The sequence below is a fragment of the Acetobacter estunensis genome, assembly GCF_019083805.1.
In the GTDB taxonomy this organism is placed as follows: Bacteria; Pseudomonadota; Alphaproteobacteria; order Acetobacterales; family Acetobacteraceae; genus Acetobacter; species Acetobacter estunensis_A.
Map to the genome: position 1 here is coordinate 169590 of NZ_JAHRDV010000005.1, position 115343 is coordinate 284932.

At 61.4% G+C, this 115343-nt stretch carries 100 protein-coding genes and 3 tRNA genes (2 of these 103 cut by a window edge); 69 read left to right on the forward strand and 34 right to left on the reverse strand.

All coding sequences use genetic code 11. The features are described from left to right. Positions 1–929: the end of a hypothetical protein gene (locus KUA11_RS08515; RefSeq protein ID WP_217409879.1), read on the forward strand. It extends 1366 nt beyond the left edge of the window; the window shows 929 of its 2295 coding nt (coding positions 1367–2295); its start codon lies beyond the left edge, outside the window; it ends in the stop codon at positions 927–929. 394 nt (positions 930–1323) lie between these two features. Here the strand turns inward: KUA11_RS08515 and KUA11_RS08520 are convergent, their stop codons facing one another. Further along, on the reverse strand, positions 1324–1569 hold the full coding sequence (locus tag KUA11_RS08520) for a (2Fe-2S)-binding protein (RefSeq protein WP_217409880.1): 246 nt from the start codon (positions 1567–1569) through the stop codon (positions 1324–1326). 345 nt (positions 1570–1914) lie between these two features. Here KUA11_RS08520 and KUA11_RS08525 point away from each other — a divergent pair, with 345 nt between their 5' ends. From KUA11_RS08525 to KUA11_RS08535, 3 genes are read left to right on the forward strand one after another with little or no spacing between them, the layout of a single operon-like run. Then, the gene (locus KUA11_RS08525; RefSeq protein ID WP_217409881.1) at positions 1915–5088 is read left to right on the forward strand and encodes an efflux RND transporter permease subunit; all 3174 of its coding nucleotides are present in this window, start codon (positions 1915–1917) and stop codon (positions 5086–5088) included. Beyond that, positions 5088–6272, forward strand: coding sequence for an efflux RND transporter periplasmic adaptor subunit (locus KUA11_RS08530; RefSeq protein ID WP_217409882.1), 1185 nt, complete (start codon positions 5088–5090; stop codon positions 6270–6272). Before KUA11_RS08525 ends, KUA11_RS08530 begins: the two co-directional genes overlap by 1 nt. After that, positions 6269–7828, forward strand: coding sequence for an efflux transporter outer membrane subunit (locus tag KUA11_RS08535; protein WP_217409883.1), 1560 nt, complete (start codon positions 6269–6271; stop codon positions 7826–7828). The genes KUA11_RS08530 and KUA11_RS08535 overlap by 4 nt, the downstream gene beginning before the upstream one ends. A gap of 44 nt (positions 7829–7872) precedes the next feature. Here the strand turns inward: KUA11_RS08535 and KUA11_RS08540 are convergent, their stop codons facing one another. From KUA11_RS08540 to guaD, 3 genes are all read right to left on the reverse strand, one after another. After that, the gene (locus tag KUA11_RS08540; RefSeq protein ID WP_217409884.1) at positions 7873–8952 is read right to left on the reverse strand and encodes an aromatic ring-hydroxylating oxygenase subunit alpha; all 1080 of its coding nucleotides are present in this window, start codon (positions 8950–8952) and stop codon (positions 7873–7875) included. Positions 8953–9175: 223 nt separating this feature from the next. Next, complete coding sequence (locus KUA11_RS08545) at positions 9176–10834, reverse strand: OprO/OprP family phosphate-selective porin (protein WP_217409885.1); 1659 nt, start codon at positions 10832–10834, stop codon at positions 9176–9178. Between the two features lie 140 nt (positions 10835–10974). Next, the gene (gene guaD, locus KUA11_RS08550; protein ID WP_217409886.1) at positions 10975–12366 is read right to left on the reverse strand and encodes a guanine deaminase; all 1392 of its coding nucleotides are present in this window, start codon (positions 12364–12366) and stop codon (positions 10975–10977) included. Positions 12367–12500: 134 nt separating this feature from the next. Here guaD and KUA11_RS08555 point away from each other — a divergent pair, with 134 nt between their 5' ends. Further along, positions 12501–13568, forward strand: coding sequence for an ion channel (locus KUA11_RS08555; protein WP_408744174.1), 1068 nt, complete (start codon positions 12501–12503; stop codon positions 13566–13568). A gap of 148 nt (positions 13569–13716) precedes the next feature. On the opposite strand, the gene KUA11_RS08560 is transcribed toward KUA11_RS08555, so the two are convergent. Continuing rightward, positions 13717–14151: an EVE domain-containing protein gene (locus KUA11_RS08560; RefSeq protein ID WP_217409888.1), complete on the reverse strand. Its 435-nt coding sequence runs from the start codon at positions 14149–14151 to the stop codon at positions 13717–13719. Further along, positions 14148–14441 carry a YciI family protein gene (locus KUA11_RS08565; protein ID WP_217409889.1) on the reverse strand — a complete coding sequence of 98 codons (294 nt, stop codon included), beginning with the start codon at positions 14439–14441 and terminating at the stop codon, positions 14148–14150. The genes KUA11_RS08560 and KUA11_RS08565 overlap by 4 nt, the downstream gene beginning before the upstream one ends. 207 nt (positions 14442–14648) lie before the next feature. Between KUA11_RS08565 and KUA11_RS08570 the strand changes: the two genes are divergently transcribed. The 21 genes from KUA11_RS08570 to KUA11_RS08670 all read left to right on the forward strand — a co-directional run bounded on the left by KUA11_RS08570 (position 14649) and on the right by KUA11_RS08670 (position 33769). After that, positions 14649–15437, forward strand: a complete 789-nt coding sequence (locus KUA11_RS08570; protein ID WP_217409994.1) for a heme ABC transporter permease — start codon at positions 14649–14651, stop codon at positions 15435–15437. Then, positions 15434–15604 (forward strand): heme exporter protein CcmD, encoded by a 171-nt coding sequence (locus KUA11_RS08575; RefSeq protein WP_217409890.1) that lies wholly within the window; start codon positions 15434–15436, stop codon positions 15602–15604. Before KUA11_RS08570 ends, KUA11_RS08575 begins: the two co-directional genes overlap by 4 nt. Continuing rightward, complete coding sequence (gene ccmE / locus KUA11_RS08580; RefSeq protein WP_217409891.1) at positions 15601–16119, forward strand: cytochrome c maturation protein CcmE; 519 nt, start codon at positions 15601–15603, stop codon at positions 16117–16119. Before KUA11_RS08575 ends, ccmE begins: the two co-directional genes overlap by 4 nt. 55 nt (positions 16120–16174) lie before the next feature. Continuing rightward, a complete protein-coding gene (locus tag KUA11_RS08585) occupies positions 16175–18154 on the forward strand; it encodes a heme lyase CcmF/NrfE family subunit (RefSeq protein ID WP_217409892.1) in 1980 nt (659 codons plus the stop codon). Beyond that, positions 18151–18729, forward strand: a complete 579-nt coding sequence (locus KUA11_RS08590) for a DsbE family thiol:disulfide interchange protein (protein WP_217409893.1) — start codon at positions 18151–18153, stop codon at positions 18727–18729. Before KUA11_RS08585 ends, KUA11_RS08590 begins: the two co-directional genes overlap by 4 nt. Further along, entirely contained in the window at positions 18726–19205 is a 480-nt protein-coding gene (locus KUA11_RS08595) for a cytochrome c-type biogenesis protein (RefSeq protein WP_217409894.1), read from the forward strand. Before KUA11_RS08590 ends, KUA11_RS08595 begins: the two co-directional genes overlap by 4 nt. A gap of 33 nt (positions 19206–19238) precedes the next feature. Continuing rightward, the gene (gene ccmI / locus KUA11_RS08600) at positions 19239–19967 is read left to right on the forward strand and encodes a c-type cytochrome biogenesis protein CcmI (protein ID WP_217409895.1); all 729 of its coding nucleotides are present in this window, start codon (positions 19239–19241) and stop codon (positions 19965–19967) included. 96 nt (positions 19968–20063) lie between these two features. Continuing rightward, positions 20064–21266: a homoserine O-acetyltransferase MetX gene (gene metX / locus KUA11_RS08605; RefSeq protein ID WP_217409896.1), complete on the forward strand. Its 1203-nt coding sequence runs from the start codon at positions 20064–20066 to the stop codon at positions 21264–21266. 1 nt (position 21267) lies between these two features. Further along, the gene (gene metW, locus KUA11_RS08610; protein ID WP_217409897.1) at positions 21268–21903 is read left to right on the forward strand and encodes a methionine biosynthesis protein MetW; all 636 of its coding nucleotides are present in this window, start codon (positions 21268–21270) and stop codon (positions 21901–21903) included. Continuing rightward, a complete protein-coding gene (locus KUA11_RS08615) occupies positions 21900–22808 on the forward strand; it encodes a glucosamine kinase nucleotide-binding domain-containing protein (RefSeq protein ID WP_217409898.1) in 909 nt (302 codons plus the stop codon). Before metW ends, KUA11_RS08615 begins: the two co-directional genes overlap by 4 nt. Before the next feature lie 282 nt (positions 22809–23090). Beyond that, complete coding sequence (locus KUA11_RS08620; RefSeq protein WP_217409899.1) at positions 23091–24371, forward strand: DEAD/DEAH box helicase; 1281 nt, start codon at positions 23091–23093, stop codon at positions 24369–24371. A gap of 70 nt (positions 24372–24441) precedes the next feature. After that, on the forward strand, positions 24442–24930 hold the full coding sequence (ybaK, locus tag KUA11_RS08625) for a Cys-tRNA(Pro) deacylase (RefSeq protein ID WP_217409900.1): 489 nt from the start codon (positions 24442–24444) through the stop codon (positions 24928–24930). A gap of 107 nt (positions 24931–25037) precedes the next feature. After that, on the forward strand, positions 25038–25769 hold the full coding sequence (locus KUA11_RS08630; RefSeq protein ID WP_217409901.1) for a glycoside hydrolase family 108 protein: 732 nt from the start codon (positions 25038–25040) through the stop codon (positions 25767–25769). Between the two features lie 58 nt (positions 25770–25827). Continuing rightward, positions 25828–26208: a nucleoside triphosphate pyrophosphohydrolase family protein gene (locus tag KUA11_RS08635; RefSeq protein WP_217409902.1), complete on the forward strand. Its 381-nt coding sequence runs from the start codon at positions 25828–25830 to the stop codon at positions 26206–26208. 129 nt (positions 26209–26337) lie between these two features. Then, positions 26338–27003 carry a CvpA family protein gene (locus KUA11_RS08640; RefSeq protein WP_217409903.1) on the forward strand — a complete coding sequence of 222 codons (666 nt, stop codon included), beginning with the start codon at positions 26338–26340 and terminating at the stop codon, positions 27001–27003. Positions 27004–27064: 61 nt separating this feature from the next. Then, positions 27065–28522 (forward strand): amidophosphoribosyltransferase, encoded by a 1458-nt coding sequence (gene purF, locus KUA11_RS08645; protein WP_217409904.1) that lies wholly within the window; start codon positions 27065–27067, stop codon positions 28520–28522. Positions 28523–28709: 187 nt separating this feature from the next. Then, positions 28710–29879 carry a glycosyltransferase family 32 protein gene (locus KUA11_RS08650; RefSeq protein WP_217409905.1) on the forward strand — a complete coding sequence of 390 codons (1170 nt, stop codon included), beginning with the start codon at positions 28710–28712 and terminating at the stop codon, positions 29877–29879. 177 nt (positions 29880–30056) lie between these two features. Further along, positions 30057–31919, forward strand: coding sequence for a dihydroxy-acid dehydratase (gene ilvD / locus KUA11_RS08655; protein WP_217409906.1), 1863 nt, complete (start codon positions 30057–30059; stop codon positions 31917–31919). A gap of 42 nt (positions 31920–31961) precedes the next feature. Then, positions 31962–32657, forward strand: coding sequence for a nucleoside/nucleotide kinase family protein (locus tag KUA11_RS08660; RefSeq protein WP_217409907.1), 696 nt, complete (start codon positions 31962–31964; stop codon positions 32655–32657). Further along, positions 32584–33591 (forward strand): hypothetical protein, encoded by a 1008-nt coding sequence (locus KUA11_RS08665; protein WP_302480878.1) that lies wholly within the window; start codon positions 32584–32586, stop codon positions 33589–33591. Before KUA11_RS08660 ends, KUA11_RS08665 begins: the two co-directional genes overlap by 74 nt. Next, positions 33584–33769, forward strand: a complete 186-nt coding sequence (locus KUA11_RS08670) for a hypothetical protein (protein ID WP_217409909.1) — start codon at positions 33584–33586, stop codon at positions 33767–33769. Before KUA11_RS08665 ends, KUA11_RS08670 begins: the two co-directional genes overlap by 8 nt. Before the next feature lie 44 nt (positions 33770–33813). Here KUA11_RS08670 and ptsP read toward each other — a convergent pair whose 3' ends face one another. From ptsP to KUA11_RS08695, 5 genes are all read right to left on the reverse strand, one after another. Then, positions 33814–35640 carry a phosphoenolpyruvate--protein phosphotransferase gene (gene ptsP, locus KUA11_RS08675; RefSeq protein ID WP_217409910.1) on the reverse strand — a complete coding sequence of 609 codons (1827 nt, stop codon included), beginning with the start codon at positions 35638–35640 and terminating at the stop codon, positions 33814–33816. A 21-nt stretch (positions 35641–35661) separates the two neighbouring features. Further along, entirely contained in the window at positions 35662–35967 is a 306-nt protein-coding gene (locus KUA11_RS08680; RefSeq protein WP_217409911.1) for an HPr family phosphocarrier protein, read from the reverse strand. Beyond that, complete coding sequence (locus KUA11_RS08685; protein ID WP_217409912.1) at positions 35967–36479, reverse strand: PTS sugar transporter subunit IIA; 513 nt, start codon at positions 36477–36479, stop codon at positions 35967–35969. The genes KUA11_RS08680 and KUA11_RS08685 overlap by 1 nt, the downstream gene beginning before the upstream one ends. Before the next feature lies 1 nt (position 36480). Next, positions 36481–37488, reverse strand: a complete 1008-nt coding sequence (gene rapZ, locus KUA11_RS08690) for an RNase adapter RapZ (RefSeq protein WP_217409913.1) — start codon at positions 37486–37488, stop codon at positions 36481–36483. A gap of 200 nt (positions 37489–37688) precedes the next feature. Then, positions 37689–38144: an HPr kinase/phosphorylase gene (locus KUA11_RS08695; RefSeq protein ID WP_217409914.1), complete on the reverse strand. Its 456-nt coding sequence runs from the start codon at positions 38142–38144 to the stop codon at positions 37689–37691. Positions 38145–38244: 100 nt separating this feature from the next. On the opposite strand from KUA11_RS08695, the gene KUA11_RS08700 reads away from it, so the two are divergent. Both KUA11_RS08700 and KUA11_RS08705 read left to right on the forward strand, forming a co-directional pair. Next, on the forward strand, positions 38245–38664 hold the full coding sequence (locus KUA11_RS08700; RefSeq protein ID WP_217409915.1) for a Rid family hydrolase: 420 nt from the start codon (positions 38245–38247) through the stop codon (positions 38662–38664). Between the two features lie 131 nt (positions 38665–38795). Beyond that, positions 38796–41078, forward strand: a complete 2283-nt coding sequence (locus KUA11_RS08705; protein WP_217409916.1) for a glycosyltransferase — start codon at positions 38796–38798, stop codon at positions 41076–41078. Here KUA11_RS08705 and KUA11_RS08710 read toward each other — a convergent pair. Further along, the gene (locus KUA11_RS08710; RefSeq protein ID WP_217409917.1) at positions 41052–42194 is read right to left on the reverse strand and encodes a hypothetical protein; all 1143 of its coding nucleotides are present in this window, start codon (positions 42192–42194) and stop codon (positions 41052–41054) included. The genes KUA11_RS08705 and KUA11_RS08710 overlap by 27 nt on opposite strands. A gap of 93 nt (positions 42195–42287) precedes the next feature. Beyond that, a complete protein-coding gene (gene hemF / locus KUA11_RS08715) occupies positions 42288–43220 on the reverse strand; it encodes an oxygen-dependent coproporphyrinogen oxidase (RefSeq protein WP_217409918.1) in 933 nt (310 codons plus the stop codon). 161 nt (positions 43221–43381) lie between these two features. On the opposite strand from hemF, the gene KUA11_RS08720 reads away from it, so the two are divergent. Continuing rightward, positions 43382–44281, forward strand: coding sequence for an S-methyl-5'-thioadenosine phosphorylase (locus KUA11_RS08720; RefSeq protein WP_217409919.1), 900 nt, complete (start codon positions 43382–43384; stop codon positions 44279–44281). A gap of 76 nt (positions 44282–44357) precedes the next feature. Next, positions 44358–45116 (forward strand): C1 family peptidase, encoded by a 759-nt coding sequence (locus KUA11_RS08725; protein WP_217409920.1) that lies wholly within the window; start codon positions 44358–44360, stop codon positions 45114–45116. Between the two features lie 4 nt (positions 45117–45120). Here KUA11_RS08725 and KUA11_RS08730 read toward each other — a convergent pair whose 3' ends face one another. Then, the gene (locus KUA11_RS08730) at positions 45121–45885 is read right to left on the reverse strand and encodes a Crp/Fnr family transcriptional regulator (protein WP_217409921.1); all 765 of its coding nucleotides are present in this window, start codon (positions 45883–45885) and stop codon (positions 45121–45123) included. 426 nt (positions 45886–46311) lie between these two features. Between KUA11_RS08730 and KUA11_RS08735 the strand changes: the two genes are divergently transcribed. Next, complete coding sequence (locus tag KUA11_RS08735; protein ID WP_217409922.1) at positions 46312–47226, forward strand: OmpW/AlkL family protein; 915 nt, start codon at positions 46312–46314, stop codon at positions 47224–47226. Positions 47227–47228: 2 nt separating this feature from the next. Next, on the forward strand, positions 47229–48596 hold the full coding sequence (hemN, locus tag KUA11_RS08740) for an oxygen-independent coproporphyrinogen III oxidase (RefSeq protein ID WP_217409923.1): 1368 nt from the start codon (positions 47229–47231) through the stop codon (positions 48594–48596). Positions 48597–48612: 16 nt separating this feature from the next. Here hemN and KUA11_RS08745 read toward each other — a convergent pair whose 3' ends face one another. Both KUA11_RS08745 and KUA11_RS08750 read right to left on the reverse strand, forming a co-directional pair. Next, positions 48613–49323 (reverse strand): endonuclease/exonuclease/phosphatase family protein, encoded by a 711-nt coding sequence (locus KUA11_RS08745; protein WP_217409924.1) that lies wholly within the window; start codon positions 49321–49323, stop codon positions 48613–48615. Then, positions 49320–50387 (reverse strand): AI-2E family transporter, encoded by a 1068-nt coding sequence (locus tag KUA11_RS08750; RefSeq protein WP_217409925.1) that lies wholly within the window; start codon positions 50385–50387, stop codon positions 49320–49322. Before KUA11_RS08750 ends, KUA11_RS08745 begins: the two co-directional genes overlap by 4 nt. 293 nt (positions 50388–50680) lie before the next feature. Here KUA11_RS08750 and KUA11_RS08755 point away from each other — a divergent pair, with 293 nt between their 5' ends. The 4 genes from KUA11_RS08755 (at position 50681) to KUA11_RS08770 (ending at position 55504) form a co-directional block, all read left to right on the forward strand. Further along, positions 50681–51553, forward strand: coding sequence for a helix-turn-helix domain-containing protein (locus KUA11_RS08755; RefSeq protein WP_217409926.1), 873 nt, complete (start codon positions 50681–50683; stop codon positions 51551–51553). Positions 51554–51597: 44 nt separating this feature from the next. Further along, positions 51598–52458 carry a sulfurtransferase gene (locus tag KUA11_RS08760; RefSeq protein WP_217409927.1) on the forward strand — a complete coding sequence of 287 codons (861 nt, stop codon included), beginning with the start codon at positions 51598–51600 and terminating at the stop codon, positions 52456–52458. After that, complete coding sequence (metC, locus tag KUA11_RS08765) at positions 52455–53675, forward strand: cystathionine beta-lyase (protein WP_217409928.1); 1221 nt, start codon at positions 52455–52457, stop codon at positions 53673–53675. The genes KUA11_RS08760 and metC overlap by 4 nt, the downstream gene beginning before the upstream one ends. Positions 53676–54793: 1118 nt before the next feature. Beyond that, positions 54794–55504 carry an RNA-dependent RNA polymerase family protein gene (locus KUA11_RS08770; protein ID WP_217409929.1) on the forward strand — a complete coding sequence of 237 codons (711 nt, stop codon included), beginning with the start codon at positions 54794–54796 and terminating at the stop codon, positions 55502–55504. 491 nt (positions 55505–55995) lie between these two features. Here KUA11_RS08770 and holA read toward each other — a convergent pair whose 3' ends face one another. The 6 genes from holA to KUA11_RS08800 all read right to left on the reverse strand — a co-directional run bounded on the left by holA (position 55996) and on the right by KUA11_RS08800 (position 65239). Further along, positions 55996–57018, reverse strand: a complete 1023-nt coding sequence (gene holA / locus KUA11_RS08775) for a DNA polymerase III subunit delta (RefSeq protein WP_217409995.1) — start codon at positions 57016–57018, stop codon at positions 55996–55998. A gap of 33 nt (positions 57019–57051) precedes the next feature. Next, on the reverse strand, positions 57052–57753 hold the full coding sequence (locus KUA11_RS08780; RefSeq protein WP_217409930.1) for a hypothetical protein: 702 nt from the start codon (positions 57751–57753) through the stop codon (positions 57052–57054). Between the two features lies 1 nt (position 57754). Beyond that, positions 57755–60373: a leucine--tRNA ligase gene (gene leuS / locus KUA11_RS08785; protein ID WP_217409931.1), complete on the reverse strand. Its 2619-nt coding sequence runs from the start codon at positions 60371–60373 to the stop codon at positions 57755–57757. 78 nt (positions 60374–60451) lie between these two features. Then, entirely contained in the window at positions 60452–60967 is a 516-nt protein-coding gene (locus KUA11_RS08790; protein WP_217409932.1) for a DUF3576 domain-containing protein, read from the reverse strand. Positions 60968–61109: 142 nt separating this feature from the next. Further along, on the reverse strand, positions 61110–63161 hold the full coding sequence (locus KUA11_RS08795) for an AfsR/SARP family transcriptional regulator (RefSeq protein ID WP_217409933.1): 2052 nt from the start codon (positions 63159–63161) through the stop codon (positions 61110–61112). Positions 63162–63532: 371 nt separating this feature from the next. Beyond that, positions 63533–65239, reverse strand: a complete 1707-nt coding sequence (locus KUA11_RS08800; RefSeq protein WP_217409934.1) for a Hint domain-containing protein — start codon at positions 65237–65239, stop codon at positions 63533–63535. A 394-nt stretch (positions 65240–65633) separates the two neighbouring features. On the opposite strand from KUA11_RS08800, the gene KUA11_RS08805 reads away from it, so the two are divergent. The 7 genes from KUA11_RS08805 to KUA11_RS08835 all read left to right on the forward strand — a co-directional run bounded on the left by KUA11_RS08805 (position 65634) and on the right by KUA11_RS08835 (position 75324). Further along, the gene (locus KUA11_RS08805; RefSeq protein WP_217409935.1) at positions 65634–66068 is read left to right on the forward strand and encodes a hypothetical protein; all 435 of its coding nucleotides are present in this window, start codon (positions 65634–65636) and stop codon (positions 66066–66068) included. Between the two features lie 122 nt (positions 66069–66190). Continuing rightward, a complete protein-coding gene (locus KUA11_RS08810; protein WP_217409936.1) occupies positions 66191–67504 on the forward strand; it encodes an HlyD family secretion protein in 1314 nt (437 codons plus the stop codon). Next, positions 67501–69744, forward strand: coding sequence for a peptidase domain-containing ABC transporter (locus KUA11_RS08815; protein ID WP_217409937.1), 2244 nt, complete (start codon positions 67501–67503; stop codon positions 69742–69744). The genes KUA11_RS08810 and KUA11_RS08815 overlap by 4 nt, the downstream gene beginning before the upstream one ends. A 117-nt stretch (positions 69745–69861) precedes the next feature. Then, on the forward strand, positions 69862–70992 hold the full coding sequence (locus KUA11_RS08820) for a metallophosphoesterase family protein (RefSeq protein WP_368040979.1): 1131 nt from the start codon (positions 69862–69864) through the stop codon (positions 70990–70992). Further along, positions 70989–73670: an AAA family ATPase gene (locus KUA11_RS08825; RefSeq protein ID WP_217409938.1), complete on the forward strand. Its 2682-nt coding sequence runs from the start codon at positions 70989–70991 to the stop codon at positions 73668–73670. Before KUA11_RS08820 ends, KUA11_RS08825 begins: the two co-directional genes overlap by 4 nt. Positions 73671–73788: 118 nt before the next feature. Next, a complete protein-coding gene (locus KUA11_RS08830; RefSeq protein ID WP_166314610.1) occupies positions 73789–74721 on the forward strand; it encodes a ribose-phosphate pyrophosphokinase in 933 nt (310 codons plus the stop codon). A 12-nt stretch (positions 74722–74733) separates the two neighbouring features. Next, positions 74734–75324, forward strand: coding sequence for a histidine phosphatase family protein (locus tag KUA11_RS08835; RefSeq protein WP_217409939.1), 591 nt, complete (start codon positions 74734–74736; stop codon positions 75322–75324). Between the two features lie 39 nt (positions 75325–75363). On the opposite strand, the gene KUA11_RS08840 is transcribed toward KUA11_RS08835, so the two are convergent. Next, positions 75364–75603 carry a hypothetical protein gene (locus KUA11_RS08840; protein WP_217409940.1) on the reverse strand — a complete coding sequence of 80 codons (240 nt, stop codon included), beginning with the start codon at positions 75601–75603 and terminating at the stop codon, positions 75364–75366. A 139-nt stretch (positions 75604–75742) separates the two neighbouring features. Here KUA11_RS08840 and KUA11_RS08845 point away from each other — a divergent pair, with 139 nt between their 5' ends. Next, positions 75743–76168, forward strand: a complete 426-nt coding sequence (locus KUA11_RS08845) for a CHRD domain-containing protein (RefSeq protein ID WP_254454784.1) — start codon at positions 75743–75745, stop codon at positions 76166–76168. A gap of 122 nt (positions 76169–76290) precedes the next feature. Here KUA11_RS08845 and serB read toward each other — a convergent pair whose 3' ends face one another. Further along, entirely contained in the window at positions 76291–77187 is an 897-nt protein-coding gene (gene serB / locus KUA11_RS08850; RefSeq protein ID WP_217409942.1) for a phosphoserine phosphatase SerB, read from the reverse strand. Position 77188: 1 nt separating this feature from the next. On the opposite strand from serB, the gene miaA reads away from it, so the two are divergent. Further along, positions 77189–78253, forward strand: a complete 1065-nt coding sequence (gene miaA, locus KUA11_RS08855; RefSeq protein ID WP_217409997.1) for a tRNA (adenosine(37)-N6)-dimethylallyltransferase MiaA — start codon at positions 77189–77191, stop codon at positions 78251–78253. On the opposite strand, the gene KUA11_RS17710 is transcribed toward miaA, so the two are convergent. Next, positions 78250–78372, reverse strand: a complete 123-nt coding sequence (locus tag KUA11_RS17710) for a hypothetical protein (protein WP_302480879.1) — start codon at positions 78370–78372, stop codon at positions 78250–78252. The genes miaA and KUA11_RS17710 overlap by 4 nt on opposite strands. Here KUA11_RS17710 and ilvB point away from each other — a divergent pair. The 3 genes from ilvB to ilvC all read left to right on the forward strand — a co-directional run bounded on the left by ilvB (position 78371) and on the right by ilvC (position 81946). Then, positions 78371–80185 carry a biosynthetic-type acetolactate synthase large subunit gene (gene ilvB, locus KUA11_RS08860; protein ID WP_217409943.1) on the forward strand — a complete coding sequence of 605 codons (1815 nt, stop codon included), beginning with the start codon at positions 78371–78373 and terminating at the stop codon, positions 80183–80185. The two genes, KUA11_RS17710 and ilvB, sit on opposite strands and share 2 nt — an antisense overlap. Before the next feature lie 96 nt (positions 80186–80281). Then, on the forward strand, positions 80282–80851 hold the full coding sequence (gene ilvN / locus KUA11_RS08865) for an acetolactate synthase small subunit (RefSeq protein ID WP_217409944.1): 570 nt from the start codon (positions 80282–80284) through the stop codon (positions 80849–80851). A gap of 75 nt (positions 80852–80926) precedes the next feature. Continuing rightward, a complete protein-coding gene (gene ilvC / locus KUA11_RS08870) occupies positions 80927–81946 on the forward strand; it encodes a ketol-acid reductoisomerase (protein ID WP_166314925.1) in 1020 nt (339 codons plus the stop codon). A gap of 97 nt (positions 81947–82043) precedes the next feature. On the opposite strand, the gene KUA11_RS08875 is transcribed toward ilvC, so the two are convergent. Continuing rightward, positions 82044–82727 carry an NYN domain-containing protein gene (locus KUA11_RS08875; protein WP_254454812.1) on the reverse strand — a complete coding sequence of 228 codons (684 nt, stop codon included), beginning with the start codon at positions 82725–82727 and terminating at the stop codon, positions 82044–82046. A gap of 167 nt (positions 82728–82894) precedes the next feature. Here KUA11_RS08875 and KUA11_RS08880 point away from each other — a divergent pair, with 167 nt between their 5' ends. Continuing rightward, complete coding sequence (locus tag KUA11_RS08880; protein ID WP_217409945.1) at positions 82895–83245, forward strand: RidA family protein; 351 nt, start codon at positions 82895–82897, stop codon at positions 83243–83245. 24 nt (positions 83246–83269) lie between these two features. Here KUA11_RS08880 and acuI read toward each other — a convergent pair whose 3' ends face one another. From acuI to proP, 4 genes are all read right to left on the reverse strand, one after another. Next, a complete protein-coding gene (gene acuI / locus KUA11_RS08885) occupies positions 83270–84256 on the reverse strand; it encodes an acrylyl-CoA reductase (NADPH) (RefSeq protein WP_217409946.1) in 987 nt (328 codons plus the stop codon). 359 nt (positions 84257–84615) lie between these two features. Then, positions 84616–84692 (reverse strand) — tRNA-Arg (locus KUA11_RS08890). Between the two features lie 89 nt (positions 84693–84781). Beyond that, the gene (gene mtnK / locus KUA11_RS08895) at positions 84782–85987 is read right to left on the reverse strand and encodes an S-methyl-5-thioribose kinase (RefSeq protein ID WP_217409947.1); all 1206 of its coding nucleotides are present in this window, start codon (positions 85985–85987) and stop codon (positions 84782–84784) included. A 78-nt stretch (positions 85988–86065) separates the two neighbouring features. Beyond that, the gene (proP, locus tag KUA11_RS08900) at positions 86066–87520 is read right to left on the reverse strand and encodes a glycine betaine/L-proline transporter ProP (RefSeq protein WP_166314653.1); all 1455 of its coding nucleotides are present in this window, start codon (positions 87518–87520) and stop codon (positions 86066–86068) included. Between the two features lie 294 nt (positions 87521–87814). Here proP and KUA11_RS08905 point away from each other — a divergent pair, with 294 nt between their 5' ends. The 5 genes from KUA11_RS08905 to KUA11_RS08925 all read left to right on the forward strand — a co-directional run bounded on the left by KUA11_RS08905 (position 87815) and on the right by KUA11_RS08925 (position 94549). After that, complete coding sequence (locus KUA11_RS08905; protein ID WP_254454786.1) at positions 87815–88486, forward strand: 2OG-Fe(II) oxygenase; 672 nt, start codon at positions 87815–87817, stop codon at positions 88484–88486. A gap of 139 nt (positions 88487–88625) precedes the next feature. Beyond that, on the forward strand, positions 88626–90257 hold the full coding sequence (locus KUA11_RS08910) for an electron transfer flavoprotein-ubiquinone oxidoreductase (protein ID WP_217409949.1): 1632 nt from the start codon (positions 88626–88628) through the stop codon (positions 90255–90257). A gap of 104 nt (positions 90258–90361) precedes the next feature. Further along, on the forward strand, positions 90362–91111 hold the full coding sequence (locus KUA11_RS08915; RefSeq protein WP_217409950.1) for an electron transfer flavoprotein subunit beta/FixA family protein: 750 nt from the start codon (positions 90362–90364) through the stop codon (positions 91109–91111). 2 nt (positions 91112–91113) lie between these two features. Further along, complete coding sequence (locus tag KUA11_RS08920; protein ID WP_217409951.1) at positions 91114–92049, forward strand: FAD-binding protein; 936 nt, start codon at positions 91114–91116, stop codon at positions 92047–92049. A 145-nt stretch (positions 92050–92194) separates the two neighbouring features. After that, positions 92195–94549: a bifunctional diguanylate cyclase/phosphodiesterase gene (locus KUA11_RS08925; RefSeq protein ID WP_217409952.1), complete on the forward strand. Its 2355-nt coding sequence runs from the start codon at positions 92195–92197 to the stop codon at positions 94547–94549. 9 nt (positions 94550–94558) lie between these two features. Here KUA11_RS08925 and KUA11_RS08930 read toward each other — a convergent pair whose 3' ends face one another. The 4 genes from KUA11_RS08930 to KUA11_RS08945 all read right to left on the reverse strand — a co-directional run bounded on the left by KUA11_RS08930 (position 94559) and on the right by KUA11_RS08945 (position 100027). After that, positions 94559–95791, reverse strand: coding sequence for a multidrug effflux MFS transporter (locus tag KUA11_RS08930; RefSeq protein WP_217409953.1), 1233 nt, complete (start codon positions 95789–95791; stop codon positions 94559–94561). A 107-nt stretch (positions 95792–95898) separates the two neighbouring features. Beyond that, positions 95899–97239, reverse strand: coding sequence for a class I SAM-dependent RNA methyltransferase (locus tag KUA11_RS08935; protein WP_217409954.1), 1341 nt, complete (start codon positions 97237–97239; stop codon positions 95899–95901). Further along, positions 97223–98761, reverse strand: a complete 1539-nt coding sequence (locus KUA11_RS08940) for a DEAD/DEAH box helicase (protein ID WP_408744175.1) — start codon at positions 98759–98761, stop codon at positions 97223–97225. Before KUA11_RS08940 ends, KUA11_RS08935 begins: the two co-directional genes overlap by 17 nt. An 816-nt stretch (positions 98762–99577) precedes the next feature. Next, positions 99578–100027, reverse strand: coding sequence for a hypothetical protein (locus tag KUA11_RS08945; protein ID WP_166314680.1), 450 nt, complete (start codon positions 100025–100027; stop codon positions 99578–99580). A gap of 120 nt (positions 100028–100147) precedes the next feature. On the opposite strand from KUA11_RS08945, the gene KUA11_RS08950 reads away from it, so the two are divergent. From KUA11_RS08950 to nuoG, 15 genes are all read left to right on the forward strand, one after another. Next, entirely contained in the window at positions 100148–101605 is a 1458-nt protein-coding gene (locus tag KUA11_RS08950) for an NAD(P)H-hydrate dehydratase (protein ID WP_217409956.1), read from the forward strand. A gap of 90 nt (positions 101606–101695) precedes the next feature. Further along, positions 101696–101780: transfer RNA gene (locus KUA11_RS08955), tRNA-Leu, on the forward strand. A 125-nt stretch (positions 101781–101905) separates the two neighbouring features. After that, on the forward strand, positions 101906–103237 hold the full coding sequence (gene tig / locus KUA11_RS08960; protein WP_217409957.1) for a trigger factor: 1332 nt from the start codon (positions 101906–101908) through the stop codon (positions 103235–103237). Positions 103238–103480: 243 nt separating this feature from the next. Continuing rightward, positions 103481–104119: an ATP-dependent Clp protease proteolytic subunit gene (locus tag KUA11_RS08965; protein WP_166314689.1), complete on the forward strand. Its 639-nt coding sequence runs from the start codon at positions 103481–103483 to the stop codon at positions 104117–104119. A gap of 121 nt (positions 104120–104240) precedes the next feature. Beyond that, positions 104241–105506: an ATP-dependent Clp protease ATP-binding subunit ClpX gene (gene clpX, locus KUA11_RS08970; RefSeq protein ID WP_217409958.1), complete on the forward strand. Its 1266-nt coding sequence runs from the start codon at positions 104241–104243 to the stop codon at positions 105504–105506. Positions 105507–105719: 213 nt separating this feature from the next. Further along, positions 105720–108218 (forward strand): endopeptidase La, encoded by a 2499-nt coding sequence (lon, locus tag KUA11_RS08975; protein WP_217409959.1) that lies wholly within the window; start codon positions 105720–105722, stop codon positions 108216–108218. Between the two features lie 153 nt (positions 108219–108371). Beyond that, on the forward strand, positions 108372–108656 hold the full coding sequence (locus tag KUA11_RS08980) for an HU family DNA-binding protein (RefSeq protein ID WP_166314698.1): 285 nt from the start codon (positions 108372–108374) through the stop codon (positions 108654–108656). A gap of 113 nt (positions 108657–108769) precedes the next feature. Next, positions 108770–108844, forward strand: a tRNA-Val gene (locus tag KUA11_RS08985). A 335-nt stretch (positions 108845–109179) separates the two neighbouring features. Further along, complete coding sequence (locus KUA11_RS08990) at positions 109180–109545, forward strand: NADH-quinone oxidoreductase subunit A (protein ID WP_217409960.1); 366 nt, start codon at positions 109180–109182, stop codon at positions 109543–109545. A 52-nt stretch (positions 109546–109597) separates the two neighbouring features. Next, the gene (locus tag KUA11_RS08995) at positions 109598–110179 is read left to right on the forward strand and encodes a NuoB/complex I 20 kDa subunit family protein (RefSeq protein ID WP_166314704.1); all 582 of its coding nucleotides are present in this window, start codon (positions 109598–109600) and stop codon (positions 110177–110179) included. Further along, complete coding sequence (locus KUA11_RS09000; RefSeq protein ID WP_166314707.1) at positions 110172–110828, forward strand: NADH-quinone oxidoreductase subunit C; 657 nt, start codon at positions 110172–110174, stop codon at positions 110826–110828. The genes KUA11_RS08995 and KUA11_RS09000 overlap by 8 nt, the downstream gene beginning before the upstream one ends. Positions 110829–110841: 13 nt before the next feature. Beyond that, positions 110842–112134, forward strand: coding sequence for an NADH-quinone oxidoreductase subunit D (locus tag KUA11_RS09005; RefSeq protein ID WP_254454787.1), 1293 nt, complete (start codon positions 110842–110844; stop codon positions 112132–112134). Further along, a complete protein-coding gene (locus KUA11_RS09010; protein ID WP_217409961.1) occupies positions 112131–112772 on the forward strand; it encodes a complex I 24 kDa subunit family protein in 642 nt (213 codons plus the stop codon). The genes KUA11_RS09005 and KUA11_RS09010 overlap by 4 nt, the downstream gene beginning before the upstream one ends. A 12-nt stretch (positions 112773–112784) precedes the next feature. Continuing rightward, positions 112785–114119 carry an NADH-quinone oxidoreductase subunit NuoF gene (nuoF, locus tag KUA11_RS09015; protein ID WP_217409962.1) on the forward strand — a complete coding sequence of 445 codons (1335 nt, stop codon included), beginning with the start codon at positions 112785–112787 and terminating at the stop codon, positions 114117–114119. 5 nt (positions 114120–114124) lie between these two features. Beyond that, a protein-coding gene (nuoG, locus tag KUA11_RS09020) for an NADH-quinone oxidoreductase subunit NuoG (RefSeq protein WP_217409963.1) crosses the window boundary here: on the forward strand, positions 114125–115343 show its 5' portion. Its footprint extends 812 nt past the window's final position; only the first 1219 of its 2031 coding nucleotides appear in the window; its start codon is at positions 114125–114127; the stop codon falls past the right edge of the window.

Sequence of the window (115343 nt, forward strand, 5' to 3'; positions counted from 1 at the left end):
AGAATGGTCCGCTGTCCACCCGGAATTATCATCTTTTTTCACTTTTATTGGGTTGTGGGTCTCTCAGCGTAATGATCCTTGCCCTTTTATGCCGGAATTGGGAAAGGCGCTGCGCTATTGCCGGAATAACCATGCTTGGCGAAATTCTGGTTCTGTTCTGTATCCCATTTCTTTCTCTCAGGCCGGCTCTGCCTATGGATAAAGGCCTGTTGGGTACCATGAGAGAATTGATAGGATTTACACGTTTTGTGTCCATGGGCACGATAATGCCCAATTATGGCGCGTATTACGGGTTGGCGTCTATCAATCACAACGGAGTTCCAATGCCAATGGCGTGGATCAAACGTTTGCGGCGTGATTTTGGGCCGGACGTCGATCCCGTGACATTTGACGGTATTACACCACAGCATCCTGATGGGCGTTTTTTTGTTCTGCCAGTTTTAGAGTCTCATCCAGAAATATTTGAAAAATTATCGGTGTCACTTGTCGTTGTTCCGCATGGTGTCGCGTTTCAACGCACTCTCCCGGACTCGCCCACGTTAATTTATAGCAGTATGGCAAATGATCTTTATCGTTTTCCCCATCCAGCTCCTTATTTCGAAGCTGGCAATACGTGCACAGCTGATATCTGGAGTCGCGATCATGTGCGAGTAAAGTGTTCTGCTGCATCTTCCCTGATCCGTCGAGAACTCATGATGGCCGGCTGGACCGCGAGTCTCAATGGGAAGATCACTATTCCTGATACAGAGGATGAGCTTTTCCAGCGTATAAAGGTCCCTGCTGGAGAAACGGACGTGACGTTCTCTTTTTCGCCCCCCGGTATGATGAGGGGATGGGGAGGGATGGCTATCGGATTGATGGCTCTTGGCTGTTCTGCTGTTTTTGGTCGGCGTTCACGTTGCCAGATTGAAAGTAATAAGAGTTTTTGAAAGCTGAAGAAGAGACTATTTATTGATATGAATGTGAGTTTGGGGAGTTTTTTGTAGTAGGGGATGGTCACGTCTTCATTATAAGATGGGATGATTTCTTATCCGTGGAGGCTGGAAACACCGTAGAGCGGCGGTCTTTGGTCGTTATGTAGATATGGACGGCGCATTCTCTCAATATAAACTCATGATTTGAATGTTGTTGAGAAACATCACAGCAAAGAACCTGGGCACATAGCTCGGCAATGTATAGCTGAAGATCAATGTGCGTAGAGTAGTAGCGTAAGGAAGACGCCGATCATATGAGCTCTTCTATCGACGAGCTTTCCCACGAAATCCGAAACTCTGCCAAATATGGCGAACAGACATTTCAAAAGAGCGCGTCCCAAGACGCGCATCAGGCGACGGCACGATCCTCCGGCCGAGCGGGGTGTGCGGTTATGGTTCCAAGAGCGGGCAGATCTGCGGCGGCTTCCCGGTTTCGCATGGCTTCGCGCAGTAGGCAGACAACGCCTTTGACGCAGTTGCCGCATTGGGCGCGGCATTTGCGAGCGGCATAGACTTCACCCGGTTTGCGCGCTCCGGCGTCCACAGCGTCGTGGACATCCTTGTCGGTCAGACCATTGCAGGCACAGACATACATTCCCACGCCTCATGACTATGTGGTGAGACCTATATAGGGATATTGATAACGCTTCGCAATAGCGTTTCATGGCAGAGCTTGATCCCAATCGAGCGGCATTTCTGGCGGATCCTCACGGCTTGCAAGGCAATGACACTCCGGTGATGCGCAGAACAGCGCTCATGATTACGCAGACGTGACAATAATTTAAGCGTTTAACGCATGGCAGGTATTCCATAAATGATTGTATGTCATAACATGTCTGGAGCGCGCAGGGCCGACACGCAGGGCGCTGCTTCGGGAGGAAAAGTCTTCCCGCGTGTGGCGGGGTGAGACGTACACGTTCTTTCAGAGCAAGGAAGCTTGATGAACGCGATTGTCGTCACCGCTCTGAAGCGGCCGTACACCTTTATCGTCCTTTCAATTCTTATCGTGATACTCGGCGTTCTTTCGGTACGAAAAACACCGACCGACGTGTTCCCAAACATCCGGATACCGGCCATTGCAGTTGTGTGGAGCTATTCGGGCATGCTGCCCGAGGAGTTTGCCGGACGTATCATGTACAACTTCGAGCAGGGGGTGACCTCCACCGTCGAAGGCATCGAACACATGGAGGCAGACTCCTATTACGGGCGTGGAATTGTAAAAATATATTTCCAGCCTGGCACCGACATCGGTGCGGCAGAAGCGGATGTGACCGCCATCTCGCAGACGGTCATCCAGCAGTTACCTGAACATATCGCCGCGCCGATGATCATGCGGCTCGAAGCGTCGTCGGTTCCCGTCATCACGCTCAAACTCACATCCGATACCATGACGCCGTCCGATCTGTTCAAGCTGGCGTTTATTCGGTTGCGTTCCCTTCTCGTGACAGTGCCCGGTGCCGTCGTGCCGCAACCTTACGGTGGCATGGACAACTTCGTGATGATCGCCCTGAATCAGATGCAGCTTCAGGCGCATCATCTCTCGGCCATGGACGTGCAGAACGCGTTGGATCGCCAGAACGTGGTTCGACCGGCAGGTGACCAGAAGATCGGCCCGACCGACTGGATGGTGCAGACCAACGCCGCTCCCCGCACGCTCGAAGACATTGCGGCCATTCCCATCACGCGGTCGGGCAATGCGGTCGTCTATATTCGTGATGTCGCCAATGTGTATCGCGGTGGCCACCCCCAGACGAACAGCGTGCTCGTGAAGGGACGTCAGTCCGTCATCATGGTGGTCATGAAAAGCGGTGAAGCGTCTACGCTCGATGTGGTGAATGGCGTGAAGAACCTGATGCCGCGCCTTCAGGCCGTGCTGCCGGCAAGCGCGAAACTGAGTGTACTCAGCGATGCATCTGGATTTGTTGTCGATTCCATCGAAGATGTTCTACGCGAGATGGTGACGGCGGCCATCCTCACAGGGCTCGTTGTTCTGCTTTTTCTCGGGTCGTGGCGCTCTACCGTCATCATCGCGACGTCCATTCCTCTCGCCATCCTGTGTTCCATCGTGGGGCTTAGTTGGGCCGGTCAGACCATCAACGTGATGACACTGGGTGGTCTGGCTCTGGCCGTCGGTATTCTTGTCGATGACGCCACGGTGATGATCGAAAACATCGACACACATCTGGAGATGGGAAAGGGACTGGAGGAGGCCATCATCGATGCCGCCAACCAGATCGTCATCCCGACTTTCGTGTCCACGACCTGCATATGCATCGTCTGGCTGCCTCTCTTCGCCCTTGATGGCGTGGCCGGATGGCTGTTCATGCCGATGGCCGAGGCCATCATCTTTGCGATGGTGGCGTCGTTCATTCTCTCCCGCACACTCGTGCCGACCATGGCGAAGTTCCTTTTCGCTGGTCATGTGCAGGTCGGGGCGCACGGACAGGAGCATGAAGCACTTCCTCACGGACATAATGCTTTCACACGCTTCCAGAAGGGATTCGAACGTAAGTTCACGACATTTCGTGAAAATTACAGAACTCTTCTCTTGCGTTTGATCGAAAGACGCGGCCGGTTCGTCGGCCTGTTTCTCGGCGTGTCGATCCTCTCGTGCGGCCTGTATGGGGTGGTGGGACGTGACTTCTTTCCCGAGATCAAATCCGATCAGTTGCAGATGCACATGCGCGCGCCTCTGGGCAGCCGCATTGAAGTGGCCGGACGTATCGCCACTCTTGTGAGTGACCGGATCGGGCAGCTTCTGCCGGGCAAGGTAAGAGATGTCGTCAGCAACTGCGGACTTCCCGAGGGGCCTCACAATCAGGCGTTCATTCCCACGCCCACGCTCGGTGCTCAGGATTGCGATCTGACAATTTCGCTCACGGACGAGGCATCACCGGTATGGGATTATCGCGCGGTCCTTCGTCGTGGCCTGTCCGCCAGTTTTCCCGGAACGGTGTTCACGTTCCAGCCTGCGGATCTGACAGCCAAGATCCTCAATTTCGGCTCACCCTCCCCGCTGGATGTCAAGGTGACCGGTCCCGACCTGCAGGCGGGATATGACTACGCTGTGCAGTTGGCCGGTCGTTTCCGAAAGATATCGGGAGCTGCTGATATTTCCCTCCAGCAGACGATGCGTACACCAACTCTTTTCGTGGAGGGAGACCGTACCTTTGAGCAGGCCACGGGCATTGAGGAAGGAAGTCTGGCGGATAATGAGTTGATGACTCTTTCCGGCAGTTCTCAGGTGGATCCGCAATACTGGTTCGATCCAAAGATGGGTGTCACGTTCACGTTGAATACGTATGTCTCGCAGGATCAGCTCACACACTACAATGATCTTCTGACCATCCCTGTGGACAAGGGAGACGGGGATCCTTCAGGCAAGGGCATGCAGCTTCTGGGCGCCATGAGCCGGATCCGAGCCATCGGTACACCCGGAGAAGTCTCGCACTACAATTCCATGCCAGCCTTTGACATCTATGTTTCGGCCGAAGGACGGGACTTGGGCAGTGTGTTCAAGGATGTTCAGGCAGCCGTAGATTCCATGCGGGGAAGTGTGCCACGTGGTGCGGCTGTGGATATCGAAGGACAGGCTGCAACCATGAGCACAGCGTATGCCGAACTCGTGGGCGGACTCGTGTTCTCGATTGTCCTGATCTATCTGCTGATCGTTGTAAATTTCCAATCATGGCTGGATCCTTTCATTATCATCTCCGCGCTTCCCGGAGCGCTGGCGGGGATTGCGTGGAGCCTGTTCCTGACACGCACGCACCTCTCCGTTCCGGCATTGACTGGAGCCATCATGTGCATGGGAACAGCCACGGCCAATTCCATCCTCGTGGTGTCCTATGCCCGAGAACGGCTCGAGGAACATGGAGAGCCGCTGCGTGCTGCGCTGGAGGCTGGTTATGGCCGCATTCGTCCCGTGATCATGACCGCCAGCGCGATGATTGTCGGCATGGTTCCGATGGCGATCAGCAATTCGCAGAATGCTCCGCTTGGCAAAGCCGTAATCGGGGGACTGATTGTTGCGACGATCTCGACTCTTCTTTTTGTTCCCTGCGTCTATGCCATTCTTTATGGACGCAAGACCCTTCGCAAGGAGACCGTGTAATGGCCCGCTCGTTCCGTCAGCATGCGGCAATGTCCGTGTGTGGTCTCGCTCTCGTGGTGGCGTGCGGATATGTCGTGGTGGAGCGTCTGCACGCATCCCACGAAGTCAGGACGACAACGGCTTACAACGCCGTTCCAGATGTGGAGGTCGTGACACCCGAACCGGGCGCCAAGACGCTTGCCATCACGCTGCCGGGCACCATCGATGCCTGGTATCAGGCCCCGATTTACCCACAGGCCTCCGGATATGTGAAGATGTGGTATAAGGACTTCGGTGCCGATGTGAAAGCTGGAGACACATTAGCTGAGATCAATGCACCGGGTCTTGACGCGCAATACGCACAGGCTCGTGCCGATCTCGATGCACAGGCAGCGAAGTACAATCTCGCGGTCGTAAGCGCCGGGCGCTGGCACGCCATGGCGAAATCGCAGGCGGTTTCGGGGCAGTCCGTTTCGGTTGCGGACGCAAACCGCAAATCGGGCTATGCGGAGATGGAAGCCTCCCAGCATAATCTCGATCGTTTTTCCGCATTGGAAAAATTCAAGACGATTGTTGCACCTTTCGATGGAATTGTGACCTCGCGTGACATCAACGTGGGCGACTATGTCAGTGTGGGCGGGGGAGAACACAAGGAGGGGGGTGAGGCGAGCCAGATGTTCGTCGTGGCCGACATGCACAGAATGCGTTTGTTCGTTTCTGTACCGGAGGTTTTTTCTTACATGCTCAAGCCCGGACTGACCGCCACGGTGTCCGTGCCCCAGTTTTCCGATCGTACGTTCGAGGCCAAGTTTCTGACCGTGGCGAAAGGATACGATCCAAACACGCGGACAGCCGTGACGGAATTCACTATAGAAAATCCGGATCACCTGCTCTGGCCGGGAACATTCGCGTCCGTGCATCTGAAAGCCCCGGCAGAAGGGAATATGTGGCGCATTCCCACGGCGACGCTGGTGTTTCAGGAAGAGGGTATGCAGGTGGCAGTCGTGGGGGCGGATAATCATGCGCATTTCCGCTCCATCACGGTGGGGCGCATGGCGGACACCCATACCGATGTGATCTCGGGGCTTCAGCCCTCGGATCGGATCATACGCAATCCACCAGCCGATCTTCTGGAAGGGCAGGAAGTGCGGGTGGTCGTGCCGGAGAAGGGTTATGGGCATGCGGATGAGGAGATCGATGGATGAAGATCTCTCTTCGTAATTCCGCCGGTGTGTGCGCGGCACTTGCGCTGTCCGGCTGCGATCTTGCGCCGCGGTATGAAGCCCCACATTTCGTGGTGCCTGAGAATTGGACGGGGCAGGCGCCTTTCGCGCAGGCTACACCGGCGGATGCACAGCTTCCCACAGACTGGTGGCATCTGTTCGGTGATCCGGTGCTGGACGGGCTTGAAGCCCGCGCGATCGACCAGAATGCGGACCTTCAGGCCGCGGCGGAACGGTTTGTGCAGGCCCGTGCATTGGTCATGCGAGCCCGTGCCGATTTGCTTCCGCATGTGGGTCTGGCTTTTGGCGCCTCCGACAACAAGCAGTCTGCAGATGCCTTGTTTCGCTACAAGGGGGCGACCACGCAGACGGATGAGTTCTATGGCGGTTTGGTGTCATGGGAGCCAGACTTGTGGTCTGAGATTCGCAATCAGGTCCGGATGAGCAAATACGCTGCCCAGCAGAAGGCGGCCGAGTTCGCGGGCGCGCGGCTCAGTCTGGAGGCGGAAGTGGCCAGCGACTATATCGCGCTGCGTGGTTATGATGCGCAGGATGCGATTTATCGCCAATCCATCGCTTATTATCAGAAGGCCGTGGATATGACGCGCACGCAGCTTGAAAACCAAGCCGCTCCCCGCCTTGACCTCGCGCGTGCAGAGAACCGTCTTTACGTGGCCCAAGCGGCCGAACTGGATGTTCGTGCCCAGCGGGAGGTCGCCGAGCACGCCATTGCGGTGCTCACCAACACGGCGCCGGAAAGTTTTCATATTGACCCGGCGCAGAACTTCTCTCTCCGTCAGTTGGAGGTTCCGACAGGCGTGCCATCTGAACTTCTACAGCGTCGTCCAGATATTGCGGCGGCTGAGCGTGTAATGGCTCAGGCCAACCGCTCCATCGGCGTGGCGCGAGCGGCATTCTATCCGCACATCTCTCTTCATGCGGATGGCGGCTTTCATGCCAATGGCTTCGATCTTGCAAAACTGGCGAACAGCGCATGGAGTTACGGAGCAACGGCGTCGATGCCAATCTTCGAAGGCGGCTTGAGACGGGCGGCGTTGCAATATTCCTGGGCGGCCTATCGGGAGACACGCGATGATTATCGGTCAACCGTTTTGGCTGGATTTCGGGAAGTTGAAGATGAACAGTCCCGTATGCACCTCTTTCGTGAGGAGGACATGCGACTAAAGGCCGCTGTCCACACAGCTATGGATATGCAGGATATGACCATGACGCTCTACAAGGGCGGTCTCTCGAACTACCTCGACTCTATCGTGGCGCAGGAGGCTGCCCTCGATGCACGGATTGCGGAAGTTCAGGTGGCGGTACGGTCCGTTCAGGCGTCAGTCGGGTTGATTCGTGCTCTGGGTGGCGGGTGGAATGATAAGGTACTGCCGTCACCTGATGACACCATGACATTCGATGTTTTTCAGTATGACCATTTGCATCATCCAGAACCGGCTGGTGGGATTTCATCTGTGTCACCACAGAAATTCGAAAACCTTGTGACAGGAGAACAAGGTGTTTCCGCTGTGCGGTGAAGCCTGTTTTTGGAAAAGGGTTTGTGGAACGGTGATGGATCTATTTAGTCTGTCACCGTGCTCTCCTCGCGGATGAGAGCCTCGATCCGTCTACGGATATGGATGGCTTCGGCATCGCTTGTGAAGTTGGGTTCGTGACGCCCGTCAGCGGTGGAAAGATGCGGTTCGATGGCATCGAGGATGCGGAGATCTTCGGCAATCACCGAAAAGTTTCGTTCGGAATAGAGATCCGAGAGTTCATCGCTGTCAGTGGAAAAATCACGCAGGATGGCAAAGTGATAGTGCGTGCTTGTGTCGGTTTCCGGTGTGATGCCGTGAAGGAACTCCAGTCGACCCATTGTCTGTCCGGGTTGTCCCTCCTGATTGCAGGAAATGATTTCCGATCCTGCCGCGACCACAAGGGAAACGCCGAACAATTCGGCGCGACTCTGCATGCTCGTAATGGGACCGATGTTTGGAAAGAGCGCTGCTAGATCGGGGGATGTCGGATGCTTTTTGGCGGGATGCTGAAAGGAGATCCGGTTTTGTTCTTCGATGATGGAGCAGGCTTTGGTGGGGCCGTTTTCGATGTCGCGCGTGCCGAGTGTCTCGGGGTGCGTAAAACTGATGTGCGATTGATCGAACAGGTTTTCGAGCACGATTTGTGATCGGGCGCGCACATGGCATGTGCCCATTCCAAACAGAATTTTCCTGTCCTCGGTCGCGAACAGGGGGCTTGTGTCTGGAAGGCGGCTCATATCCGCCGGTTCTTCTGGAGCGGCCCAGATCCACACAAAAGGCGCCTGCTCGACGACGGGGAAGGGTGTCAGGTCCATTCCTTTGGGAATGTGTGTTTGAAACGGCAGGCTTACACAATGTCCCTGTGGGTCGAATGTCGCGCCGTGATAAGGGCAGATCAGTCGGTCGACTTTCTGGTCATCGGCGCAGAGCGGCATCTGACGATGAGGGCATAGGGCTGTAAGGGCTTTAACGTCTCCGTTGCGAGTGCGCAGGAGCAGAAGATCCCGACCGAAAATCTTGCGGCGCAGCGGAGTCGCGGTGATCTCTTCGCTCCACCCGGCGATGTACCATTGGCGTCGTGGATAGGGCTGAGAAACGGACGAAAAAGGATAAAGCGGCGTCATGGACAGAATGCGTCTCCCGAGGACGGTTTCGGGATGCCGCAGTTGGATAAATGAAATGTAAGCGCAAAGAGGATTTCGGGTTGAATTTAAGTTTCGAGCGAAATTGCAATGTTTCGTGACATTTAAGGAGTCGTCGTCAATTCCGAACTGTTTTTACAAAAGAAAAAGGGTGGGAGCCTGAAGCCCCCACCCTTCGATAATCCACGGATAGTTTGACGTGTCTTCAGAAAGCGGCCTGTACGCGAGCGGCAAGGGAGTTGCCGTGACGCGCGATGGTCAGAGACGTATGGGCGTCCGTGAAGTGGTTGAAATCGACCATCACGCGGAAGTGGCGGTTGGGATACCAGTTCAGGCCACCCGACCAGACCTGCTGGCGTCCACCACGAATGCCATCGGCCGAGTTGACGCGGCTGTTGAGGTCCGCCTCGCTGTAGCGACCGGAGATTTCCAGCGCACCCCAGGTTCCATGAGCTGGGTTGAACTCCTGTGATTCCGGAACACCCGGAGCTGCGAAGGCACCTTCCTTGATGTTGTAGGCGCGGGCCTTGCCGAAGAGCGTGTAGTTGGCCGCGACATACCAACCGTCGAAGTTGAGCGAATGCATGGCCTGCCCGCCCAATGTATCGTGACCGCGTGTTACGCCGACATGGTAGTACTCACCCTTGAGCACGAACCGTTTCCAGCGCATTGCGAACTCAGGACCAGCCGCCCAGACCTGGGCCACGTTCGTGATGGTCCCGGTGCTGAGTAGGCTGGATTCCCCGAGATTGACTTCGGGGCGCTGGCTCAGACTGAACGAACGACCATGGGTGCCATTGCTCGGCTTGAAGGCCGAAATGGCGGAAATGCCCAAGTGGACATCCCAGTCCTTGGTGGCCACCGGACGACCGGCCGCGCGGACCAGTCCGCCCGTCTGGCTGTCGTTGATGTTGCCATCGCCGCCATAGTAACCGCTGGCGTTACGACCGCCGAACTGCTGACCGGTGAAGTAGGCGCCAACCCACCAGCGCTTTTCGTAATGCATGCCGCCGATCGAGAAGCGGGCGTCACCGGCTGCGATGCTTCGCACCATGTCGGTGATACCCGGACGTTCCATCATTTCGAAGTCGTTGGAGCTCTCGGCGTCTTCTTCCGTCACGCGCGGCTGGAAGTAACCGACGGTCAGGATGGTGTTGCGCAGTCCGGCGTAGTTCAGGTTGCCTTCATAGAGGCCAACGGTGCCGTCGTTGTTGCCCGCACCGAAGTCTGGCGTGACGTTGGCTACCCAGTCCTTGTAGCGGAAGGTCATCGGCACACGCAGACGACGGGCGTTGGAGGTGAAGGAGTTGAACTTCTGGCTGGATTTAGCCTGAGTGCCGGCGCCGCTCACACCCATGAAGCCACCGAAGTCTTCATGGAAGGCAAGACCGATGGAGAAGGCGTATTTGCCATCTTCGGACTGGATGGTCGGGCGACCGCCGGGGAAGCCGATCTTCATGCCACCGACCTGCACCACTTCGGTGTCGGCGGACGCGCGTTTGAAGTCTTCCCACGAACTGACGATGCCGCGATCCGATACGGGACGACCATCGCCGGAGGCGTGGTAGGAAACCTTGGCGGGCTGGTTGAAGGCGATGCCGGGCTCAGGCGCGCCGTTGTAGTTGGGGGCCGTGTGGCTGGCCGCGACGTGACGCCCATGAGCGGTCTTGGCCGCTGAGGGAGCCTGCGTGCGCAGTTCGGAGCGCATCACCGACATCTCGCGGCGCATCTCGGCCATTTCACGACGAAGGGCTGCAACTTCCGCGCTGTCGGACGTTGTAGCGTTGGCGGGGTGAACCATGACGGCTGAGGCGCCGCTCAGCATGGTCAGGGCAAGCAGAACAGAACGGGGGGACAGGGTCATCTCTCTCGCTATCCGGCGCAGTGGGATGACCGGGTGGTAATCTTTCTCCTCACGTAACGGGGTGAAGGCTCGGTGACATTAATATTGCAGTTCTGTTGCAGTGTGCCTTTTGTGCACGGGGTGTGAAAAAACGTGCGCCATCACCCTTCTGAGCTTGTGTCACCAGTATTTTCATGAATGAGGCGGCCTGCCACCCATGTGGCTTTCACGCAACGCTCATCTCCCAATGTCATCAGCACGAAGAGCAGTTCCTCAATGCTTGCGCAGCGCTCCGTGCGGTAGCGCAGGAGGGGCGTGGCGCAGGGATCGATTACGCACAGATCGGCTTCCATGCCGGGCGCGATTGTGCCGATCTGCGTGTCCAGTGAAAGCGAACGGGCAGCTCCGGCTGTTGCGAGCCAAAGCGCCTGCGCCGGGTGCAGGCTTCGCCCCGTCAACTGTGCGACTTTGTAGGCTTCGCCCATGGTGCGGAGATGCGAAAGCGAGGTGCCGGCACCAATGTCCGTGCCCAGTCCCACGCGCACCGGGCGGCGTCGGTCGAGCGCGTCAAACACCCGAAACAGCCCACTGCCGAGGAACAGATTGGATGTGGGGCAATGGGCAAGGGCAGAATCCGTCTCGTGACAGCGGCAGAAATCGGTCTCCGTCATGTGAATGGCATGGCCGAACACCGAGCGCGGGCCAAGCAGTCCTGCGTGATCATAGACATCCAGATAGGAGCTGCGTTTGGGAAAGAGGCGGCGCACGGTGGCGATTTCCTCCACATTCTCCGCCAGATGCGTTTGCAGATACACGTCGTCATGCGTGCGCAGCAGATCCCCGGCCGCTTCGAGCTGCTCTGGCGTGCTGGTGATGGCAAAGCGGGGTGTGACGGCATAAAGCTGACGGCCACGACCGTGCCAGCGGTCGATCAGGGCGCTCGACTCCGCATGGCCTCTGGCGGCCGTGTCGCGCAGGTCGGCAGGTGCATTGCTGTCCATCAGCACCTTTCCCGCGATCATGCGGGTGCCCAGACGCTCGGATTCGGCAAAGAACGCGTCCACCGACTGGGGATGCACCGTGCAGTACACGCAGGCTGTGGTGGTGCCTGCGCGCATGAGTTCACGCAGGAAGCGCCGGGCTACGTCATGGGCAAGCTGCGGGTCTGCAAAGGCGGCTTCGGCGGGAAAGACGTAGCGTTCCAGCCATTGTGGAAGCTGCTCGCCCCATGACGCGATGACGGGAAGCTGGGGGTAGTGGACATGCGTGTCGATGAAGCCCGCCGAAATTAGCGCTTTTCCGTAAGACACGAGTGTCGTGTCGGGAGGAAGCCGATGGCGGAGTTGGTCATAGGGGCCGACGGCACTGATATGGCCGTTTTCCATCAGGATAAGGCCGTCGTCTTCGATCAGCAGAGCGGAAGAGGGATCGGTTGCGAAAGGATCGGCGCGGAAAGTGACGATGCGCCCGCGCAGGGCGGTGGGGGGGACTGGCTTCACGGGCGGTCTCTTTCGGCTGAGGCTGGAGACGCGACGATAACGCGCATGTGTCATGGCATGGAATGCGGGGGTTCCATGCGCGGGTTTCCCATGGTCAGAAGCGTGGGCGCGGCTTATCGGTGAAGGAAATGGGTGGTTCGATGGCCCGGTTCGTTCATCGAAGAAAGCAAGAGGCAACGGTGAAGAAGATCTGGCGGCGTCTGAATGCGCACGACACCTCCTCCGAGGGACGGACATGGGGAGAGAAAAGCGCGCCCGATGAGGCGGCGGAGGGAGCGGCGACCGCACCGAAGGCGGCTCGCAAGAAAGGCGGGAAGGATCAGGGGGAAGCAAAGCGGATCACCACGCGGGAGGCGGTCCGGCGTTTCCGTGCCCATGCACTGGAAGACAAGACACATGACGATGTGGTGCGCGTGGGCGTGCATGACGCCATGTGGTCGGACCTTTATCACCACGCCCTGACCGCAAGCTGGGTCGCTTTCGTGGGCTGGGCCTTTCTGGCCTATGTGCTCATTAATCTTGCCTTCGCTCTGCTTTATGCCATCGCGCCGGGTGAGGTGAGCGGTCCGCACGCACCCGATCTGGCGGATCTGTTCTTCTTCAGCGTGCAGACACTCTCCACCATCGGGTATGGCGTGTGGTCGCCCACCGGGACATGGACCAATTCCGTCGTCTCGATCGAGGCGCTGCTGGGCATGATGATTAATGCGCTGGCCACGGGCGCCGTGTTCGCCCGTATCGCCCGGCCCAAAGCGCGGATCATGTTCAGCAATCAGGCGGTGATCTCGGATGAGAATGGCGTGTCCGCGCTGTGCATCCGGCTGGCCAATTGTCGCCGCAGCGTGATCCTGTCGCTGGATGTGGAGGTGGCGCTGTCCCGCCTGACGGTCACGGCGGATGGTCATCTGGAGCGCCAGTTCGAGCCGTTGCTTCTGGTGCAGGCGCATGTGCCGGTGCTGCGTTTTGCCTTCGTGCTGGCGCATGTCATCACCGAGACAAGTCCGTTGCACCAGCACTCACTCAAGGAACTGGATTCGGAAGAGGCCGAGATCGTGGTGACGGTGACCGGGACGGACGAAGCCATGGGGCAGACCGTGTTTGCCCGCACGGCCTATGCGTTTGACCGTGTTCTGTGGAACCATCGCTTCGTGGACATCGTGCATACGCGGCCCAACGGCGGCATTGCCGTGGATTATTCCCGCTTCCACGACACCGAGGAGCGCAAGCACGCGGAGGAGGATGCTCCGGTCAGCTGACGGCGGCTTATACCAATGGCCCTTACGACTGACCTTTTTGGACGGCAGCTAAATGGAGCCACCCTGCCCAAGGCCGTGGCCTTTGGAGGCCGGGAGTCTGTGGTTCCTGCCGAGGCGAGGCAAACTCCAGTTTCCGAGGCCGCTGATATCAGTCGCGCCCGTTCCAGCCGCCCATGTCGCACAGAATGGTCCAGTGCTCGGGGGAGACCGGCACGACGGACAGGCGTGACTGCCGCACCAGAGCGAGGTCCGCCAGCGCAGGAGTGGCCTTTATTTCGGCCAGTGTCACCGGCCGTGGCATGGGGGCGACGGTTTTGACGTCTACGCACACCCATGCGCCGGATTCGGCGGTAGGATCGGAATAGGCTTCCCGCGCGACTTCCACCACGCCCACGATCTCGCGGCCCACATTGGAGTGATAGAAGAAAGCGCGGTCGCCCTTCTTCATGGTCGCGAGATTTTTCTTAGCCTGATGGTTGCGCACGCCGGTCCACGGTTCCACGTCGTTGGTGACTTGCTCATCCCATGAAAAGGCGTCCGGCTCGGACTTGATGAGCCAGTAGCCACGCGGCGCGGTGGTCATTCCGCGAGCGCTCCATCACGGAATACCGTGCGCAGCGGGCGGACGATCACACTCTCGAACAGGTCCACCTTGGCGTAAGGGTCGGCGGCAGCGAAGCCACGGGCGGAGGCGAGATCGTCGGCTTCTAGCATGACGATGCTGCCCGATGGCTTGCCGTCCGGTCCCATCATGGGGCCAGCGAACTGGATGCGTTCCGCGTGGGATTTGAGATAGGCCAGATGGTCCGGACGGGTGGCCGAGCGGGTTTCGAAACAGCCGGGTTTGTCGGTGCAGATGATGGCGAACAGCATGAAAGAGGACTCCGCGTTGACCAGAAGGAGGGCCGCCCATGCAGGGGGCGGGCCGTGTCAGGGACGCGATGATAGTGTAGGAGGAGCGCTCGCACGACCCCTGCCCGGTTTTGTGGCCGTCTTTCGCGCGCGCGGACGCTGCGCCATAAGGGGCGATCAATCCTTCGGGCTATTCCTTGCGGACGCCCCGACATGAACGGACGGAATTTGAGCGCGACGCCGACACTCACCGGACGGGCCGGAGCCCTGTTTCATCGCTATGCCAACCCCGGTCGCTTCCTGCGTCTGGGGGACCGGATGCAGCCGTGGCTGACATGGTCCGCGCTGGTGCTGACGCTCATAGGGCTGGGCTGGGGGCTGTTTTTCTCCCCGGCTGACTGGCAGCAGGGAGATTCGGTACGCATCATGTATGTGCATGTGCCCTGCGCGTGGCTGGCGTCTTCGGGCTATTTCGCGCTGGTAGTCTGTTCGGTGCTCTCGCTGGTGTGGCGGCATCCGCTGGCCGATCTGGCAGCGGTCGAGATCGGGCCGGTGGGTGCCTGTGTGACGGCGGTGTGTCTGGCGACAGGTTCCCTGTGGGGCAAGCCGATGTGGGGCACATGGTGGGTGTGGGATGCGCGTCTGACCTCGGTGCTGGTGCTGTTCTTTCTCTATCTCGGCCACATCGCGCTGATCCGCGCTTTCGACGATCCGCAACGTGGCTACAGGGCGGCTGCCATTCTCGCGCTGGCAGGGGGCGTGGATCTGCCGATCATCAAGTTCAGCGTGCAGTGGTGGAACACACTTCATCAGCCCGACAGCATCACGCTGACCGGTGCGCCCACCATGTCACACTCCATGCTCTGGCCGCTGGCCATCTCCACCCTTGGCTTCACGCTCGGCTTTGCCGCCATCGTGGTGGCGCGTCTGCGGGCGGGTGTGATGGAGAGCCGCATACGTGCGCTGCTGTCCAGCCCGCGTCGTGCGCGGGACGCGGCAACGGAGCGGGCGGCATGACGCATCTTCCCTACATTCTGGCGTCCTATGGCCTCGCACTGGGTGTGGCGCTTGTTCTCTCCATCGGTGCCGCGTTGCGTCTACGACGGGATCGGGCGCGGTTGGCGGCGCTTGAAGCCACGCGCGGTGGAACGCCCCGGCGCGGACACGCCGGAGGTTTGGCATGAAACGCAAGACCCGTCGTCTGTGGCTGGTGATCGCCTGCGTGGTGGGGCTCGGCTCGGCCGCCGCGCTCACGCTCTCGGCGTTTTCGTCCAACATCCAGCTTTTCATGGCGCCCTCGCAGGTCAAGGCACAGCCACCTGCCGCTGACCGCACGGTGCGGCTGGGCGGCATGGTCGTGGCAGGCTCCGTGCGCCGTGAGCGTCATGGCGAGACGCCGGTGAACATCTTTGATGTTACGGACGGTCAGGCCGCCGTGACCGTGCGCTTCGAAGGCATCCTGCCCGATCTGTTCCGAGAGGGGCAGAGCGTGGTGGCAGTGGGCTCCATGGCTCCTGACGGCACGTTCACCGCGTCCGAGGTGCTGGCCAAGCACGATGAGACCTACATGCCCAAGGAAGTTGCGGAAGCGTTGCAGAAATCCGGCAAATGGGATCCGAAATTCGGACCGCCACCCAATGCCGCAAGCTGGAACGCCATGACATCCAAGGATTCCAAGGCTGCGGGGCAGGCGCCGTGAGGGTGAATGTGTTGGCTGTGACGATGCGGTGCCGTTCGGGCTGGAGTGAAGTGGTATGAGTCCCGAACTGGGTCGTTTTGCGCTGGCGCTGGCCTGCGTGTTTGCTCTGGCGCAGGCCATCCTGCCGCTTCGTGGGGCGCAGAAGCGCGACCGCCGCCTGATGGCGCTCGCACCCGGCCTTGCCGTCGGGCAGTTGTTGGCACTGGTGGCGGCGTTCGCCTGTCTGGTGAACGCGGCAGTGACGGATGATTTCTCAGTCGCCAACATTGTGGAGAACAGCGCGGTCTCCAAGCCGCTGCTCTACAAGATCACGGGCGTATGGGGGAACCACGAAGGCTCCATCCTGCTCTGGGCGCTCATTCTGGGTATCTGCGGTGCCGCCGTCGCCGGATTCGGGCGCAATCTGCCGTCCGCACTGCGGGCACGGGTGATTGCGGTGCTAGGCGGTGTGGCAGCGGGTTTCGAACTGTTCTGTCTCACCACCTCGGACCCGTTCGACCGTGTCTGGCCCGCCCCTCTGGACGGGCAGGGCATGAACCCGCTGTTGCAGGATCCGGGCCTCGCCTTCCACCCGCCGGTTCTCTACACGGGCTATGTCGGCTTTGCCGTGCCGTTTGCCTTTGCCATTGCCGCCCTGATCGAAGGGCGCGTCGATGCGGCATGGGGACGCTGGGTGCGGCCCTGGGCGGTGGCGGCGTGGTCCTTTCTCACGCTGGGCATCGCGATGGGTTCGTGGTGGTCCTACTACGTGCTGGGTTGGGGCGGTTACTGGTTCTGGGATCCGGTGGAAAACGCCTCTCTCATCCCGTGGCTGTCGGGCACGGCGCTGATGCACTCGGCCATCGTGGTGGAGAAGCGTGAGGCACTGAAGATCTGGACCGTGCTGCTGGCCATCGGCACATTCTCCTTCTCGCTTTCGGGCACGTTCCTTGTGCGTTCGGGCATTCTGAATTCGGTCCACGCCTTCGCGCAGGATCCGGCGCGCGGCATCTTCATTCTGGCGCTGCTGGGCGTGGTGATCGGCGGTTCGCTGGTGTTGTTTGCGTGGCGTGCGCCGTCGCTCACGACGGGCGGTCTGTTCGCGCCGGTGTCGCGCGAAGGGGCGCTGGTGCTCAACAACGTGCTGCTGTGCTCCCTTTGTGCGGTGGTGCTGACGGGCACGATGTATCCGCCGTTCATGTCGCTGCTGTTCGGCAAGACGATCTCGGTGGGCAAGCCGTTCTTTGATGCGGCGACCATTCCGCTGGCCATTCCGCTGTTCATCTTCATGGGCTTTGGACCGATGCTGCCGTGGAAGCGTGCGCAACTCTGGCCGGTGATGAAACGCCTGTGGGCGGCAGCGCTGGCGACACTCGTGGCGTTTTCCGTATCGATTTTCGGTCTGTCGGGTGTGCTGCCCATCCTGTGCGCAACGGCGGCGGTGTGGGTGATCGGCTCCAGCGTGACGGACATCGCGGGCCGTATCGCGCTGTTCAAGGCGCCACTGGCCCAGAGCTTCCAGCGGGCGCGCAACCTGCCGCGCGCGGTGTTCGGCACGGCTATGGCCCATGCAGGTGTGGGAGTGACGGTGCTGGGTCTGGCGGCGATGTCGCAGGCGCAGCACCGGATCGTGGAGGTGCATGTCGGGCAGACCGAGCACATGGCGGGGTATGACTGGACACTGACAGGCGTGAAGATGGCGCCCGGCCCGAATTACATGGCCATGGAAGGTACCATCGAAATCCGCCGGCATGGCCATCTGGTGACGGTGATGCATCCCTCCAAGCGCAGCTTCAACGCACAGAACCAGACGACGACGGACGTGGCGATCCACACCAACGGTCTGTCGGATCTGTATGGCGTGATTGGTGACAAGCACGGCACGGATGCGGACCCGACCTATGTGCTGCGGCTGCATTACAACCCGCTCGCCCCGTGGATGTGGTTCGGGGCACTGATCATGGCGTTTGGCGGCGCGTTGTCGCTGTCGGATCGCCGGATGCGTGTGGGAGCGCCCCGTCGCGCCCCTCTGGCAGGAACGGTGGCCGCACAATGAGCGATGAACAGCAGCGCACCAATGTGACGCGGCGGCGTCTGATGATGGGCCTGCCTTTGGTGGGGGCTGGCGTATGCGGTGTGGCGTTCTGGAAGATGCTGTCGGGGATGCAGACCGGTGCGTTCAACCCGCATGACATCAACGCACCCGTGACAGGGCGGCCCGTGCCGGACTTTACGCTGGTGGATCAGCCGCCGGGAACGGGGTTTGCGGCGGCTGATCTGCGCGCACTCAAAAGCCCGGTGCTGATCAATTTCTTCGCTTCATGGTGCATCCCGTGCATTGCGGAGATGCAGGCGCTGCTCGATTTGCAGAAACAGGTGCCGATCTGGGGCGTGGCCTACAAGGACAAGCCCGAGAACGCGGCGGGGCTGCTGAAACACGCAGGCAATCCGTATGCCCGTATCGGCAGCGACCGTGAGGGACGGGTGGCGATCGACTGGGGTGTTTCGGGCGTGCCGGAGAGCTTCCTAATTGCGCCGGGAGGCATGATCGTCTGGCACAGCGCTGCCGGACTGGACAATGAAGACGTGCGGACGAGCCTGAACGCGGCGCTGGCGAAGGTGGCACGATGAGGAGCCTCGCGTGTCTCCGCCGCGTTCTGCCGCTTCTGGCGGCGCTGCTTGTCGCGGCTCCCATGGTGGCGCTGGCAGTGGACGATCCCTCCGAGATGTTGCCCGATCCGAGGGAAGAAGCGCGGGCGGAGGCCATTGGGGCGCAGTTGCGCTGTCTGGTGTGTCAGAACGAATCCATTGAGGACAGCAGCGCGGGGTTGGCGCGGGATCTGCGCAAGGTGGTGCGTGAGCATGTGGCCAAAGGTGAGAGCGACCGGCAGATCATCGACTGGATGGTGGCGCGCTATGGCAACTTCATTCGCCTCAGCCCGCCCATTACGCTCAGCACGCTGCTGCTTTGGGGCATGCCGCTGCTTGCGCTGCTCGTGGGCGTGATCGCGGCGCTGCGCGTGTTCCGTCGGCGTTCCACGCCCGAATCCGCGCCGTTGAGCGAGGAGGAACGCGCACGGCTGGATGAGGTGCGGCGCGATGCGTGAGGTCCGATTCATCAAGAGCGAGAAGACGACGGTATGATCTGGACGAGTTTTCTCGCGCTGGCGGTTATCACACTGCTGCCCGCTTTTCTGACACTCTGGCGGCGGGCGGTGGCGCGGGACGAGCGCAGTGCCGCGCTGGCGCTGCATGAAGCGCAGCTTGTGGAACTGGATCGCGATCTGGCGTCGGGGATGATCGCGCCTGCGGAACATATCGTGGCGCAGACCGAGATCCAGCGGCGCATTCTCGTGGCCGACCGCGCGCCTGCGGACACGACCGAGCGGGCGAAACGCTGGGGCGTGGTGGTAGCGCTGATGTTGATCCCCGTAGTGGCGGTGGGGCTGTATCTCACGGGGGGACATCCGGGCTTTCCCGCCCAGCCGCTGGCCCCTCGTCTGGAAGCGATCAAAGCGCGCGACGCCAAGGCGGGTGAGGCCATTGACAAGCTTAAGGCGATGTTGGCCACCATGGCGGCCGACGATCCCAGTCTGCGACAGGGCTATATCCTGCTGGGGCAGGCCGAGGCCGCGCGCGGTCATGACGCGGATGCCGCGACTGCCTGGCGCAAGGCTCTCGATCTCGGGTTTGCGCCCGATCTGGCGATCGAAGTGGCGGAGGAACAGGTCCGGGCAACCGGGCATATCAGCGCGGACAGCCTCGACCTTTATCGCCGTGCTCTTGATGCGGCCCCCAAGGATGCGCCGTGGCGGCAGGCGGTGCAGCAACGTATCGCGCAAGGCGAACACGAGCAGGAGCAACCCTGACACCGGAGGGTCGGGCCGGACACGGTGGGGTGATCCGGCTTGATCGCGGCGTCATTTGGCCCCTATGTGGCGGACACTCTGTGGAAAGCCCGGAACATGGATCAGACAGTCATAGCTCCGGCTCCCGTGGTGGAGCATGAGCGCGCGCATTTCCCCGAAGGTCTCACGCTCGATTGTGGGATGACCCTCGCACCGGTGGAGATCGCCTATCGGACCTACGGCACGCTGTCGGAGGCCCGCGACAACGCCATTCTCATCTGCCACGCGCTGACGGGTGATCAATATGTGGCGGAGACACACCCGGTGACGGGGCGGCGCGGCTGGTGGGAGCGCATGGTGGGGCCGGGACGTCCCATCGACACGGACCGTTTCTTTGTCATCTGCTCCAATGTGCTGGGCGGCTGCATGGGCTCGACCGGGCCGCGCTCGCCGCGTGGGGCGCCGAGTGCGGAGCCATGGGGCACAGAGTTTCCTCCCATCACCATCCGCGACATGGTGCGCGCCCAGCACGCGCTGGTGCGCAGTCTGGGGATCGAGCACCTGTTTGCCGTGGTGGGCGGGTCCATGGGCGGGATGCAGGTACTGGAATGGGCCACGACCTATCCCGAGATGGTGAAGGCGGCGATGCCGATCGCGACATCGGCATTCCATTCGGCTCAGAACATCGCGTTTAACGAAGTCAGCCGTCAGGCCATCTTCGCGGACCCGGACTGGCACGGAGGGCGCTACTGGGAGGCGGGCGTGATTCCTGCGCGTGGTCTCGCCGTGGCGCGGATGATGGCGCACATCACCTATCTTTCGGAGGACGCGCTGACGCGGAAGTTCGGACGACGTGTCCGCAAATCCGACGGCACGCCCAACCAGCCGTGCAGTGGTGGTTCTCTGTCGATGTTCGGTGAGATTTTCGAGGTCGAGTCCTATCTGCGGCATCAGGGGTCGAGCTTTGTGCGGCGGTTCGATGCGAACTCCTATCTCACCATCACCCGCGCAATGGACTGGATGGACATTGCCGCCGAGAGCGACGGTGATCTGGCGGACGCCTTTGCGGGCACGCGCACGCGGTTCTGTGTCGTGTCGTTCTCGTCCGACTGGCTGTTTCCCACCTCCCAGTCCCGCACGCTGGTGCGCGCGCTGATGCGGGCGGGGGCCAATGTCTCCTCCGTGGAGATCGAGACGGACAAGGGGCATGATGCCTTCCTGCTCGACGAACCGGATTTCGACCGCACGGTGCGCGGGTTCCTCTCGGGTGTGGCGGAACATGCGGGCCTGCCTGCACGGGTCAGGGGGGGAGCGGTCTGACATGCGGCTGGACCAGAGACTGATCGCGGGCATGATTACGCCCGGCACGCGGGTGTTGGATGTCGGCAGCGGGGATGGCTCGCTGATCGATCATCTCTACCGCACGCGCGGGTGCGACGCGCAGGGCATCGAGATCGACATGGGCGAGGTCACGCGAGCCGTGGCGCACGGATTGCCCGTGGTGCATGGCGATGCGGATCACGATCTGGCGCATTACCCCGACAACAGCTTCGATTATGTGGTGCTTCAGCGCACCCTGCAGGCTGTGGAGCGCCCGCGTGAGGTGCTGCGGCAGATGCTGCGTATCGGGGAACACGCCATCGTGTCCTTTCCCAATTTCGGACACTGGGAGTTACGGCTTAAGCTGCTGCTGAACGGGCGTATGCCCAACACGGCGGTCTGGAACACGCCGTGGTATGCCACGCCCAACATCCATCCCTGCACCATTCGCGACTTTCTCGCCCTCTGTCGGGAGGATGGCTACCGTGTCCATGAATGGATGGCAGTGGACGAAGAGGGCGAGCGCGCCCCGTGGCGACGTTCCATCCGGTTGGCCAACCTGTTTGGCGAACAGGCGTTGTTTTTGCTGGGTAAAGGTCGCTCCACCCCGCGTGGCGCTCGTCTGAAACGTTCGTGAAGAACACGCCGCAGACGCTGCTGGTGGGCATCGATGGCGGTGCGAGCAAGACGATCCTGCGGCTTGTCACGCCGGAAGGGCGCACGCTGAGCGAAGTGCGCGGCGGTCCGGCCAATATCGCGAGCGATACTGCGCAGGCCGTGAACTCCATCAGGGCCGCCTGTCAGGAGGCGCTCGCACAGGCGGGGCTGTCAGCCGATATGGTGACGTCCGGTGCGCTGCGACTGGTGGCGGGGGCTGGACTGGCGGGTGCTGAGGTGAGTGGTTGCGCCGCACGCGTCCGGGCGCTCTGTCCCGAATTTGCCGAGATGGCCATTCGCACTGATGCCTTCACTTCCTGTCTTGGTGCGCATGAGGGTATGGATGGGGCCATTGTGGCAGTGGGCACCGGCACTGTCGGATTCGCGCTGCGTGGTGAGGAAACGCGCCGTGTGGGTGGATGGGGCTTCCCCCAGAGCGATGAGGGAGGCGGCGCGTGGATCGGACTTGTTGCAATTCGTCACATGTTGAAGGTGGCAGATGGACGGCAGCCGACCTCACGGCTTGCACGGGGGGTGCAGGCGCATCTTGCCGGGGAAGGGGAAAAAGACCCGCTTACGTGGAGTGTGGGGGCCACGGCGGCTGAGTTCGCCAGTGTGACGCCGTTAGTTGTGGCTTTGGCGCAGGAGGGAGAGGACGTATCGGGCCGTATTCTTGATGCGGCAGCAAGGGAAGTTGCCGAAATCGGACGTGCCCTTCTTGCCGGAGCGCAGTGGGAAGCTTTGCCGCTGGGACTGGTCGGCGGGTTGGCGGAAACCCTGCTTTCCCGATGGCCTGAAGAGGTGTGTGGGCTGCCTTTTCTGCCCTCCACTCATGCCATTGATGGAGCTGTCGCGATGGCGCGGAGTGTGGTCGGAAATCCCTAAGCTGAGAGGCAATCGCATATTGAACATCGTGGCAATTTCATGTATGTAAGATACTTGTTTTCCGGATACGGCCCATGAACTGGACGCAATGATCACGGCCGGAAGTCACCATATCCCATAGTGTGCACGTCCCGGTTGATTGCGGACCGGAAAGCCTGAGACCCATCCTGATCAGAGCGAAAACGCTCTGTTGTGGGTGGGATGTCGTGCCTCTCGGATCCCAAGATGACGTCGGGACAGACTCCCGACACTCCAGAACACACCCGGAGGTGTTTTTATCTGATGACCACGTTTGCCGACCTCCGGCTGGCCGAGCCGTTACTGAGGGCACTTGCCGAGGAGGGCTACACGCAACCGACCCCGATTCAGGCGCAGTCCATACCGCACCTGCTCGAAGGACGGGATCTTCTCGGACTTGCCCAGACGGGCACGGGAAAGACAGCGGCTTTTGCCCTGCCCATTCTCCATCATCTTCTCACGCACCGGAAGCCGGCCGCGTCCAAAGGCGCGCGCACCCTGGTGCTTGCCCCCACGCGCGAACTGGCTTCTCAGATCGATGAGAGCTTCAAGGCCTACGCGCGCCACATGAAGTTTACTCACACCGTCATCTTCGGCGGTGTGGGGCAGGGACGCCAGATCGAGGCCATGCGCCGCGGTGTGGATGTGCTTGTCGCGGCTCCCGGTCGTCTTCTCGACCTGATGGGGCAGGGCTATATCGACCTGCACGGCTTGGAAATTCTCGTCCTCGATGAGGCTGACCGGATGCTCGACATGGGCTTCGTGCGCGATATCCGCCGTATCGTGGCGTCGCTGCCGCGTGACCGTCAGACGCTGCTGTTCTCGGCCACTATGCCGCAGAGCATCACCGAGCTTGCGGGCAGCCTGTTGCGCGATCCGGTGACGGTGGAAGTGACGCCGCCGTCCAGCACGGTGGATCGCATCCGTCAGGCCGTGATGTTCGTGGAGCCGGACAAAAAGAAGGACGCGCTCCTGATGTTGCTGGAGTCGCCCAAGGTTGTCCGTGCGGTGGTGTTCACGCTGATGAAGCACGAGGCCAACAAGGTGGCCGAGTTCCTCAATCGCAATGGCATCACGTCCGAGGCCATTCACGGCAACAAGTCGCAGGGTGCGCGTGAGCGGGCCATGGCGGGTTTCCGTGCCGGCACCGTCAAGGTGCTGGTGGCGACCGACATCGCGGCGCGCGGTATCGATGTTGACGATGTGAGTCATGTCTTCAACTACGATCTGCCTAACATTCCAGAGAGTTATGTGCATCGTATCGGCCGTACGGCGCGTGCAGGACGTGAAGGCTGGGCCGTCTCCTTCTGCGATCCCGAGCAGCGCGCGTGGCTGCGCGACATCGAACGCACGATCGGCAAGGATGTTCCGGTGGTGCGCGATCACCCCTATCATTCCGACGTGGCCGAACACTCCAAGCTGCGTCCTCCCGTGCTGGGGGGAGGTGGCCGAGGCCGTGGCGGCGGTCGAGGCGGCCCGTCGGGCCGGGGCGGTGCCCCGGGAGGCGGCGGTGGTCGCAGTCGTGGACGCCGCGTCGTCGCGTGAGGCAAGATTATGCAGAAGGGCGGGGCCGTCAGGTCCCGCCCTTCTCATGTGACGTGACCGGAGCAGGACAATGAGCAGGACCACCCCCGCAACCGCATTTCTCCGGCGGCAGGGGATTACTTTCGAGACGCTTGAATATGAGTATGACCCTTCGGCCGGAAAACTCGGCGTGCATGCGGCGGCGGCTGTGGGAGAACCGGAGGAACGGGTCTTCAAGACCCTGATGGCCGAGGTGGACGGCAAGCCTGTCTGCGCCGTCATTCCCGTGGCGCGGGAACTCAGCATGAAAAAACTGGCGGCGGCTTTTTCGGGGCGCAGCGCCGCGATGATGAAGCAGCCGGATGCCGAGCGGATCACCGGTTACAGATTGGGTGGGATCAGCCCTTTCGGTCAGCGTCGCGCGGTGCCGACCGTGGTGGCGCAGGAGGCGGAAAGCCTGCCATGTATTCTCATGAACGGAGGCGGTCGGGGCATTCAGGTGCGTCTGTCGGTGGCCGATGCGCTGGCAGCGATGAAGGGGCGGTTCGCCGATATTCTTATTCCGCAGCGCATGTCGTGAGGTGAGGGCTGGGTCAATGGAGACGGTTAGGTTGGGGAAAATCCGCTGTCGGGCGCGATTGCTGCGTGCCCGACCGGAAATCCCTGCCAGCCCCGGAGACCGTCCCTTTGACCGGCCAGAATTTCGATGCCTGCCTCGATTTCGTTCGTACTGCCGAGGGAGGATACAGCGACGACCCCAAGGATGCCGGAAACTGGCTGCCTGATGACAAGGGTGGTCGCGGCACGCTGATTGGGAGTTGTCATGGCGTTTCGGCCGCTCTTCTCGCGGCATGGATGAAACCAGCGGTTCCGACGGCCGAGGACATGCGCACGCTCGATCTTGCCACGTTCGATGCGATTGCCCGTTCGCGCTTCTGGAATCCGCTCGGTTGTTCCGCTCTTCCGGCAGGGCTCGACCTGATGGTGTTCGATTTCGGCTGGAATTGCGGCCTTTATCCTTCCGCCTCGCTTCTGCAGCGCATGGTCGGTACGACGCCGGACGGGCAGATCGGCCCACGTTCGCTGGCGGCGCTGGCCAGCGTCACCATGGAAGACCTGCTCTCACAGTTGGACCCCGATGGTCTGTCTATCCTGCATGAGCGCCTCGGCCTGCCGCCCAGCAGCGGAATCGGTCCGGAAGTGCGGCGGGCCCTTGCGCGTCGCGACGGCATGGGGCTGCTGATGGTGCTGGTGCTCTCGGGCATGCAGACACGGGATTATCGCAGCAAGGTCGGTTTCCGCCGCTGGGGCCGCGGCTGGCTGGCGCGCACGCGCCGGCGCACCGAAACGGCACTTGCGATGGTAAGTGCTGCCGCCGTGCGGGAGGCCGCGACACCCTCATGGACCGGACAGGCATGAGCGTATGATCGCGCCCGGGTGATTGACCCTGCCTCCCGATCATCGTCATGATGGGAGAATGACAGGATCACAGCCCGGCGCCGCTGCAACCCTCGCGCCATTTCTCGAACGGAAGGTGGATGGGGAACAGCCCGCATCGCCGGAGATACGGTCCCTGCGCACCCGGACGCTGGCCTGTGAACTGGGGGGCGAAGCCGCTGTCTGCGCGGCAGCCGCCATGATGCAGGACAGGGCGACTGTTGTGGACAGCAGCGCGCGCTTTCTCGAAGGGCTTGTAGCTTTGTGGAAGGATCAGGGTGTGGATCCCGACACGATCTGGAACGAACTGCATGCCCGGATCGAGATGGGCGAACTCAGCCTGAAGCTCAGTCTCCTGCCGGGGCGTCCGAAAATGGCGCGCAAAAGGCCATGGCGTGTGGCGACGAGCAAACTTCCCTGATTGGTCCCCTCTTCGACGGTGACAGCCTGCGATCCGCAGTGGCATAAGCTTCCCGATGCAGGCGGCTGAGCGTTTCCTTTTTCCTAGGTCCCATTCCGGCGCTGCGGACACAGAGGCGGCAACGCGCTGATGTCCGCGCCCGATTGGTATGCTCAGACAGCGGCGCAGTACGTGCCCGATTGGGCCACGATCGGCGGAGCCGTAAGCGCCGCATCGCAGGCCGTAGCCGTCAATCCGTTGGGTGCGCCCGCCGTGGTGGTGGAAGTCGTGCTCGTGGTCTCGCTGCTGCTCGGGCTGCGCAAGGGGCTGTCGCGCGCCGTGCTGGGGTTGGGCGGCTGGGTGGCGGCCCTGCTGGCGGCCCTGGCGTGGCATCATGCGGCCCGGCAATGGGCCATTCCCACTGTGCAGCCGGCGGAACTTGCGGAGAGCGTGGCGTTCGGGGTGGTGTTCCTCGCTGTGCTTCTGGGGTGGGCGCTGGTGTCCTCATGGGTGGCGCGGCTTATTCTTGCGTCGCCTCTGGCGGGGGTGGATCGGCTGCTGGGTGGTGTGTTCGGGCTGGTAAAGGGGGGCGCGCTTATCGTGGCGTTGTACATCGTCAGTGGATGGGTGCTTTCCAGTGTGGCGAAAACCGCATCCTTCTCCGATGAAACGCGGCCGACGGGTGGAATCGCGTCGGCTGCACCCTATATTGCCCCTTGGATGTCGAGATTTGCTCCGACGGGCCTTGCGCAGGGCGACCGCCCGCGTCATGACCTCCGCAAGCCGGAAGCGCCCGGCAATGCTGACCCTGATTGACCCCTGCACGTTGAGGCCGACCCGTCCGGAGGAGACGCGGGGGGAGAAGGATGAAGATCGAATGTCCGTAAGGCTTTCCCTGTTTCCTGAGAATGACAAATTCCAGGAGGAATGCGCCGTCTTCGGAGTGTGGAATGTCGCTGACGCCGCCGCCATCACGGCGCTCGGCCTGCATGCGCTCCAGCACCGTGGACAGGAGGCATCGGGCATCGTCAGTTATGACGGCCACAAGTTCTCCTCGCATCGCGGCCTTGGACTGGTGGGCGACGTGTTCCACGATCCGCGTGTCATGGCGGCGCTGCCGGGAAGCTGTGCTGTGGGGCACAATCGCTACTCCACCACGGGCGACACGCTGCTGCGCAACGTGCAGCCTTTGTTCGCGGAGTTTGAGTTCGGCGGTCTGGCGGTCGCGCATAACGGCAACCTGACCAACGCCCATGCCATTCGTCGCGCCCTGATCCGTCGCGGCTGCCTGTTCCAGTCCACCACGGACACGGAAGTGTTCATCCACCTGATCGCCATTTCGCTCTACGCGACGGTGGAGGACCGCCTGATCGACGCGCTCAAGCAGGTGCAGGGTGCGTATTCGCTGGTGGTGATGTCACGCGACTGCGTGATGGGTGTGCGCGATCCGATGGGTGTAAGACCGCTGGTACTGGGCCGCCTACCGGGTGCAACGGATGACGCAACGGGATGGGTGCTGTCTTCGGAGAGCTGCGGACTCGACATCGTGGGCGCGGAATTCGTGCGCGACGTGGAACCGGGCGAGGTCGTCATCATCGACAAGAGCGGCGTGCGTTCGGTGCGGCCGTTCGCTCCCGAGCGTCCGCGGTTCTGCGTGTTCGAATACATTTATTTTGCCCGCCCCGACTCGGTTCTGGACGGCGTGGCCGTCTATGACGCGCGCAAGCAGATCGGCGTGGAACTGGCACGCGAGAGCGCGGTGGAGGCCGATGTGGTGGTGCCGGTGCCGGATTCCGGCGTGCCGTCCGCCATGGGCTATTCGCAGGAAAGCGGGATTCCCTTCGAGTTGGGCATCATCCGCAACCACTATGTCGGTCGCACCTTCATCGAGCCCACGGATCAGATCCGTAACCTTGGGGTGCGGATGAAGCATTCGCCCAACAAGCCGGTGCTGGAGGGTAAACGCGTTATTCTCGTGGACGATTCCATCGTGCGCGGCACGACGTCGCGCAAGATCGTGGACATGGTGCGCGCAGCGGGCGCCGCCGAGGTGCATCTGCGGATTTCCTCCCCGCCCACGAAACATTCCTGCTTCTATGGTATCGACACGCCCGAGCGCTCCAAGTTGCTCGCCGCCCAGCATGATCTGCCCAAGATGGCGGAGCTTCTGGGCGTGGACAGTCTGGCCTTCATCTCCTTCGACGGTCTCTATCGCGCTCTTGGGCATGAGAAGCGCGATGCCACGCGCAGCCGTTACTGCGACGCCTGCTTCACCGGGGATTATCCCATCAAGCTGGTGGACCATGACGCCGAGTGCGGCGTAGGCACAGCCTGAACCGGAGCGTGGATTTTCCGTGCGTCGCATGGAGGACGTACGGAAAAATTCATCCTTTCAGGTGAGCATGACAGCATGGGTGTGCAGGGTCTGGACGCTGCGGGAAGAATGTCCGATATCGCAGGGGTTTGTCTCATTGCCCGTCTGCTGAGGTTTCAGGGCCGGACGGGCTGAAAAAGATCGGATCATGGTGGTTGATACAGCGGAAACCGAGGCGACTTACCTGACGCTTCCAGTGGAAAAGACTTCCGACTTCACGTTGGAGGATTTCGCGCACGATCATCAGGCCATGAACTATTATCACAAGCATGGTGCGGCGACTGTCGAACATGCTTTTGCACTGGCCAATATCCTGCACATGCACAAGCTGGTGCGGGAAGCGGCCTATTTTTATGGCCTTGCCTTCAATCTCCATTCCAAACATCCGCGCGAGTACCCGCTGGCGTCCTCGCTGCTTCAGGCGCGCCTGCTGTGTATGCTCAAGGCCGGTCTGACGCCGCCCGACGATGAGCTTGAGCAGCTTGAGCGGCTGTCCAAACCCATTCATGATTACATCTGCGGCATCATGGTCGCGTGGCGACAGCACGACCCCAAGGGCGGGCTGGAGCGCATGGGCAACTGCTTCGAAGCCTTCCACACGGGCGAGGAAGTGGACGTGCTTTATCTGGAGACGGCGCTCTCCGTGCTGCCCGAGCCGAAAATGCCGGCGCGTCCCCCCGAAGAGCAGACCATTCCTCCCTCCATCTACATGTACTGGGACAGCAACCGCCCCGAGGAAGTGGAGCAGAACCTCGCCTATCATCGCGAGGAACTGGAAGCCTTCGATGTTCGCATGTTCGACCGCGACGATGCCGCCCAGTGGCTTTATGAGCGCTATGGGCGGGAGGCGCAGGATCTGTTTCTGAATGCCCGCCACCCGGCGGAAGCGGCGGATTTCCTGCGCGTGCATGTTATTCAGGAACTTGGAGGCTGGTGGCTGGACGCGGACATCCGCATCACCGCGCCCGAAGAACTGGAAGCGCTCGCGGTGCAAAAGCCGTCCCACGTCTTTTTCGTGACCGACAATTACTACGTTCACAACGACTTCTTCGGCAGCCGCCGCAACAGCCCGATTCTGGCGGACTGCATGCTGTCGCTCTACCGCAACAGCTATCTCTTCAAGGATCTCTACATCGCCTACAAGACCGGTCCGGGCGTGTTCAATCGCGCCCTGAACCGCAAGCTGCACACGGCGTTCAGCACGGGCCAGCCCTTTGACCGCAGCGTTATGGTGCTGCGTTCGCCTGAATTCGGCAGCATCATTCAGGATATGGACATGGCCTATAAGAAAGACGGCAACTGGCACGCGGCCGGTTGACACCGGCCTTCCCGGCGCGGCCCTCAGTCTGTTCCATGCTGTCAAAAGGTGTCGCGCGCTCGTGCCCTTTTGGGTGAGCGTGCGAGGCTGACGCCCGCTGTTTTTCCGGCTATAGCCCCCATATGAAACGTGGCCGCACGCCAAGGCCATCACGTCCAGAGCGAAAGAACACGAGACATGCCCGCCTACCGCTCCCGCACCACCACCCATGGCCGCAACATGGCCGGCGCCCGTAGCCTGTGGCGTGCGACGGGTATGAAGGACGGCGATTTCGGCAAGCCCATTATCGCTGTGGCCAATTCCTTCACCCAGTTCGTGCCGGGCCATGTCCACCTCAAGGATCTGGGCCAACTCGTGTGCGGCGCGATCGAGGAGGCCGGCGGCATCGGGCGCGAGTTCAACACCATCGCGGTCGATGACGGTATCGCCATGGGCCATGGCGGGATGCTCTACAGCCTGCCTTCACGCGAGCTGATCGCGGACGCTGTGGAATACATGGTCAACGCCCACGCCGCCGATGCGCTGGTGTGCATCAGCAACTGCGACAAGATCACGCCCGGCATGCTGATGGCGGCCATGCGGCTGAACATCCCTGTCGTGTTTGTCTCCGGCGGCCCGATGGAGGCCGGTCATGTGAAAGAGGGCGAAATCGACAAGGCCGTCGATCTCGTGACCTCCATGGTCGCGGCCGCCAATCCCAATGTCACACAGGACGAGTCCGACACCATTGAGCGCTCGGCCTGCCCGACCTGCGGTTCCTGCTCGGGCATGTTCACCGCCAACTCTATGAACTGCCTGACCGAAGCGCTGGGCCTGTCGCTGCCGGGCAATGGCAGCCTTGTCGCCACCCACGCGGACCGGCGCGAGCTGTTCCTCAAGGCCGGGCGCCTGATTGTGGATCTGGCCAAGCGTTATTACGAGGGTGGAGACAGCCGCGTCCTGCCGCGTTCCATCGCTACGTTCGAAGCGTTTGAGAACGCCATGACCGTGGACATCGCCATGGGCGGCTCCACCAACACCGTGCTTCACCTTCTGGCCGCAGCCCACGAAGGTGAAGTGCCGTTCACCATGGCGGACATTGACCGCCTGTCACGCCGCGTGCCGAACCTGTGCAAGGTCGCCCCATCCAAGGCCGATGTGCACATGGAAAACGTCCATCGCGCGGGCGGTGTGCAGGCCATCCTTGGTGAACTGGATCGCATGAATCTGCTGCATCGCGACGTGCCGATGGTCCACGCGGCCACGCTGCATGACGCGCTCGCGCAATGGGACATCGCCGGCGAGACGGCTTCGGATGAGGCCAGAACATTCTACCGCGCCGCTCCCGGTGGTGTGCGGACAACGGAAGCGTTCTCGCAGGCCAGCCGCTACAAGGAACTGGATCTCGACCGCGAGAAGGGTGCCATCCGCAAGGGCGACCACGCTTTCAGCAAGGAAGGCGGTCTGGCCGTGCTGTACGGCAACATTGCCGAAGACGGGGCCATCGTGAAAACGGCAGGTGTGGCGGAAGGGCTACTGACCTTCTCCGGCCCCGCGCGCGTGTTCGAAAGTCAGGATGCCGCCGTGTCCGCCATCCTTGGTGATCGCATCAAGGCCGGTGATGTGGTGGTGATCCGCTACGAAGGGCCCAAGGGCGGTCCGGGCATGCAGGAGATGCTGTATCCTACCAGCTACCTCAAATCGAAGGGATTGGCGGAGTCCTGTGCACTCATCACGGACGGACGCTTTTCGGGCGGAAGCTCGGGCCTGTCGATCGGCCATATCTCGCCGGAAGCGGCGGAGGGTGGCGCAATCGGGCTGATTCAGGATGGCGACATCATTGAGATCGACATCCCCAACCGCGTGCTGAAAACGGCGGTGGCGGATTCCGAAATGTCGGCCCGTCGTGCCCGTATGGACGATCAGGGTGATGCGGCATGGAAGCCCGCGCGGGATCGCGTGGTGTCCACGGCGTTGCAGGCTTACGCCGCGCTGACGACGAGTGCTGCGCGGGGTGCTGTGCGGGATCTGGGGCAGATTGTGCGGCGTGTGGCTAAATAGATTTTTATAATACAAACTACATGTATTGGAGTGAATTTTAAAATGAGAACTGTATCTCAGATGGATATTAATAATATTAAATCTCTATTTTATTCTAATGATGATGAAGCTCGTTTTTTTCATAAGATATCTGATAGGCGTTCCCAAGAGTTAATATTTGCATTTGTAGGGCCTGTGTCATCAGGTGTTTCAACATGCGCAGAAGTGTTGTCTGATATAATTCAGTCTGATTATGGTTATGAAAAGTGTATTTATATAAAACCTAGTGATATAATTAAAAAAGAAGCTCATCGTGTTGGTGAAGTCGCTCCAAGGGGCGAGATTTCACAAGATGTATATATTACAAAAATGCAAGACATAGGAAATAAACTTCGTGAAGAGTTTGGTGGTGAATATTTAATAGAAAAGGCTATAGAAGAAATAAGCTGCAACAGGGTTAGTAGGGGTGGAGTAAAAACTGTTAATGAAAAACCTGTTTCTGTTCCGAAAAGATTATTTTATATTATAGATTCTATAAAACATATTGATGAGTATAATGCGTTAAGAGACGTTTATGGAGATTCCTTGATATTGTTTGGAGTTTTTGCTCCTGATGAAATACGAAGAGATCGATTAAAAAATAAAGGTGTTGAGGATTATGTTATAACAAAAATCCTTAAGAGGGATGATCAAGAGCCCATTAGTTTTGGCCAAAAAACACGAAAGGTATTTGTTGAGGCGGATTTTTTTTCTTTGTAATGATGGATTGAAGGAAGATTTAAGGCCTCGTATATTGCGGTATGTGGATCTTATATTTTCGTCAAAAATTAGAACTCCGACACGTGATGAAACTGCAATGTACGAAGCGGTAGCAGCTTCTGTGAACTCAGCTTGTTTATCGCGGCAGGTTGGTGCAAGTATTTTATCTAAAGATGGAGAATTGATAGCTGTTGGTTGGAATGATGTGCCAAAGTTTGGTGGTGGATTATATAGAGAAGATGATCAACATACATACAATACGAGTGAAAGTCGTTTTTTAAATCATGATCATAGATGTTTTTTATGGAAAGGTGGTGTTTGCCATAATGAGGATAAAAGAAAATCTATAATAAATGATATATGTGAGAAATTATATAATTCATCAATTGTAAAAAGAGGAATATCAAAGAAAGATATCGAAGATATATTGGAAGGTAATGGTGTTGATTCATTGATAGAGTTTTCTCGATCTATCCATGCTGAAATGGAGGCGCTTATTTCTGTAGCGCGAGAGGGTAAAAACTCTTTGGTGGGAGCTAGACTTTTTACAAATACTTATCCTTGCCATAATTGTGCAAGGCATATTGTGGCAGCGGGTGTTTCTGAGGTTTTATATATTGAGCCTTATCGTAAAAGTTTGGCAATTGAATTGCATTCTGATTCTATTACTGAAAATCCAAAGGATAGTAATATTAATGAAAAAGTTTTATTTAGACAATACGATGGAGTGTCCCCAAAAAATTATTTAAAATTATTTAAATCCGTTAACGAGCGGAAGCGTGATGGAAAAGTGACAAAAAAAAATCCGAAAACGCTTATTCCATTATTCAACGTTCCATTGGATGCAATGATCGATTATGAATTGCTTACAGTTGATCGTTTGGCGAAAAAAGAGCAATCAGCGGCAGTCCGGACGGAGGTGAAAGATGATTAAAGATAAAGATGTTTTTGTTTTTGAAATGACTAAAAACAAAAACGACTCTTTTAATATTTCATTATCTGAAAATAATGTAGTAAATTTGATGGATATTCGAAAGAAGAAATTACGTGAATTTGCGGCTAAGCATGTTCAAGTATTTGAGTATTTTGATGAGAATTCTCGAAAAGCGTAATTTCGCTGAGTCATCAACGATTTGAATAGCTTCTACCTTATCCACTAAGCCCCTTCCAACATCTCCCGAATAACCCCCGCATCCGTCTCCGCCAGCACACGCCGCGCTAACTGGCGGCAGTCCTCATGCCGCATGCCGCGCACCACCTGTTTCACACGCGGTACGGCGGAGGGCGTCATGGAAAACGCGCGACATCCCATGCCGATCAACAGCGGCGTCATTTTCGGATCGCCCGCCATCTCGCCACAGATCGAGACTGGACGCCGCTCCACCAATCCGGCGGTGATGGTCTCGGCCATCATTCGCAGCACGGCGGGGTGCAGCGGGTCGCACAGAGCCGCCACTTCGGCGGAAGAGCGGTCGGCGGCGGTGGTGTACATGGTCAGATCGTTGGTGCCGAGTGCCAGAAAATCCGCATGCTGTGCCAGCGCGCCTGCGGTCAGAGCGGCAGCAGGCGTCTCGATCATGATGCCCAGCGGCGGCAGCGTGTCGCCCGTCTCCACGCCCTTGCGCTTGAGCCGCCGCGCCACACGCTCATAAATCTCTCGTGCGGCGATTACCTCCGACGCCACGGTAACCATGGGCAGCAGCACGCGCACTGGTCCCTTGGCGGCGGCGCGGAGAATGGCGGAGAACTGCGTTTCCAGCAGGTGCGGGTGTTCCAGCAGCAGCCGCAGCCCGCGCAGGCCGAGCGCCGGGTTTTCCTCCGGTTCCTCGCCATTGCCGTTCATGCGGGCCAGCGCCTCACTCGGCTTCTCACCGCCCCAGTCCAGCACACGGATGGTCGTCGGGTCGGCGCCCATGGCGGAGACGACGGAGGCGTAAATATCGAACTGTGTGTCTTCGTCCGGCAGGGTCTCGGCGTTGAGGAACAGGAACTCGGTGCGCAGCAGACCGATGCCCGCCGCGCCCGATTGTGCGACCAGCGGCAGTTCGGCGGGCAGTTCCATATTGGCCTGAAGCGAGATTTTCTCCCCGCTCGCCATACGTGACGTCAGGCGTCGCAGCCGCCCCAGTTCCTGCCGCTTGCGGGCATAGGCCGTAACCTGCCGTCGCGCACGGCGCAGTTCGGTCGGCGTGGGCATGATGCGGACGGTGCCTTCATTGCCGTCCACCACCAGCGTCGCGCCAGTTTCCAGCCCGTCGAGAATGTCCTCCGCGCCCATGACGGAGGGGATGCCCAGCGCACGCAGCATGATGGCGGAATGCCCGGTGGTGCCACCATCCTCCGTCACCACGGCGGCAATGCGCGACGGGTCGATCAGCGCGGCGTCGGCGGGCTGGAGCGTGCGGCTGACAAGGATGGAGCCGGCCGGCACCTTGGAGAGCGAGACATAGGCGCGGCGCAGAAGGTTACGGATCAGGCGACGGCCGATTTCGCGGATCTCGTCGGCGCGGCGGCGCAGGGCAGCGGCCTCGTCCGTGCCGGATTCCTGTCCATCCAGCATGGCGAGCATCTGCTCGCGCAGGGCGTCGGTGCTGATATGAACGGCGGCTTCCGCCGTCAGCCCATCCTCAATATGCCGCATGACCTCGCGCTGGAGGCGTGAGGGGCCGAGCATCCGGCGATAGACCTCCAGCAACGGGCCGATTTCGACCTGACTTTCTTCCGGCAACCGTTCGATGCGGCGGCGCAGGGTGACGAGTTGCCCGATGGAGCGATTCACGGCCTCGGTAAAGCGCTCGGCTTCCTGTGCTGGTGTGTGTTCGCTGCGGCGGATTTCCGGCTCGGGGGAAGGGTCGTCACGGACGATATAGGCCGGACCGATGGCCACGCCGGGGCCGACGGGCTGGCCTTTCGTCAGGTGCGGGTCTGTCGCTTCCTCCGTGGTGGAATGCTGTCGCCCGTTCGTCCGTGTCCGCTCGATCATCTGGTCCTCTGGTTGCGTGCCTTACGCCGCAGTCTGTCCGTCTTCCCCAAAGCCACTGCTCACGAGGGCCGCAAGCGCGTCGAGCGCCTGCGCGGCTTGCGGGCCGGTGGCGTGAAGCGTCAGATCGGCGCCATGCCCTGCGCCGAGCATCATCAATCCCATGATGGAACAGGCGGGAACGCTTTCGCCACCATGTTCCACGGTGATGTCGGCGTTCCACTTCTCGGCTTCGGTCACGAACTTGGCCGAGGCCCGGGCATGCAACCCCTTGGCGTTGACGATGGTGAGAGTGCGAGAGAGCGGGGCCGTGCCGTGCGAGCCGTCCATTACAGGCCCTTGCACGTTTCAAGCGCGGGCAGGGCGACGGAAAGGCGTGGCGGTACGGGTGTGATCTCATGGCCTGAAGCCGCTTCCTCAGCGCAGCGACGTGCGCCCTCAAGGCAGCGGGCGGGAAGCTGGGAGGCACAGTTGATGTATTTGTGCGCGGCCTGCTCGGCCAGCAGCGTGCATTCCGCCAGCGTGTGGTCTTCTCGGAGCTGGGCCAGCTTGACCAGCATGGGCAGATTGGCGCCGCCCAGCACTTCGATCTCGCCGGGGCGCGTCATGGCGACGGCCAGATTGGCGGGCGTGCTGCCGAACATATCCGTTACCAGCATCACGCCATCGCCACCATCCACTTCGGCCACACGCTGTTCCAGTTCCCGGCGACGGGCGCACAGATCGTCATGCGCGCCGACGGCCACGGTGGCGAGTCGGCGCTGAGGGCCGACGACGTGTTCCATGGTTTCGCGCAGGGCTTCCCCGAGCGCGCCCTGCGTGACCAGGACAATGCCTATCATGTCATGCGTTTCCTTGTGCCGCGACCGGGCAGACCTGTCGGGTCGCGTCCGTGTCGCTGTCGGCGGGGCGGCGTGCCCAGCGCCATGCGGCGTTTGCGCCGTGCGCCTGTCGGGCAAGCTCGCGATGCACCACGGCGATCGGGCCTTCGCCTTCCAGCCCGCCTAAGGGGTCGGCCAGACGGCGGGCCAGATCTTCTACCAGTGTGACGGAACGGTGGCGTCCGCCGGAGCAACCGATGGCGACGGTGGCGTATTTTTTGCCTTCCTGCACGAAGCGCGGGACGACCAGATGCAGCATTTTCAGGATCTGGTTGAGGAAGGGCTGATAGTCCGGGTCGGTTTCCACATGCTCGGCCACGGTGCCGTCAAGGCCGGTCAGTGGGGCGAGTGCGGGGTCGTAATAGGGATTTCTCAGGAAGCGCGCATCGAACACCATGTCGGCTTCGCGCGGCAGGCCGGAGGGGAAGGCAAATGACATGAGCACCAATGTTAGCCCCTCATCGGGTCCGTTGTGCCATGTGCCGAAGCGGGTTTCGATCACCCGGCGCAACTCCGGGGCGGAGAGGTCGGTGGTGTCGAGCAGCACGTCGGCACAGGTGCGTAATCGGGCGGTCAGCGCGATCTCGGCGTCGATGCCTTCCGTCACGCTGCCATGGGGGGCAAGCGGATGGCGGCGGCGCGTGGCGGTGTAGCGGCGCAGTAACGTGCTCTCATCGGCAGTGGCGTAGAGCAGTTCGGCGCGCAGATGCGGATTGAGGCGCAGGCGGCTGACGGCTTCCAGCACGGCGGAGGCATCGAACCCACGGGTGCGCGAGTCCACGCCGATGGCGATGGGGCGGTCTCCCCGCGCCACGATCTCATCGAGCATCCCCAGCGGCGGGTTGTCGATCACCTCGTGCCCCAGATCCTCCAGAATCCTCAAAATGGAGGATTTTCCCGCCCCCGAGAGGCCGGTGACGAGGAGGATGTGCCGAGGTGGCGTGTCATCGGAAATCTGAGGTGTCACCATGAAACCCGACAGGCACCCTGATGTGGCGGGGGCCGCGAGAGCCCCGTGAAAAAGATGGCAGGCAAAGTGCCGTGCCGACGGCTTAACCCCAAAGAGGGCGGCTGCACCGGACCGTCTGTCCGGCGGGAGGGCTGCCCACGTGGAGTCCGAACCCGTTTCATACCAGATGCTGCCATAGTGCCGACATCATTTTGTCGCGTTCAGCCATCGTCACCCGGCATGCAGCCTTGCGGCAGGAGAAGGGCTCGCCCCGTGAGGCAGTCCAGCGCGATATCTACCCGCTCGGGCGCGGAGGCGTGCAGACCGTGCAGATACAGCAGGGGAAGGCCCGTGAGGGGGCAGCGCGCGTTTTCTTCCGGCATGCGGGAAATGGGCGTGTCCCCTGGAACCAGATGGACCGCGAGGACAGCACGCACAGCAGGCAGATAGGCACGTCGGATAATGCCCCATCCACGCACCTCGATCAGTCCGCGCAGACGCTCGGGTGCGCAGGCCACTCCATCCGTCAGCTCCACGCGGTCATCGGCGACAAGGTCGTGGCCGCGCCCGAGCAGGCGCAGGAGCAGGTCGGACTTGCCCGCGCCGGGAGGCCCGAAAATGAGCACACCGGCTCCGTCGCGGGCGCTGCATCCTGCATGGAAGCGCCGGGAACTCATATTCTCCGTGGACGACAAGCGTTGCTGCACAGAAACATCTTTCATTTTCCTCTCATGGACATTATGTCATTTTCATGACTGAACGGAAGACGAGGCTGCAATGACGCCCGCATCGGCCTTAGCCAAGGCACATGACTCCTCCGACCAGACATTTTGTCCCGAAATGACTCCTCCGCGCTGCGAGCGGGCCCGTGGTGGTCTGCGTGTGCGTAATGTGCGCGGTTATGACCGACGCAAGGGCTGTTTCCCCAAGCGCATCGCCGAGCAGTGCCGGTTGGCCTTCAGCACCGGGAGCGAGGTGTTGTCCGAACGCGGGGTCTCGCTCGATGACGTTGTGCGCGTAGTCTATCTCGTCAAAGATGCCGGCCAGTTATCCTCCTGTGCGCCCTTCATGCGCGAAGCTCTCGGGGAGAACCGGCCCGCGACGACGGTGCTCATCGTGGATGGGTTTGACCGTCCGGATGTGGAAATCGAGATGGAGCTGGTGGTCCGCACGCCGGATATGGGTGACGTCAACTAACGGTGCGGGTGTTTGCCGCAGACGGGTTCCGCGGTATCGGACTCCGTGACGCGCGTGGAGGCCTGACGGGTCTTCCCTCTTCTCCGCTGTAAGGCGCGCGTTCCGGCCCCTCCGCCAGACGGACTGCTGACGTGCCTCATTCGCCTCCCACCTCTCCCGATGTTCCTCTTTCCCCGCAGGAGGCCGAACTCGCCCGACTGCGTAAGGAAATCGCGCGTCTGCGCGTCGCATCCCGTCAGGACGAGGTGGAGGCGTTGCGACAGTGGGTCACCGCTTATGAGACCAGCACGTCATGGCGCCTGACGGCCCCGTTACGCCACTGCGTCAAACAGATCGCGCGACTGAGACGCCGAAAGAAGTGTCCTGAAAACCGAACAGCACCGAAATCTGCACAGTCGGCGGAGGGAGGCGCGCCTCCCTCCGCTCTGGTTGTGGCGTCTTCCGTCCCGGAACCATCGGTCGTATTGCGATTTCCACGTCATGCGCGTCCAGTGCTGAGCATCGTCATCCCGACCTATGGACAGGTGCCGGTCACCCAGCGCTGCCTGCGCTCTATCTGTCGTCATCCGCCGACCTGTCCCTATGAGGTCATTGTGGCGGAGGATGCGTCCAACGATTCTTCGGTGGCGCAACTGGCCGACATTGCCGGCCTAGTGTTGATCCGCCGGACCGAGAATCTGGGATTTCTGAAAAACTGCAATGATGCGGCGAGGAAAAGTTCTGGCACATTCGTGCATTTCCTCAATAACGATACGGAACTGCGCCCCGGTGCGTTCGACGCGCTGGTTGAGCGTCTGCAAAGGGAGCCTTCCATCGGCCTGACAGGCTCAAAGCTCCTTTTTCCCGATGGGCGACTTCAGGAAGCGGGTGGTATTATCTGGAATGATGCGTCTGGTTGGAACTTCGGGCGCAACGATACGGATCCGGATCGATCAGTCTATGACTGGCCGCGTGAGGTGGACTACATATCCGGCGCGTCGATCATGCTGCCGCGAACCGTCTTCGATGCCCTCGGTGGTTTCGATGAGATGTTTGCCCCGGCGTATTACGAAGATACGGATCTGGCTTTTCGTGTCCGTGCGGCAGGCTTGCGGGTGGTGTATGAACCACGCTCGGTCGTGGTCCATCATGAAGGCGTTTCGCACGGCACGGATGAGACATCCGGCGTCAAGGCGTTTCAGGTGCGTAACCGCGAACGGATGCTCACACGCTGGAAAGAGGTGCTGGAGGCAAAACATTACGCACCGGCCACGCATTTTCTACGCGCATCGGCCCACGCGCATGACCGCCGCACCATTCTTATTATCGACCATTATGTGCCCGAGCCGGACCGCGATGCCGGCTCGCGCGCCACATTGTGTGTGATCGACGCCCTTCTGGCGGCCGGGTGGCTGGTGGTCTTCTGGCCCGAGAACCGTGTGCGCAATGCCTATACCCACGCACTGCTGGCGCGGGGTGTGAATGTCATCGACCGTTCTGAATCGGATGATTTTCCGAAATGGATCGCGCGCAATGGCCCCGATCTCGACCATGTGCTGCTCATGCGGCCCACTGTCACGCGTGATTTCCTGCCTCAGCTCAAAGCCCACACACAGGCGCGCCTGTCCTATTATGGACACGATATTCACTTCCTGCGGCTTCAGCGTGAAGCTGAAGTAACGGGTAGTGTGGAAGTGGAACAGGCCGCTGCCGCCATGGAGGAATTGGAAACATTCCTGTGGGGGCAGGTGGCGTCCGTCATCTACCTCTCGGAACCGGAAGCGGCGCTGGTGCGCGAACGTGTCCCGCAGGCACATCCTTACGCCATCGTGCCGTTCTGTTATCGCCCCGATCTGACGGAACGTCAGCCATCTCGCGGACATACTGTGTTGTTCGTGGGCGGCTTTGCCCATCCGCCCAATGTGGATGCGGCCATCTGGCTGGTGCGCGACATCATGCCGCGCCTTCGGGCGCGCTTGCCCGACGCGTGCCTGATTCTCGCGGGCGCCAATCCCACGGAGGAGGTGCGCGCTTTGGCGGACACTCATACCCGTGTCACGGGCGCCGTGTCGGAAGAGGCTCTGCATGAACTCTACGCGACGTCGCGGGTGGCGGCTGTCCCTCTGCGCTTTGGAGCGGGTGTGAAAAATAAGGTGCTCGAAGCCCTGCATCAGGGGTTGCCGCTGGTCACTACCGCGATTGGCGCGGAAGGAATCGCGGATCTGTCCGATGTGGTGACGGTGACGGACGACGCCGAAGCTTTTGCCGCAGCGCTCGTGACGTTGCTCACGGAGGACGAGGTGTGGACGAAGCGCTCGCGGGACGGGCGCGTCTTTATCGCGGCGCGGTATTCACCGGCGGCCTTTTCCCGCAGTCTCCTGACCGCGTTCGGAGAAAGCGATCAGCACTCAGCCGACGTGACGCCACTCGGCTGAGTGCAGCGCGAGCCAGCGTCGCAGCGCCAGAATGGCGGACAGGTCGGGCGTGACTTTTCTGTAGGGTTCGGCTGAATCCATTCCAGCGACAAGCTGAATGGCGGATGCCTGCGTCTCGGACTGGACATTCGCATCCTGCGCGGTCAGTTGGGCCGCATGACGCCAGCGGGCGGCCTGTGCTGGCGGCGTGAGCATGGGCAGCACGAGGGCGGTCTCGATCGAGGCGGCCATCGCCGTGGCCAGACAGGCGGAATAGAGCGGATCGGACGGCAGGCGGCCACGCAGGGAGAGGAAAGCGCTCGGCAGGTCCGGGATGCCGGAGTGTGTGTGGGATGCGAGCGTGAAAATTGGCTCGAAACCGTCTTTTTTCAGCTCCGCGAGAGTGTTCGCGTCCGCATCTCGTGCGGAAAGCTGCACCACATCCACCTGTCTCTGTCGCAGGGCTGTCAGCGCATCGGGCGCGGAGGCAAGACCCCGAACGGGAATGACACGCAGGGACAGTAAAGACAGCGCCAGCAGTGTGGGCAGTTCCACGCCGGTCGGGTGTGTCACGGCCACGCGGACCGGATGGTCGCGCAGGAGGGCACCCAGAGAGCGGTGCAGATCCACGTGCCCCACGGCGATGGGTGCGCCGAGGGCCAGAAGAACGGGCAGCCAGCGCTGGTAATCGAAGTGAACGCGGGAATCGCCGGCAAGGGCGGCCACTATGGCGGACCCGGAAACGAGCAGAGCGGCGCCCGGTTCTCCATTGTTCTGGGCGTCGAACAGGTTCGCTCCGGTGACGCCGTCCTGTCCCGCGCTGACATGCAGCGGGATCGGCCCGTCCGCGGGGAGGGCGGATTCCAATGCCGGTGCAAGCAGAGGCGCCCAGCGACCGGGACCGGTCTCGGCACTTCCCGCCACGATCAGGGAGGCGGGAAGGGAATTTGTCGTCGCATTGGCGGCAATGGCCTGTATGTCCGGCAGACCGGAGGCTTGCGCCGCCCGTATGAAAGACGTGCCGCATACCGCCCCAAGGGACGCGCGCAGCAGGGCGCGACGACCGGAAGAGGATGTGCGCGATGCCGCAGGCCGCACGGGAGAGAGGACGTTTGGGTCAGGGGCGGCATCCGTCAATGCGGGGCACTCTCCTTTTTGTGATCGGGTCAGTCTCGACCGAAAAGATGACCATTCGGTCAAGGCGGTTTCAGGGCAGACGCGCGACGGTTTTCAGGCCCATTTCACTTCGGGCGGCATGCTCATGAGAATGGCTTCGGTGTTTCCGCCCGTCCGCAGGCCGAACAGGGTGCCGCGGTCGTGCAGAAGATTGAACTCCACGTAACGCCCGCGCCGCACGAGCTGGGCTTCGCGTTGCGCGGGAGTCCATGTCTCCATCATGCGTGAACGCACGATGGCGGGAAATGATTCGAGAAACGCCAGTCCCACATCGCGGGTGAACGCGAAATCCATGGACGGGTTTCCGCTGTCGAGCCGGTCATAGAAAATGCCGCCCAGTCCCCGCGGTTCCTGCCGGTGCGGGAGATAGAAGTATTTGTCGCACCACGCCTTGAAGCGTGGGTAATACTCCGGATCGTGTTTTTCGCAGGCCGTGCGGAACGCGGCATGGAAATGCGCCGCGTCGTCCTGCGCTTCCTCGCTTTCGGGGAACATGGGGGTGATGTCGCCGCCGCCGCCGAACCAGCCCTGCGTGGTGACGATCATGCGCGTGTTGAAATGGGCGGCGGGCACCAGCGGGCTGCACATATGGGCCACGAGACTGACGCCAGTGGCGAAGAAACGTGGGTCTTCGGCCGCGCCGGGGATGGATTTGCGGAACTCCGGACTGAACTCGCCGCGCACGGTGGAGACGTTGACCCCCACTTTCTCGAACACGCGCCCGCGCATGACGCTCATCACGCCGCCGCCTTCGGTGTGGGCGTCCGCGTCTGCCTCGCGCGACCAGGGCGTGCGCTCGAAACGTCCTGCCTGCTCGCGTCCGCTCAGCGTGGGGGAGCCGCGTGCGGCGGCCTCGTCCTCCAGGGCTTCGAACACGCCGCAAAGGCGGTCACGCAGGGTCTCGAACCACGCACGGGCCTGCGGTTCCAGCGCTTCGTGTTCCGCCAGATCGGAAGGGGTGCCGGGGAAGGAGGGGGCGTCTGCCATGACCGGAAAATCTTCTCTGTTGCGCTTGGGCCACAGGGGTGCGCCATCCCCATCCGCATTGCAAGACCTGGCGGCCGATGTGCGCCGACTGTGGGCGCGGGAGGTGGCTTCTGGTATGGCTCTGCGCTTCTGTTCTGGTCCGAAACGGAGTGTCTGGTTCCATGTCCACCAATCCCGCGCAGGCGGTCCAGCCGGTTGTCGGCATCATCGGCGGCTCCGGTCTGTATGAGATCGCCGGTCTTAAGAACAAAGAATGGCGCAAGGTCGAGACGCCTTGGGGCGCGCCGTCCGATGAACTGCTGTTCGGCACGCTCGATGGTGTGCGGTGCGTGTTTCTGCCCCGTCATGGGCGTGGTCACCCGCTTCCTCCTTCGCGCTTGAACTACCGGGCGAACGTGGCGGCCATGAAGATGTCGGGCGTGACCGACATCGTCTCGCTCTCCGCCGTGGGATCGCTGCGTGAGGAGCTGCCGCCGGGGCATTTCGTGATCGTCGATCAGTTCATCGACCGCAGCTTCGCGCGGGAAAAGAGCTTTTTCGACACTGGCTGTGTGGCCCATGTTTCGGTGGCCGATCCGGTGTGCCCACGCATCGGCGACGTGGCGCAGGCGAAGCTGACCGAGATGGGAATCGCTCATACGCGGGGCGGCACGTATCTGGTGATGGAGGGACCGCAGTTCTCCACCCGCGCCGAGAGTGAGCTGTACCGTCAGTGGGGCTGCTCCGTGATCGGCATGACCAATATGCCCGAAGCCAAACTCGCCCGGGAGGCGGAGATCTGTTACGCGACCGTCGCGATGGTGACCGATTATGACTGCTGGCATCAGGATCATGACAGCGTGACGGTCGATGCCGTGGTGCGCGTCATGAAGCAGAACGCCGACCACGCCCGCGCGCTCATCAAGGCCATGATCCCGGCTCTCGGCGCGCCGCGCGGCCTGTGCCCGGCAGGGTGTGACCGGGCGCTGGAATATGCCCTCATTACCGCGCCAGAGGCGCGCGATCCGGCGCTGGTGAGCAAGCTGGAAGCCGTGGCGTCTCGTGTGCTCAAGGGGAGCTGAAACAAACCTTCCGCCAGTGTAAGGGCAGGGACACGTAGGTTCTCCGGGTCTTTTTCAGCCGGAGAACCTACACACCATGACCAAGCGCAAGCTGGGCAAAAAGCCCGCGCGTCATGATCCCCGCACCTATCGTCTTGCTGCCCCGCTTCACTATCGCCTTCCTCAGCCCCCGGCTGCCGTCAACTGGGCGCCCAATGCCGTCTGGCCCATGTGGGCCAATGATCGGCTGGGATGCTGTACGCAGGTGTCCGTGGCCTCCGCCATCCTGACATGGACGGGGGCGGCGCTGACACCGATCACACTTGCCGAGACGCAGGTCATCGCCAATTACAGCGCCGAATCCGGCTATGTGCCGGGTGTACCCTCTACCGATCAGGGGGGCGTGGAATTGGACGTGCTCGCCCGCTGGTGCCGCGAGGGCTACGAGCGTCCGGGCCAGACGCGCGATTATCTGACGGCCTATGGCGCGGTCGATCCGACTGACACCGCTTCGGTCAACCGCGCGATTGCCATGCTGGGTGGCCTGTATATCGGGTTGCAACTGCCGGAATTCGCCTGTGAAGGCGATGGAGACTGGGTGGTCGATCCGTCTTTCGACAATCGGATCGCGGGAGGCCATGCCGTGTGGATCCACGGCTATGACAGTGAATGGCTGTATCTCAACACATGGGGCGCGGCGCGGCGCATGTCGTGGTCGTTCTTCACCACCTATTGCGACGAAGCCTATGGGCTGGTGTCCCGTCAGAACTGGACGACGCTGCGGGGGGTGTCCCCCGATGAGGAGACACCGGACGATCTGGTGACGGAACTGAGGGCGAGCGGCGCTACGTCCTGAAAGATCAGCCCTCGCCGCGCGCGATGGCGTGCAGCCGCGAGGGGGTGATGATGCTGATCTCGTGTCCGTTGCGGACCGTGATCAGCCCCTCCCGACGCAGCCCACTGAGCGTGCGACTGACGGTTTCCACCGTCAGTCCGAGATAGTCCGCGATATCGGCGCGTGTCATGGGAAAGCTGATCCATGAACCGGGCGCGGGAGAATCTCCGTATTCCTTTTCCAGCAGTTCCTGAAGGAAGCTTGCCACCCGCTCACGGGCCGTCTTGCGGCCCAAAAGCAGCATCTGTTCCTGTGCTGCCACCAGTTCATTAGCGGCTTCGCTTAGCAGACGACGCTCCAGACGTGGAATCTCATCGATCACAGGATCGAGGCGCGTACGGGAAAAACGGCACAGGCGCACCTGATCGATGGCTTCCGCCCCGAAGGCATAGGTCTTGGAGACTGCCAGCCCGAGAAAATGTCCCACGGAGACGAATCCCGTGATTTGCCGCCGTCCATCGGGCAGGGATTTGAACAGTTTCACAGTGCCGGAGGTGACATTGAAGAACTCGTCTGCGCGGGCACCTTCCTCAATGAAAATCTGGCCGGGTGGAATAACCACTTTCACCGCGACCTGCGCCAGCCGCTCAAGTTCGGGGTCTTTCAGGGCGCTGCATATGCCATTGGCCCGCACTTCGCAGATTGCGCAGGTTGCGCAACCTTCCGTGCCGGCCACGACAAGCCGGCGCGGGCGTGGTGTGGCGATTGCGCTGGTCAGAGAGGGGGGCATTCGGTTTTTCCTTCTCCCAGCCGGAAGCAATGAATATCGCAAGATTGCTGCTGTTTAACGCGTCCGGGCAGCGATCACACCCCCTGAAGCGCAGATATCGCTTGATATGAATCATTGCATGAAAGTCACGCTTTTGCAGCCACGAAAGTCGCTTCGACTCGTCTGTGGGTGCGATGGAGACGCATGGCTTCTCCACCTTTTTTCTGTCTTCTCAAGGCGCGCTCAGTGTGGCTCGGGCGCTGCTCTGCGTCTTGATTGCGTCGCAGAGCCGTGAACCGTCAAGCAAAGGCTGTCACGGCCACCTGTTGTACAAAAGCCTCATAGGTGTGGAAGTTCCCGAAGAGTTGATCCAGATCAAGGCTGTTAACCGTCTGTCCGTGGTCTTGGCAGCCATATTACATTTCAGAAACACGAGTGGATCACACGATGACGAAGCCCCGTTCCCTGCTGGCCGCGACCCTTCTGGCCGCCAGCGCGCTTTGCGGCACCGCCCATGCCCAGAGTGCCAGCGTACAGGCAGCCGTTTCGCCAGCAACACCTGCTCCCGCAGCGGGAACGGCGTATGTCTCCGCTCCGGTTGCTCGCCCGATGGCCGAGCCCGTCAATCGTGGCAGCAACTGCAACGCTTTCGAGCACTGGATCGGTCGCTCCGAAGAAGCCTGCGCAGGCGAGAAGATCGGTCTGGGTCGTGGCGATTTTATGGTGCGTCTGTCGGGCGTGGGCGTTCTGCCGATGGATCGTGACAACAAGCACGTGTCGGCTTCGCTCAATGGTGGCCAGAACTGGAGCCGCATGAGCGGCACCCACACCGGCACCACCAATCAGGCGATGCCTGAGCTGACGCTGGAATACTTCCTGACCGACAACCTGTCGCTCGATCTGATCGCCACCAGCACCCGTCATGAAGTCTCAGCGTCCGGCGGTGCTCTGTCCGGCATCACAGGCCACCACCAGACCGATCTGGGCAGCGCCTGGGTGCTTCCGCCGACCCTGACGGTCGCGTGGCATTTCCGTCCGCATAAGCGCTTCAATCCGTATGTGGGCGTGGGCGGCACGGCCATGTGGTTCCACAACATGAACGGTGGCAACCTGTGGCTGGGCAACCAGAACATGGGCAAGGGCAAGCTGAACTCTGGCTTCACCGGTGGTCCGTCCGTCAATGTCGGTTTCGACTATCAGGTTGTGGGCAACTGGTTCCTCAACGTGGACGTGAAGCAGATGTTCGTGCGTATGCACGCTTGGGAAAAGTGGAACATTGCTGGCGGTGGTCAGGTGAAGGCGCACGCCAAGGAATCGCTTGATCCGTTGGTGGTCTCCGCCGGTATCGCTTACCGTTTCTGATCGTGTCGGACGCGGTGACGCCGGAGCTGCTTGAACGCTACGACGGCAACCTTCCGCGCTACACAAGTTACCCCACCGCGGTCCGTTTCTCGGACGCGGTGGGATCGGCCGAAGCGTCACGCTGGCTGGGTGAACTCCCGGTTGGCGAGGCGCTTTCGCTTTATCTGCATGTCCCCTTTTGTGACGAGTTGTGCGGCTTTTGCGGCTGCAACACCTCCGTCATGCGCAGTGAGAGTGCCCGCAGCGCCTATGGTGACCAGCTTTGCGAGGAGCTGACGCGCGTAGCGGGTCTGATTGCGGCACCGAAAAACAGGCGGCCGTCCGTTGCGCATATCCACTTCGGGGGGGGCACTCCCACCACCCTGCCGGAGAGCGCTTTTCGCACCATTTTCGGGCGTATGCATGACCTCTTCGACATTCAGTCGGATGCCGAGATTGGCGTGGAACTCGACCCGCGGCATTTCACACCGTCAATGGCGCGTTTTCTGAGCGAGCTTGGCTGTAATCGCGGCAGTTTGGGCGTGCAGGATCTGGAACCTGACGTGCAGCAGGCTTGCGGGCGCATCCAGACGTTCGAGCAGACTCGCGCCTGCGTGGAGTCTCTCCGCGAATCGGGCTTTGCGAGCATCAATATCGATCTCATCTATGGTTTGCCGCGCCAGACCACAGAAAGCGTGTGCGTCACGGCGCGTCAGACGGCGGCTCTCAAGCCGGATCGCCTGGCCGTTTTTGGCTATGCGCATGTGCCGTGGAAGCTGAAGCGTCAGCAACTCATGCCAGAGGCGGAACTGCCCGGACGGGACGCGCGGATCGATCAGCGCAACGGCATCGACCGCACGTTGCGAGCAGCCGGTTATCTCCCTGTCGGGCTGGATCATTATGTCCTGCCGCATGACCGCATGGCCCAGGCTGCGCGAAACGGAAGTCTGCGGCGTAATTTCCAAGGTTATACGGCCGATGACGCCCGGCATCTCGTGGGAGTGGGTGCCTCCGCCATTTCCTCGCTGCCCGGAGGCTTTACGCAGAACATCGTCTCCGCCGCCGCATGGGGTAAGGCGCTGGCCGAGTCGCCGGGGCTGCCTGTGGCGCGAGGTGTGACTTGTACGGACGATGATCGCCTTCGCGGTCGCTTGATCGAACGTTTGATGTGCGATTTGGGCGTAGATCTTGGAGCCTTCGCGCCGGAAGATTTCGCACTGGAGCGTGAGCGGTTGAGCCGCTTCGTGGAAGACGGATTGGTGGAGATGGAAGGGGATCGCCTGCGGGTGACCGAGCGGGGTCGTCCTTTCATTCGCAATGTCGCCGCTGTCTTCGACCGGTATCTGGCGGGGCAGGACGCAGGGCCGGGGCGTCACTCCCGCGCAATCTGATCTTTCAGGCGGACGGCTAGGCCGTCAGCATGTGTGGGCGGAGCGTGACTATGATCGGCCGGTGATCGGACGCGAAAATCGGCAGAACCTCACAGTCCTCGCAGCTTGCGCCCCGGACGAGGCAGCGGTCGAGGCGAATGGGCACGAGATCGACCATTTTGTGGGTCGGCGCGCGCGGCCCGACATCGGAAAAGCCGGGCACAAGGGTCGGGCCGACCAAGTTGAAATCCCCCAGAATGGCGGCAGGCAGCGGCAGGACAGCCGCGAGGCGCCTCAACTGGCGTCGGTTCATGATCTGCCCATGCGAAAGGTGGACATTCGCCACCGTCAGATCCGGCAGGCGGATGATCTGCGCCACACGACGGACGATCGGCCCGGAGGGAATGACGCAGGAGCGCGGCGCACGTGAGAAGGGACGGCGGCTCCAGCAGGCCACGCCGTGGATGCGACCGGGCAATGGCGCACGCGCGTAGTATCCGCCCACCAGCCCAGGCAGTCGGTCGATCTCGGCTGTGGCTTCCTGCATGAGCAGAAGATCGGGTTGTTCGAGTTTGATCAGTTCGACCACATCGTTCACGCCCGCGCCAATACTGTGCAGCAGGTTCCAACTGATGATGCGAACCGATGTTTCCGCCGTCCGTCCGGCATGAACGGTCACGTTCGGGCGGTTATGCAATCTGCGCAGGGGGCGCCGGAGAATCCGTTTGCGGAGGGTGTTGGTCTTCATACCTCATGGTCTCCTGGCGTCTCGGATCGTCCCGCGATCTGGCCCGCCGCAAACTCGGCGGTGAGGGTGTAGCCCACGGCCAGAAGGACGGGGCCGAGAAAGATTCCCAGCCCGCCAAACTCCAGAACGCCGCCGATCACGCCAATAAGGGTCAGCAGGTAGGGAAGTTGTGCGCCGCGGGAGATGAAAATCGGGCGAATGATGTGATCGGCTCCCGAGATGAAAATCACGCCGTAGAGCGCCAGAATGATGCCACGCCACGGATGATGGATCGCAACCAGCCAGATCGCAGCCGGCACCCACACCAAGGGAGCGCCGATGGGCAACACCGACATCAGGGTCGCCAGAACGGCGAGAAGAATGGGCTCTGGCACATGCACGACCGCCAACCCGATGCCCGTCAGCACGCCCTGCACAAGGGCTGTGCCAAGAATGCCGTAAACCGTGCCGCGCACGGTGCCGCCCACGATCATCAGCATCCTGTCGGCGTGGTGAAGGGCGACGCGCTCTATGAGTTGGCGGATGGTACGTCCCAGAGAATCGCCGCTGAGCCAGAAGAAGAAGGCGATGAACAGCGCCATGGCCAGTTGCAGTCCGCCATTGGCCATCTGCACCAGCAACGTGATCACCGATTGCGCGATGTCACCGGCATAGGGTCGCAGGCTCTGGCCGACATGGCTGAGATCCTGTCCCACCTTCACCCATGTCCGGGTGATTTCGTCTCCCATGAGAGGTAGCCGGGCCAGCCAGCGGGGAACTTCCGGCAAATGGAGGCTGGGCAGCAGAATGTCCGTAACCTTGGTGACGACGCGCGGCGCTTCCGCCAATCCCTTGGACGCCACGAGGACGAGCGGCACGAGGATGCCTACGCTTGAGAGCAATGTCATGCACAGGGCGGCGGCGACCGGCCCCATATGGCGACGATGCCACAGCAGGATCGGCCAGGTCACATAGGTAAGGATGGCCGCCCAGACGATGGCGGAGAGAAAAGGCGCGATGACGATTACGCACCCGTAGGCTACACCGAAAATTAACAGGCCGGTGATGATGCGTTCGGCGTTCATGACGCTCCGGAACCCTGGATTTTGTCCTCATCCTGTTCGGGAGAAGCCCGTACGCCACGCGCCTGCAGGACATATTGAAAATCAATGTGACGGTTTTTCGCTTCTTGGCAACAGCAGGGCAGCCAGACGTGTATCAAAATGTAATCCAAGGTCGTGAAATGTCCGGCGGACTGCGAAATATCCTCGAGCGGCTGTTAAATGCGACTCCTTTACAAAAACGGGAATTAACGTATTATTGACGTTAAGGTTCCGTCGGTTGCGACAAAAAATCAAACAACAAGGAGCAAGCAGATATGGCTGCTGTGACTATGCGTCTGGGTGAGATCGGACAGCAGCTACGCGCCTTTCGTCTGGAATCGGGCATGCGTGCGGATGAGATTGCCGCGCGCCTTGGCGTCTCGCGCGCCGCACTGTACCGGTATGAAAAAGGCGAGGTCATCAAGCTCGACACGGTCCAGAGGCTGGCTGAACTGCTCAAGGTCTCGCCCCTGACGCTGCTGGGTATTGGCGTCGAATATTACAGCCGGCCCCTCAGCTTCTTCGAGCGCGTGCGCCAGATGGAGGAAGAGGCGGACCAGATCCTCCAGATTGCCGATCCGGTGGCGTATCTCGTCACGTCGGACGCTTACGATTCCGTGCTCACCCGTGCCATTGCCGAGCAGACGGACGACCAGCAACTGGTCGAGCAGCATGTCGCCATCATGGCATCGCGGAAGGAACTCTATCGCCAGCGCCGCCCGACGATGATCACGATGCTGAGCGAAGCGGCCGTCGAGCGTTTTCTTGTGCGTGGCGTGGGGGAAGGCATGGCTATGGACGAAAGCTTGCAAACAGAGGCGCGTCGCGTCGCGGCTCAGGAAATTGCGAATATCATCGAGATGATCGAGGCCGAGCCGATCGGGTTGCAGTTCAGTCTGCTGGGTGATGTGGACAGTTCCACCAACTGCATGCTTCTGCGTGGTCGTGAGCGCATGATGCTGGCGATCAACCCGTTCCGCTGCGATGCCTTCCCGGCTGCAACTACCGGCGTCTCGCTGGTCACCAGCGCGCCGGAAGCGGTGAACGCGCATCAGCGTGTCATCGAGGTGCTGTGGAAAGAGTCGCTCAAGGGGCGTGAGGCGGCGGAGCGGCTGCATGACCTGCTTGCGCGGCACGGCCTGCGGTGATTCACTGGGCGCCTTTCGCATGTGAGCGGAGAGGAGCCCAGCCCATGACCGTCCCCCTCATCAGGGCGTCCGATCTTCACTCTCTCCTCAAGAAGAAGGACGTGGTGGCTCTTGACGCCACGGCCCTGCTTCCGGGGGAGACGACCGATCCCGAGGTGAGATTTGCCACTGCCCGTATTCCGGGCGCCCGCCGCTTCGACATCGAGCGTTTTTCCGATCCGGACACCTCCCTGCCGCATATGGCGCCCGCCGCGGGCCGTTTCGCACGATTGGCGGGTGAACTCGGTCTGACACGGGAGCAGGCCATCGTCGTGTACGATCAGGGCAATATTGCGTCCTCCTGCCGCGCGTGGTGGTTGTTTCGCCTGTTCGGTCATGATCGCGTGCAGGTGCTCGATGGCGGCCTGCCGGCATGGCGGGAGGCTGGCGGCGATGTGGAAAGCGGAGCCACGTCGCCGATAACGGCCACAACGTACACACCGCGACTTACGGTGTCCTATCTGCGCGGGTTGGGGGATATGCTGAGTCTGTGTGCTGTGCCCGATGGCACCGTCATTCTGGACGCGCGTTCAAAAGGACGTTTTGAAGGCACCGCGCCCGAGCCGCGAGCCGGTCTTTCCTCCGGGCATATGCCCGGAAGCCGCAATCTGCCGTTTGGCGAACTGCTCGATCCCACCCGTCATTTCCTTTCTCCCGAACGTCTGGGCGCACGATTTGCCAAGACCGGCGCAAAACCGGGAACGCCGCTTGTGGCCGGTTGCGGCTCAGGCATGACGGCGTCTGTCCTTGTGGTCGCGGCGACGGTGGCAGGGCTTGGACCGGTGTCGCTTTATGACGGGTCTTGGGCGGAATGGGCGGCAACCGCAGGCGCACCCATTGAAACAGACGCGGAGACAACACCATGACAGTCAGTGAAGAAGATCGCGTTGCCGCTGGATGGGAGCGACTGAACAGCCTGCTTGTGCGGCTTTCACGCCCCGATGTGTCCGATCCTGATCACGGCACACCCGTCAACGCGCCCGTCTCGCGGGCGTCCACGCTTCTGTTTCCCGATCTGGCGGCCATGAGCCGGGTGGGGCGCAGGCGCTACGAGCATGAGCCGATTTACGGCGCGATGGGGTCGGCCAACCAGCACGATCTGGAACGCGCGATTGCCACTATCGAAGGCGGCACGGACACGCAGATCGTCTCCTCCGGCCTTGCGGCCTGCACCACGGCGCTGCTCGTCTGGACGGCGGCAGGCGATCACTGCCTGATTCCCGATTCCTGCTATGGCCCCACACGGCGTTTTGCGGACACGATGCTCAAACGCTTCGGTGTGGAAACGACCTATTACAATCCCGTTCTGTCGGAAGAGGCTTTGCGTGGGCTGATCCGTCCGAACACGAGCGTTGTGTTCACCGAAAGCCCCGGCAGTCATACGTTCGAGATGCAGGATCTGCCCATGATCGCCCGCGTGGCGCATGAGCATGGTGCGAAGGTGCTGCTCGACAACACATGGGGCTTCGGTATCACCGCGCCGTTCGCGCTTGATGTGGATGTGTCCATTCAGGCGCTGACGAAATATCCTGCCGGTCATTCGGACGCGATCCTCGGGGCGATTACGGTGGCGAATGAACAGGACTGGCACCGTCTGCGCGACGCCGCCATCCAGTTGGGGCAGCTTGCCGGACCGGATGACTGTTGGCTCACCCTTCGTGGGCTGCGCACCATGGGCGTGCGCCTCGCCCGACAGGCCCGCACGGCCTACCGCGTGGCGCAATGGTTACAGGGGCGCAAGGAGGTGGCGCGCGTGCTGCATCCGGCACTGCCCGATCATCCGGGACACGCGATCTGGCTGCGCGATTTCACCGGCGCAGGGCCACTCTTCTCGGTGGAACTTGATGCGCGCTTTGACCGTGCGGCCATGGAGCGGCTGGTCAATGGCCTGACACGCTTCGGGATCGGCGCGTCATGGGGCGGGTATGAAAGCCTTGTGCTGCCCACGACAGGCGGTGTGGTGCGTTCGCGTGAGGGGGCGTTGCCGGTGGGGCCGACGTTCCGGTTGGCGATTGGATTGGATGATGCGACGGATCTGATTGGGGATTTGGAGCGGGGGTTGGAGGTATTGGACAAGGGATAATTGTTGTTGGTGTGGGGTGTGTGGGGAGGATGTCGGCTTTCACCTCATGTCGGACATGTGCCAGCTTTTCGGATAGCGGACACGACTGATTCACAGACTATCAGCCGGAAGTGGATGCTCGCACCGGCAATTAGGATTAGTCTCGCTTTGCAGAGAGCTACCTTTGGACAGCCCCTTACCGAGGATCCGGTCGCAACCCGATGTACCCATGTAATTATACCAAAGACAAAAATCTTTAGTCAGCCATTTTGAAATCCCCGAAGTATTTTTTTTAGCTTCCCTTGAAGTAGCAAGTTCGGCTCACCATTAAATTAACCATGTCCATGGTTGCCATGACGTATGACGTGAAGCTGGACCTATCCATGCGGATCGTGCGCCAGGGAGACCTCGCCAAGGTTGCTGTTGCTGCTGAGGTGTCTGTCGTCGCGGCCATGCCGTGCGCAGAGGATGGGTGTCCGTCAACGGTCGGGATTGTATGAGCGGAGGACCCGAGCGAAGAACATGGTGAAAACATTATTTGAAGAAGTCAGAAGCGAACAAAACATTTTCTCAGCGTGGCGTCACGTCAAGCGTAGTGCTCTGATCTCAGGTAACGCCGATATTCGCGGCAAAGCCTCGGAGTTCGAGCATGCTCACCAGCGCCACCTTAGGCGCATCACCAATCAACTGCGCACAGGCAAATTCTCTTTCGATCCTGTCGAAGGCGTCTTGAAAGACAAACGCAAACGCCTTGCAGCAGGTAAAGACCCACGGCCTATCGCAATATCTACTATCCAGAACCGTGTCGTTCAGCGGGCAATCCTACAGGTTCTACAGCCAAGGCATGCACGCGACTTACGCGATCCAGATACACGATATGAGACCGTTTGTGACGACAGACTGGGCCGCATCAACGACGTCAACCGATCCAAATATGGCGTTGGAGGATTGATCTACCCTCATGGCGGCGTTCGCCCCGCCATCGAGACAATCAGGACCGCGATTGATGGCGGCGCGAAATTCTACTTCCAGTCCGACATTCGGTCCTTCTTCACCAAAATTCCGACAGACAAAGTGATCGGCGTGAAACTAACGACAACGCATTCGTTGAGCTGTTCGCCAAGGCACTTGAGGTCCACTTGGGAAATGAAGATGAGCTTGTTGGCTACACGCATCTGTTTCCGAAAGGCGGTATCGGCGTTGCTCAAGGGTCCTCTCTTTCGGCCTTTGCGGGGAACGTGTTGCTGTACGACATGGACCAGAAGCTGAATACTATGGGCGTAACGTCGGTTAGATACATCGACGACATTCTCATGGTCGGTGCTGACATAGCAGCCATCGACGCCGCCAAAGCTTACACCGAGAAAACCCTGACAGACTTTGGTTTCGGCCTCTACACGCCAGCAGACGGTCCTGACAAAGCAGCGCAAGGAGAGTGCAGCAAGTCCATCAATTTTCTTGGCTGCACTATTCAGCCGAAGCGATGCGTCCCTAGTAATAAATCTATCGACAATATGAAGGAAGTCGTTCGAGAGACGCTCGCAACTTCGAAGGCGGCGATCAAAGAAGCACTCACAAAAGGCACCACTCTGAATTCCAAGCATTCGCAGAGCGCTACCCTAGACTCTCTAAGTAAGCGAATTTACGGATGGCAAAAATCCTTCGCCTTCTGCAATCAACGTCAACCCTTCGAACACCTCGACGAATACATTTCAAAACAGGTCTCGAGCTACCACGGTGCGATCGTCCGGCAACTCGGGAGGACCAACGATGGGATAAAGGCGATGATACTTGGTGTCCCCTCAACCTCCGCTATGTTTGATCTCGCGCAAGACAAAAAATCAAAATAAGCAGTGTATTCCTCAACTGTTATTAGCCCTGATCCCACCGTGTCGTCACCTAGACCCGAAACATCGGATTGCCGCCGACAGGCTCAAGCAGACACGCAGCCGCGGCAGTATGATTTTATCTGGAGTTAAAAACTGTTCTAAATAAAGTTGATTCAGACTTTTCCTTTTCTATTTTGTAATAACTACTGTTTGTCACTCTCACTGTGGGCACTGCTTGGCATTCAGGCTCAGCGAGTTCGACAGCTTAGGGCTGGCAGAAAGTAAAACCTTACGACCTGATTGGCGTCCGCTTCGGGCTGTTAGCCACTCCGAACGTCTTGCATGCAAATGCCAGCTTTCTGATGTTTCCTTCTCAACAGCCGACATTCCGGTTTCCTCCAATAACAGTCACCCCACCGAACAAACACACTCCGCGTAACCGGTTTCCAAAGGCCTGCGGCCTTTGGCGGGTCCAAGGGCAACGCCCTTGACTTCGGCGCGCCACGCTCTCCTTACCGATGCCCCCGCCGCCTCCGACCCGCCGCCATCGCCGCGATCCCTGCAAGATGGCGGCGGCACAGCAGCAGATCCATCGCCCCCGTCTGCTTGCACGAAAGTTCAAAAGCCTGCGTGCGGCGGGCCAGATCGTTCAGCGCATCGAGCGGCCAGAGATCAAGCGCGCGGTTGAAAGCCGTCTGCTTGCGGAAAAAGACAGGCGGGCGCAGCGTCTTTAGGGCATCGGGGCGGCGCTGACCGCCTTCGATCTGTGCCTGCACGCGCCGCAGCCGCCCGATGTGATTCAGCAATACGCGAGCGACGGCCACGGGATTGGCGCCTTCCGAAAGGGCGCGTTCCAGCGCCAGATCGGTGCCTTCCCGGTCTCCTTCGGTGGCAAGAAACACCGCGTCTTCCACGGAAGCTGCACCGGAATCCCCCATGCAGAGCTGCACGTCTTCCAGTGCCAATTCGCCACCTTCCCCGGCATAGAGCGCAAGTTTCTCGATCTCGTTGCGCACGCCCGCGCGGTCGGAGCCAAGGTGGGCCGCGAGCCATCCCAGAGCTTCGCTCGTGACGCGCACCTTGCGTTCCTCGAACATGCGCCGCACAGAGCCTTCAAGGGCGCGACCTTCTTCGGGGTAGCAGCCGATGGAGGCGGAATCGGTGCGGGATTCCGCCAGCTTGCGCAGCTTCCCGCGTGCGGGAAGGGAGCCGGCCTCCATCACTACAAGACTGCTGGAGGGACCGTCGAGAATGGCGGTCATGGCGGTGGCCAGTCCGTCTCCGGCTTCGCGCACCCAAACCACGCGCCGACCACCATCGAGGGAGAGCGCCGTGGCTTCTTCCTCCAGACGTGACTGGTCCTCGCGGGCAAGGACCGAAACGCGGAACGGATCGTCCAGCGAACCGGCAGCCGTGCGCACGAGGGTTGTGGCGTATTCGCGGATCAGGCCGGTATCATCGCCATGCAGCAACACGAAGCGCCAGTTATCGGGAGCGCCCAGAACCTTGCCAAGCGAGCGGGCGTCAATCTTCACCATAAGAGGTGGGCCGCTTGCGTGCGGCCCATGTTACTGGCCGGTGACGCTGTTGTCGTCATCGAGTTCAAGCCGTCCGGTGGCCAGCGCCGGGATGCCGTCTGCGCCGCTCTTCTCCACGGGCTGCTGGTCCGAGGAGTTCGGCATGGCATTGGGCGTCTGGTAATAGACCGGAGCCGAGCGGTTGCTCTTTTCGGTGGGGGCGTGGGTCTCGAACCAGATCGCGAGTTGCTGGGTGACATCCTCTGCCAGTGTCTTGGCCACGCGGGCCTGAACGGTTTGGAGATTCAGACTCTGGGCGAAGTACTGCTCGAAGGTGTTGCCCATCCCGTCCAGAGTGGAGGCATCGCCCTGCGCCAGAAACTTGGGATACTGCTCCACAGTGTAAAGCGCCCAGTGCGCCCGTCCGATGATGCGCACACGACCGGACGTGTTGTCCTGATGGATGTCCACCGACTCGATATCGAGCGAGGGATTGACCTGAAGCGTGTAGCCGTCGGGGTGTTCCGGATCGGCTCCAGCCAGCTCCGATTGCAGAGACAGCCGGACAAGCTGCCCGAACCGCTCGGGGATGCCGGCGACATAGACGCGCTTGAGCTGGTCGCTCACACCCGGATGGGATTTCGTGTCTTCGTAGAGCGGATGGAAACCGCACGCACCGAGGCTGGCGGACAGCAGCAGGAGGCCAGCGAGCGCCAGCGTCCTGCGAGACAGCGTCGTGCGGTTTCCGTTCATTTCAGCGTGCCACCACGAAGTTGACGATGCGGTTAGGCACATGGATGCGCTTGACGATCTTCTGCCCTTCCAGAAGTCGCGCCACGTTCGGCTCCGCTTCCGCGCGCGCGATGACGGTGGCCGCGTCCTCGTCCGGCTCCGCTTCGATCGTGCCGCGCAGCTTGCCCATGATCTGTACAGCCAGTTTCACACGGGTGACGGTCAGCAGGGCGGGGTCGGCTTCCGGCCACGCCTGCGCCACCACCATACCGGCGTCCGGGGCGATGATGGCGAACAGTTCTTCGGCCAGATGTGGCATCATGGGTGCGCTCAGCAGGCAGAGCGTGCGGGCGGCTTCACGACGGGCGAACGCCATGCCGGGCTGATCGGCGGCGCGTTCACCGTCCGCGAGGGCCGAGGTCAGTTCATGCAGGCGGGCCACGGCCACATTCACAGCGAAGGCTTCGAGCGCTTCCGTCACGGCCACGATGGTGCGGTGCGTCGTGCGGCGCAACGTGTCTACGGCTTCCGGCATGTCGGCGGCGGGAACGGCATCAGCCGGGCAGGAAGCGGCAACCTGCGTGACAATGCGGAACAGGCGCTGCACGAAACGTCCGGCACCGGCCACACCGGCCTCCGTCCACTCCATGTCACGCTCCGGCGGGCTGTCAGACAGCACAAACCAGCGCGCCGTGTCCGCTCCGAAGCGGTCGATGATGGCGGAAGGGGCCACCGTGTTGCGCTTGGACTTGGACATCTTCTCGACGCGTCCGATGGTCACGGGCGCGCCGGTTTCACGGTGTGTGGCGCTGGTGCCGCTGCGCTCCACTTCTTCAGGATAGAGCCAGTTGCCGTTCTGGTCCTTGTAGCTCTCGTGGTTGACCATGCCTTGGGTGAACAGGCCCGCGAACGGCTCGCTCACATCCAGATAGCCGGTCTGCTTCATCGCCTTGGTGAAGAAGCGTGCGTAGAGCAGATGCAGGATCGCGTGTTCGATGCCGCCAATATACTGGTCCACGGCCAGCCAGCCATCAGCGGCTGCCTTGTTCGTGGGTGTGGCGGCGTGTGGGGCTGTGAAGCGCGCGAAATACCATGAGCTGTCCACGAACGTGTCGAAGGTGTCCGTCTCGCGCGTGGCGGGCTTTCCGCATTTCGGGCAGGCCACGTGTTTCCACGTGGGATGATGGTCGAGCGGGTTGCCCGGACGGTCGAACGTGACGTCATCGGGCAGTTCCACCGGAAGCTGTTCGTCCGGCACGGGCACGGCGCCGCAGCTTTCGCAATGGATGATGGGAATCGGGCAGCCCCAGTAGCGCTGACGGGACACCCCCCAGTCTCGCAGACGCCAGTTGACCACGCCAGAACCGACGCCGAGTCCCTCGAGGCGCGCGATGGCTTCCTTGCGGGCGTTCGCGCAGGACAGACCGTCGAGAAAGCCGGAATTGATCATGGTGCCGTCGCCGGTCCACGCCTTGTCCGCGATGCGGTAGGTGTCGGCGGCCTCACCGGCAGGCAGCACGACCGGCGTGACGGGCAGGTTGTATTTGCGCGCAAAATCGAGATCGCGCTGGTCGCCCGACGGGCAGCCGAACAGCGCGCCCGTGCCGTAATCCATCAGCACGAAATTGGCGATCCAGACAGGGAAGGTGGCGTCCGGCAGGAACGGATGCGCGACCTTCAACCCAGTGTCGAAGCCGCGTTTCTCGGCGGTTTCCACCGCTTCGACTGATGTGCCGAGGCGGCGACATTCCGCGATGAATTCGGCGGCGTCCGCATTGGTTTCCGCCACCTTGGCCGCTAGCGGATGGTCGGGCGCAATCGCGAGAAAGGACATGCCGAACAGTGTGTCGGGTCGTGTGGTGAAGACCTCGACGGAGTTCAGTTCCGCGTCCAGCCCTTCGGGCGGATGCGCCAGCGGGAAGCGCAGACGCGCACCTTCGGAGCGACCGATCCAGCGTTCCTGCATCACACGCACACGCTCGGGCCAACGCTCTAGCGTTTTCAGACCGTCCAGCAGGTCCGGTGCAAACTGGGTGATTTTCAGGAACCACTGCGAGAGTTTCTTTTTCTCGATCAGTGCGCCAGAGCGCCAGCCACGGCCATCCACCACCTGCTCGTTGGCCAGAACGGTGTGGTCCACCGGATCCCAGTTCACCCAGGATTCGCGGCGATCCACCAGACCGGCGGCGAGGAAGTCGAGAAAGATTTTCTGCTGTTTGCCGTAATAGTTCGGCAGGCAGGTGGCGATTTCGCGGTCCCAGTTCAGGGAGAAGCCTAGTCGCTTGAGGGTTTCGCGCATGGCAGCGATGTTGGCGAGCGTCCATTCCTTCGGATGCACGCCGCGTTCGCGGGCCGCGTTTTCGGCGGGCAGGCCGAACGCATCCCAGCCCATCGGGTGCAGCACGGAAAAGCCGCGTGCGCGCTTGTAGCGGGCCACGACATCGCCCAGCGCGTAGTTGCGCACATGCCCCATGTGCAACTGGCCGGAGGGGTAAGGGAACATCTCCAGTACGTAGTATTTTGGCCGGTCGGCGGGGGGCACGTCCGGCACGGTAAAGACACTGTTCTTCGCCCATTCCTCCTGCCAGCGGCGCTCGACGGAATGGAAATCGTAATGGGCGGGAGAAGCGTCAGCGGTCATGAATCTGGGCAGTCCGAAAAGGCGAAAGAGCAGCCTGTGAGGGCTGCCGACAAGAAAGAGGAAGCGGCGGGCGACCGGTCAGTTATCGCGGTCGCCGTTCTCGGCGCGAAGCTGACGGGCGCGGGTGAGAACCTTGGTGGTGATGTCGGAGGCCGTGTTGGCGGCGGGCGGCATATCGACCCACTCGTTGCCTTCACGGACCTGACGGAACACGGTCAGACGCAGCGCATCCGAACGCAGGCGCCGATCGAGAATATAGGCTGTGATCTTGAAGCGCTCGTCATGGTCAGCCGGCGGTGTGTACCAGTCGGTCAGGATAAACCCCCCCACCGCGTCCGCGCTGGCGATCGGCATGAAGGACAAGGTATCGAGCGCGCCGCGCCACAGATAGGCGTTCACACCGCCGGAAAGCTGGTCGTCGCCTCCCGTGGCACTGCGGTCCTCGCTCAGGAGGTGATTGCGTGGCGCGGTGAGTTCGCTGGCCTTGTCATGGCTGGAACATGCGGCAAGCAGCAGGGCAGCCAGTGCTGCCGATGTCAGGCCGGAGAGGCGACCGGTGCCCCGGAAGCGCCTGCGAACGCGGGAAGTGACCATATGCTGCTGCGTCTCCTGTGCAAGACCTGCGAGCCGTCATCCCCGTTCACACGTTTCCCGATTCAGAGCGTGTTGACCAGAGCGCGGCGGACCGGGGCGTAACACCCCCTCTCTCCGCTGCCTTCATATCCCGTTGGCCGGATCACGCCAAGCATTGCTCCCCTTTCTGTTCCGGCGAGGCGGGCAGCCCTGCCTGTCGCAGTAGGGAGAGCAGCGTTTCGGCCAAAGGAGATGGAAGAGTGGTGTGATGTGCGAGGACGTCTTCCAGAGAAAGTGTCGGGGCAAGACGACCGAGTTGAGCGCGTGTGGCGTCCAGCTCGTCACAGACATCTGTGTGTCCTTTTTCCCGCAGGGCAACGAGCGTGGCGGCGTGCAGAACGAGCATGGATATCCGTGTCGGAGCCGCGCTGAGCGACGTGCGCCCCCGCTCGGCCGCCTCCTTGAACTCTCCGCCAAGGAGAAAGATCAGCATGAAGTCCGTGTCCAGCAGATCGAAGAAAGGGTGGGTTGGATGCTGCTGGCGAAAGGCAAGAAGAGTCCGGGCGGCTTTTTGCGCATGTCCTGCCAGCAGGGTGGCGTAGGCATCGACGATGACACCGATGCCGCTGCCAGAGCAGGAAGGAAGCGTCTCGATGAGAAGCTGGCGTCCGAACGTCAATGTGGACGGATCGTCCATCTGAAGACGTGCGAGAAGCAGGCGACCGATCACCGTTTCTGGCAGGAGTTGCGTCAGTTTGCGGGCCGCTTCGATTCCGCGTGTGCGTGCCTCGGTCGCCTGTTGGGGAGAGGGGATCTCCGTTGAACTGAGTAGTCCGTTGAGCGCCGCGATCAGAAGCAGGAACGGATTTTCAGGAAGGTGATCCAGCGCGTCGGACAGCATGTCACGGGCTTGCGGCAGCACGGCCGGATCGTTGCGGCTGGTCAGCGCAAAAGCACGCAGGCCAAGTTCGAGGGGCGAGAGTTCATGGGCCGGGCGACTGGCGGCGTTGCGGGCTTCGGCCATGGCAATACGCCAGGCAATTTCCGTGACGAGGAAAGCCCCGATCACGTCGGCATTGTCAGCCGTGATTGTGAATCGTTCGGCCCAGATGATGAGATTGTCCCGACGCTGGTCCGTCACACGCACCACCAGCCGGACAGAGGGGAAAGGCGTCTTGCCCGTAGGCGGGGTGGTGGGTCTGATCTTCAGTTCGATCTGGTAGTCATGAGTGTGATGCGGCCCGCCCTGCTCCTCGGATTCCTTGGGAGAGGGCGGAAACAGGGCAAGAAAACCGAATCGCGCGAGGCCGGCGGTTGCCTGATCGAACACCGACTCCACCAGTGGGAACAGAGGTGTCCCCCGGTCGGGAAACGTAAAGGCGATGCTGGCGATATCTCGCGCAGCGGGAAGGGGGGTGGTCGTTGATGCTCTTGCCGTCGGAGGCGCGTCCATGTCGTGGGCAAGCGTATTGGCCAGATGCCGTACTTCGGAAATGACCGCCATGGTGGCGGCGCTCGGTTCAGCGTGCAGGCTGTCGCGGAAGGTGGTGAGACACTGTTCCGCCGTCAGTAGGGCTGTGCTGCTGTCGTTGCGGCGTGCCAGTTCCCGCAGGAGAGTGCGCCATCCCGTCTCGTTCAGGCGATCGACGTGCAGGAGCCGGTTGGCGGCGGTCAGGCGCTGGTCGGGGTCCGAGAGAGTGCTCTGGGCCTGCTCGAGAGTGGAAATCAGATGGTGACGCAGGCGGTCGCGCTGATGTGCCAACCATTCGTCCAGAGCCGGATCGACGCCGTCCAAATCCGACAGCAGCAGGGTATCGGTTTCGGGCAGGCGCAGGATGTTGGACGGGGTGGCGTTGAGGTAACGCTCGGCGTCCACGCTGGTCAGCACGGGTTTGAGCGACAGGGCGTGACGCTGCACATCGAGAATGTCGGTGCCTAAGGGGCTGAGCGCTTCGGTCAGGCGATGAATTTCCTGCCTCAAAGAGGCGCGGGCCTGTTCCTCGGAACGCATGCTCCACAGAAGTCCCGCCAGAGCCCTGCGGGTGACGGGGCGGCGATCAGAGAGGGCGAGTATGGCCAGAAGCCCGCGTGTCTTGGCTCCGGTCGGTGTCAGTGTCGTGCCGTCGAGCATCTGCACGGACATCACGCCCATCAGGTCAAGTCGCAGGATGGAAGCTTCGGCTTTCCGCACTCCCGGTTTGGTATGATCAAACACGCCCATCAATCCCTGTCTTTCCATTCCGGCTGGCGACGGCCGGTATTCGGGCGCGTCGGGCAACGGTGTGCCGGACTGTGCCAATTGTCTGCTGTGGGCAGAAACGGGCACGGATCGGCACGTGAACATGGCGCCAAACGGTTTCATGACCGTGAATATTTCAGGGAGAACATTCCGGCTTCGTCAGGCGGGACCGCGTGTGACGGGAAAAGATGTCGTTTTTTGTACGCACAGACGGGAGAATGTGACCATTCGGCGGCTGACCGGACAGGGCTGACACATTTCCGCTCACGGTCCCAAACAAGAAAAGGGGAGCCGAAGCCCCCCTTTCTTTCCAGCCCGAAGGCTGGAGATGTCCGATCAATGCGCGATCAGGCGACCTGAGCGCCGCTCTCGGCTGTCTCGACGATGTAGGGACCGCCTGCCAGCACTTCGATCTCGACCATGCGGGCGAACAGATTGTCGCCGGCAGCGCCCAGATCGAGCACCGCGTTGCCGTCGGTCCAGCGACCCACGCCGCCTTCCCATGCCTGCCAGCCCTCAAGAGCCGTATCCGTCAGATGGGTGCTGACGCTGTGGCGGCTGCGACCAGCCGTCACGTTGACGTCGCCCACGACCACACCAAGCTGACGACGATCATCGCAGAACGGACCGACCACATCCGCCGGACGTGAGGCGTTGGTGGCGATACGGACGGACGTCACGTCGCCCGGCACCATGAAGCTGTAGGTGTTGCCAGCGTGACGCACCGGACGGATTTCGCGACCGTTTTCCGTGACCAGACGAATGTTGGTCTCTTCCGTGGTGGTCACCGGCGCAGCGTCAGAGGCAAGTCCCAGTTCCTCGGCACGGGCAGCCAGACGGTGCCAGATCGGCTCGACCGTCTCGCGATCCGTGGTCAGAGGAGCGGCGGCGTTGCTTTCCCAGCTCTTGCCGCCGGAAATGGTGATGCCGCCAGCGAAGTGCGGACGCAGTGTGCGCACCACCGAGTTCTCGAACGTGCCGCGGTTGCCGGTGTCGAGATAGCTCTCGGTGGCCAGACCTTCGGAGACGATCACGCCATGCTGCTCAAGTTCGACATGGTAGAAGTCGTAATCGGTGATGGAACGCTCGACCGTGATGGAGCGACCATTGACCAGCATGCGGACCGGCACGAGACGGCCATCGATGAAGATGCTGTGCTCGGATGTCACCAGCAGATCGCGGTGCGGCATGTTGTCACCGAACGCGTCCTTGCGGATGCGGACGGGATAGGCGTCGGGGTCGAAATCCAGCGCCGCGACATCGGCGTGCGAACGACCGAGCCATGCCAGCGGACGATAGACTGTCTCACCGTTTTCGATCACCGCGATCTCGTCGCCCTCGACCAGAGTCTCCACCAGCTTTTCGCCAGCGCGCGTCAGGATGTGGGTGCCAGCAAGAAAGCAGCCCTCGATCTGACAGGGATCGTTCGGATTGGTGTGGATTGACTGACTGCCGCAGCCAGCCGTTACAGCAACAGGGACACCAATATAGCCGACGCCGTTATTAGCATGCGGATTGGCTGGGGTCGCTACTGTTGGGATGGAGTTGTCTTTTGTAATGATGAGCGTGGAACTGGACGTATAGCTGCCCGGGATTCCCATGTTGTTGCTGTAACCGCCGGGAATGTTCTGGGCGCAGATCGCGGAATTGGAGCCAAAGTTCGTGATAATGGCATTCTGCAACGCGGGGTATGTGTAATACTGGTCGCCACCTGCGGAAATGTCTTCGCCGGGCAGATTGGCTTCATAGACCCACTTACCACTGGTGTTCTCCAGCGTAAGGGTGGAACCACTGGTTCCCATGTCGATCTTACCTGCCACATGAGCGTTGGTGTCGATGGTCAAGTGTGCGCCGTTGACGTCGATGCCACCTGTGGAATTCTGCGCGTTGTCTTCCTTAATGACGGCCGTGCCGACGGTCGCATTGTCCGGCAGCACGTAATACTTGCCACTCTCCAGCGTGATGGTGCCGGAATTGGAAGCAAGGACGTAAGGATCGGTTTCGGTGCCGGCACCGCCGGTTGTGGCCGCATACTGAGTTGTCGTGGTGACCATGATCTCGAGTCCTTCTTCTTGCCTCCAGACGTGGAGGTTGCTGAAGGATTGTTTAACGACCTGAAAAGCCATCCGTCAACGAAATAAAACGTAAAAGTTTGTTTTTTTCAAACAATTTTGTTGATTTCTAGCGGCAGACATTGTGAAAAGGCTGAGCACAGCAAGGAAAAATATTAAAATAATGTTTGTGCTGGGCTGGAAATCAAAGCGCGACAGTTAAGTTATTGAAGCTTCGTTAGCAATATTATCTCTGGAATGAACGTTGAAAAAATATTAACAAAGCCTTGCCTGGATGTCGGCAGCAGCCGCATTCGATCAAGGCGGTCCACTCTGTCATCAGCTTTCCAAGGAGGCAGGTGGGCCGACAAGTCCTGTTATATGGAGTCTGATAGAAATGCGTGATCTTACCACGACAGAACTCAATGAAGTTTCGGGCGGTTGCGGTGGCGGCGGTTGGAGCGGCGGTGGCTGTCAGCCGAGCTACAACCCCTGTGGCGGTTACCAGCCGTCTTGGAACAGCTGCGTCAGCAGCGCCGGAATGATCGCCGCTTATGCCGGTTATCTTGCCGGTGAGTACAATGTGACAGCCGACATCTACAATCATGCCAGTTGCTCGACGATTCAGTCGGCTGTCTGCAATGTTTATGCCGATGTGAAGGAAGGTTATACTCTGGGTCAGAGTATGACAGTCTGTCAGGCCACTACGCTGCTGAACAATGTTGTGGCTTCCATTCACGCCGCAGTGACGTTGAATGGCTGTGGCCAGGTGACGGCAATGAACACGATTACCTTCCCGCCTTCCTCCGGCGGTGGCGGCTTCGGTTCCTGATTTTTTATCAGAATCGGCCCGCGCAGCCTTCGGGATGCGCGGGTGTTCCGTTTTTCTTTATTATTGGACACTAACCCTGTAAGGGCACGTTTTCCGCACCTCATGGGGTTTGCTCGGTCGTAATGTCATCTCTTTACCGTCAGGAAGCGCTGGACGCTCGTCGGCAGGCCTGGCTGGGACAGGTGCAGGCGACCCAGTCTCTTTCGATCAGAGTGATCGCGTGGGTTACGCTGATCCTCGTTCTCCTCACCGTCGTTTATCTTCGATTCGGCATCTACACCCGGCGCGTGCACGCCACGGGACTGATGCTGCCGCCCACTGGCCTCATCACCATCGATGCAACTGCCGCGGGAATCATCAGTCGGCGCACGGCTGAAGAAGGGCTTCACGTTCACAAAGGGCAACCGCTTTTCGTGATCGACCTTGAGGCGCGCACATTGGCGGGCGCCACGCAGGAACAGGTTCTTGCCCAACTCCATCGTCAGAAAGAGTTGTTGGAACGCCAGAAGGAAATCCGCATCGCGGACGCTCCGGTGGAAAAGCAGTCACTGGTCAATCAGATCCGCAATCTCGATCAGCAGCATCGCCTGACGGCTTTGCAGCTTTCTCACGATGCGCAGGTTCTCCCCGTTGTGGAAGCGGCCGTCAATCGGATGCGCAACGCCCAGAGCGCCCACCTCGTGACAGAGACGCAGTTTCAGAGCCAGCTCTACACCTACGCTCAACTGCTGAGCAGTCACGCGCAGTTTCTGCAGAATTACACCGATACCGAAGGCAAGATCGCGGACAACACGTCCAAGCTCATGCGCTATGACCGTCAGACGGCGCACGATATCAACGAGCTGGATCGGCAGATTTCCGATGTCGATAAGCAGATCGATGAGAGCGAAAGCCACCGTGAGATCGTCATCACCGCGCCGGAAGATGGCGTTCTGACCGCTGTGCGTGGCAATCTGGGGCAGCAGGTGTCCACCGGCGCACCGCTTGTCACGCTGCTGCCCACCGGTCGCACGCTGGATGCGGAACTCTATGTCAGCAGCGCTTCCATCGGCTTTCTGCGTGAAGGCGAACCGGTTCTTCTGCGTTACGCCGCCTTCCCCTACCAGCGTTTCGGCTTGGCCCGGGGGCATGTGACCGAGATCACCCGCGCGCCACTCACCGCCACGGACCCGACGCAGGCGTCCCAACAGGCAAACGGGCAGGGAAGCCGCGACAAGAAAGACGGAGGCGGTGGCAACGACATCTACCGTATCCGCGTGAAGCCGGATCTCCCCTATGTGATGGCGTATGGGGTGAAAAAACCGCTGGAGGCCGGCATGGCGGTCGAGGCGGATATCGCCATCGATTCCCGCCGACTCTATCAATGGATACTGGACCCTGTGATCAGCATGCATGACAGCCTGACGAACGTCAGCAGCGGGATTACGGGCCAATGAAGGATCCGTTCGCGGCGCTCCAGTTCGGTTTCGGCAAGCGCGTTCCGGTCATTTTGCAGGTTGAGGCCGCCGAGTGCGGACTGGCCTGCATTGCCATGGTCATGGGCTATTACGGCCACCGGATCGACCTCGCGACCATGCGCCGCCGCTACTCCGTTTCCATTCAGGGCGTGACGCTGCGCAGTCTGGTGCAGATCGCGGACCAGCTTGGTTTTTCCACCCGCGCCGTGCGGCTGGAACTGGAAGATCTGACCAACCTTCGCAAGCCCTGCATCCTTCACTGGGGCATGAACCACTTTGTGGTGCTGGTGGACGTCAAGGGCGACAAGGTCATTATCAATGACCCGGGCGTGGGGCGCCGGACACTCTCCATGGAGGAGGTGTCGCGCGAGTTCACGGGCGTTGCGTTGGAAATCACCCCCAATGAGGGCTTCGAACGCAAGGACGAGCGCGAGACCATTCGCCTGCGCGACCTGTTCCGCCATGTGGTGGGTCTGCGCGGCGCACTGATGGGGCTGTTCTTCCTTTCGCTGGGGCTGGAAGTCATCGCGTTGATGTCGCCGATGGTCTCGCAGGTCGTGATCGATGAGGTGATTGTCACCGCCGACCATGACCTGCTCAAGACCATCACCTTCGGGCTGGCGTTGCTGCTGCTGCTCCAGATGTTCATCGGCTCGGTGCGGACCTGGGCTGTGACGCTGTTCAGCACGCGCGTCGGACTGGAGTGGAGCACCAGCCTGTTCGATCATCTCACACGCCTGCCGCTGGATTATTTCGCCAAGCGGCATGTGGGCGATGTGCTCTCGCGTTTCGGTTCGCTCGGCTCCATCCAGCAGGCCATGACGACCGACATGGTGCAGACCGTCATGGACGGCCTCATGGGCGTGGGCATGGGCATCATGCTCTTCGTCTATGGCGGCTGGCTCGGTCTTGTGGCGTGCGTGGCACTGCTTCTCGACATTCTGCTGCGGTTGGTGACGTACAGTACTTACCGCGAAGCGTCCGAAGAACAGATTGTTGTCAGTGCCAAGCAGCAGAGTCACTTCATCGAGACGCTGCGCGGCATGGCGAGCGTCAAGTTGCTCGGTCTGCGTGAACGCCGCCGCTCGACGTGGCTCAACATCGTCATCGACAGCATCAACATCAAGCTGCGCCTGCAACGATTCGATCTGATCTATGGCCGTCTGGGCGATTTCATCTTCGGGGCCGATCGCCTCATCATGATGGTACTGGGCGCGACGCAGGTGATGGATGGCTCCATGTCGGTCGGTATGCTGGTGGCGTTCCTGTCCTACAAGGATCAGTTCGCCGGACGTGTCGGATCGCTGGTCAGCACCGGATTCAAGCTGCGGATGCTCAACATCCAGAGCGATCGTCTGGCCGATATCGTCATGACCGAACCTGAGCCGATCTCGCCCGGAATCGTTCATGAAGCGCACGGTACACCGGCAGGACTGGCCTGCCGTGGCGTGTCGGTGCGTTATGCCGCGCAGGAGCCATGGATTTTCCGCAATCTGGACCTCGATGTTCCCGCCGGTAGCAGTGTCGCCATCGTGGGGCCTTCGGGCTGCGGCAAGACGACATTGCTCAAATCCATGATGGGTCTGCACCCGCTCGATGACGGCAATATCTACATGGACGGCATCGACATTGCCGTGATGTCGCTGGAAGCCTACCGCGAGCGGATTGCGGGCGTGTTGCAGGATGATGGCCTGTTTTCCGGTTCCATTGCCGACAATATCAGCGGTTTTTCCGATCATCCCGATCAGGCCCTGATCGAGCAATGCGCACAGCGTGCTGCCATCTTCGACGACATCAAGCGCATGCCCATGGGGTTCGAGACGCTGGTGGGCGACATGGGTGACGCGCTCTCCGGTGGACAGAAGCAGCGCGTGATTCTTGCCCGTGCGCTCTACAAGCAGCCGCAGATCCTGTTTCTCGATGAGGCCACCAGCCATCTGGATGAATACACGGAATCGCTCGTGGCCCAGTCGCTGCGGGACATGAACGTGACCCGCGTCATGGTGGCGCACCGTCCGGCGACGATTGCGCATGCGGACTACATCTATTCGTTTGAGAAGGGCGGCGAGCTGGTGCTGCGCAAGGCGCCCCCTCAGCCGGTAACGCCTGCACCAGCGGCGGCTCCGGAAACACCGCCCACCTCCTCTCCGGCGGCGGGGACCGGCACGTATGGCATGACCTACGGCTTCGGCGGCGGTTGGCCCAACACACCGCAGTAAAGCCGGGCTTAAATCGACAGGACGTGTCTGCCAGCCACTGCCGGCATTGGGTGCGTTCGCCGCGTTGCGGTATGACACTTTTCTCGCATGCAGAGTGGGAAGAGTTCATTGCGGTTCGTGCACACGTCCGACTGGCAGATCGGCAAGACCTTTGGTTTTGCCGACGATGAAGTACTCAATGCGCTTCAGAACGAGCGGCTTGAGGTTATTCTCCGCCTTGGCCGTCTGGCCCGCGCGCAGGGTGCGTCCGACGTGCTGGTGGCGGGCGACGTGTATGACCATGAAAGCCCGTCCGACCGCACGTTGCGTCAGCCGCTGGAGCGGATGCGCCAGTTTCCAGACCTGCGCTGGCACCTGATTCCGGGCAATCATGATGCACATCTGCCTAATGGTGTCTGGTCGCGCGTTCTTCGTGCTGGCCTGCCGGATAATGTGCGTGCGCATCTGGACGCGGCGCCCGTGCCGATGACGCCCGACGGGCAGACATGGCTTTTGCCCGCAGTGCTGAATCGACGTCACACGATGGGGGATCCGACCGAATGGATGGACGCCGCCGCAACGCCGGAAGGTGCGATCCGCATCGGTCTGGCGCACGGGTCCGTCCGCTCCTTTGGCAACGATGAGAGCGTGCAACACAATCTGATCGCCATTGATCGTCCCGCCCGCGCCGGACTGGCCTATCTGGCCATGGGCGACTGGCACGGATTCAACAGGATCGGTGAGCGCTGCGTTTATTCCGGCACGCCCGAATGTGACGGCTTCGATCTCGGTGGAGAGGGTGGCGGTCACGCGCTGGTGGTGAGCGTGGACGCTCCCGACGCTGTGCCGGACATGGCTGTGCATCGCACGGGACGCTTTTTCTGGTGCGAGATGAAAGCCATCGTGACCACGCGCGAGACGATTGACGATCTGGAAAACCGCCTGCGCGCAGTACACCCGGAAGATCCGAGCTGCGTGCTGGTGAAGCTGACAGCCGAAGGCGCCCTCACGCTTGACGATATGACAGCGTTCGAGGACCGGATCCTTGGTTCCGTGGCGTCGGCCCTGCGCTGTTTGCGCGTGGAGAAGCTGCCGGAACTGGTGACATCGGCTGATGACCTTATGCTCTTTGACGAATCCGGTGTGGTCAGTCAGGCGGCGGCGCGTTTGCAGGAACTGGCGGCCGCGCCGGGAGAGGAACAGGCGCATGCGGTAGGGGCGCTTCAGCGACTGGCCGTGCTGTGGCGCAGCGAGAGGGGGACGGCATGAGCGGCATGATCCTCACCAGCTTCGAGGTGGAGCAGGTCCGGCGCTTTGGCGCGTGTCATCGGTTGGACGGACTGGGACCGGGACTGAATCTGTTGGCCGCGCCTAATGAGGCGGGCAAGTCCACCTTGCTGGCGGCTCTCCGGGCGCTGTTTCTGCTGCGGTTTGGATCGAAAACGCAGGCCATTCGTGATCTTGCGCCACGCGATGGGGGCAGCCCGCGTATCCGTGCCGGGTTTACGTTGGGGAACGCAGCATATTGTTTTGAAAAACGCTTTCTGACGAAGGCCTTTGCGCGTTTGAATGGTGAAGGACGTACGTTGGAAGGCGATGACGCGGAAGCCCAGATCAACGATCTGCTCGGGCTGGATGCGGCCAAGCGCGGCGAGGTGGAAGGGCTGTTATCCACTTTGTGGGTGGGGCAGACACAGAGTTTCACGCCGCCCGAACTGTCGGAGGCCAGCCACCGGACCATCCAGTCCTGTCTTGCTGCCGATTTGGACGAGATCACGGGCGGTGCGGAGGCGGGACGCATCCTCGCGCGTGTCAGGAGCGATCTGGCGGAACTAGTCGATGGACGCCGCAAACCCAAGGGTCGCTACGCGGACGCGATCGAAGGCGAGGAGGCCGCCATCCAGCGCCTGCGGGATCTGGAAAACCGACGTGCGATGCTGGAACATGACATTGCCGATCTGGACCAGTGCACCCGCCTTCTGACCAAGGAAGCGGACCCGGCCCGGCAGCAGAGAGATCAGTCTGAACTGGAAAAGGCCCGTGCCCAGCGCGATGCGCTGATGCGCTTTGCCACTCGCGTGGCGGAGGGGAAGGCCGCGGTTCAGGAAGCGCAGCGTCTGGCGCAGCGGTGGCGTGATGAGCGTGCGCGGCGGCTTGAGCGCCGCACGACGCTGACGGCTCTCGGTCATCGGCGGGACGAAGTGGCGGAGGCCGAACGGGCCGCGCAGATGCGTCTGACCCGCGCGGAGACCGTGCTCGCGGAAAAGCGGGCGCAACTGGCGCAGGCGGAAGAGAGGCTGGGACAGGCCGCCCACGCCACCCGCACAGTGGAGCAACAGGTCGAACGGCTTCGCCTGCGTGAGCAGCGTGACGATGTGAAGCGCAGGCTGGAGCGACTGGAACGCTTGCGCGATCAGGTGGCGCAGACGCGCGCCGCGTTGGGCGCCATCGCCGTGAACGAGGCGAAACTGCGCGAACTGACCGTAGCCGAACGCGCTGTGGAAACGGCGCAGGCCGCGTTGCAGGCTCAAGCCACGGTGCTGGATGTGACGCTGGACGCCGGGGCTTCCGCGCGCGTCATGCTCGATGGGAAGCCGCTGGCGGATGGACGGATCAATCTGCTCGATCCGGCGGAGCTGCGTATCGAGGGGGTGGGCGTTTTTCGCATTGCACCGGCTGTCGGCGATCGGGCCAAAGGACAGGCCGCGCTGGACCGGGCGCGTCACGCGTTTGAAGCCGCGCTGGCCAGTGTGAAATGCGCTGACATGGTGGAGGTTCACGCCACCATGGAGCGCCGTCGCCAGTTGGCCGTGACGTTGGGGGGCGCGGAAGAGGCTCTGAAGGGCACTTGCGCGGAACCGGGAGCAGGCGCCGCGTCGGATGTCGAGGGCGTGATGTCCCATCTGCGCGAACGGTTGGCAGCTTGCGATGCGGGTTTGACGGATGGCGTGGAGGAAGAAGGCCTGACAGCGGAGATGGCGCAGGCCCGGCTTATGGGCGCACGTGCGGCTGCGCTGGAGGCCGAGCAGGCCGTGGCGGCCGCGCGTCAGGCCGTGCTGGAACCCGATGGCGAGCATCGTCTGGCCGAGCGTCTGCTCACGGAGCGCCGCGCTGACAGCCGCACTGTGCGTGAACAGATGGAGCGTCTTGCGGCGGAAGACGAAATGGCGCGGGGCGAGATTCCCGATGCCGATCTGGATGAGCGGCTGGACCGGGCGCAACAGGCGCTGGATCAGGCCGAGCGCGCTCTGGCACGATTGGATGAAGAGCGCCCCGACGGCAGCGAGGCGCTGCTGGATGCGTCCATACAGCGTCTGGAAGAGCGGATTTCCGGCAGTCGCCAGCGTCTGGCCGACTTGCAGCAACGTCGTGCTGCCCTGCTGGCCCGTGTGCAGGCGACAGAGGGCGAAGGTCTGGATGAAACCATTGACGCCACCCGCCGCGAGCGTGACCGGCATTGTTCCGCGCGAGAGGCGTGCGAGCGGGAGGTGGGTGCGCTCCGGCTTCTGGCTCGCGCGCTGGAAGAGGCCGAACGGTCCGTGACGGAGCGCTATCTCGCGCCGCTGACCCGTGCCGTGCAGCCAGCCATCGAAATGCTGTTCCCCCGTGCCGCGACACGGTTCGGGACGGATTTCACGATTGAGGGGCTGGAGCGTGGACGCGGCGAGGAGACGCTGGATTCGCTGTCCGACGGCACGCGCGAGCAGATTTCCGTTCTTGTGCGGCTGGGGCTGGCCGATCTTCTGCTGGCGCGGGGCCGTCCGGCGATGCTGGTGCTCGATGACGCGCTGTGTTTCTCGGACGCGGCAAGGCTGGAGACGATGTTCAACATTCTCGCGGAAGCGTCCCGACGGATGCAGATCATCGTCATGACCTGCCGCGCGGAAGCGTTCTCCCCTCTCTCGGCGCGGGAACTGCGGCTGAGCGTTGCAGACATGCCAGCCTGAGCAGGAATGGGCATCGGGTGTCGGCTGTGCGGATGACACGGGGCGGCGACGTTGCTAGAAGGCGCGCAACGCCCGGGCGCCGGGCGGGTTCCGGGGCAGCTCACGGGAATTTCGGCCGATGAAGATCGTCGCTTGTAACAGCAACCTCCCCTTGGCCGAGGCCGTGGCAGCAGAGCTTGATATGTCGCTCTGCAACGTCTCGGTTCGCCGTTTTGCGGATATGGAGGTCTTTGTCGAGATCTTCGAGAATGTCCGGGGTGAGGACGTGTTTGTGGTGCAGAGCACCTGCACGCCCACCAATGACAATCTGATGGAACTGCTGATCATGCTCGACGCGCTGCGTCGCGGGTCGGCCCGTCGCATCACCGCTGTCATGCCGTATTTCGGCTATGCCCGGCAGGATCGCAAATCCGGTCCCCGCACGCCGATCAGCGCCAAGCTGGTGGCCAATCTTCTGGTCGAGGCCGGGGCGGACCGCGTGCTGACGCTGGATCTGCACGCCATGCAGATTCAGGGCTTCTTCGATATTCCAGTGGACAATCTTTATGCCGCGCCGCTGTTCGTGCGTGACATAAAGGAGCGTTACGGCGACCGCGACCTGATGATCGTCTCGCCCGATGTGGGCGGTGTGGTCCGCGCCCGCCAGTTAGCCCAGCGCCTGAATACCGATCTGGCCATCATCGACAAGCGCCGTGAGCGCGCCGGTGTGTCCGAGGTCATGAACGTGATCGGGGACGTGAAGGGACGCCATTGTCTGCTGGTGGACGATATCGTGGACAGCGGCGGGTCGCTGTGCAACGCGGCGCAGGCCATCGTGGACAATGGCGCGGCGTCCGTCGGCGCGTATGTCACGCACGGCGTGCTGACGGGGCGTGCGGTCGAGCGTATTGGCGAGTCTCCGATCGAAATGCTAACGCTGACGAACAGCATCAAGGCGACCGAAGCAGTGGAAGCCGCGCACAATATCCGTCAGATCAGCATCGCGGGCCTGCTCGCGCGCGCCATGCGGGCCGTGTCGGACGAAAGCTCCGTCTCCTCGCTGTTCGACTGAGGGAGAGACGCCGTGATTACGCCCACACCCTACTGGTATCTGCGTCACGGCGAGACGGACTGGAACCGTCAGGGACTCTCGCAAGGACGCACGGACATTCCGCTCAACGCCACCGGCCTCGCGCAGGCCGAGGCGGCGGGACGGGCGCTGGTGGCCAATGCCACGGGCGATCTCAAGATCGCCCGTATCGTGTCCTCCCCCCTGTCACGAGCCCTGCGCACGGCTGAGGTCGCGGCGGACTGTCTGGCGCATGCCACGGGGCATCGTCCCCTCATCGGTATGGATGTCGGGCTGGAGGAAGTCTGTTTCGGAGAGCAGGAAGGCCAGCCGATGGGGGAGTGGTACGACGACTGGATTGAGGGGCATTACACCCCACCGGGCGCCGAACCGTTCGCTTTCCTACGTGACCGGGCCGTGGCCGCGCTCAATCGGGCGCTTGTCGGTCCGGATTTAGTGCTTGTGGTGGCCCATGGAGCGCTGTTCCGCGCCCTGCGCTCGGCCATGCATCTGCCGGCCAATGTGCGCCTTCCCAACGCCGTGCCTCTTCTTGTGGAGCCGCCGGTCGGGGGCGCTCCGGCGTGGACGCTGCGCCGCTTCGACTGAGATAGCGCTGCGCGTTGCAGCGCGCAGCCTTGGGACGTTTCAGCCGAACAGTTTGACGGCCGCCGATCCGACAGCCGTGTCATTCTTGCTCTTGTCTTCGGAGGCGATCACGTTGCCCGTGCTGTCGAGGGCAATGGCGAAGGAACTGCCATGTCCACGGCTGTTGGACGCGCCGATGCCGGTGTCCGCCTGTTTGGCGGGCGACGCGGAACTGCGGCCGCGATGCTGGAGGGCGAGCAGATCGTGGCTGGTGCCGGTGATGCTGGCGGTTGTGCTCATGACGTATCTCCTTGTCCGGCGCTGACCATGCGCCGCTGGAGTTAGCGAAACATGAATCGTTACATCAGGTATGAACGCCTGCAGGGCTGGGACGTTGGGACATCGGGATATTCGTTTCCTGGGAGAAGCAGACATGCGAATGGGTCAGATAATTCCAGCGGCTTTCATGACCATCGGACTGACAGCCGCGTCGTTTGGCGCGGCACAGGCTGCGGACAAGGTGGAGTTCGGCGGCCTTTTTACAGGCGAGCACAGCGCGACGTCGCAACCCCATGGGGACGTTAAAGCCACGCTCGATCCGGACACCAACAAACTGTCCTACAGCATCCGCTGGAAAGGTCTGAGCGGTCCCGTGCAGGCCGCTCATTTTCATGGTCCGGCCAGCCCGGATCAGGATGCGGATGTAATCGCCCCGATCGATGGCCCGTATAACGAGCCGCTCAAGGGCACGGTTCAGCTCGACAGCGAGCAGGCGGCGGAAGTCATGAAGGGGCAGGTGTATGTGAACCTGCACACTCAGGCGTTCCCCAATGGAGAAGCCCGCGCCCAGCTTATGAAGCAGTGACGCCTGTCAGAGAGGCGTGATCGTTTTTGGAAACGGATTATCTGTCAGAGGAATCAGGGTGAAGGGACCAGCGATCCCTTCCGGGTCCGGGCAGCGCCCGGTAACCATCCTCTCTCGCGCGATCAGACTTCCACAAAATCCGCGCGACGGTAGCCTTGAGCGAAGAGTGCTGCGCATAGCGTGCCGTGATCGATGCGATTGACGATCTCGCGTCGCACGGCGGGCTTGGCGTGGTAAGCTAGCCCGAGTCCGGCCGTGCGGAGCATGGGCAGGTCGTTCGCCCCGTCACCAATGGCCAGCGTTGCCGCAAACGGCGCATGGGCGGTGCAGGCAAGCCGCGTCAGATGCGCGAGCTTGCTGTCGGGGCCGAGGATCGGCTCCGAGACGGTGCCCGCCAGACGGTCTCCATGAATGTCGAGAGTATTGGCGTGATGTTCGGCAAAGCCACAGGCTTTCGCCACGCGGTCCGTGAACCATGTAAAGCCGCCCGAGACCAGCGCCGTGACAGCGCTGTTCGCCTTCATGGTAGCGACAAGCGTCTTCGCGCCCTTGTTGATGCGAACCTCTTTCCAGGCCTGTTCCAGCAGAGAGGCAGGCAGATCGTGCAGAAGGGCGACGCGGCTGCGCAGCGAGGTGGCGAAGTCGATCTCGCCGTTCATGGAACGACGAGTTACGGCGGCCACTTCGCCCCCTAAACCGGGGCGCAGGCTTTCGGCCTGAGCGGCGATGTCGTCCAGCGTTTCGTTGGCCACCATGGTGCTGTCCATGTCGGCCACGAGCACGCGCTTGCGTCGGTCTTCGCTTGGTCCATACAGCACGTCGATAAAACGGCTGGAAAGCGCGGTACGGATGGCGTCGATCTGCGCTGGTGTGAGTGGCGTGCAGGGGATATCCACGGCCTCGCCATCTGAGAGGGTGGCGGCCGTGCGTCCTGCGGCCAGCGTCGTGGCGAGATCGATGTCCTCACGTGTGAGGGTCGTGGCTTCGCGGTTGGCGACAAGTGTCAGGATGGCAGTCATGATGTTCCTGCGTGTGGCAGGGTTGGCGGAAAGAGGCAAGCGGTTGGCGGATCGGGGCAAGCAGGGAGGCGGCACGGTGGAACGCGCGGCCGTGATCGTCGCGGGGCCGACCTGTTCGGGCAAGTCGGCGCTCGCACTCGCGCTGGGAGAGCGTCTGGCGGGAGTGCGATGGCGCGGCGGCACCATTATCAACGCGGATTCCATGCAGGTGTATCGTGATCTGCGCATCCTGACGGCCCGCCCGACACCGGAGGACGAAGCACGTCTGCCGCATCGTCTCTACGGCGTCAGTCCAGCGGCTGAGGCGCGCAGTGTCGCGTGGTGGCGCGAACAGGCTCTGGCCGCGATGGAAAAGGCATGGGCGGCGGGACGTCTGCCCATTCTGTGCGGCGGGACGGGCATGTATCTGCGCGCGCTCACCAACGGTCTGGCCGAAGTGCCCGAGCCGACGGAGGCCGCCCGCGCTGAGGCTCGTGCGCTGGCCGCAGACCCGGCAACCCTGCACGTCCGGCTGGCGGAGGTGGATCCCGCGACCGCCGCCACTCTCCGTCCGAGCGATCCGCAGCGTCTGGCGCGGGCGTGGGAAGTGTGGCGCAGCACGGGGAAAGGGCTTGTGTGGTGGCGCGCCCAGCCCGGCCTGCCTCCAGCGTCCTGTCGCTTTGTCATGGTGCGACTCGTACCCGAGCGGAAGGTGCTGCGGGAGGCCATCGTGCGCAGGTTTGCGGTGATGATGGAGCAGGGGGCGGTCGAGGAAGTGCGTGCTTTGATGGCGCAGGGGCTGGACCCCGCACTTCCCGCCATGCGCGCGCATGGCGTGCCGGAGCTCTCGGCCATGCTGCGCGGGGCGTTATCGCGCGAGGAAGCGGAGGAGCGCGCCGTGCTGGCCACAGGGCGTTACACCAAGCGGCAGGCGACATGGTTTGCTCACCAGAAATTGGTGGCGGATGAGAGTGAGTTTATAATCGGAAACAGATTCACTGATTCTACGCAATTTTCGGAAAGTCAGAACGAAGAAATCGTATCTTTTATTCTCAATCGGATTGACGCAGCGAGCGCACGGGCCTAAACCCGCACTCCACCCGCGCCATTGGGGTGTGGGCCACGGCCATGAATGTGTCCGGGAACGTCCCGGTCCGGCCCCAGACAACCCGGCTTGGAGAGCGATGCCGGGGGAGATGACGCCATGAACGCCACCACCAAGACAGATATGACCCTGCCCGAGGCCAGCACCGCGCTGACCGGTGCCGAGGTGCTCATGAAGGTCCTTGTGGATCAGGGCGTCGAGGTCATTTTCGGTTATCCGGGCGGGGCCGTCCTTCCCATTTATGACGCGCTGTTCCAGCAGGACCGCATTCGCCACATTCTGGTGCGTCACGAACAGGCGGCCGTGCATGCGGCTGAGGCCTATGCCCGTTCCACTGGCAAGGTGGGCGTGGTGCTGGTCACCAGCGGCCCCGGCGCGACCAATGCCGTGACCGGTCTTCTGGACGCGCTGATGGACTCCATCCCTGTCGTCTGTCTGAGCGGACAGGTGCCGGTGTCCCTGATCGGCAACGATGCGTTTCAGGAAGCCGACACGACAGGCATCACGCGCCCGGTCACGAAATACAATTATCTGGTCAAGCGTCCGGAGGATCTGGCGTCCACCGTGCATGAAGCATTCACGGTGGCCCGCACGGGCCGTCCGGGGCCGGTGTTGGTGGATCTGCCCAAGAACATCACCGTAGGGCCGGCGCCTTATGAGCCGCCGGGCGGCCCGGAGCGTGCGTCCTATCGTCCGCGCACGGAGCCGGATCACGATGCTGTAGCACGTGCTGTTGCGGCTATGGTGAAAGCCAAGCGCCCGCTGTTCTATGTGGGCGGCGGCGTGGTAAACGCGGGGCCGAAAGCCAGCGAGGATCTGACGGCGCTGGTGCATGAGACGGGCTTTCCCTGCACCGCCACGCTGATGGGGCTCGGTGCCTTTCCGGGCAGCGACAAGCAGTTCCTCGGTATGCTGGGGATGCACGGCACGTATGAGGCCAATCTGGCCACACATGACTGCGATGTGCTGATCGCGCTCGGCTCGCGCTTCGATGATCGTGTCACGGGGCGCGTGGATGCGTTCTCACCGCATTCCTTCAAAATCCATGCCGACATCGATCCGTCGCAGATCAACAAGATCATTCGTGTGGACGTGCCGATCGTGGGCGATGCCGGGCGCACCATCGAACTGATGCGTGAGGAGTGGAAGAAACAGACGGCCAAGCCCGATGCGGAGGCGCTGAAGGCGTGGTGGGCGCGGATCAAGGCGTGGCGCGCGCTCGATTGTCTGCGCTTCACGCAGGATCCGTCCCCCGATGCCGTCATTAAGCCGCAGCAGGCCATCCGCCGCATCCATGAGCTGGCAGTCGAGACGGGCCGTGAGACCTTCGTGAGCACGGAAGTGGGCCAGCACCAGATGTGGGCGGCGCAGTTCTTCAGCTTCGAGAAGCCCAATCACTGGCTGACCTCAGGCGGACTGGGCACGATGGGCTATGGCCTGCCGGCTGCGATGGGTGCGCAGGTAGCGCATCCGGACGCGCTGGTGATCGATGTGGCGGGTGAAGCCTCGACCCTGATGAACATTCAGGAACTGGGGACGATCGCGCAGTATCGCCTTCCGGTGAAAATCTTCATCATCAACAACCACTATATGGGCATGGTCCGGCAGTGGCAGGAACTGCTCCACGGTTCGCGCTATTCCGAAAGCTACAGCGCGGCTCTGCCTGATTTCGTGAAGCTGGCGGACAGTTTCCATGCAAAGGGATTCCGCGCCACGAAACTGAGCGAACTGGATGACACGATCCGCGCGGCTCTTGCGCATGAGGGTGCTGCGGTGATCGACATCTGCGTGGCCGAAGGGGAGAACTGCTTCCCAATGATCCCCTCAGGGGCCGCGCATAACGAGATGATCCTTGGTCCGGAGCAGGAAGAAAAAGGCGCGGGCATCACGGATGAGGGGCGGATGCTCGTCTGACATGAACCCGTCGGGACCGCCCTGCACGGGCGGTCCCTTTTCTTTTGCCCGCGCGGCCTATACAGCCGCACCGATGTCGCAGCGGATGTTGAGTCCATGAAACATATTTCCGGTCCGTCCTTCGAGACGGCACATCTTTCCGCCGATGGCTACGCCTGCGGTCCCGATACGCAGGTGCGCGCGGTGATCTCCGTGCTGGTGGACAACGAGAGCGGCGTGCTGGCCCGCGTCGTTGGCCTGTTCTCCGGACGTGGCTACAACATCGAGAGTCTAACGGTTGCGCCGGTCGAAGCCGAGGGCGGTCGTTCGCGCATCAACATCGTCACGTCCGGTACGCCGGAGATCATCGAGCAGATCCGCGCTCAGCTTGAGCGTCAGGTGCCGGTCTGCCGTGTTGCCAACCTGACGACGCTTGGGCCACATATCGCCCGCGAAATGGTGCTCGTGAAGGTGGTGTCCACGGGTGAGGCCCGAACCGAGGCGCTCCGCATTGCGGAGGCGTTCCGGGCGAGGGCTGTGGACACGACCGCGAGTTCCTTCGTCTTCGAGTTGACGGGAGCGAGTGACAAGTTGGACAGCTTCATCGAACTGATGCGCCCCATCGGACTGGCCGAGGTGTCCCGTACGGGCGTCGCCGGCCTGACCCGAGGCCCCCGCACGCTCTGACGAATTTCCCTTTGCGGACACGGTGTTTTTTGCACCGGGTCCGCCGATTTCCACTGAAAGGCAGAACACATGTCCATGCGTGTCTATTACGATCGCGATGCCGACGTGAACCTGATCAAAAACAAGAAGGTCGCGATCATCGGTTATGGCAGCCAGGGCCACGCCCATGCCAACAACCTCAAGGACAGCGGCGTCAAGGAGATCGTCATCGGTCTGCGTCCGACGTCCTCCGCTGTCGCCAAGGCCGAAGGTGCCGGTTTCAAGGTGATGACACCTGATGAAGCCGCCAAGTGGGCCGATGTCGTCATGGTGCTGACACCGGACGAAGGGCAGGGCGCGCTCTACAAGGAGTCGCTTGAGAAGAACATGAAGCAGGGTGCGGCGCTGGCGTTCGCGCACGGCCTGTCCGTTCATTTCCGCATCATCGAGCCGCGCCCGGATCTGGACGTGTTCCTGATCGCGCCGAAGGGACCGGGCCACACGGTTCGTTCCGAGTATCAGCGTGGCGGCGGTGTCCCGTCCCTCGTGGCCGTGGCGCAGAACGCTTCGGGCAATGCGCTCGAGATCGCCCTGTCCTATGCTTCCGCCAATGGCGGTGGCCGTGCGGGCATCATCGAGACGACGTTCAAGGAAGAGGTCGAGACCGACCTGTTCGGTGAGCAGGCCGTGCTGTGCGGTGGTCTTGTCGAGCTGATCCGCGCCGGTTTCGAGACGCTGGTCGAGGCGGGTTATGCTCCCGAGATGGCCTATTTCGAGTGCCTACATGAGATGAAGCTGATCGTGGACCTGATCTACGAAGGCGGCATCGCCAACATGAACTACTCCATCTCGAACACGGCCGAGTACGGTGAGTATGTTTCGGGTCCGCGCGTTGTGACGCCGGAGACGAAGGCCGAGATGAAGCGTATTCTGAACGACATTCAGGACGGCACGTTCGTGCGCAACTTCATCCTTGAGAACCAGTCCGGCAATGTCGGCTTCAAGGCTGTCCGCGCCCGCAACGATGCGCACCCGATCGAGGCGACCGGTGAAAAGCTGCGCGCCATGATGCCGTGGATCGCGAAGTCCAAGCTCGTGGACAAGACGAAGAACTGATCTTTGTTTTTTGTGAGATGCGGGCTTTAGGTCCGCATCTGTGAAGAACCCCTTTCCTGTCTGGTGCAGGGAAGGGGTTTTTTGTGAGAGGTGCTGTTTATTTCAGGCGAGCCATGGCGCATGGTTTGGGTGCGCCTCTGATTTCAATATCGGCCACACCTGAATCTAGGATCAGTTCGCTCAATTTGTCATAACCAAAATGCTTGGCTGTGAAAGGTGTTTTCAACTTTCCAAGGTTGACGCCAACAACTGAAAGAGCGGCCCATCCTGTCGCGTCAGCAGAGGCGCGAATGACCTTGCGCAGTTTGTTCAGATCGGTCTTTTCGGGAATACGTCGGGTAGAAAGACACTGTGTGTCTGAAACGGTCTTCGTTTTTTGCAAAGTATCGAAATAAACAAACGCGTCGCACGCTTTGATGAAGGAATGCGGTGTTTTCCGATCCCCAAATCCATAAGCTGTGACGCCCTGTTCTCGGATGCGGGTGGCGAGCCGGGTAAAATCGCTGTCGCTTGAGACAAGACAGAAGCCAGAAAATCGTCCTGTGTGCAGCAGGTCCATGGCATCGATAATCATTGCGATGTCGGTGGCGTTTTTTCCATTTGTATAAGAAAACTGCTGGATGGGGTGTATGGAATGTTCGAGCAGAACCTCTTTCCATCCGTTCAGTTGCGGTTTTGTCCAGTCGCCATAGATACGCTTGAGGTGAGCGCGGTCATAGGTGCGGACCCGGTCGAGAAGTGGCGTGAGGATGCGCGGTGTGACGTTGTCGCCATCGACCAGAACGGCTAGAGATTTTTTGTTGTCTGTTCAGGATTCCATAGAAATGGAAACGCCTTTCCGCAAACTTGCAATGTCATGCAGAAGATATGTCTGTCTACACGGCTTTGCCCCCGTTCTCTGACGTGAGAGGATGCAGTCTGCACTCTTAATGTATGGAGATTTCACCAATGACCATCAAACGCCTCGCCCCCGAAGAACGCCTCAGCGGTGCCTCTGTCTGCGGAAACATGGTTTATCTCGCAGGCCAGATTGCCGATGACACAACGCTGGACGCGGAAGGTCAGACTGCCGACATCCTGCGTCAGATCGACGCGCTGCTGGCCGAGGCTGGTACGAGCAAGAGCAACCTGCTCTCGGTTCAGATTTTCCTTGCCGATATCAACGATATGGCTGCGATGAACCGTGCGTGGGATGCGTGGCTGGACCGTGCCAACAAGCCTGCCCGCGCCACAGTGGAAGCCAAGCTGGCCGATCCGTCATGGAAGGTCGAAGTCACAGGGATCGCCGTTATTCCCTGACATTATAAGGATTTTTCCGGTGAGCTATTCCGCCACCCGGATGATGCGCCGCCCGCGAATGCGGCCAGCCAACAGGTCGTCTGCGGCATGCACGACATCGGGCAGGCGGCATTCGCTCACCACCGTTTCAAGCTGGCGCACATCGAGCAGTTCTGCCAGCAACGCCCACGCTTCCGTGCGTTCGGATGGGGGGCACATGACACTGTCGATGCCCATCAGACTGATTCCGCGCAGGATGAAGGGGGCGACGGTCAAGGGCAGATCCATGCCGGCGGCCAATCCACACGCTGCCACAGCACCCCGATGGGTGATGGAAGCGCAGAGCGTGGCGAGAACCTGTCCTCCCGCCACGTCGATGCCACCCGCCCAGCGGGCCTTTTCCAATGGTTTGCCCGTAGGAGCCAGAGTTTCACGTCCCAGAACTTCGCGTGCGCCAAGTCCTTGCAGCCACTTTTTTTCCTGCGTGCGTCCTGTAATGGCCACGACCTCATAGCCCAGTCTGGCAAGCAGCATCACCGCCACACAGCCCACGCCGCCAGAGGCACCCGTCACTACGATAGGGCCGCGTGATGGGACGAGACCTGCACGTTCTAGCGCCATCACGCACAGCATCGCGGTATAGCCAGCGGTGCCGATAATCATCGCTTCGCGCGTGGTGAAGGCTTCGGGCAAAGGGGTGAGCCATTCGCCGCTGACGCGGGCATGGCCTGCGAAACCGCCCCAATGCCGCTCTCCTACACCCCAGCCGTTCAGCAACACCTTGTCGCCCGGTTTGAAAGCCGGCGTGTCCGAGGACAGTACGGTGCCCGCGAAGTCGATTCCGGGAATCATGGGAAAGGATTTGACGATGGGGCCGCGCCCCGTGATCGCCAGCGCGTCCTTGTAGTTAAGAGTGGACCATTCCACCCTCACGAGAACATCGCCCTGAGGGAGTTGGCTGTCCTCCAGTTTGCGGAGACTGACGTGTTGCCGCCCATCGTTGAGGCGTTCGATCATTATGGCGTCAAACATGGGAATCCTTCCCTGTTTCCGCATCCTTGTCCTCACGCGAAATCAAGTGAGGCTGGACACTGTCATTATGTCCGATGATCGGTGTTATCGCTTGGTCTATGCCAATATTTTCGCGCGGCAATCACTTCACACCTGCGTGGCTGGCCGAGGCTGTGAATTGTAACAAAACATCGCACGATAGTGCTGTTTGGGATTGTAAAACGGGAAGGATCGCCCCATGTCAGTCGGGCGTGCCGGTTTCTTCTTCCGCACGGTGCGTCGGGCGATTCTGATGTTCTTTCCGTTCAGGAAAGCAACAACAGGATTGCCCGTTACGCCGCGTCATGCGTAATGCTGAAAATATTCTGATTTTGGAGAAGTGGCGCACCCGAAAGGACTCGAACCTCTAACCCCCAGATTCGTAGTCTGGTGCTCTATCCAATTGAGCTACGGGTGCGTTGCGAGGCGCCTTATAGGCGGAGGAAAAACGCCCGACAATCCCCTTTTGTCATTTTTCCGAAAAAATTTCCGTCGTTGCGGAATATATCAGGAAAAATGTGGCGCCATCAGCCGACTCCATGCCTGAGCAGGATCAAGCATGAGTTGCATAGCAAAGGTGAGCGCCTTTTTCTGCTGTTCTCCACATGCGGGTTCAGGCAGCATCGTGAAATACGCAGTCTGGGCATAGCCGGTCAGGCGACGGATCATCTCCATGGCTGCGAACCCCGCCATATCCTGTCGGATGACAGCCAGTTCGTCTTCATCGACACTTCTTCTGTGGCGCAGAAAAGCGGGCGCTAGATCGGCATCCGGAGCGCCGTTCGCACAGAGATGGCGATATTCCGATTCGAAACTCTCCGCAAACAGCGGCAGTGCCGTTGCCAGATGAGCGCGTGCGTCGGTGTCGGGCAGGGCAAATCCGGCCAGTAGCAGACTTGCGGCGAACATGCCGCAGTCGAAGCCGATGGGGCCGACCAGCGCGAACTCGCCGTCGATCACGGCGGTGTCCGTGCCTTTCACCATGATGGAACCCGCATGCAGATCGCCGTGCAGCAGAGCCTGCCGACTGGTGAGAAAACGCTCCTGCATCTGGCAGACAGCGTGGTGAATCTGCGCGTCCGTGTGAAGCTGTTTCACGAGATCGGCCAGCGCTGGGTGATGATGGTTGCGGGGATGCGCGCGATAGGGATCGCTCAGCACCAGATCGACGGTGATGCGTGTCAGCACCGTATTGCCGGCAAAGATCTGCTCGCGCCGCGCGCATTCTTCAAACGGGCCGCCACGCGGAGACGTGTGAAAGGCGGTGTGGGCGATAAAGCGCCCAATCCGGTGCGCCACCGGCAGCGGATCGTGGCCTTTCAGAAGCGCCGGACCGAGGGTCTCGTAACCGTCGAGGCAATGGGTGATAAGCAGATACAGCGTCGGGTCGAAATGCAGGAGAGCGGGGATGGCGTCGCCCACGAAAGGCGCGACGTTTTCCAGCCAGGCCTTCTCAAACGCGGTGCGATCCAGTGGCATCTTCCAGGACGGGTCTACGCGTACATGCGGCAGAGACTGCTTGGCGCACAGCGAACCGGTGGGGCCGTGCACCAGCCACACGGTGTTGAGATTACCGTCGCTCACTTCCCGGATGGACCAGTTCTCGGCCATTCCTCCCAGCCGCTGCGCCAGTGCGGGCACACTGACCAGTTCGGCGCGCAGCCCCTCGATATCGAGAGGGCGATAGGAAGGGGGCAGGGAAAGTGCGCTCATAGAACTGAGCCTGCCACGAAGGGCAGACAAGAAAAAAGCCTCTTTCCACTTCGCAGAAAGAAGGAAAGAGGCTGCGTCTTATGGCGCGGCCGGTCGCACCTGATCGACGGTGAGAGGCTGCTTGCCCTGCATGAGTCGATCCGCCTCATCCTCGCTTGCCACGGCGGGAGGTGAGCCGCGCAGCGGCATGCGGGCGGTTTCTTTCACTGTCAGCATCGTCACGGCGCCGACCACGGCGGCCGCCATGAGATACCACGCGGGCATGTCGAGCTGTCCGGTCGTCTTCACCAGCCACGCCGTCACCAGAGGTGTCGTGCCGCCGAACAGGGAGACCGATACGTTGAACGCGACCGAAAGCGCTGTGTAGCGAATGGGTGTGTAGAACAGCGCGGGCAGCGTGGACGGCATGGAGCTGGTGAAGCACACCAGCGCCAGTCCGAGCAGCATCAGGCCCGTGAAGATCAGCATGTCATTGCCGCTGCGGATCAGATGGAAGCAGGGAATGGCGAGCACCAGCAGCGCCAGACAGGCGCCGATGATCATGGGACGGCGCCCCAGCCGGTCGCTGAAATAGCCTCCTACCACGTTCAATGGCATCATCATCAACATGACGATGATGATGAGGATCAGCCCCTTGCTCTCAGGGTAGTTGAGCGTGACTGTCATGTAGCTCGGAATATAGGTGAGCAGCATGTAGTCGGTGACGTTGAACACCAGTACCAGCCCGATGCATTTCAGAAGCTGACGCCAATGCACTACGAGCAGTTCGCGCCAGCCGGGTTTCTCAAGCTCGCGTTTTTCCGCTTCCACGGCGTAGGCCTGAAAGGCCGGTGTCTCTTCCAGCTTCATGCGCATGTAGAGACCCAGAAGCCCGAGGGGGCCGGCAATGAGGAAGGGAATGCGCCAGCCCCAACTCACCATGGCGGTCTCATCCAGCGTTAGCTGAAGAGCGGTCACCACGCCTGCGCCAGCCACGTAGCCCGCCAGTGTGCCGAACTCCAGCCAACTCCCCATCAGGCCGCGATTCCGGTCGGTGGAATATTCCGCAATGAAGGTGGCAGCACCTCCGTATTCGCCGCCTGTGGAGAACCCCTGCACCAGACGGGCGAGCAGAAGCAGCAGGGGCGCGCCAACACCGATTCGGCCGTAGGACGGGATGAGGCCGATGGAAAATGTCCCCAGCGCCATCAGAATCATGGTGGTGGCGAGCACCTTCTGGCGTCCGTAGCGGTCTCCCAGCGGTCCGAACACGGCTCCGCCGATGGGGCGCACGAGAAAGGCGACGGTGAAGGTGGCAAATGTGGCGATCAGCCGCACCATTGCGTCATCGGATGGAAAGAACACCTTGCCCAGCGTGACGGCGATGTAGCCATAGACGCCGAAATCGAACCACTCCATGGCGTTGCCAAGAGCGGCTGCACCGACGGCTCTTTTAAGCATATCCGTGTCAACGACAGTAATGTCATCCGGACTTAACTGCTTTCGACGCTTGAACCAGCCGAAATGCGGGTGAAGTGTGTCGTGAGTATTCATGGGGAACACCTCTTCCTGCAGTGCGTTTTGAAATCTGTGCAGGGGATGTTCGTGGCTACTGTGAAACTGTTATCGGATCTCATGGCGCTGCATTTACACATTTCCGTCATGCGTGTCGAAAATAGGATATCTGTTGAAGAGACAACGCGCCGACACTGGAAAAGATCGCCCGTTTTCGAGAGGCCGGTGGAGGCGAGAGCGTATGACGCATTCCGACAACACCTTGGCCATTTCCGTGCGCTGTCGTTGGGATCGCGCTTGCGTCCATCCGCTCCCATGTGAAGGATGGCGGCCATGACAGCTACACCCTCATCTCCTGCTCTCAAGACCGCTCTCGCCGGTCTGCACGGCGCACTCGCCCGGGCGCGGGAAGACGTAACACCGTTCCGCCACTGGACGCTGGACGATGTGCTGCCCGAAGCTGCCTGTCAGGCTCTGGTGGAATGGGAACCCGAACCCACCTCTGTTGCAGGTGACACGGGTGGGCGACGCGAGACCCGCAATGGTGCGCGGGTGTTCGTGGAACCGCAGGCGCGCGCACGGGACGCACGACTGGATGTGATGGCGCGGATGTTCGATGCGCCCGAGGGGCGCGCGGCCATTGAAGCGTTATGCGACACCGATCTGGCGCATACGGCCTTGCGGCTGGAGCTGAGTCTGGACACAGATGGCTTCTGGCTGGAGCCCCATACCGATATTGGCGCCAAGAAACTTACGTTGTTGATTCCGCTCTCCGAGCATCCTGACGCCGAGCAGTGGGGCACGGATCTGATGAACGCGGAAGGTGATTCCGTGGTCCGCAGTTCGGGGCGTTTCAACAGTGGCACCCTGTTCGTGCCGGGTGACGATACGTGGCACGGCTTTGCCCGTCGCCCCATCGCGGGCTTGCGACGGGGGCTGATCGTCAACTTCGTGGACACGACATGGCGGGCCACGCAGGAATTGGCGTTCGGTCCCGCTACCTGATCCCGATACCCTCTGGCGGTTCTGTCGTGCGCTCCGTCACGACAGAACGGTCTTGGCAAAACGGGACGAACGTCCTACCCCCCGACCCATCCGGGAGCGCCGTCTCCCGCCCGCACGCAGATCATGGAGAGCAGCAGCGATGAGCGAACGCGAGGCGATGGAATTCGATGTCGTCATCGTGGGTGGCGGCCCGGCCGGTCTGGCCGCCGCGATCCGCATGCGACAGGTAGCGCCCGAGGCCACTGTCTGCCTGATCGAGAAGGGCAGCGAGATTGGCGCGCATATCGTCTCTGGTGCGGTGATCGAACCCCGCGCGCTGGATGAACTGCTGCCCGACTGGCGCGAGCACAACGCGCCCATCACGACGCCCGTCACACAGGAGGAGATGTATTTCCTCACCGAGAAAAAGGGCTACAGGATTCCAGCCCTTGAGCGTGTGATGCCGCACATCGCTAATCACGGGAACTACATCGTCAGCCTAGGTGAGGTCTGTCGCTGGCTTGCCGCGCAGGCCGAAGAGATGGGTGTGGAGATCTACCCCGGTTTCGCGGGCGCGGAACTGTTGATCGAGCGGAACCGCGTGGTCGGCGTGGCAACCGGTGACATGGGCATCGGCCGCGATGGCGAGAAAGGCCCGAACTATCAGCCGGGCATGGAACTGCGCGCGAAATACACGCTGTTCGCGGAAGGCTGTCGCGGCTCGCTGAGCAAGCAGCTCATGGAGCATTACAATCTGCGCAAAGGCGTGGACCCGCAGACTTATGGCCTTGGTATCAAGGAAGTGTGGGAAATCCCTGCTGAGAACCATCGCCCAGGTCTTGTGGTGCACAGCTTCGGCTGGCCCCTCGATGACCGCACCTATGGCGGCGCATGGCTCTATCATTTCGGGGAGAACCTCGTCTCCTACGGCTTCGTCACGGGGCTGGATTACGAGAACACGTGGCTCTCGCCGTTCGAGGAAATGCAGCGCACCAAGCTGCACCCGATCTTCCGTCCGCATTTCGAGGGCGGGCGTCGCCTGATCTATGGCGCGCGCGCCCTGTCCGAAGGCGGGTTGCAATCCATTCCGCGCCTGACCTTCCCCGGTGGCGCGTTGATTGGGGACACGGCGGGCTTCCTCAACACGCCTAAGATCAAGGGCACGCACACGGCCATGAAGTCCGGTATGCTGGCGGCGGAAGCCGTGGCGGAGGCTCTGACGACCGAGCGCGTGGAGCCCGCGTCCTACACGGACCGCGTGCGCAATTCGTGGGTGTTCGAAGAACTGCATTCCGCCCGCAATGTGCGTCCCGCCTTTGCGCGTTGGGGTTCGAAGCTGGGCGCGCTCTATTCCGGCTTCGACGCGATGGTGCTGCGGGGCAAAGCGCCGTGGACGCTGCACTTCAAGCACGCGGACAACGAAACGCTGCGTCCGGCGGAACTCTGCAAGCCGATCGATTATCCCAAGGCGGACGGCAAGGTGACGTTCGATCGTCTTTCCTCTGTCTTCCTCTCCAACACCAACCATGAGGAAGACCAGCCGGTTCATCTCAAGGTCCGCAACATGGCCCTTTGGAAGACGGTGAACTGGGACGTGTTCCGCGCGCCCGAGAGCCGTTACTGCCCGGCGGGTGTGTATGAAGCGGCGGATGTGGAGACGGAAGCGCGTCTAATCATCAATTCGCAGAACTGCGTGCATTGCAAGACCTGCGACATCAAGGATCCGACCCAGAATATCGACTGGGTCACGCCGGAAGGCGCAGGCGGCCCCAACTACCCCGCAGGGATGTAATTTCCGCGATAGTACGTTAAGCCAGCCGCCAATTCAGGTGGTCCGTCTGCGGGGCGTGGTTCCGTGGACGGCCCACTTCCCCACGCGTACAGGCTAGAGAGACCATGAAGATTCTCGTCCCCGTGAAGCGCGTCGTCGATTACAACATCAAGGTTCTGGTCAAGTCCGACGGAACCGGGGTGGAGACGGCCGGTCTGAAGATGTCCATGAACCCCTTTGACGAAATTGCCGTCGAGGAAGCCGTGCGCCTGCGCGAGAAAGGTGCGGCGACGGAGGTGATCGCCGTCTCCATCGGTGTGCAGCAGGCACAGGACACGCTGCGCACGGCCATGGCGATGGGCGCCGATCGCTCCATTCTCGTGTTGTCCGAAGAAAGCCCCGAGCCGCTGGCCGTCGCCAAGGTGCTCAAGGCGCTGGTCGAGCGCGAAAAGCCCGATCTGGTGTTCCTTGGCAAGCAGGCCATCGATGACGACATGAACGCGACGGGCCAGATGCTGGCCGGTCTGCTCGGCTGGGGGCAGGGCACGTTCGCCAGCAAGGTCGAACTGGCCGATAGTCGCGCCGAGGTCACGCGCGAAGTGGACGGTGGCAACGAGACGGTCTCGCTCGCGCTGCCCGCCATCGTGACGGCGGATCTGCGCCTGAACGAGCCGCGCTATGCCTCGCTGCCCAATATCATGAAGGCGAAGAAGAAGCCGATGGAAACGCTTCAGGCGGCGGATCTGGGCGTGGACATGACACGTCGCCTCACCACTCTGTCGGTGGCTGAGCCGCCGGCCCGCAAGGCGGGCGAGAAGGTCGGCTCGGTGACCGAACTGGTTGAGAAGCTGCGTAACGAAGCCAAGGTGATCTGATCATGACGGTTCTTGTTCTCATCGAGACCGAAGACGGACAGGTCCGTCAGGCGTCCCGTTCCGCCATTGCTGCCGCAGGCAAGCTGGGCGAAGTCCACGCGCTCGTGACCGGCACGGAAGCCTCCGCACAGGCGGCTGCCGATGCGGCAGCGAAGGTTCCGGGTGTGACCAAGGTGCGCAAGGTGGCCTCTGACGTGCTGGCGCACGATCTGGCTGAGCCTCTGGCGGATGTGGTGGTCGCGCTCGCGGGTGATTACGATCACATCGTCGCGGCGTCCACGGCGTCCGGCAAGAACGTGCTGCCCCGCGTGGCCGCCCTTCTCGATGTGCAGCCGATCCCCGATGTGGTGGAGATCAAGGATGCCGACACGTTCGTGCGTCCGATCTATGCGGGCAACGCGCTGGCGACGGTGAAGTCTTCCGACACGAAGAAAGTGCTGACGATTCGTCCCACCAACTTCGATCCGGCGGCCGCCGAGGGTGGTTCCGCCACCATTGAAGCTGTTGTGCCGAATGTGACGGACACCGTCTCGCGCTTTGTCTCCTCCGAAACGCCACAGAGCGATCGTCCGGAGTTGGAGTCGGCGCGCGTGATCGTGTCGGGTGGGCGTGGTCTGGGAAGCTGCGAAAACTTCCACAAGATTCTCGATCCGCTGGCGGACAAGCTGGGGGCTGCCCTTGGCGCCTCCCGTGTGGCAGTCGATTCGGGCTTTGCGCCAAATGATTGTCAGGTGGGGCAGACCGGTAAGGTCGTGGCGCCAGAGCTGTACATTGCCGTTGGCATTTCGGGTGCGATCCAGCATCTGGCCGGCATGAAGGACAGCAAGGTGATCGTGGCGATCAACAAGGATCCCGATGCGCCGATTCTTCAGGTGGCGGACTACGCACTGGTGGGCGATCTGTTCGAGATTGTGCCGGAGCTGACGAACGCGATCTGAACGTCTCCGTCATTGAACATCTGAGGAAGGGCGCTCCGTCACCAGACGGAGCGCCCTTCTTCTTTACGAACGTTCATCGTTGTTAACGCACCGGTGACGCACAGCAGGCACACTTGGGGCTTCTGCCCCGAAAACAGTGTGCTCCATGCCCGATCTCCTCCGAGAACTTGCCGCCCACAACCCGCTGTTCCTCGCGGGTGCGACTTTGCTGTGCGCGGCGACGATGCTGATTTCGGTCCGCATGATCTGTCGTGCCGCCATGGCGCGACGGCATTCGCAACGCCTGACACGGTTGTTTCTGGCGGCGGCGGTGGCGGCCAATGGCGTCTGGGCCACCCATTTCATGGCCATGCTGGGTCGTCAGTCCGCCGTTCAGACAGCCTATGATCTGCCGTTGACACTGTTTTCGGTCATCGTGGCGTGCGGGTTTTTTCTGGCTGCGTGGTGGGTCGAGATCCGGACGAAGGGTGGCTCCCGCTCGCCGCTGACCGCTCTTCTGATGACGGCCGCCGTGGGCGGCATGCATTATATCGGCATCGCGGCCATCACGAGCGATGCCTCCAATCATGTGCAACCACTCCGTATTGGGTTGTCGCTAGGAAGCGGCTTTCTGCTGTTTCTGCTGGGGACATGGCTGCTGCGTGAGGAGCGAGGACACCGTCGTGCGTTTGCCGCTGTCGCGTGGATTCTTGGCGTTGTCCTTCTGCATTTCATCGGCATGCCCGCCGATCATATGACCGCAGCTATGTCGCACGCGGCCCATCGCGCCGATTCGGTTTCCCTGGCCGCAATGGTGATGGGCGGTTCCGGCTCATTCCTTGGACTGGCTCTGGTTTTCCTGCTGCTGGAGTATCGCGGTGTCCGGCACCGCAATGAGGAAAATCTGCGCGCCCGTCATTTTGCGGATGTGGCCATAGAAGGCCTCATCATCACGAGTGGCGGGGCTATTGTGGACGCCAACGCGGCTTTCTGGGAACTGGTGGGGGCGGCGCGTCCGGATGTGGGGCTGGTCCGTTCCCGTCTGCCGGATCTGCAAACGGAAGAGGATGTGCAGGCGCTCGTGCGGCAGGAAAAGCCGCGTGAGATGGTCATGGTGCGCGCCGATGGCGAGACGATCCCTGTGGAAGTCTATGGGCGTCATGTCTCGTGGCAGGGAAAGAACCGTGACGTTCTGGCCATTCTCGATCTGCGAGCGCGGAAAGAAGCCGAGATGGCGCTGCAGGAACTGGCTGTCAGGGACATGCTCACGGGCATCGGTAATCGTGCTTTCTTCGTTTCCACGCTGACAGACATACTGGAACACGGAAAACGACATGGGCGTTGTCTGGCCGTGTTTCTGGTCGATGTGGACCGCTTCAAGTCCATCAACGAGACCTGTGGGCATGCGACGGGGGATGCGGTTCTGGGAGCCATCGCCCGCCGGCTCCAGCTTCTGGTGCCGCAGGGTGCGATCAGCGCACGGATCGCCGGTGACGAGTTTGCCGTGGCCTTCGATGTCACGGAGCGGGATGCGGGCGAGTTCGCGGTGTATCTGGCGCACCAACTCCGGATGCCACTGCCCGATCATCCGGATGAGCTACCTGTTTCGGTCAGCGTTGGGTTTGTGGTGTCCTCTGACGAGACACCGGACGGGGATACGCTGCTGCATCGCTCCGGCATAGCGCTTCTGGCCGCCAAGCAGGCGGGACGCGGCAATGCCCGCGAATATGACCAATCCTTCGATACGTCGATTCGCGAGCGTATCCGCATGGAACGCGAAATTCGGCAGGCGCTGGATCGCGAGGAATTCTTTCTTGAATATCAGCCGATCATGTCCACCGGCGATCATTGCCTGACGGGCTACGAAGCGCTGGTGCGGTGGCAGCATCCCGAACGTGGACGGGTGCCGCCCGATCAGTTTATCGGGGTGGCCGAGGAATGCGGTCTCATTGCCGATCTGGGCGAATGGGTGGTGCGTCGCGCTTGCGCCGATGCCGTGTCATGGAAAAACGGATTGGGCGTGTCCGTGAATGTTTCGCCCGTGCAGTTCGCCATGTCCGACCTTCCGGCGGTCATCAGCGCGGCACTGGGAGATTCCGGATTGTCGCCCGACCGGCTGAGCGTGGAAATTACGGAAAACACATTGCTGCAGGGGCGTGAGAATGTCCGCATCCTGCGCCAGTTGCGTGAAATTGGCGTGGGCATCGTCATGGACGATTTCGGGACCGGATATTCCAGCCTGAGTTATCTGCGGGAGTTCCAGTTCGACAGGATAAAGATCGACCGTTCGTTCATTGGGGACATGCTGAGGGAACGCCAGTCAGCCGGGATTGTGGATCTGATCCTGTCGCTTGGGCGGGTGCTGGGGGTGGACATCGTGGCCGAAGGAATCGAGACGGCCGATCAGTTGTCCTATCTGGAAGCGCGGGCCTGCACGTTGGTGCAGGGGTATTTCATCGGTCGTCCCAGCCGGGAGATCGCGCCTGCGCCGTCTGCCGCGGCTTTGGCGGTCTCGCCCTGAGAACGGATTTCAGGGGCCGGGACTGAGACGACGGCGCAGAGCATTTGCCGCCACCATCATTACCGGCCCCAGCGCCATGACGCAGAAGGTGGGGATGATTGAGTCGGCGGGCATGAAACCCATGATGAGACCGCTTATCGATCCGATGCTGAATTGCAGCGTGCCCATCATGGCCGAGGCGGTGCCGGCATGAGCACCGTGATGGTGCAGGGCCAGCACGGTGGCGTTGCCACCGATGAAGCCCAGAGAACCGGTCATGAAGACGATCAGTGCGCCTATGGCAAGCGGCGTAGCGGCCGTCACGATATGGGATGCGACCAGTCCCACACTCAATAATCCGGCGCACGCGCACCACGCGATGCCGAACTGCATCAGCGTTTCCAGTTCCATGCGGTGAATGAGCCAGCCGCTGACCTGTGTGCTGGCAATGAACAGGGCGGCGTTGACGCCAAAGAAGAGAGCGAACTGGGCCGGGGAAAAGCCGAGCAGATGCTCGAACACCACGGGTGCTCCGCCGATATAAGCGAACATGACAAAGGTGGAGGCACTGGCGATGAGCGCATTGAGCAGGAAATGCGGCTCGCGCAGAACCAGAAGATAGCGCGAAAGGATGGCGGCGGGCGGCAGACGCACACGCCGCGCCTGTGGAAGTGTTTCGGGCAGCACGAGCGCAATGGCCGCGCATCCGATGAGGCCATAGAGCACGGCAATCCAGAAGATATACCGCCATGAGCCGAAGGCGAGAACGACTCCGCCCAGAGAAGGCGCCAGAATCGGCATGACACCGAATACCAGCGTGAGCTGGGTCATGATGCGTGCGCCATCCCGCCCGGTCGCGATGTCGCGGATCACGGCGCGAGGTACCACGGCGCTGGCCGATCCCCCGATGGCCGCGAGAAAACGGAACACACAGAACAGGTGAAAATTGGCGGTTACGGCACAACCGATGGACGCGAGGATGTAGATCAGCAATCCGCCCATCAACGGTGCGCGTCGCCCGAACCGGTCCGAAAGGGGACCGGAGGAAAACTGCCCTACCGCCAGCCCGGCAAACCATGCTGCCAGCGTGAATTGGGCGGAACCCGGCCCACCCCCGAGATCGTGATCCAGAATGGGGAAGGCCGGAAGATACATGTCGGTGGACAGCGGACCGATAGCGGTCACGAGGCCCAGCAGAACGACAAGGGAGAAGGGCAGGCGTCCGCTGGCCTGCATCAGTTCGACGGAGTGCTTGCTGGGCATGCCTGAATCCGGCCAGAAAACGAGAGAATTGCGCCTATGCCCGTGCAGGATGGACCTGTCCATGCCTGCCCGGTGTGAAGCGGACCTCGACACACGGCATGGCGGCGTTAGCGGGTGGCTTTGCGCGAAAAACGGCAGACAGTCTCGATCTCGGCCGACCACAGGAACTGGTCCACTACGGTCACCGCATCGATCGTATAGCCGCAGGCCAGAAGTCGGGCGGCGTCTCGAAACAGTATTTGTGGATTGCAGCTTACATAGATGAGAGTGGTGGGTTTGGCGTCGAGCAGAGCCTGCATTTGCAGCCCGGCGCCCCCATACGGTGGGTCGAGCACCACAGCCAGCGCTGTTCCCAGTTCGCGGGCGTTCAATGGCTGCCGGTCGAGATCGCGCTGGTGAGCTTCCACCCGATGCCCTGTGGCCGCGCGCTGAAGGGCGCGGGTGGCTCCGGGATGACCCTCATACGCCTCGACCCGGGTATGCTCTGCCAACGGAAACGTGAGAGTTCCGCATCCTGCATGGAGTTCAACGACGTGGGCTTTGCGTCCCGGAATACGAGGCAGCGCAGCTACAACAGCCTGCTGGATCGCGGCTTCACCTTCGCGGCTGGCCTGCAGGAAGGCTCCAGGTGGCGGTTCGACATCCACGCCTGCAAAAGCGATTCGAGGCGGGCCCACCTGAGCCAGTATTTCAGGTTCTTCCTTCGGGCCCGATCGCTTGCCAGCAATGCGGGGAATGCCGTGCGCACGGGTGAAATCGGCCAGCCGCTCCCGATCGCGTGGGGAGGCATCGTGTTTCGAGACGATCAGGAGATCAGGCCCGGTATCGAGAAGATTGATCGCAAGTTCCGCTTCGCGACGGAACAGATCAAGTCGGGGAAACAGATCCCGCAGAGGGGGTAGAAGCCTCAGGATATCGGGGTGCAACACATGGCATTCGGTCAGATCCACCACATCGCCGCCACGGCGATGCAGGCCGATAACCAGTGCTGTGCCCTGTTGGCGCACGGCCAGATCCGCACGTCGGCGTGTGGAAGGCGGCGTTGCGACAACGGAGATCGATGGAAGCGTTGTGGCGCCCGCTTTCTGGAGGCCGTCCTGAATCCGGTTCTTTTTCCACGCCTGAATCCACGACAGGGAAAGATGCTGGAGCGTGCAGCCGCCGCAAACACCGAAAAGCCCGCAAGGTGGCGGAACCCGCTCGGGAGCCGGGGTCATCACCTCCACAAGTCGGACGCGGCCTTGACCAATCGGCTGGGCCAGCACCACGTCGCCGGGGGCTGTTAAGGGGATGAAGGCAACATCCGTGCCATTCGACGGATCGAGTGGCCGCGCCAGCCCATCCCCAGCACTTCCAAGCTCTTCGACCTTCCATGCGAAAGGCGGAACAAGGACAGCGTCAGGACGAGGTGAAGTGCGGGAACGGCGGCGCTCAGGCTTCCGCCGCATCCTCACCCATATCCTCAATCTTCACCGGCACGCGGCGGGGGAGCGTCATGAAGTGAGGCATATCCGCGCCAAAACCGGTCACGCTTTCCGCCGGGGCATCGGGGATATCGGAACTGCCATTGTTGTTACGGCGATCATCGCGCTTACGCGGTGGCGCACGACGCTCGTCACGGGCCGGAGCCTGCGTTTCTTCACGAGGCTTGACCGGACGAGCCTCACGCTCCTCGGTCTTGCGCGCGGCGGGTTGCGTGTCCGTCTCGGATTTTTTGTCCGAGTTGCTGCGGCGCTTGCGCTTGTTGCGGCCGCGTCCACTCGTATCATCGTCTCCCGCAGCCCAATCGAGCTGTTCGACGCCTTCGAGTTTAAGGCGGGGGATCGGCGCGCCGGTCAGGGCTTCGATCGCTTCGGCGAATTTGCGGTCGTGCGGAGTGGCCAGACTGTAAGCCTTGCCCTGTTTGCCCGCGCGACCGGTGCGTCCGATGCGGTGGACATAATCCTCCGCATGGAAGGGCAGATCGAAGTTGAAGACATGCGACAGACCACCGATGTCGATCCCGCGAGCGGCAACATCAGAGCAGACAAGAATCTTCAGTTTGCCGGACTTGAACTTCTCCAGTGTCTGGAAACGGACCGACTGCGGCAGGTCGCCATGCAGCGCTCCAGCGGAGAAACCGTGCTTGAGCAACGATTTCAGCAGCACGTCCACGTCACGTTTGCGGTTGCAGAAGATGATCGCATTTTGGAGGTTCTCGGCTCGCAGCATGCGGCGCAGCGTCTTGCGCTTGTCGCCGTCATCTACGACCACCAGACCCGCTTCGATCGTCGTGGCCACTGTGGAGGGGCGGCTGACGGTGATTTCGCGCGGGGACTGGAGGAAGGCATCGGCCAGACGACGAATCTCGGGAGCCATGGTGGCCGAAAAGAAGAGCGTCTGCCGGGTGCGGGGTAGGAGACCCACAATACGCTCGATGTCGGGGATGAAGCCCATGTCCAGCATGCGGTCGGCTTCGTCGATGACGAGGATGCGCGTCTGAGTAAGCAGTAGGCCGCCTCGTTCGAACAGGTCGATCAGGCGACCGGGCGTTGCGATCAGCACGTCCACGCCGCGGTTCAGCACTTCCTTCTGATCGGCCATGCTTTCACCGCCGATGAGCAGCGCGTGGGTCAGCTTGAGGTGCTTGCCGTAGTTGACGAAGTTCTCCGCCACCTGAAGCGCGAGTTCGCGCGTCGGTTCGAGAATGAGAGAACGCGGCATCCGAGCGCGGGCGCGGGAACCGGACAGGATTTCAAGCAGCGGCAGCGTGAAGGAGGCTGTCTTGCCGGTGCCGGTCTGCGCCACGCCCAGCACATCCTGCCCACGCAACACGGCGGGAATGGCCTGCGCCTGAATCGGTGTCGGATGGACATATCCCATCTCCTGCACAGCCTGCAGGAGCGGCGCGGAGAGACCCAGATCGCTGAACAATGGCTCAGCGTCTTCGGCTTTGGCCACAGGTGCCGCAACGACAGGCGCCGCTTCGATAATGACGGATTCGTGCGACTGGGGAGCCGGTTCTGCGGTGACCTCCAGCGCGCCGGTGATGTGGAGCGGGTGATGCTCTTCATCTTCCGCAGGCGTCTGCGGTTCGACGGTTTCAGCCGTAGGAGCCGTCTCTTCGGCGGTTTCTACCTTGGTTGCTTTCTTTGCACGCGGCTTGCGGGTGGTCGCACTGGTGGCACGCTTGCGCGGTGTCTTTTTCGGAGTGTCCTTGGAAGCCTCGGGCGTGTCAGCCGATTCGGTGGCTGGAACGGCTTCGGCAGCAACGGTTGTCGCAGCCTTGCGCCGGGGCGCCCGCTTTTTTGCCGGCGCCTTCACCTCTTTCTCAGTGGCCGTCGGTGTTTCCACCTCTGTGACAACTTCAGGCTTGGCAACTTTTTTGCGCGTGCGCGTGGCTTTAGGCGCAGGCTTCGCCGGAGTCTCTTCGGTCTCGACAGCTATCGTTTTCACTGCCGCGCTCGTCTTGCGTCGTGTCGTTCGTCGAGCGGGCTTGCCGGTCTCGGCCTGAGGGGCCTCTGTCTGTACGGCAAGGGCTTCCGTCGTCTCGTCGGGGACGGGAGCTTCCGCTGTGGCGGCCTTGCGGGCGCGTGGACGTGCTGCCGCCTTGCGCGGCTTCCTCTCGGTCGTGTCGGTGGCTTTGGGGCTCAAGTCGCTCTCAGATATGTCGGCTGCGGTGAGGCAGATGCGCGCGGTGCGCGGATGGCCGGGATCAGAACCGGTGCCTGTCGGTAGGCTGTCCCGAGCAGAAAATCAAGCACCGTCGGCGGCACGAGCGCCGACGGAAATGAGGCGATGCGTGCGTCAGAACCCGTGTCCCATCGCCGCGCAGAGAATGGCGAGCATTCCGCAACCCACGATTCCCAGCATCAAGCTGCGGATGGAGTCGAAAGTGGCGGGCTTGGGCCGCATGGCGCGTCGGGCTGTCTGATAGGGACCGTAGAAGACGCGCAGGAACAGTCCAGCCATGATGAGACCGAAAACCTGCATGGCGTTGACGGTCCAGGGCATGACGGCAAAGCCGCCTTCGTGCACGATCATCAGCCAGCCGGTGATCAGCACCGTGGGCATCAGGTGCCAGACCACGCGCAGGAATCGCTTGAGCGTGAGCAGATGCACGGCGCTGCGCTGGGCATTGTCGAGTAGCGTGAGCGCCGGACGGAGGATCAGCGCGGCATAGGTCGCTCCACCCACCCAGACGGCCATGCCGGCGATGTGCAGGGTGAGAACGAGGCTCCAGAGGATGTGAGGCATGCGGACTCCATCGGATCAGGACGACAGGACGATCGTGCGGCTTGATCGCCAATTCGGCCAAGGAACGCAAGCGAGCGCCTGTTTCGCGCGGCTTGCCGAAATCATGAAAGGTTCCCCGACATGACACAGGACCGTCACACATTCGCTCTTCCGTCCCCACAGGAAATGGGGCGCATCGATCACGCGGCCTCCCGCACCGTGCCTGTGAGCGTTCTCATGGAACACGCCGGTCGGGCTGTGGCCCGCGCCGTGCGACGTTTCACGAAACCGGTTCGTGTGCTGGTGCTCTGCGGGCCGGGTAATAATGGCGGGGACGGCTGGGTGGCTGCCCGCTATCTGGCGAATGCAGGCTGGCCCGTCAGCGCCGCCGTGATGGCAGAGCCGAAACCGGGTAGCGATGCCGCGGCGGTAATGGCCCGATTCCATGGGCCACGTGTGCCATTTACAGCGCAGGAGGCCGCACGTGCCGATCTTGTGATCGATGCGGTGTTCGGCGCGGGTCTGTCGCGTGATGTGAGCGACGATGTGGGGGCTGTGCTTGCTGCGGCGAAGCGCGTCGTGGCCATCGACATGCCCACGGGCGTGGACGGCGCGACAGGGCATGTGCGCGGCCATGCGCGGGCTGCGGAACTGACGGTCACGTTCTTTCGTGCCAAGCCCGGGCATTTGCTTCTGCCGGGACGGGAGTTGTGCGGCCAACTGGAAGTGCATGACATCGGCATTCCTGTCGCCACGCTCGATGACGTTGTGGTGCAGACGTTCTGGAACAGGCCGGGTTTGTGGCGGCTTCCTGTGCCGGGAATGGAGTCGCACAAATACAGCCGTGGCGTGGTGAGTCTGTGCGCGGGTGCGGCCATGCCGGGAGCGGCGCGTCTTTCGGCTACGGCTGCACGGCACACGGGCGCCGGGTTGGTGCGCATCGCAGCAGGTGAAGCGGCGCCCGGCTTTCGGCTGGGGGCGCCGGGGTTGATCATCGACGATGGGGCTCTTGAGACGTTACTGGAGGACCAGCGGCGGCATGTCTGGATCTGCGGTCCCGGTCTGCTGCCGGAAGAAGTGGAAAAGGTGCTGCCTGCGCTGGTGGCGGCAAAGCGCTGTGTGCTGGCGGATGCGGGAGCATTTTCGTGGGCGGCCGGTGCGCCGGAGCGTCTGCGTGGCGTGGCCGTGGTGACGCCCCATGCAGGCGAGTTTGCGCGGGTGTTCGGCAAGCCGGGCGACGACCTTCTGGCGGCAGCCCGCGCGGCGGCGGCGCACATTGAGGCGGTGGTGGTGCTCAAGGGCGCGTCCACGCTCATCGCAGCGCCGGACGGTCGCGTGGCGATCAACACGCATGCCACCCCCGCGCTCGGGACAGCGGGTTCGGGAGACACGCTGACGGGGATCATTGGCGCACTGCTCGCGGCCCGGATGGAGCCATGGGAGGCGGCCTGCGCCGGTGTGTGGCTGCACGGAGAGGCAGGACTGCGCGCTGGAGACTGGCTGATCGCGGAGGATCTAGACGTGCATCTGGGCGCAGCCCGGGATGAGGCGACGCGGGTTCAGGGGGAGAGCGATGAGGCGGAATCCCGGAAACGGTGAGCGTACAAGACGCGGCCGCGACCTTGCCCCGCGCGGCGGTCTGCGGTAAGCGGGCGCCCTTGACGTTCCGGGTGAGCCGGCAGGTCATGTGCGGGCGTGGTGGAATTGGTAGACACGCCAGATTTAGGTTCTGGTGGCGCAAGTCGTGGGGGTTCAAGTCCCTCCGCCCGTACCAATTGTCTGTCTTGGGCTGAGGACGTGACCGCTGTCGCGGTCTTTCGCCGGAATGACGGGTGCAGCCACGAGGGTCGGTGCCCGGATGTTTGTGACGAGTTCGTACGAAGAGGATGGCCTGGGCATATGCAGGTTACAGAGACGCTTTCCGAAGGCCTGAAGCACGCCTTCACCGTGGTCGTTCCGTCGGCCGAACTCGAGCAGAAGGAGGAGGCCCGTCTCAAGGAAGTGGCCGCTTCCGCCAAGCTGCCGGGCTTCCGTCCGGGCAAGGTGCCCGTCGCCATCGCGCGTCAGCGCTTCGGTGACAGCGTGAAGGGCGAGGTGCTTGAGCAGACGGTGAACGACTCGCTGCGCAGCCTGTTCGAGGAGCGTAATCTGCGCCCCGCTCTCCAGCCGAAGGTCGAAGTGACGTCGGGTGGTGACGGCAAGGGCGATCTGGAATTCAAGGTCGAGACGGAAGTTCTGCCCGAAATCAAGGTGCCTGATCTGTCCGATCTCTCTCTCGTGCGCCTGAAGGCCGAGCCGGATGCCGCCACGGTGGACAAGGCCATTGAGGACATCGCCAAGCGTCAGCGTGAGTTCGTAACGGTCGAGGAAGTGCGTCCGGCTGCCAAGGGCGACATCATTGCGATCGACTTCGTAGGCAAGCGCGATGGCGTGCCTTTCGAGGGCGGCACGGCTGAGAACATCAATGTCGAGATCGGCGGCGAAGGGTTCATTCCCGGTTTTGCCGAGCAGATCGAGGGTATGAAGCCGGGCGAGGAGAAGGTCATCACGGTGACGTTCCCTGAGGATTACGGCGCGAAGGAACTGGCCGGTCAGACCGCCACGTTCGATATTAAGGCCCGTGAACTGAAGAAGCCGGTCGAATCCGAGATCAACGACGATCTGGCCAAGAAGCTCGGTTTCGAGAGCCTTGAGCAGATCCGTGAGCTGATCGGCAAGCAGGTCGAGGGTGAATACGAGCAGCTTTCTCGTCTTCGTCTGAAGCGCGAGCTTCTGGACAAGCTGGCTGAAAAGACCGATTTCCCTGCGCCTGAAGGCATGGTGGACGCCGAGTTCGAGCAGATCTGGGCGCGTGTCGAGGCCGACCGCAAGTCGGGCGAGCTGGATGACGAAGACAAGGACAAGGACGAAGCGACGCTGAAGGCGGACTACCGCAAGATCGCCGAGCGTCGTGTGAAGCTGGGCCTTCTTCTGGCCGAAATCGGCCGCGAAAAGGGCATCACCGTCACGCAGGACGAGATGGCGCGCGCCATCCGTGCCGAGGCCATGCGTTATCGTGGTCAGGAGCAGCAGGTGTTCGACTTCTTCGTGAAGAACCCGCAGGCGTCCGAGTCCCTTCGTGGCCCGATCTTCGAAAACAAGGTGATCGACTACATTGTCGAGCTGGCGAAGGTCGAGGACAAGACGGTGACACCGGAAGAACTGGCCGACATGCCAGCCGCTGGCGCCTGAAACGGTTGAGTGGTCCTTTCGGGGGCTTGCGATTCGCGGCACCCATCCCTTCCGGTGTGAGGGGGTGGGTGCCGTGTTCGTTTTGGGAGATATGTTGATGCCCGCGATGCAAATCACACCGATTTTCGCGTCGCGGGGTGGCGTCGGAGAGGTTTATCTCTATCTTAGACAGACCGGGCGCTGCTCCGCCCCGTCTCCGCCATCGGGGCGGGACACGCAGGCACACAAGTCGGGAATGATGTGATGAGGGATTCGAACCCTGTCGAGATTTACAACAACTCTCTCGTGCCGATGGTGGTCGAGCAGACCTCTCGCGGCGAGCGTGCGTTCGATATCTATTCGCGCCTTCTGCAGGAGCGGATCATTTTCCTGACCGGTCCGGTCTACGATCAGGTCGCCTCTGTCATCTGTGCGCAGCTTCTTTATCTGGAGAGCGTGAACCCGACGAAGGAAATCTCGTTCTACATCAACAGCCCCGGTGGCGTGGTGTCGGCGGGCCTGTCGATCTACGACACCATGCAGTACATCCGCAGCCCGGTCAGCACGGTCTGTCTGGGGCAGGCGGCGTCCATGGGGTCGCTGCTGCTGGCCGGGGGTGCCGCCAAGCGCCGCTACGCGCTGCCGAATGCGCGCGTGATGGTGCATCAGCCCTCGGGTGGTGCGCAGGGGCAGGCGAGCGATATCGAGATTCAGGCGCAGGAGATCCTCACGATCCGCCGTCGCCTCAACGAGATCTACCGCGAGCACACCGGTCAGACGCTTGAGGAAATCGAGCGCAAGCTGGAGCGTGACAGCTACATGTCCGCCGAAGAAGCCAAGTCTTTCGGTATCGTGGACGAAGTCATCCGCAGCCATGAGGCCCAGTCACCGGAGAAGGCGTAAATCCTTCACCGCAGGCCGGGATGGCCTTGCCTTGATGAGCGGGCAGGGAGCGGCTACGGTTTTTTTTTGCCCGGCCTTCAGGTCGGGCGGCCCTTCGGGGTCAAAGGTTGAGGAACGGCTGATGAACGCGAAGTCCGGCGATTCCAAGAACACGCTGTATTGCTCGTTCTGCGGAAAGTCCCAGCATGAGGTCCGCAAGCTCATCGCGGGGCCGACGGTGTTCATCTGCGACGAGTGCGTCGAACTGTGCATGGACATCATCCGTGAGGAGCACAAGACGACGTTGGTGAAGTCGCGCGACGGTGTGCCGACTCCCAAGGAAATCTGCGCGATCCTCGACGATTATGTGATCGGCCAGTCCGAGGCGAAGAAGGTGCTCTCGGTCGCGGTTCATAATCACTACAAGCGGCTGGCCTACGCACAGAAGAACAGCGACGTTGAGATTTCGAAGTCCAACATCCTGCTCATCGGTCCGACCGGCTCGGGCAAGACGCTGCTGGCCCAGACGCTGGCGCGCATTATCGATGTGCCGTTCACCATGGCCGACGCCACCACGCTGACCGAAGCGGGGTATGTGGGCGAGGATGTGGAGAATATCATCCTCAAGCTGCTGCAGGCGGCGGACTACAATGTGGAACGCGCGCAGCGCGGCATCGTTTATATCGACGAGATCGACAAGATTTCCCGCAAGTCCGACAACCCTTCCATCACCCGCGATGTGAGTGGCGAGGGCGTGCAGCAGGCGTTGCTCAAACTGATGGAAGGCACGGTGGCGTCCGTGCCGCCGCAGGGTGGACGCAAGCATCCGCAGCAGGAGTTCCTGCAGGTGGACACCACCAACATGCTCTTCATCTGCGGCGGTGCGTTCGCGGGGCTTGAGAAGATCATCTCCGCGCGCGGAAAAGGTTCGGGTATTGGCTTCGGTGCCGATGTGAAGGATCCGGACGAGCAGCGCACGGGTGCTGTGCTCAAGAATGTGGAGCCTGAGGATCTGGTCAAGTTCGGCCTGATCCCCGAGTTCATCGGTCGTCTGCCTGTCGTGGCGACGCTTGATGATCTGGACGAAGCCGCGCTGGTGCAGATACTGTCCGCGCCGAAGAACGCGCTGGTCAAGCAGTATGCCAAGCTCTTCCAGATGGAAGATGTGAAGCTGACGTTCACGGACGACGCGCTGAAAGCGATTGCCCACCGCGCGCTGGAGCGTAAGACGGGTGCGCGCGGTCTGCGTTCCATTCTCGAGAGCATTCTGCTGTCCACCATGTTCGACCTGCCCGGGCTGGAAAACGTGGAGGAAGTGGTGGTCAACCGCGATTCCGCGGAAGGCCGTGCCGCTCCTGTCTATGTGTATGGCAAGGGCAAGGAGCAGCCGACGGAGCAGTCCGCCTGAGTGCGGCCGGCTCTCTTTGCTTCACACTGCGGAGACGAGGGGAACATCCGTTCCGCTGGCCCCTTGTGAGCGCACCCATCGATACCGATATCAAGGAAGGAAGCGGCGGCCGGAATGTAGGTCGCCGTTTGCCGACGGGCAGATCTGCCGTGGGCGTGCCGAAGGCGGGCGCGCAGGGCGGGATCGTCCATTCAGGAGGTCATCGGCACTAGTATGACAGAAAAAGACAAGACCCCCGCTCCGCGCCGCAAGCGCACCACCAAGAAGACGGAAGCGGTTGTGCCTGCCACGTCTCCCGTGGAAGAGGCGGTGAAAACGCTTCCCGAGACGCCGGGCCGTGTGGCGGTGCTGCCGCTGCGCGACATTGTGGTCTTTCCGCATATGATCGTCCCCCTCTTCGTGGGGCGTGAGAAATCCGTGCGCGCACTGGAAGCTGTCACCAGCGAGGACAAGCAGATCCTGTTGGTAACACAGAAGGACGCGACGGTGGACGATCCGGCGGCGGACGATATCTATCGTTTCGGCACGGTTTCCACGATCCTACAGCTTCTCAAGCTGCCCGATGGCACGGTGAAGGTGCTGGTCGAAGGCAACCGCCGCGCGCGGGTGAAGACGCTGCACGAGGTCGAGGGCCATTTCGAGGCCGACATCGAACTGGTCGAGGATGTCCCGGTCGCGAGCGAGGAGGCGGAAGCCCTTGCGCGCGCGGTGGTGGGGCAGTTCGAGCAGTATGTGAAGCTCAACAAGAAGATCGCGGCCGAGGTGATGGTTTCGCTGAATCAGATCAGCGACCTGTCCAAGCTGGCTGACACGATTGCGAGCCATCTCAATCTCAAGATTTCCGAGAAGCAGGAAATCCTTGAGCTGCCGACAGTCACCAAGCAGCTTGAGAAGATTCTCGCCCATATGGAAGCCGAGATCGGCGTCCTGCAGGTGGAGAAGCGCATCCGTGGCCGCGTAAAGCGGCAGATGGAGAAGACGCAGCGCGAGTACTACCTCAACGAGCAGCTCAAGGCGATCCAGAAAGAACTCGGCGAAGGCGAGGACGGCAAGGACGAGACCGCCGAGCTCGAAGAGAAGATCGCCAAGACGAAGTTCAGCAAGGAGGCGCGCGAGAAGGCGCAGGCTGAGCTGAAGAAGCTGCGCGGCATGAGCCCGATGTCGGCCGAGTCCACGGTCGTGCGCAACTATCTCGACTGGCTGCTGAGCGTGCCATGGAAAAAGCGCACCAAGGTCAAGACCGATCTGGTCGAGGCCGAGAAGGTTCTTGATGAGGACCATTACGCGCTGGAGAAGGTCAAGGAGCGTATCCTTGAATATCTGGCGGTGCAGAGCCGTTCCCAGAAGGTGAAGGGACCGATCCTGTGCCTTGTCGGGCCGCCGGGTGTGGGTAAGACCACGTTGGCGCGCGCCATCGCGAAGGCGACGGGACGGCACTATGTCCGCATGTCGCTGGGTGGTGTGCGCGACGAGTCCGAGATCCGCGGCCATCGCCGGACCTATATCGGCTCCATGCCGGGCAAGATCATTCAGGGTATGAAGAAGGCGAAGGTGTCCAACCCGCTCTTCCTGCTCGATGAGATCGACAAGCTCGGCGCGGATTGGCGCGGCGATCCGGCGTCCGCCCTGCTTGAGGTTCTCGACCCTGAGCAGAATGCGACGTTCTCGGATCACTATCTCGAAGTGGATTACGATCTGTCGGATGTAATGTTCGTCACCACGGCGAACAGTCTGAACATGCCGCAGCCGCTTCTGGACCGCATGGAGATCATTCGTCTCTCCGGTTACACCGAGGATGAGAAGCTCAACATCGCGAAGCGGCATCTGATCGCCAAGCAGGGCGAGGCACATAACCTCAAGCCTGAGGAGTGGTCGATCTCGGATGCGGCGCTGATGGATCTGATCCGCTTCTACACACGTGAAGCTGGCGTTCGCAGTCTTGAGCGTGAGATTGCCAATGTGGCCCGCAAGGTCGTGAAGGAAATCGTCACGGGCAAGGCCAAGAAGGTCGCGGTCACCGAGAAAAATCTCGGCAAGTTCGCGGGTGTGCGCCGGTTCTCGCATGGAGAGACGGAGATCACCGATATGGTCGGCGTGGTCACCGGATTGGCCTGGACCGAGGTGGGCGGTGAGATCCTGACGATCGAGAGCGTGATGGTGCCCGGCAAGGGCAACGTCAAGCAGACCGGCAAGCTGGGCGATGTGATGCAGGAGAGCGTCTCTGCGGCTCTTTCCTATGTCCGTAGCCGCGCGGTGCAGTTCGGCATCAAGCCGACGCTGTTCGAAAAGCGCGACCTGCACGTGCATGTTCCGGAAGGGGCGACTCCGAAAGACGGTCCTTCGGCGGGTATCGCCATGGCGACGTCGCTGGTCAGCGTGCTGACGGGTATTCCTGTGCGGCATGACGTGGCCATGACCGGCGAGATCACTCTGCGTGGCCGTGTGCTGCCCATCGGCGGTCTCAAGGAAAAGCTGCTGGCGGCTTTGCGCGCAGGCATCAAGACGGTGTTCCTACCCAAGGAGAATGAGAAGGACATTGCGGAACTTCCCGAGGCGGTGAAGCGGAATCTCGAGTTGGTTCCGGTCTCGCATGTGGATGAGGTGATCGACCGCGCGCTGGTTCGTGTCCCGGTGCCGATCGAGTGGGAGGATGAGACGGACCAACTCGCTCCTATCGCCGCTCCCGCTGTCGCGAGCGCTGTCGCTCACTGAAGGAGGGAGTCGTCAACGGGCAGGTAACCATTTTTGCGGGCCTGCCGCACGCGGAGGCTGTTGACGTGGCGGAAAACGGCTTCATAGTGCGCCGCGGAATGTCCCCCGGGGTCGGAACGGTTCCGGGGGACCTGAACATAGAAAGGCGTACGTATGGACAAGCCGCTCAACAAGCAGGAACTCGTCTCGGTTGTTGCAGACGAAGTTGACCTGCCCAAGGCGAAGGCTGGCGAAGTGGTGGACGCGGTGTTCGCGGCTATCGAGAAGGCGCTCAAGGGTGGACAGGAAGTCCGTCTCGTCGGTTTCGGCTCGTTTGTGACGGCTCACCGCAAGGCCACCAAGGGCCGTAACCCGCGCACCGGTGAGGAGATCGACATTCCGGCCTCCACCTCCGTGCGCTTCAAGCCGGGCAAGACCCTCAAGGACGCCGTGAGCTGATCACGGTCCCTTTAGGACCAAGCTTTTGGAGCGGGCGGTCAGGGGAAACCCTGTCCGCCCGTTTCGTATTTCAGCGACTTGATTGTTCCGTGGCTTTTGGCTAACCACGGCGCGGGTGATTAGCTCAGCGGTAGAGCGTCTCGTTTACACCGAGATGGTCGGCGGTTCGATCCCGTCATCACCCACCATTCCTTCTTCCTTGCAAATTGCTGTTTCACGTCCCGACTGCTGGCGCAGAAAACCGTTGTGCGGCCCTCTGTAGTGTTTCGTTTTCGGAATGACCTGTCGATTTGTTTCATGTCATTGCGTGTCACATGCGCGTGTGTTCAATAAGAAAAAGTGGCTGTTTTCCGTAGGGATCGCCGTGACTGTATACGGTCGAGTCGTTTCACACGGAAAAGTTCCCAAGCAGATGGGGGCGCGTCACTGGTCAGGCTGGGTTCATGGACCTAGTTTGGGCGCGACGGTTAGGACAGACGGGACACACCATCCGCACCATCGGATGGAGGAGAAGGGAGACAGCATGACTTCGACGATCGACGCTTATCTTCCCGTGCTGATTTTCGGAGTGCTGGCGGTGGTGATCGCCGGTGCGATGCTGGGCGCTTCCCTCGTGTGCGGGCAGCAGAAGCCCTATGCCGAGAAACTTACGGCGTATGAGTGCGGATTCGAGGCGTTCGATGACGCCCGACGCCGCTTCGATGTGCGGTTCTATCTCGTCTCGATCCTGTTCATCATCTTCGATCTGGAAGTGGCCTTCCTGTTCCCTTGGGCAATTAGCCTTTCGCGGATCGGGTTGCTCGGCTTTCTGTCCATGATGGGTTTTCTCGGCGTGCTGGGAATCGGTTTTCTCTACGAGTGGCGCAAAGGTGCGCTCGATTGGGATTGATGGATTGGGTGCGAGAGTTCGGCCGAGTGTGTGATGTGGTGGAGAACGCGCGATGAGCGGTGAAAACCCCGAGACAGCCCAAAATGCGGGGCAGAATATCGTCTGGAACCGCGACATGGTGCCGCCGGGGCCTGAGCAGGACGCCATCGTCCGCGGGATCACCGGTGAGATCAGCGAGAAGGGCTTTGTTGTCGCCAGTCTCGACAAGCTGGTGAACTGGGGGCGCACGGGTAGCCTGTGGCCGATGTCTTTCGGTCTGGCCTGCTGCGCGGTGGAGATGATCCACGCTTACATGCCGCGCTACGATCTTGACCGCATGGGCATCATCCCGCGCGGATCGCCACGTCAGTCGGACGTGATGATCGTGGCGGGTACGCTCACCAACAAGATGGCGCCTGCTCTGCGGCGCGTGTACGACCAGATGGCCGAACCGCGTTGGGTCATTTCCATGGGCTCCTGTGCCAATGGTGGTGGCTATTACCATTATTCCTATTCGGTCGTGCGGGGCTGTGACCGCGTGGTGCCAGTGGATGTGTATGTGCCCGGCTGCCCACCCACGGCGGAGGCGCTGATCTACGGCATCCTGCTGCTTCAGAAAAAAATTCGTCGGACAGGGACCATTCTCCGTGGCTGAGGCAACCGCACCCGTTGGGACGCGCGGCTCGTCCTGCCTTTCCGCTCTGGCGTTCACCCTCTCCACGACGCTGCCGGGCATCCGCTCCGCGTCGCTGGAGGGCGGGGAACTCGTTGTTCGGGCTGAACGTGAGCGCCTGATCCCGCTCATGACGCTGCTGCGTGACGATCCGCGTTTTCGTTGCGAACAGATGATGGATCTTTGTGGCGTCGATTTCCCGGAACGCCCGGAGCGGTTCGACGTGGTGTACAACCTGCTCTCCGTCAGTCACAATCACCGTATCCGCGTGATCGTGACGACTGATGAGCTCACGCCGGTGCCCTCCATTCACAAGCTCTGGCCCTGCGCCACGTGGTGGGAGCGGGAGTGCTACGATCTGTTTGGCGTGCTGTTCTCGGGCCAGCCGGATTTGCGGCGTATCCTCTCGGATTACGGGTTCGAGGGGCATCCGCTGCGCAAGGACTTCCCGCTGACGGGTTACACCGAGGTCCGCTACGACCCGGACCGTCGCCAGATCGTGCGCGAGCCGGTTTCGCTCACGCAGGATTTCCGCGATTTCGATTTCGTCTCACCATGGGAAGGGGTGCTGACCCTGCCGGGTGACGAGCGGGCGCATGAACTGCGCCAGATCATGAAGAAGCTGAAGTGACAGGAGCCCAAGGATGACACAGGCCCTGAAAACGGATGGACCACAGCCCGGTCTGCGTGATGCGCTTGATGAAGGTCCGCTGCCGGAATCGCTCCTGCCGGAACCCGCTGTCGAGCAAAAAGTCGAGCGACGCACGGTCGAGATCGACAGCCATTCGCTGAATTTCGGTCCGCAGCACCCTTCGGCGCACGGCGTTCTGCGTCTGGTGCTGGAGATGGAGGGCGAGGTTGTGGCCCGTGCGGTGCCGCATATCGGCCTGTTGCATCGCGGCACGGAAAAGCTGATCGAATACAAGACCTACCCCAAAGCGCTCCCCTATTTCGACCGGCTCGATTACGCCTCCCCGATGAGCGAGGAGCATGCGTTCGCGCTGGCAACCGAGAAGCTTCTGGGTATTACGGCGCCGGAGCGGGCGCAGTGGATTCGGGTCATCTTCGCGGAAATCACGCGCATCCTGAATCATATCCTCAATCTGACCGCCATGGGGCTGGATTGTGGCGCGGTGACGCCGGCACTTTGGGGATATGAGGAGCGTGAAAAGCTTCTCGAATTTTATGAAGCCGTTTCGGGCGCGCGGTTTCATGCCAACTATTTCCGCCCCGGCGGCGTGGCGCGTGATCTTCCGGCGGGGATGGAGGAGCGGATCGGTCGGTGGGCCGATGAGTTCCCGGCGTGGATCGACGATCTCGAAAGCCTGCTGACGGAAAACCGTATCTGGAAGCAGCGCACCGTGGGGATTGGTGTGTTCACCAGCGAGCAGGCGCTGGCGTGGGGTTTCAGCGGTCCCTGCCTGCGCGGCTCGGGTGTGCCGTGGGATCTGCGGCGTTCGCAGCCTTATGACACCTATGACCGGGTGACGTTCGATATTCCCGTGGCGCGGCATGGCGACTGCTACGACCGCTATCTCGTCCGCGTGGCCGAGATGCGCGAGAGCGTGAAGATCATCAAGCAGAGTCTGGCGCAGATACGTCCCGGTCCGGTGAAGGTGCAGGATCCCAAGTTCTCTCCGCCGCCTCGCGCAGAGATGAAGCGTTCGATGGAAGCGCTGATCCATCACTTCAAGCTGTTTACCGAAGGCTATCACGTGCCGCCGGGCGCGACCTATACGGCGGTCGAGACGCCAAAGGGCGAGTTCGGTGTCTATCTGGTGGCGGACGGCAGCAACCGACCCTATCGCTGCAAGATCCGCCCCACGGGTTTCGCGCATTTGCAGGCCATCGATGAGATGTCGCGGCGCGGCATGCTGGCCGATGCCGTGGCGATCATCGGATCGCTGGATCTCGTCTTTGGTGAGGTGGACCGATGAGCGACGTGAACCACGACCAGCCGACACACTTCGCGTTCGATGAAGTGAGCGAGGCCGAGATCGCAAAGGTGCTGGCCAAGTATCCGCCCGAGCGGAAGGCCAGCGGCGCGTTGCCGTTGCTCTACATCGTGCAGGACCAGATGAAGCGTCAGACCGGCAGTGCCTGGGTGCCCACGGTGGCGATGGATGTGGTGGCGGAGCGTCTCGATGTCGCGCCGATCCGCATCTACGAGGTCGCGACATTTTACACGATGTTCAACCTCAAGCCGATCGGGAAGTATCACCTTCAGGTCTGCACCACGACGTCATGCTGGCTGCGTGGCTCGGACGATGTGCTGGGCGCGTGCAAGAAAGCTGCGGGCATCGCTCATGTGGGTGGCACCAGCGCGGACGGCCTGTTCACGCTGAGCGAGGCGGAATGTCTTGGCGCATGCGCCAATGCGCCGATCCTTCAGGTGGATAACGATTTCTATGAAGATCTCGACGGCCCGCGCACCGAAGCGTTGATCGAGGCGTTGCGGCGTGGCGAGGTACCAGAGCCCGGCCCCACCAACGGTCGGCACGGCTCCGAGCCCGAGGGCGGACGACGGGTGTTGCTTGACGCGAACGCGGGGGCCGCAGGCCCACAGAAGGGCTGAGGAGAACCGGCGATGCTGAGCGACAAGGACCGGATTTACACCAATCTCTACGGCCAGAACGACTGGCATCTCGCGGGTGCTCGCGCGCGCGGGGATTGGGATGATACCAAAGCTATTCTCGACAAGGGCCGCGACTGGATCGTGAGCGAGATGAAGGCGTCGGGTCTTCGCGGACGTGGTGGCGCGGGCTTCCCGACCGGTGTGAAGTGGTCCTTCATGCCGAAGGGCGATGGGCCGTTGCCACATTACCTCGTCATCAACGGGGACGAGTCCGAGCCGGGCACCTGCAAGGACCGCGAGATCCTGCGCCATGAGCCACACAAGCTGATCGAAAGCGCGCTGATCGCCTCCTTCGCCATGGGGGCGCACGCAGCCTACATCTACATCCGAGGCGAGTTCTACAACGAGGCGCGGCATCTCCAGATCGCGGTGGATGAGGCCTACGAAGCCGGGCTGCTGGGCAAGAACGCGGCGGGCACCGGCTGGGACTTCGATTTCTACATCCATCGCGGCGCAGGCGCATATATTTGCGGTGAGGAAACAGCGCTGCTGGAAAGCCTTGAAGGCAAGAAGGGCCAGCCGCGCATGAAGCCGCCTTTCCCGGCAGGCGCGGGTCTGTATGGGTGCCCGACGACCGTAAACAATGTGGAGTCCATCGCCTCGGCCTCCACTATTCTGCGACGTGGGGCCGCGTGGTTTTCCGCTCTTGGCCGTCCAAACAATGCGGGCACCAAGCTGATGGCCATTTCAGGTCATGTGAATACGCCCTGCGTGTTCGAGGAAGAGCTGGGTGTTTCGATGAAGGAGATCATCGAGAAGCATGGCGGCGGCGTGCGCGGCGGGTGGGACAACCTGCTGGCTGTCATTCCCGGCGGCTGCTCGGTGCCGGTGTTGCCGAAAGAGACCTGTGAGACTGTGCTGATGGACTATGACAGCCTGCGGGCCGTGCAGTCCGGTCTGGGCACGGGCTGCATGATCGTGATGGACAAATCCACCGACATCATCAAGGCGATCGCCCGTTTTTCACAGTTCTTCAAGCATGAGAGTTGCGGCCAGTGCACGCCCTGTCGTGAAGGTACGGGCTGGATGATGCGCGTGATGAACCGGATGGTCGAAGGACGGGCGGAGATCGAGGAGATCGACATGCTCGAACAGGTCACGCGGCAGGTGGAAGGTCACACGATCTGCGCGCTGGGCGATGCGGCGGCGTGGCCGATACAGGGGCTGATCCGCCATTTCCGTCCGGTGATGGAAGAGCGCATCCGCACCTATAAACGGCAGCATGGCGGCGTGCAGCAGGTGCAGGTGCCTGCCGGTGCGCCGCTCGCCACGATTGCGGCGGAGTAAGGCGGATGGTCAAGGTCATTGTTGACGGCATTCCGGTCGAGGTTCCCGCTGGATCTTCCGCGTTGCAGGCGTGTGAGGCGGCGGGCAAGGAAATCCCGCGCTTCTGCTACCACGAGCGTCTGTCGGTCGCGGGCAACTGCCGCATGTGCCTCGTGCAGGTGGCGCGCGCGCCCAAGCCGGTGGCGTCGTGCGGTTTCCCGGTGGGCGAGGGGATGCAGATCTTCACCGACACCGAGACCGTGCGGAAGGCTCGGCGGGCGGTGATGGAGTTCCTGCTCATCAACCATCCGCTCGATTGCCCGATCTGCGATCAGGGTGGCGAGTGTGACCTTCAGGATCAGGCCTACGGGTATGGCAGCGGCATGTCCCGCTACCATGAAGACAAACGTGCCGTGACCGACAAGAATCTTGGCCCGCTGGTCAAGACGGTGATGACACGCTGCATTCAGTGCACCCGCTGCGTGCGCTTCTCCACGGAGGTGGCCGGCACGCCGGAACTCGGCGGTATTTCGCGCGGCGAAAATCTGGAAATCACCACCTATGTCGAGAAGGCGTTGACGTCCGAGCTTTCGGGCAACCTGATCGACATCTGCCCTGTGGGCGCATTGACGTCGAAGCCTTCGGCCTTTCAGGCGCGGCCGTGGGAGTTGAAAAAGACGGACGCCATCGACGTGATGGACGCGGTGGGCACCAACATCGTCGTTCAGGCGCGGGGCGGCGAAGTGAAGCGCATCGTGCCGCGCATCAATGACGAGGTGAATGAGGAGTGGCTGTCCGATAAGGGACGCTTCTCCGTGGACGGTCTCAAGCGCCGTCGTCTCGACCGGCCTTGGGTGCGCGTGCATGGCAAGCTGCATCCGGCGTCGTGGCAGGATGCGTTCGTGGCCATCGCTAAACGTCTCGAAGGCGTGCCCGGCTCACGGATCGGCGCGATTGTGGGCGATCTGTGCGAGGCCGAGAGCATCATGGCACTGCGTGATCTGATGCACGCGCTTGGTTCAAGCAATCTCGATTGCCGTCAGGATGGCGCGCAATACGATCTCAGCGACCGTGCGAATTACGTTTTTGCCGATGGCATCACGGGCATTGATGAGGCGGACGCGGTGCTGGTCGTGGGCGCAAATGTCCGTCAGGATGCGCCGGTGCTCAACGCCCGCATCCGCAAGCGGTATCTCTCGCTTGGGCGCGGCGGTCTGCCGATTGGCGCGATCGGCACACTGCCGT

Excerpts from the sequence above, each read along its gene's own strand:
- KUA11_RS08525 (WP_217409881.1), top strand. The coding sequence starts at position 1,915 with ATGAACGCGATTGTCGTCACCGCTCTGAAGCGGCCGTACACCTTTATC.
- KUA11_RS08595 (WP_217409894.1), top strand. The coding sequence starts at position 18,726 with ATGAGGAGCCTCGCGTGTCTCCGCCGCGTTCTGCCGCTTCTGGCGGCG.
- guaD (WP_217409886.1), bottom strand. The coding sequence starts at position 12,366 with ATGACACATGCGCGTTATCGTCGCGTCTCCAGCCTCAGCCGAAAGAGA.
- ilvD (WP_217409906.1), top strand. The coding sequence starts at position 30,057 with ATGCCCGCCTACCGCTCCCGCACCACCACCCATGGCCGCAACATGGCC.
- KUA11_RS08650 (WP_217409905.1), top strand. The coding sequence starts at position 28,710 with ATGGTGGTTGATACAGCGGAAACCGAGGCGACTTACCTGACGCTTCCA.
- clpX (WP_217409958.1), top strand. The coding sequence starts at position 104,241 with ATGAACGCGAAGTCCGGCGATTCCAAGAACACGCTGTATTGCTCGTTC.
- KUA11_RS08575 (WP_217409890.1), top strand. The coding sequence starts at position 15,434 with ATGACGCATCTTCCCTACATTCTGGCGTCCTATGGCCTCGCACTGGGT.
- KUA11_RS08800 (WP_217409934.1), bottom strand. The coding sequence starts at position 65,239 with ATGGTCACCACGACAACTCAGTATGCGGCCACAACCGGCGGTGCCGGC.
- KUA11_RS08935 (WP_217409954.1), bottom strand. The coding sequence starts at position 97,239 with ATGCGGCGGAAGCCTGAGCGCCGCCGTTCCCGCACTTCACCTCGTCCT.
- KUA11_RS09005 (WP_254454787.1), top strand. The coding sequence starts at position 110,842 with ATGACACAGGCCCTGAAAACGGATGGACCACAGCCCGGTCTGCGTGAT.
- rapZ (WP_217409913.1), bottom strand. The coding sequence starts at position 37,488 with ATGGTGACACCTCAGATTTCCGATGACACGCCACCTCGGCACATCCTC.
- leuS (WP_217409931.1), bottom strand. The coding sequence starts at position 60,373 with ATGACCGCTGACGCTTCTCCCGCCCATTACGATTTCCATTCCGTCGAG.
- KUA11_RS08965 (WP_166314689.1), top strand. The coding sequence starts at position 103,481 with ATGAGGGATTCGAACCCTGTCGAGATTTACAACAACTCTCTCGTGCCG.
- KUA11_RS08815 (WP_217409937.1), top strand. The coding sequence starts at position 67,501 with ATGAAGGATCCGTTCGCGGCGCTCCAGTTCGGTTTCGGCAAGCGCGTT.
- ilvB (WP_217409943.1), top strand. The coding sequence starts at position 78,371 with ATGAACGCCACCACCAAGACAGATATGACCCTGCCCGAGGCCAGCACC.
- purF (WP_217409904.1), top strand. The coding sequence starts at position 27,065 with ATGTCCGTAAGGCTTTCCCTGTTTCCTGAGAATGACAAATTCCAGGAG.
- KUA11_RS08720 (WP_217409919.1), top strand. The coding sequence starts at position 43,382 with ATGTCCACCAATCCCGCGCAGGCGGTCCAGCCGGTTGTCGGCATCATC.
- KUA11_RS08585 (WP_217409892.1), top strand. The coding sequence starts at position 16,175 with ATGAGTCCCGAACTGGGTCGTTTTGCGCTGGCGCTGGCCTGCGTGTTT.
- KUA11_RS08565 (WP_217409889.1), bottom strand. The coding sequence starts at position 14,441 with ATGCTGTTCGCCATCATCTGCACCGACAAACCCGGCTGTTTCGAAACC.
- KUA11_RS08805 (WP_217409935.1), top strand. The coding sequence starts at position 65,634 with ATGCGTGATCTTACCACGACAGAACTCAATGAAGTTTCGGGCGGTTGC.
- metC (WP_217409928.1), top strand. The coding sequence starts at position 52,455 with ATGACAGTCAGTGAAGAAGATCGCGTTGCCGCTGGATGGGAGCGACTG.
- KUA11_RS08840 (WP_217409940.1), bottom strand. The coding sequence starts at position 75,603 with ATGAGCACAACCGCCAGCATCACCGGCACCAGCCACGATCTGCTCGCC.
- KUA11_RS08980 (WP_166314698.1), top strand. The coding sequence starts at position 108,372 with ATGGACAAGCCGCTCAACAAGCAGGAACTCGTCTCGGTTGTTGCAGAC.
- KUA11_RS08755 (WP_217409926.1), top strand. The coding sequence starts at position 50,681 with ATGGCTGCTGTGACTATGCGTCTGGGTGAGATCGGACAGCAGCTACGC.
- lon (WP_217409959.1), top strand. The coding sequence starts at position 105,720 with ATGACAGAAAAAGACAAGACCCCCGCTCCGCGCCGCAAGCGCACCACC.
- KUA11_RS08810 (WP_217409936.1), top strand. The coding sequence starts at position 66,191 with ATGTCATCTCTTTACCGTCAGGAAGCGCTGGACGCTCGTCGGCAGGCC.
- KUA11_RS08535 (WP_217409883.1), top strand. The coding sequence starts at position 6,269 with ATGAAGATCTCTCTTCGTAATTCCGCCGGTGTGTGCGCGGCACTTGCG.
- KUA11_RS08520 (WP_217409880.1), bottom strand. The coding sequence starts at position 1,569 with ATGTATGTCTGTGCCTGCAATGGTCTGACCGACAAGGATGTCCACGAC.
- KUA11_RS08950 (WP_217409956.1), top strand. The coding sequence starts at position 100,148 with ATGACACAGGACCGTCACACATTCGCTCTTCCGTCCCCACAGGAAATG.
- ptsP (WP_217409910.1), bottom strand. The coding sequence starts at position 35,640 with ATGATCGAGCGGACACGGACGAACGGGCGACAGCATTCCACCACGGAG.
- KUA11_RS08540 (WP_217409884.1), bottom strand. The coding sequence starts at position 8,952 with ATGACGCCGCTTTATCCTTTTTCGTCCGTTTCTCAGCCCTATCCACGA.
- KUA11_RS08930 (WP_217409953.1), bottom strand. The coding sequence starts at position 95,791 with ATGCCCAGCAAGCACTCCGTCGAACTGATGCAGGCCAGCGGACGCCTG.
- ccmI (WP_217409895.1), top strand. The coding sequence starts at position 19,239 with ATGATCTGGACGAGTTTTCTCGCGCTGGCGGTTATCACACTGCTGCCC.
- KUA11_RS08665 (WP_302480878.1), top strand. The coding sequence starts at position 32,584 with ATGATCAAGAGCCCATTAGTTTTGGCCAAAAAACACGAAAGGTATTTG.
- KUA11_RS08620 (WP_217409899.1), top strand. The coding sequence starts at position 23,091 with ATGACCACGTTTGCCGACCTCCGGCTGGCCGAGCCGTTACTGAGGGCA.
- KUA11_RS08700 (WP_217409915.1), top strand. The coding sequence starts at position 38,245 with ATGACGCCCGCATCGGCCTTAGCCAAGGCACATGACTCCTCCGACCAG.
- KUA11_RS08730 (WP_217409921.1), bottom strand. The coding sequence starts at position 45,885 with ATGCCCCCCTCTCTGACCAGCGCAATCGCCACACCACGCCCGCGCCGG.
- mtnK (WP_217409947.1), bottom strand. The coding sequence starts at position 85,987 with ATGAGCGCACTTTCCCTGCCCCCTTCCTATCGCCCTCTCGATATCGAG.
- KUA11_RS08920 (WP_217409951.1), top strand. The coding sequence starts at position 91,114 with ATGACGGTTCTTGTTCTCATCGAGACCGAAGACGGACAGGTCCGTCAG.
- KUA11_RS08925 (WP_217409952.1), top strand. The coding sequence starts at position 92,195 with ATGCCCGATCTCCTCCGAGAACTTGCCGCCCACAACCCGCTGTTCCTC.
- serB (WP_217409942.1), bottom strand. The coding sequence starts at position 77,187 with ATGACTGCCATCCTGACACTTGTCGCCAACCGCGAAGCCACGACCCTC.
- KUA11_RS08560 (WP_217409888.1), bottom strand. The coding sequence starts at position 14,151 with ATGACCACCGCGCCGCGTGGCTACTGGCTCATCAAGTCCGAGCCGGAC.
- KUA11_RS08995 (WP_166314704.1), top strand. The coding sequence starts at position 109,598 with ATGAGCGGTGAAAACCCCGAGACAGCCCAAAATGCGGGGCAGAATATC.
- KUA11_RS08640 (WP_217409903.1), top strand. The coding sequence starts at position 26,338 with ATGTCCGCGCCCGATTGGTATGCTCAGACAGCGGCGCAGTACGTGCCC.
- miaA (WP_217409997.1), top strand. The coding sequence starts at position 77,189 with ATGTTCCTGCGTGTGGCAGGGTTGGCGGAAAGAGGCAAGCGGTTGGCG.
- KUA11_RS08825 (WP_217409938.1), top strand. The coding sequence starts at position 70,989 with ATGAGCGGCATGATCCTCACCAGCTTCGAGGTGGAGCAGGTCCGGCGC.
- KUA11_RS08760 (WP_217409927.1), top strand. The coding sequence starts at position 51,598 with ATGACCGTCCCCCTCATCAGGGCGTCCGATCTTCACTCTCTCCTCAAG.
- KUA11_RS08735 (WP_217409922.1), top strand. The coding sequence starts at position 46,312 with ATGACGAAGCCCCGTTCCCTGCTGGCCGCGACCCTTCTGGCCGCCAGC.
- metW (WP_217409897.1), top strand. The coding sequence starts at position 21,268 with ATGCGGCTGGACCAGAGACTGATCGCGGGCATGATTACGCCCGGCACG.
- KUA11_RS08910 (WP_217409949.1), top strand. The coding sequence starts at position 88,626 with ATGAGCGAACGCGAGGCGATGGAATTCGATGTCGTCATCGTGGGTGGC.
- acuI (WP_217409946.1), bottom strand. The coding sequence starts at position 84,256 with ATGTTTGACGCCATAATGATCGAACGCCTCAACGATGGGCGGCAACAC.
- KUA11_RS08660 (WP_217409907.1), top strand. The coding sequence starts at position 31,962 with ATGAGAACTGTATCTCAGATGGATATTAATAATATTAAATCTCTATTT.
- KUA11_RS08670 (WP_217409909.1), top strand. The coding sequence starts at position 33,584 with ATGATTAAAGATAAAGATGTTTTTGTTTTTGAAATGACTAAAAACAAA.
- ilvN (WP_217409944.1), top strand. The coding sequence starts at position 80,282 with ATGAAACATATTTCCGGTCCGTCCTTCGAGACGGCACATCTTTCCGCC.
- tig (WP_217409957.1), top strand. The coding sequence starts at position 101,906 with ATGCAGGTTACAGAGACGCTTTCCGAAGGCCTGAAGCACGCCTTCACC.
- nuoF (WP_217409962.1), top strand. The coding sequence starts at position 112,785 with ATGCTGAGCGACAAGGACCGGATTTACACCAATCTCTACGGCCAGAAC.
- KUA11_RS08725 (WP_217409920.1), top strand. The coding sequence starts at position 44,358 with ATGACCAAGCGCAAGCTGGGCAAAAAGCCCGCGCGTCATGATCCCCGC.
- KUA11_RS08745 (WP_217409924.1), bottom strand. The coding sequence starts at position 49,323 with ATGAAGACCAACACCCTCCGCAAACGGATTCTCCGGCGCCCCCTGCGC.
- KUA11_RS08635 (WP_217409902.1), top strand. The coding sequence starts at position 25,828 with ATGACAGGATCACAGCCCGGCGCCGCTGCAACCCTCGCGCCATTTCTC.
- KUA11_RS08915 (WP_217409950.1), top strand. The coding sequence starts at position 90,362 with ATGAAGATTCTCGTCCCCGTGAAGCGCGTCGTCGATTACAACATCAAG.
- KUA11_RS08590 (WP_217409893.1), top strand. The coding sequence starts at position 18,151 with ATGAGCGATGAACAGCAGCGCACCAATGTGACGCGGCGGCGTCTGATG.
- KUA11_RS08545 (WP_217409885.1), bottom strand. The coding sequence starts at position 10,834 with ATGACCCTGTCCCCCCGTTCTGTTCTGCTTGCCCTGACCATGCTGAGC.
- KUA11_RS08905 (WP_254454786.1), top strand. The coding sequence starts at position 87,815 with ATGACAGCTACACCCTCATCTCCTGCTCTCAAGACCGCTCTCGCCGGT.
- KUA11_RS08680 (WP_217409911.1), bottom strand. The coding sequence starts at position 35,967 with ATGGACGGCTCGCACGGCACGGCCCCGCTCTCTCGCACTCTCACCATC.
- ccmE (WP_217409891.1), top strand. The coding sequence starts at position 15,601 with ATGAAACGCAAGACCCGTCGTCTGTGGCTGGTGATCGCCTGCGTGGTG.
- KUA11_RS09010 (WP_217409961.1), top strand. The coding sequence starts at position 112,131 with ATGAGCGACGTGAACCACGACCAGCCGACACACTTCGCGTTCGATGAA.
- KUA11_RS08780 (WP_217409930.1), bottom strand. The coding sequence starts at position 57,753 with ATGAACGGAAACCGCACGACGCTGTCTCGCAGGACGCTGGCGCTCGCT.
- KUA11_RS17710 (WP_302480879.1), bottom strand. The coding sequence starts at position 78,372 with ATGGCGTCATCTCCCCCGGCATCGCTCTCCAAGCCGGGTTGTCTGGGG.
- KUA11_RS08790 (WP_217409932.1), bottom strand. The coding sequence starts at position 60,967 with ATGGTCACTTCCCGCGTTCGCAGGCGCTTCCGGGGCACCGGTCGCCTC.
- hemF (WP_217409918.1), bottom strand. The coding sequence starts at position 43,220 with ATGGCAGACGCCCCCTCCTTCCCCGGCACCCCTTCCGATCTGGCGGAA.
- KUA11_RS08990 (WP_217409960.1), top strand. The coding sequence starts at position 109,180 with ATGACTTCGACGATCGACGCTTATCTTCCCGTGCTGATTTTCGGAGTG.
- KUA11_RS08685 (WP_217409912.1), bottom strand. The coding sequence starts at position 36,479 with ATGATAGGCATTGTCCTGGTCACGCAGGGCGCGCTCGGGGAAGCCCTG.
- metX (WP_217409896.1), top strand. The coding sequence starts at position 20,064 with ATGGATCAGACAGTCATAGCTCCGGCTCCCGTGGTGGAGCATGAGCGC.
- KUA11_RS08845 (WP_254454784.1), top strand. The coding sequence starts at position 75,743 with ATGGGTCAGATAATTCCAGCGGCTTTCATGACCATCGGACTGACAGCC.
- KUA11_RS08830 (WP_166314610.1), top strand. The coding sequence starts at position 73,789 with ATGAAGATCGTCGCTTGTAACAGCAACCTCCCCTTGGCCGAGGCCGTG.
- KUA11_RS08750 (WP_217409925.1), bottom strand. The coding sequence starts at position 50,387 with ATGAACGCCGAACGCATCATCACCGGCCTGTTAATTTTCGGTGTAGCC.
- proP (WP_166314653.1), bottom strand. The coding sequence starts at position 87,520 with ATGAATACTCACGACACACTTCACCCGCATTTCGGCTGGTTCAAGCGT.
- ilvC (WP_166314925.1), top strand. The coding sequence starts at position 80,927 with ATGCGTGTCTATTACGATCGCGATGCCGACGTGAACCTGATCAAAAAC.
- KUA11_RS08945 (WP_166314680.1), bottom strand. The coding sequence starts at position 100,027 with ATGCCTCACATCCTCTGGAGCCTCGTTCTCACCCTGCACATCGCCGGC.
- ybaK (WP_217409900.1), top strand. The coding sequence starts at position 24,442 with ATGAGCAGGACCACCCCCGCAACCGCATTTCTCCGGCGGCAGGGGATT.
- KUA11_RS08530 (WP_217409882.1), top strand. The coding sequence starts at position 5,088 with ATGGCCCGCTCGTTCCGTCAGCATGCGGCAATGTCCGTGTGTGGTCTC.
- KUA11_RS08880 (WP_217409945.1), top strand. The coding sequence starts at position 82,895 with ATGACCATCAAACGCCTCGCCCCCGAAGAACGCCTCAGCGGTGCCTCT.
- KUA11_RS08695 (WP_217409914.1), bottom strand. The coding sequence starts at position 38,144 with ATGAGTTCCCGGCGCTTCCATGCAGGATGCAGCGCCCGCGACGGAGCC.